Here is a 114,148-nt window from a genome sequence, read left to right on the forward strand (position 1 = left end):
AAAAAATCCAGGCCCTTCATGACCAATGCAGGGCCGCCGAGCGGGTGGTGGAGTCTGAGGAGAGCATGGTGCTGCGCAACGAAGTGCGCAACCTGCACTTTACCCTGGTTCCGGTCGCCGACTCGGGCAGCGTAGGCCCGCGGGTCTTGGTGATCGGTCGTGATGTGACCCATTTGACCCGGGCCCGGCAGAAAGAACTGGAACGCCAGCACGACATCAACGCCCTGGTGGAAAACAGCCCGGACGCCGTCGCGCGCTTGAGTGTTCTCGGGGAGGTGCTCTACGTCAATGCGCAGTTGCGAAAATGGGTGGGCGGGGCCTGGCCGGAACTGATGGGCATGCCCATGGATGAAGTGGTGCCGCTGAACGCCCAGTCCCAGCTTTTTCGAGAATTGGTGGCCCAGGTGATTCGCCAGAATAAAGCCACGGAACAGGAGTTCCTATTGTCGGGTTTGAAAACCGCGCCCAAGGTGGTGTTGATCCACTTTGTTCCCGAGGTCGACGGCCAGCGCGTCGTCAGCGTACTGGCCGTCGGGCGCGATATTTCCAAGCTGCGCGCGGCGGAGCGGCGCCTGGCCAATTCCAACGCGCAATTACGCGACCTGTCGACCCGCCGGGAAACGGCGCGGGAAGAGGAACGCAAACTGATTGCCCGGGAGATCCATGACGAACTGGGCCAGCACCTGACGGCGCTGCGCATGGGCATCTCGTTGCTGAGGTTTCAGTTCGGCACCGATACGCCTGAACTCACCCCTCAGGTCGAGCGCTTGATGGCGCTGACCGACAAGACCATTCAGGTCGTGCGCAATGTGTCCACGAGCCTGCGCCCCTCCGCGCTGAACCTGGGGCTGGTGTCCGGTCTTGAATGGCTGACAGCCGAATTCGTTACCTTGACCCAGGTTCCCTGTGCGTTGAACCTGCCGCTGATTCCTCTGACCCTTCCGGATACCCACGTGACCGCGGCGTTTCGCATCGTGCAGGAATCGCTGACCAATATCGCGCGTTATGCCGAAGCGACGCAGGTCAGCGTCACCCTGAGCCCGCAGGAGACGCACTGGGTGCTCGAGGTCCAGGACAACGGCAAGGGCTTTGACCCGGATGCCGTCGGTCGCCAGACCCTGGGCTTGGCCGGCATGCGTGAGCGCGGCCTGATGCTGGGCGGCAAAGTGATCATTTTCAGTCACCCTGGACAGGGCACTACGGTCCAGGCGTTCATTCCGATGCACAAGGATAGGTATTGATGATTCGCATGCTGATCGCCGATGACCACACCATCATGCGCGAAGGGCTCAAGCAACTGTTCTCGCTGGTCACCGACGTGCAGGTGGTGGCCGAAGCCGAGAGTGGCACGCAACTGATCGAACTGTTGCGCCAGGTCGAGATCGACCTGTTGCTGCTCGACATGAATATGCCGGGTATCAGCGGCGAGATTTTGATTGCGCGCCTGCATACCCAATACCCGAAACTGCCGATTCTGGTGTTGAGCATGCATAACGAAATCCATATCGCGCAACGGGCATTACGCGCCGGTGCACTCGGCTACCTGACCAAGGACCGCGATCCCGAAACCCTGTTGGTCGCGATGCGTCGAGTGGTCAGTGGCCAACGCTACCTCGACCCCGGGCTGGCGGAACAGATCGCGCTGCAAAGCAGTGGCTTGAAGCAGCAGACCTTTGTCGAGACTTTGTCCGATCGCGAGTTCCAGATCCTGCGCTTGTTGGCGCACGGCATGAGCGTCAACCAGATCGCCGAGCAGTTGGTCATCAGTAACAAGACGGTCAGTACCCATAAGACCCGGCTGATGGAAAAGATGGGGTTCTCCTCCACCGCCGACATTGTGCGTTTCGCCATGACCCTGGGTATTTCGTGAAGCGTGTACGGGGGTAGGGATTTTCCTAGGCGGTTTTCCAGGATCCCTACCCCAGAATAGGGATGCTCCGATGGTGGCAGTGCCATTATCGGGCCAGTATCTCTTTCAAGCAGTCGAATGGCCGGTCAGGCCGTGACGACAGGCCTTGACAGGGAGACAGACCGTGAGCGCACCGACACCACCCCCTTCCGCTGCTTTGACCCTGTTTCCGGTTGCGTTCGCGGGCCTGCTGGGCGGGCTTGCGATTGCCTGGAGCGAGCGCTTCAGCATGGGGTCGCTGGCCGCTGGCGGCGCGTTGTTTACGTTGTGTATCGGCATGGGCCTGTGGGCAAACAGCAGGTGCCAGGCGCAGTGGCGTGGCCTGCAACAGCAGCTCGATCAACCGGCATCCATTGCTCCGACGCTGGCCGTCGATAACGGCCTGGCGCAAGTGTGCTTCAGCGTGCTGCCGATCTGGTCGCGGCAGATAGAAGCGGCGCGTTCGATCAGTGAGACCTCGATTCTCAGCCTCAGCGAGCGTTTTGGCACGCTGTCATCCAACATCAGCCACAGTGTCTCCAGCAATGGCGGCCAGGACGCTTCGCAACAATTGGTCGACTTGCTGGAGGTCGGCCAGCGTGACCTCAATTCCATCGTCGTGGCCCTGCGCGCCGCGCTCACCAACAAGGAGAATGAGCTCAAGGAAGTCATGCAGCTCTCGGGCTTCACCGAGCAGCTTCAGCAGATGGCCAAGTTTGTCGGCGACATCGCCAGTCAAACCAACCTGCTTGCCCTCAACGCGGCTATCGAGGCTGCGCGAGCCGGGGAGGCGGGGCGAGGGTTTGCGGTGGTCGCCGATGAAGTGCGCAAGTTGTCGAGCATGTCCGGCGAGACCGGGCGCAAGATCAGCGAAACCGTGATCACCGTCAACGCCGCCATCGCCCGCACGGTGCAGATGTCCCGCCACCACGCCGAACAAGACACCCTGACCCTCGCCGATTCGGAGCGCGTGGTGTCGGAGGTTATCGAACATTTTCGCGCAACCGCCCAGACCATTGTGCGCAACAGCCATGACCTGCAGCAGCAGAGCGCCAACGTCGCCGACGAGATTGCCCAGGTGCTGGTTGCCCTGCAGTTCCAGGACCGCGTCAGCCAGATGCTGGCCTTGATTACCCGAGACCTGGACAAGTTGCAGCAGCAGTTGGACGAACGTCATGAGTCGAGCCTCAGCGGACAGTCCCTGGCGCCGATGAGCAGTGACCGTTGGCTGCAGGAGCTGTCAACGGCCTACACCATGCCGGAGCAGCACGCCATTCATGGCGGTAAAGCGCCTGCCCAGGCCGCTGCCAACGAAATCACGTTTTTCTAGAGGAGTTTTTCCGATGAGCAAAACCATTCTGATCGTCGACGACTCGGCCTCCATCCGCCAGGTGGTGAGCATCACCCTCAAAGGCGCCGGTTACGACGTGATCGAAGGCTGTGATGGCAAGGACGCCCTGAGCAAACTGGACGGCCGCAAAATCCACCTGATTGTCAGCGACGTGAACATGCCCAACATGGACGGCCTCAGTTTCGTCAAGGCCGCCAAGCTGTTGCCGGCCTACAAGTTCACGCCGGTCATCATGCTGACCACCGAAGCCAGCGATGCGATGAAGCAGCAAGGCCAGGCCTCCGGCGCCAAGGCCTGGATGGTCAAGCCCTTCCAGCCTGCGCAAATGCTGACCGCCGTCTCCAAGTTGATCCTGCCATAGCGATGACCAGCGACCGCTGGCCAGGAGGTTTACATGAAAAGCGCCGTCCCGATGCTACGTCGAATCCAGGTCATGGAGGGCCCCTTGACGATCTACACGGCTGCCGAGCAAAAGGACGTGCTGTTGTCGTTGTTTCCCCTGGCCCATGAAGTGGAGTTGGACCTGTCCAGTGTCGATGAACTCGACAGTGCCGGTTTGCAGCTGTTGATCCTCATCAAGCGCGAGTCTCTCAAGGAAGGCACCCAGTTGTTGCTGAGCAACCCCAGTTCGACGGTGAGCGAAGCCTTTCGCCTCAGCGGCCTTGACGACTACTTCACCAATGCGAGTTTCACCCAGTCGGTCGGAGCGTAAGCGTATGAACATGGATGACGTGCTGCAGACGTTCATTGCCGAAAGTCGCGAGCTTCTGTTGCAAATGGAAGATGCGCTGCTGCAGATCGAGAAGTCGCCCCAGGACCTGGACACCATCAACGGCCTGTTCCGCGTGGCCCACACCATCAAGGGGTCGGCCGGCCTGTTTGGCTTGATGCCGATCGTTGAGTTCACCCACGTCGCAGAAAGCGTGCTGGACCGGGTGCGCAGCCTGGAAGTGCGCGTCGACGAGGCGTTGAGTGCGTTGTTCCTCGACGCCCGTGACCATATCGGCCAATTGATCGACCTGCTGGCCGAGGACGGCAACCTGGATCGCCTGGACGAACCAGTGCGGGCTCAGGGTCAAGCGCTCATTGAGCGGCTGTCGCTGTATCTGGACGCGGCGGTCTCGACCCCGGCGCCGGCCCTTCAAGCGCCGGCGCCGGCGGATGAGCCAGGCGGCAGTCCCGGCCATTGGCATTTGTCGCTGCGCTTTGGCCCGGATGTGTTGCGCAATGGCATGGACCCCTTGGCGTTCCTGCGTTACCTGAGCACGCTGGGGCGCTTGCTGCATACCGTTACCTTGTTCGATGGGTTGCCGCCCATGACCGCCATGGACCCGGAGACCAATTACCTCGGGTTTGAACTCGCACTGGCCAGCGACGCTTCCCTGGAGGTCATCGACGGCGCCTTTGATTTTGTCCGCGAGGACGCGCTGGTTCGCATCCTTGCACCGAATGCCACGGTGCAGGCGTGTCGGACCCATCTCGACGGGTTGCCGGAAGACAACGCCACGCTGGTCGAGCTGCTGGTGCGTTGCGGCACATTGACCGAGGCCCAGGCCTTGCTTGTGACCCAGGACGCCGAGCAGGCGCCGGTCGAAACGCGCAGCGAGCCTGATGTCCAGGAGTCGACAACGCCGCCGGTCAAGGCCGGCAAAAGCGCGGCGAGCAATGAAGGCAACCTGATTCGGGTCGATGCCGCCAAGCTGGACCAACTGATCAACCTGGTCGGCGAGCTGATCATTGCCGGTGCCGGCGCCAACCTGGTGGCGGTACGCAGTGGGATTGGCGAGATGATCGAATCCACCAGCCTGTTATCGCGGCTGGTCGAGGAAGTCCGCGACTCGGCGCTGACCCTGCGCATGGTGCAGATCGGCGCAACGTTCACGCGGTTCCAGCGTGTGGTGCGGGACGTCTCCAAAGAGTTGGGCAAGGACATCGTGCTGCACATCGGCGGCGGTGAGACCGAGCTGGACAAGACCGTCGTCGAACGCATTGGCGACCCGCTGACCCATTTGGTGCGCAATGCCATGGACCACGGCATTGAGCCGGCGTCGACGCGCCTCCAGCGGGGCAAGCCGGCCCAGGGCACGGTCCGCCTGAATGCCTATCACGAATCCGGCAGCATCGTGATCGAGGTGTCCGACGACGGCGGTGGCCTGGCCAAGGACAAGATCCTGGCCAAGGCCCGTGAGCGTGGTCTGGTAGGAGAGGGCCCGCAGCCGTCGGACAAAGACATCCTGAATCTGATTTTCGAGCCGGGATTCTCCACCGCCGACCAGGTCAGCAACCTGTCCGGCCGTGGCGTAGGCATGGACGTCGTGAAGCGCAATATCACGGCGTTACGCGGCAGCGTCAGCCTCGAGAGTGAAGTCGGGCAGGGCACCACGGTGCGCATCCGCCTGCCGCTGACGCTGGCGATCATTGATGGTTTCCTGATCGGCGTGGGCAAGGCTTCTTATGTGATTCCGCTGAACATGGTGGAGGAGTGCATCGAGCTGGCACCTCAGCGGGGCACCGAAACCGGCTACCTGGACCTGCGGGGCGAGGTGCTGCCGATCCTGCGGCTGCGCGACATGTTTGATGTGCAAGAGCCTGGAGGCAGCCGGGAAAACGTGGTCGTCGTGCAATACGCAGGCTTGCGTGCCGGCCTGGTGGTTGACCGCCTGCAGGGGGAGTTCCAAACCGTGATCAAGCCACTGGGCAAAGTGTTTGGTGATGCCCATGGGCTGGGCGGGTTCACCATCCTCGGAAGTGGAGCCGTTGCGCTGATCCTGGATATCCCGAATTTGCTAGGACAGGTTGCCAAGGAAACCCCTCATCGTTCGATCCCAAGCCCTTTATCGACTCATTGAAGCGTCATCAGGAGTGCCTCGCCATGACTGTTATCAGAAATATCATGTTGCTGGTTTTCACAGCCATGCTGGGTGTCTTCGTGTTGGGTGGCACCAGCCTGTACCTGGCCGGTGAAATCAATACGAGCGCCAGCTATGCCAACGTCAATACAGTGCCCAGCCTGTTGGAGATCGACCGCGCCGCCGCGGCCTTCACCGACCTGCACGCCTTGCAATGGCAACGCTTGAACGAGACCGACAAAAACAGCGTGCCGGCTTACGCGGCCAGCGTGGCGCAGGATTTCAGTGCCGTTGGCAAAGCCCTGGATCGCTATCAGACCGAGTTGACCTCCGACGAGCGCGATGCGGCGTTGTTGAAACAACTGCGCGGCCACTTGGCTGAGTTTGCGGCGTTGCAGACCCACTTCGACAAGCTCATCGATGAAGGTGACCAGGCCTCGGCCCGTGCATTGATCGAGACGAGCCAGCCCCTGCAGACCGCCGTGCTCACGGCGATCGGCGAGCTGCGTGAATACAACCTGGAACTGGGGCGCAAGGGCCAGGTGCTCGCCACCACCATCGAGAAGAACGCACGCACCCTCATCCTGCTGGTGAGCGGCCTGACCTTGGTGGCTACCCTGCTGATCGGCGTCTTGCTGGGGCGCAATCTGATGCGCCGGCTCGGGGCGGAACCTACCGTGGTGCAAGCCTATGCGGCACGTCTATCGGCTGGCGAGTTGAATGCCAAGGCAACGCTCAAGGCGGGAGACACCACCAGCCTGATGGCGAGCATGCAGCAGTTGGGCGCGAACCTGCATGAATTGATCGTGGAGATGGACCGTATGTCCAGTGAGCACGACAAGGGCGAGATCGATGCACAGATCGATGCCGGCCGCTTTCATGGCAGTTACCGCTCCATGGCCCAGGGCATCAACGATATGGTCAACGGCCACATCGCGGTGAAGAAAAAAGCCATGGCCTGCATACGTTCCTTCGGTAACGGTGACCTGTCTGCACCCTTGGAGCAGTTTCCGGGCAAAAAAGCCTTTATCAACGACAACATCGAGCTGTTGCGCACCAACATCCTGGCGCTGATCAATCAAATGCAGCACATGTCCAGCGAGCATGAAAAAGGTGACATTGACGTGATGATCGATGTCGAGGGCTTCTCGGGTTCGTACCGGGATATCGGCCAGGGCATCAATGACATGGTCAACGGCCATATCAACGTGAAGAAAAAGGCCATGGCCTGTATTCGCGCGTTCGGCGAAGGGGATTTGTCCGCGCCCCTGGAGCGTTTCCCCGGCAAGAAAGCCTTTATCAATGAAAACGTCGAGCAACTGCGCGCCAATATCCTGGCCCTTGTGGAAGACACCAGCGAGATCAGCGACAGTGCGCTGATCGGCAAGCTGGACACCCGCCCTGACGCCGCCCGGCACCAGGGCGATTTCCGCCGCATCATCCTCGGTATCAACGGTTCTCTGGACGCGATCATCGTACCGATCACCGAGGCCATGGAGGTGCTGTCGGCGATGGCCGCCGGCGACCTGACCCGCAGCATTACCGGCGACTACCAGGGCAAGTTCCTGGAGCTGAAGCACTCGGTCAATGGCACCGTGGAAAAACTCTCGGAAATCATCGGCGAAGTGCGCGGCTCGGCGGACTCGCTGTCGAGTGCTTCGGAAGAGATCTCCGCCACCGCCCAAAGCATGGCCCAGTCGGCTTCCGAGCAGGCGGCATCGGTCGAACAGACCTCGGCGTCGATGGAGCAAATGTCGGCGTCCATTTCCCAGAACACCGAAAATGCCAAGGTCACCGACGGCATGGCGGGCAAAGCCAACAAGGAAGCCTCGGAAGGCGGTCGAGCCGTGAAGGACACCGTGGCGGCGATGAAAACCATTGCCGAAAAAATCGGCATCGTCGATTCCATTGCCTACCAGACCAACTTGCTGGCGCTCAACGCGGCGATCGAAGCGGCACGGGCCGGCGAGCACGGCAAAGGCTTTGCGGTGGTCGCGGCCGAAGTACGCAAACTGGCGGAGCGCAGCCAGATTGCCGCACAGGAAATCAGCGAAGTGGCCAAGAACAGCGTGGCCCTGGCCGAACGGGCGGGCAACCTGCTGGACGAGATTGTGCCGTCGATTGCCAAGACCTCCGACCTGGTGCAGGAAATTGCGGCTGCCTCGGAAGAACAATCCATCGGTTCCGAACAAATCAACAGCGCGATGTCGCAGATGAGCCAACTGACCCAGCAAAACGCGTCGGCCTCCGAGGAGCTGGCGGCGACGGCCGAGGAAATGAGTGGCCAGGCCGAGCAGCTGCAGGAACTCATGGGGTTTTTCACCGTGCAAAGCAAACGTGTCGGGCGCAATGTCTCGATGCCCCAGATCAGCCGAGCCATGTCCACCCAGGACCTGGACAGTCGCTCCTCGGACGGTGGTTTCGTCCGCTTCGGGAGTTGACCCATGGGCACCTCAGCGGGCATGCAGGGCGCTGTCGAAGCTGCGTCGCCAGTGGATGAACCCTTGCAGTACCTGACTTTCCTGGCGGCCGAGGAGATGTACGCGGTCAATACCCTGAGTGTTCGTGAAATCATCGAATACAACCAGGTGACCAGCGTACCGATGATGCCGGAATTCCTGCGGGGGGTTATCAACCTGCGCGGCTCGGTGGTGCCGGTCGTGGACCTCAAGGCGCGTTTCGGCAAGGGCACGACGGTACTGGGCAGTCGCACCTGCATCGTCATCCTTGAGGCGGCGAAGGAGGGCGAATCCCAGGTCCTGGGGGTGGTGGTGGACTCGGTCAGCGAAGTGATCGAGATACTCGAGATCGATATCAAGCCCGCTCCGGCGTTCGGCAATCACATTCGCACCGACTTCATCGGGGGGATGACCAAGGTGCGAGGCGAGTTCGTCACGCTCCTGCAGATCGAGCATGTGCTGTGTGTCGATGAGATAGCCGGCCTGATCGCTGTCTAGGTATCTCCCCGGCGGATAGAGCTGTTGTGGTGAGCGGGCTTGCCCCGCGCCGGGGTGCGAAGCGCCCCTGATGAAGACGAAAACGTATGTGACCCGAGGTGAATCATGGCCCTACCCATCGACAGTCCAGGCAATGCCAGCGTCTCGAGCCCGAGCCAGTACCTCACCTTTGTGCTGGGGGAGGAGATGTTCGCCGTGGGCACGCTCAACGTCCGGGAAATCATCGAATACGGGCCGATCACCAGCGTGCCGTTGCTGCCTCCCAGCATACGCGGGGTGATTAACCTGCGCGGCGCGGCGGTGCCCGTGCTCGACCTGGGGGTGCGCTTTCGCGGCGAACGCACGGTGCAGACTCCAAGGACCTGCGTTGTGATCCTTGAGGTACAGGCCAATGCCCAGCGCAAGCCGGTGGGCATCATTGTCGATGCGGTCAGCGAGGTCCTGGAAATCGCCGACCAGGACATCGAACCCTCGTTGAATTTTGGCACCGATGTCAGGGCCGATTTTTTACTGGGCATCGGCAAACTGGAGAGCGGTTTTGTGCTGTTGCTGGACATCGGCCGCGTGTTGTCCCTGGAACAGGTCGATGCGCTGGTCAACCTTGAGTCTTCGCTACCTTCGATCGCCTGAACAGGCTGGGGGAATGTCCTGATGAACGTGATCCTCTCTGACGCCGAGTTCGTGCAGTTTCGTGACCTCATTTATCAAATCGCCGGCATCAGCCTGTCCGATGCCAAGAAACAGTTGGTGAGCGCTCGCCTGGCCAAGCGGTTGCAGGTGTTCAAGCTCAATACCTACGGTGCGTACTACAAGGTGTTGATGAAGGACAGCGTGGAGTTGCAGGTCGCGGTGGACATGCTGACCACCAACGAAACCTACTTTTTCCGTGAGCCCAAGCATTTTGATTTCCTGCGCGATGTCGCGTTGCCCGAGCTGCGGGGCAGCGGGCCGTTGCGCATATGGAGTGGCGCCTGCTCGACCGGCGAAGAACCCTACACCTTGGCAATGGTGCTGGCGGACAACCTCGCCGGCCGGCCCTGGGAGATTGTCGCGTCGGACATCAGCAGCCGGGTATTGGAAAAAGCCCGCCTTGGGCGTTATCCCCTCGACGGCATACGCGGCATCCCCGAGGCGCTGTTGAACAAGTATTGCCTCAAGGGCGTGGGCGCCAACCACGGTTGTTTCATGGTCGACCCGGCGCTGGCGGCGAAGATCGATTTCCAGTCGATCAATCTGAATAACCCGTTGCCGAAACTGGGGATGTTCGATGTGATCTTCCTGCGCAACGTGATGATCTATTTTGACAACGACACCAAAGTGCAGGTGGTCAAGCGCCTGGTCAGTCACCTCAAGCCGGGCGGGTACTTTCTGGTCAGCCATTCGGAGAGCCTCAATGGCATCACCGATCAGCTGCGGCTGGTCAAGCCTTCCATCTACCGGAGGCCGCATGCCTGACAGTCGACCGCCCAACGAGGTGTTCCTGAATCCCGGCGAGTGGTTTTTCGGCTCGGGTGCGATTCGCCTGCGTACGGTGCTGGGATCCTGTGTTGCATTGGTGTTCTGGCATCCCCGGCGCTTGCTGGGGGGCATGTGTCACTACCTGCTGCCACAGCGCGCCGTGACCAAACAGGGCGTCCTGGATGGTCGCTACGGCAACGAAGCCTTTGAACTGTTGCTCGCTCGAATACAGTCGATCAAGGCCCTGCCGACGGAGTTCAGGATCAGCGTATTCGGCGGTGGCAACATGTTTCCCGGGCTTGTGCGCTCGGACAATGATTACGTCGGCCAACGCAATGTCGAACAGGCCATGCGTCTGCTCGATCTGCATCAGTTGCGGTGTCAACACTTCCATGTGGAAGGCGTGGGTTATCGGACGATTGTGTTCGATCTGGCCAACGGCGAAATCGAACTCAACTACCTGGCCTTGAAGTGAACCCCCAGCAGCCCTCATGGAGAACGTGCGACATGAGCCTTATCAAAGTGCTGATCATTGATGATTCCGCCGTGGTGCGTCAGGTACTCACGGCGACCCTGGGGCAAGACCCCGCTATTGAGGTTATCGGCGCGGCGGCAGACCCGGTGTTCGCCATGGACAAAATGAACAAGCAATGGCCGGATGTGATTGTGTTGGACGTGGAGATGCCACGGATGGATGGCATCACGTTCCTCAAGAAGTTGATGGCCGAACACCCCACGCCCGTGGTCATCTGCTCCACCCTGACCGAAAAGGGCGCGGCCACCACCATGCAGGCACTGGCGGCCGGCGCGGTCAGCATTGTGACCAAGCCACAACTCAACCTGCGCCAGTTTCTCACCGACAGTGCCGATGAATTGGCGGGGGCCGTCAAGGCCGCTGCGCGGGCCAACATGAAGCGCATGGTGCCTTCCAGCGAACGCGCTCCCGCCAGGCTGACGGCCGACGTCATATTGCCGGCGGGCACCCAGGCAATGGCGCGCACCACCGAGAACATTGTCGCCATTGGGACGTCCACGGGCGGCACCCAAGCCCTGGAGTTGGTGTTGACCGCCTTGCCCAGGGTCTGCCCGGGCATCGTCATCGTGCAGCACATGCCCGAACACTTCACCGCCGCGTTTGCCGAGCGCCTCAATCGACTGTGCGAGATCGAGGTCAGGGAGGCGAAGAACGGTGACCGGGTTATCCCCGGTTGTGCACTGATTGCCCCTGGTGGTCGGCACATGGTGCTCAAGCGCAGCGGCGCCCAATACCAGGTGGAAATTGTCGACGGACCTCCGGTCAGCCGGCATCGACCTTCCGTTGATGTACTGTTTCGTTCGGTGGCCCGCAGTGCCGGCGGTAACGCGCTGGGGATCATCATGACGGGGATGGGCGACGACGGCGCCCGGGGCCTGAAGGAAATGCACGACAACGGCGCCCGCACCCTGGGCCAGGACGAGGAGTCCTGCGTGGTGTATGGCATGCCCAAGGAGGCGTTCAAGCTGGGCGCGGTGGAGCGTGAGGTGCCCCTTGAGCAGATCTCGGCGGCGATTCTGCAATCCATGCACCAGCGGCGCTGACGGTTCGGGGTTCTGTGCTGATTGATGAGGCGTTCCAGCAACCCGCCTCGGGCCAGCCTGGCGTTTCAGTATGGGTCATGGTGGGCTCAGGGCAGGGAATCAATGGCCTGTAACACCGCACAGGCGATGGTCTTCGTAATCGTTCGCCGCTGGGCGTTATCGAGCATCGGGCTTAACCAGGTGGGTAGACTGTTCAGCATGGGCAAGATGGCCGTGAGCGCGCCCTCGCGCAACGGCCCGCCCGGTGGATGGCCTGCCTGGCCGATCAGATCCATTATTTCCGACTCATAGGCACGCCTCAGGCGCTGGACGCTTGCCTGCATCGAGTCGCCCAGGCAATTGGCGTCCATGACCGCCAGCTTGAAGTGTCCGGTCATGTGTTCATGCAATTGAAGGTGACAGTCGATCAGTTGGGCCAGGCGTTGATCGGGTGCCAATCGGCGATTCTTGATGCCGTGCACCTGGGACAACAGGGTTTGATACAGCTCCATCAGCAGTTCGTAAAGCAGCGCCTCCTTGCTTTCCACATGGTGATAGATCGCCCCCGGGCTTATGCCGACATGGGCGGCGAGTTCACGCATGCTGACCTGGTTGAAACTGCGCTCCTTGAATAACTCCGAGGCTTTGCGCTGGAAGTCTGATCGGTTCAGCACACGCTTTGCCTCGGATTGCGCGCACGCCTGGCGCTCCGGCACACCGGCCACGGGTTCATGTACCGGGCGCCTGCTGCCGGGCAATTTCCTGATTGCGCAGGATAAAGCGCTGCAACTTGCCACTGGGGGTCTTGGGGAGTTGCTCGACGAACTCCACTTCCCGCGGATAGGCATGGGCGGCCAGGCGCTGCCGTACATGCAGGCGCAGTACTTCGGCCAGCTCGGCGCTGGGCTGGTACTGGCTGTCGAGCACGACAAAGGCTTTGATCAGCTCGGTGCGTTGCGGGTCGGGTTTGCCGATCACCGCCGCTTCGATCACCGCCGGGTGTTCGATCAGCGCGCTCTCGACGTCGAACGGCCCGACGCGGTAGCCGGACGTGGTGATCACATCATCGTTGCGGCCGACGAAGCTGATACTGCCGTCGTCATTCAGCTCCACACTGTCGCCGCTCAGGTAATAGCGCCCCACAAAGGCCCGGGTGGGCATACCCAGGTAGCCATCGAACCAGCACAGGGGCGAGCGTTCGCGATCCACCGCCAGGACGCCCGGCTGACCCGCCGGCAATTCCCGATGCGCGTCGTCCAGTACGACGATGCGGTAGCCGGGCACCGCATAACCCGCCGAGCCCTCACGGACCGGGTGACGCAAACCATGGTGATTGCACAACACCATGCCGATTTCCGTCTGGCCGTAATGATCGTGAATGGTCACGCCGAGTTGCTCGGCAAACCAGCGGATCACGTGTGGGTTGAGCGGCTCGCCGGCACTGCTGACGGCACGCAGGCGGCCGCGCACGGCGTCGGCGAACGCTGCCCCCTCGGCGATCAGCAGGCGGTACGCCGTCGGGGAGCCGGCCAGATTGCTGATGGCGTACTTGGCAATGACTCGGCACGTACTCTCCACCGTAAAAGGGCCGTTGTAGAACAGCGTGGCATGACCACAGGCCAGCGGGCCGGTCACCGCGTAATACAGGCCATAGGCCCAGCCGGGATCGGCCAGGTTCCAGAACCGGTCGTCCTGCTGCAGGCCAATGGAGTCGCGCATATAACCCTTGAAGGCGAGAATGGCGCGCAACGGCACTTCCAGAGGCTTGGCCGGCCCCGTGGTACCCGATGTGCACATCAACAGGAATGGCGCGCTGGCGTCCAGCAGTACCGGTTCGCACTCGACGTCTTGGCCGTCGAGGATGCTCCAGAACGGGTAGTCGCCGGGGTTCTGCGGGCCCTCGCCGGTTATGATCACGCTTGGGCAGTTGCCGATCTCATCCAGCTTGGGACGGTTCTGCGCATCCGTCACGATCCAGCGCGCGTTGGAGCAGCCCAATCGTTGCTCGATCGCCTTGGGACCGAATGCGGTGAAGAGCGGTTGATAGACCGCGCCCACCCGCCAGGTCCCCAAGATGGCAATCAGCAGTTCAACCGTGCGCGGCATCAGGCCGGCGACGCGGTCGCCCGGTTTTACCCCTTGCTCGCGCAAAAAATGGCCGAAGCGGGCAGCGCTGGCCTGCAATTGGCTGAATGTGTATTGGGCGGCACTGCCATCCTGCGCTTCGCAATACAACGCCACGGCGTCGTCGTGGGCGTGCCGGTCGCAGCATTCGACGCAGGCGTTCAGGGCCGTCAGGTCGCCTTGCAAAGCCAGTTCGGCGGTCTGCTGGTAATTGAAGGATGAAGCCACAGCTTGATAATCACGCATAACGATACCTGGTTCTTATTGTTGGGTTTGTACTGCCACTGGTTGCGCTGCTCACGACTCGACCCGTGGCGCTAGCTGTCCATCATGTCGGCCGCTTGCTGGGTCGCCTGGCTGGTGCGGGTCGCCAGCTTGCGCACTTCATCGGCGACCACCGCGAACCCGCGTCCGGCGTCGCCAGCGCGGGCGGCTTCAATGGCGGCGTTCAAGGCCAACAGGTTGGTCTGGCTGGCGATGCCCTGGATGGTGGCGACAATGTGCGTCAGCTTGCGCAGGGTCTCCTGCATTACTCGGTGCTGGTGTTCCTGAGCCTCACGCATGCTGTTTTCTTCATGGTGGGCATGGATATCGGTGATGGCGCCCACCACCCTTTGCGGGGAACCGTCCTCTGCGCGGCGCGTCTGCCCACGGCCGCGAAACCAGCGGTAATTGCCACTGCTGTGCTTGAGCCGATAATCGACATCAAAGGGTGTTTTGCCGCTGCGGTCTTCGACGTGGGCGACAAACGCCGCGATTGCCCGCGCGCTGTCGTCTGGATGCAAGCGTGAGGTCCAGCTTTCCAATGTATTGGGAAATTCCTCAACCGTGGTGTACCCCAGCAGTCGCCGCATTTGCGAAGACCACCAGATGGTGTTGTTCGGGTTCGCCGGATCACCCGCCACCACCTCAATGTCCCAGAGCCCGTCATGGAGCATTTCACGGGAAATCTCGAAGCGTGTGGCCGCCAGTTCGAGTGACTCTTCGTGCAGGCGCTGTTCATGAATGTCACGCAGGCTTCCGCCGATGGCGACCGGTACCCCTTGCGCATCCCGGCGCGCGACGCCGCTGATCCTGCACCAGCGATAGTCACCGTCTGATGCAAGGGCCATGCGTACGTCCAGCGTAAAGGGCGTTCGCCCGCTGCGATCAGCCAGGTGCCGGGCCAGCGCGTCGAGCAGGCGTTGCCGGTCCGTCGCGTGCAGGTGCTCGTTCCAGCGGCCAAGTTGATCAATACCTTGGGTCGGGGTCGACGCGGACCCTGTCCACCTCATGGCCCACTCCGGTGCGGGTGCAGCAATACCTGCCGGTTGCAGTTCCCAAAACAGTTCACCTGCGCCTTGGGCGATAAGTGCCCAGCGCGCTTCCTGCTCCTGCAAAAGCGCGTCGCGGCGGGCCAGGTGTTCGGTCAATTGGGTGGCTTCCAATGCCAGCGCGTGTGTCTGTGCTTTCAGGGCTCGCCGCTCTTGCAGCAATGTCTCGACGCCCGCCAGGATGCGTCGCAATAACGGGTTGCTCGACGACAGCGGTGTACTCGCCTGGTCAGGCTCATCCAGTCTGTCGGCAAGCGGAGCCAATACCCAGCGGCTGGTTCGGCTGAAAAAGAGCATGGGGGCACCTCTATCTCGGATCAAATGGGGGCAATCGCCATGGGCTGTGTGGGGGTGCGGGCAAGGGCCTGTCGGTCAAAGGCGGTCGCCCCTGGCAGTGCCTGCCAGGCCAGTGGGCCGGCGGCGATTTCCTGGGCGCTCAGCAGGCAGTGGTCGAGTTCGCGCTGTAACGCGTCGGTGTCGAGGCCCTGGCCGATAAACACCAACTCCTGCCGGCAGTCGCCGACCACGCTGTCCCATTTGGCCCTGATGCCCTGCAGTCGGTATTCGTCCCGGGGCCATTGCGACGGCTCGATGAAGTTCCACCAGCGCCCGACATAGTCCCACTGGAACCGCTTGCCGCTCTGCACCAGCAGGCCGGTTTCCAGGTGGCGGCTGGCGAGCCAGAAGTAACCTTTGCTGCGCAGCAACCGCCCGTTGCTCCAGGGCTGCTGGAGAAAGTCGAGCAACCGTTGCGGGTGGAAAGGCGCGCGCTCACGGTACACCCAGGACGTCACGCCATAGGTGTCCGACTCGGCGGCCGGCGCGTCTGCCGCCTCCATTTTCCGCATCCAGCCCGGCGACGCCGCGAGGCTGGGTAAATCAAACAGATGGGTGCCGAGCAGGCTGGCTGACGGGATGTTACCGTGGGCCATCGGCATGATCCGCGCCGTCGGGTTAAGCCCCGTGAGGATCGCCTGCACGGCCTGATACTGCGCTGCATCGATCAGATCCAGCTTGTTGACGAGAATGACGTTGGCGTACTCCACCTGTTCGATCAGCAGATCGGCCAGGTGGCGCTTGGGCGTGTCCGGCGTAGCGTCATCCTGGGCCACGGTGTCCGGCGATTCGAGCAGTTCCTGGAAACGACTGCCATCGACCACCGTCACCAAGGTGTCCAGGCGCGCCAGTTCGCTGAGGCTGAAGCCATCAGCGTCAAGGAAGGCGAACGTCTCCGCGACCGGCATCGGCTCGGAGATCCCCGTGGACTCAATCAGCAGGTAATCGAAACGCTGCTGGCGTGCGAGCATGCTGATCTGCTCGAGCAAATCGGCGCGCAGGGTGCAGCAGATGCACCCGTTGCTCATCTCGATCAACTCATCGCGACCACGGTGCAGCGCGACATCGCGCTGCACTTCTTCGGCATCGATATTGACTTCGCTCATGTCATTGACGATGACGGCCACGCGCAGGCCTTCGCGATTGCGCAGGATGTGGTTGAGCAGGGTGGTTTTGCCGGCGCCGAGGAAGCCCGAAAGGACCGTCACCGGCAGTCGGCTTGCCTGGGCGCCGTCTGTCATGGGTTCACCGCGCGCGGGCCGGCGGCCTTGTCCAGGTAGCTTTCGAACAGGTCGACCACCACAAAACCCTCATCGGCGGCATCTCCCCACAGGTCCTTCACGGCGAACTCGACGTGGTAGGTGGGTTGATGGGCTGCGCTTACATCGCCATGCCCGATTGCGTCCGGGAACGGCCATTTCTCTGACGTGCGGTGCAGGACCACGCCTTCCTTGCCGCGCACGTAGGCGGGCATGCGGATGTGCCCAGCCACATATTCGTCTCGCACCACCACCCGATCCCCCACCTCGAAGGGCGGCCGCCCCGTGATCGCGGGGCGGCCCTCGGCATGGGCGGGATTCGCCAGCTTGAAGTGGGAGCCCAAGGCCTGATCAAGCTCCGCCTGGGTGATCACGCCGGTTTCGACCAGCAAGGTGGCGGTCGCGATGACGTAGCGTTCGTAGTACTGGGTGCCGACATGCTGGCGCACATCCAGGCGTTCGACGGCGTGACGCACTTCGTCCACGCTGAACTTTTTCAAGTGGTCGGCACCGATGAACATCAAGCTGTAGGCCAGATGCTCCCAGTCCTGCTTGAACACCTGTTTGTAGCTCAGGCTGTTGATGGTGTGAGGGACTTTTCCAAAGCCTTGGAAACCGCCGAGATCGTGAAAGCCATCCATAATCAAAACTCCGGGAGTGAACGATGATGAGGTGTTGTTTTCAGCCCACGCGGGGCAGGGCGACGCCGATCAGCACGTCTTTGGTCACCAGCGCTTGAAGCTGCTCTTCGCTCATGTGTTCTGAGCCTTCCGGCCTGACCGGCAGCACCAGGTAGCGGCTTTCGGCGCTGGTGTCCCAGACCTTGACCACCATGTCCCGGGGCAACTCCGTCCCCAGCTCGCGCAGTACCGTGCGCCCCTCCCGGACCAGGCGTGCGCGGAACTCGAAACCCTTGTACCACTCCGGTGGCAGGCCGAGGACCGGCCAGTTGGTGCAGGAGCACAGGCTGCAGACAATCACGTTCTTCAGCGTCGGCGTATCCTCCAGGGCAACGATGTATTCGCCCTGGGGGCCGGTGTAGCCGAACTGGGCGCAGGCCGCGGTGCCGTCCTTGAGCAACAGTGCCCGGAACTGCGGATCGACCCATGCCTTGGCCACCACACGGGCGCCGTTCTCGGGGCTCCAGCCGTGCTCCATCAATTGCGTGAGCTGCTCGACATAGCCCTCCGGGATGAGTTCCTTGCTCTTGAGGACTTGAAACAATGCCCAGGCTCTTTCGCCGGGCGTTGAAGTCGCTGTATTCATGGGGTCACTCCTATCAGTCAACACGGTGGTAAAGTCATTGGATTTCTTATTGTTCTACGGGCGCCGGCGGCGCCCGTAGACGGCTCAGAGCGTGCGCCAGTCCACGGAGGCTTCAAACGCCGCCGCAGCCTGGTAAAGGGTGCCTTCGGCATAGTGTCTGGCGACCAGCATCAGCCCGACGGGCAGGCCGTCTACCCGCCCGCATGGAATCGACAGGGCGGGATGCCCGGTGATGTCCTGTGGCGCGGTGTTGCCGATCATCTCCAGCGCGCGCGCCACGTACTCAGTGATCGAGCAATCCGCCGGTGGATGGGGTTGGGCAATGATCGGCGTGGTCGGCATCACCAGCAGGTCGTAGGTCTGCAGCGCCTTGTCATAGCCCTGCCGGGCGAAGCGCGCGAGGTTTTGCGCCTTGGCGTAATAACGTCCGTTGTAGTGGTTCAGCCCGTATTGGCCGACGAACATGCACAGCTTGAGCGACGCGGACAATTGGTCGGCCTGCTCGCGCCAGCCGACCTGTTTGTCCAGCAGGCCGACATCGTAGAGGCCTTTCCAGTTAAAGCCCGCGCCGTTGCCATGCATCATCTGCATGGTCAAGCCTTCGCAGCCGATGGGGTGCCACAACGAGCCCGCCAGGTTGTGCTCGGGAACGGACACCGCCTCGACCTGTGCGCCTAACGCCTCGAGACGGGCGATGGCGTCACGCACTTTCTCGGCGACGCGAGGGTCCTGGTTGGCCAGTGCGAAGCCCTCTTGCAACACACCGATTTTGAGCCCGCGCACGCCCCTCGTCAGGTAGCTGTGATAATCGTCGACTTGCGGCGCAGCCTGGCGCGGGTCAAGCCCATCCGCGCCGGCCATGGCTTGCAGCATCAGTGCGTTGTCGCGCACGTTGGCGGTAATGGGCCCGACATGGTCGATTGTGGCTTCAATCGCCATGACCCCGGAGTAGGGCACCAGGCCGTGGGTCGGCTTCATGCCGTAGGTGCCGCAGAAGGACGACGGGATTCGGATGGACCCGCCTTGATCACCGCCAACGGCCATGTCCACCTCTCCGGCCGCGACCAACGCCGCACTGCCCGAGGAAGATCCACCGGCGGCGTAACCGTGACGATGGGGGTTGTGCACGGGGGCAGGGTCAGAGGTGTGACTGCCGCCGGACAAACAGTAATGCTCACAGGTGGCCTTGCCCAGGATCGTTGCCCCGGCATCCAGCAGACGCGTGACCACGGTGGCGTCGAATGACGGCACGAAACCGGCCAGGGGCGCGGCGCCGTTCATGAGCGGCACGCCTGCCAGGGCGATGTTGTCTTTCAGCGCGACGGTTTTGCCGGCCAGCAGGCCCTCACGCGCCCCGTTCACTTCAGCCCGGTAGTACCAGGCGTTCAACGGGTTTTCCTTGTCCGAGGGCCGATAGCCCGAACTGCGCTCGTAGCGTACGGGCGGAACGAAATCAGGCATCTCGTCGACCAGGTCGTAGGCATCGAAACTCGGTTGCATCAGGTCCAGGTACTGCGCAGCCTGCTCCGGCGTCAGCTGCATGTGCAACTGGGTGGCGAGGTCCTGCAGTTGATCAAGCGTGGGTCGAATAATGGCCATGATTTTCCTTGATTTCATCGATGATCGGCGGGAAGACTTGAGGCTGTTCAAACACTTCCAGCACTTTCGGGGTCGGATCATTCCGGGTAGTAATGGAGAACAAATTAGGCCTCTTTTGCCACTGCGGCTTGGTTGAACAGGACACTCGCTTGGCTGAACAGGACAGCTCAGCCCGGTGCCACTTCATGGTCAGATGCCTGTCAAAAAGTGGCCCCGACCCCATGCGCTAGAGATGAGGGCCAAAAAATAATCGGGACGGATGGGGCGGTGCCGGGTGTCAGCTTTGCGTGACACCTGCATCACGCAACATGCCGGTCTGCGGGTGGCAGTTGATGTACTCGAACAGCTGGCTCTTGGCGTCCGAGACCGACACTTCGTGGTACAGCCGCAACTTCACCAGGCCGGCCGCCACGCGGAAGAAGGTGACGAAGATGCGCAGGTGGGTGGGATGGGATTCCGCCCAGCGTTCCAGTTTCTCGACCGAGCGCCAGTGGCCGATGTTGTAGCTCATGTCGAGGAAGTTGCCGTCGAGGTCGATATTGCGCACGAATCGATTGCTGTAGCAGCCCAGGGGGGCACCGTTATCGCGCAGGAAATCCATGCCGTCCTGCAATGTCGGCAAGATTTCGTCGAGGTACAGCGAGCGCTCGTCAGCCTCGGCGTCAGCCCAATCCTGGCCGGAGCGAATCAGCGCGATGTTGTCATGGCCCATGACGATGACGCGGCCACCTTTGGCCGGGTCTCCCAGCACCACCTTCAATTCGCCCGTGGGGCTCATCCAGTCGGTCTGGGACGCCGGGAAACGATCGCGCATCGAGCCCCAGTAACCGTGCTCTTCGATCTCGCCGCTGGTGGTGTCCATGATCGCGCCCACCCCCGGCAACTGCGTCTGGAACGCATAGAGGGTTTCGAACTGCTCGGCACGCGGCGCGGTGATTTCGCGAAAATAACCCAGGCCGTCGTTCAGGCGATCCGGCGATGCCCACCAATCATTGACGGGCGGTGATCGCAGCCAGCGGCAATAGGCTGCGGCTTCCTTCCAGTAGCCGACGATCATCAGGTTGTCGTAGCCACTGTTGTCCGTGTGATGGGTCAAGTCGTGGGTCTGCGGGCCGTCGGGCAGGCTGAAGCTGCCGACGATGTCGCGCATGGCCTTAATGGCACGCTCACGCTGCGCCTCACCGCGAAACTGCACGCCCAGGTAAGCCATCGCTACCTGCTTCAATTGTTCGCCAGCGCGGCCGACCCACATAGGGAAGGGCGGCTGGTAGTCCTCGGGCACCCGGCGGGATAACGTCCGTGGGCATCTAAGGTGTTTGTCGATCGCAGATTCCATGGGCGGCTCCTTGTTTTTTTCAGGTTCAGGCGTAGCGGGCTGTACAGGCCGTGAGGTCATAGTCAGGCAGGTACGAACCGCCTCGCTTTGTTCGCCAGGACAACCGTTTGGTTGGAAAAGACAGATGCCCGATGCCAGGGCTCAGGCGCGATAAAGGGGGCTGGGCGTGGTCTGAATTTTGCTTTCCAAGATCGACCGGCAGCGTGTCGCTGCTTCAAGTCGTTGCATTAAGGTGAGTGCCATGGCTCAGAACAATCACTATTCCACCCTTGCCGTTTCGCAACCGCGTCGCTTCGATTATTGGAAAGAAGTGGTGTGTCGCCATTGTCTTATGGCCGACAGCAAACCCTCGACCCAGAGCGATTTCAACGGAACGCTCCAGGTCTCCGGCGTAGGGGCGTTGGATGTCTCCAGGCTGTCGTCCCCGCTGCACCATTGGGTCCGTTCCGAGCGGCATTTACGCAGTGGTCCCGCCGACGACCTGTGGCTGGGCTTTACCCTCAATGGGTATGGCGAACTTGAGCAAGAGGGGCGCAAGGCCACACTGGGTGCGGGTAATTTGTTCCTTTATGACGCAACCCGACCGTTCCGATTCAGCTTGGGGGGGAGCGAAAACCACTTGATGCGCATCCCTCGGCAGTTGCTGACCGAGCGGTTGCCGCGTGTGGCGGAATGCACCGCAATGGTGCTGGATGACCGCCGCCCTGGCGTGGTGCCGCTACGCGAGATGCTGCGCCAGATGGCGAACACTCCCGTGCTTCTGGAGGATGGAGGCATTTGCAATCGTTACTCCAACACGATAATCGACCTGCTCGCGATCAGCCTGGAACTCCAGGACCTGAAGACGACTCATCAGGAGTTGGATCTTTACGCGCGGATAATGACCTACATCCAGCACCACTTGAGCGACCGAGAACTGTCGATCGAACTGATCGCCCAAGCCCACCACGTGTCCACCCGCACGGTGACCCGCGCATTCGCCCGTCATCAGAAAAGCCCGGTCGCGGAGATCTGGAAAGAACGGCTGAATGCCAGTCGCGCGGCTATCGAGTGCGGCCAGGTGCGCAGCGTTTCCCAAGCCGCACTGGACTTCGGTTTTTCCGATTTCTCCCACTTCAGTCATGCTTTTCGCAAGGCGTTTGGGGTTGCGCCGCACACGCTCTTGACGCGCAACTGATGGGCCCCCAAAAAAAAAGGCGGGGGTTATTGGCGTCCTGCTCGATAAAGTGGACGAGATGAAAGGGTTAAGTTGCTAGCGATCCCCTGCCCACCTCACGGACTTGCCCCTCGTAGCAGCTGCCGAGCGCAAGCGAGGCTGCGTTGGGCGCACTGCCGATTCAAGCCCGACGCGGCCGACGCCGCCTCGCCGGGGCTCGGCAGCTACGGGTTTGACAGGCGTCAAGGTGCTCCCACCTCAGGAATGCTCGATCACCATCACTGCCGTGGTGTTCGCCTCAAGTGCCTCGAACACATGCGGCACATTCGCCAGGTAGCTGATGTAGTCGCCGGCGTTGAGCAACACCGGGCCACTCGCCGGGCCGATACGTGCACTGCCACTGCACAGCACCACATGCTCTACGGTGCCCTGCGGGTGAGGCTGAGACAGACGAACTTCGCCGGGCTGCACCTTGAGTCGGTAGATGTCGCGCTGTACGCCGGCCGGGCAATCGGCAAGCAGGGTCGCTGCGTAATGGGCCGTCTCGGCATAGGCGGTCATGCCCTCGTTGGCGCGAATCACCCGCAGGGCCTGCCGGGGTTGCTCGAAGAACCGGGTGACTTGCAAGCCCATGGCCATCGCCAGCGACCACAAGGTTTCGATGCTGGGGTTACCGATGCCCGACTCCAATTGAGACAAGGTCGACTTCGCTACCCCGGCGCGCTTCGCCAGCTCGGTCAAGGAAAGCCCGGCGGCCAGGCGCTCGCGCTTGATTGACAGCGCCAGCAGATCGATTCGAGTCAGATTATTTTTCGGCAGGTCGTTCGTTATATCGTTCATTTGTTTTATAAACCATCCCTAAATGGGTTGACGCTCTTGGGTACCATGTTCAGTATATCGGCCATACGTTCATTATAAAGTTGTATTTGCCAGCCTATTTCCCCGCGAACGGTGGCTTGGGCCATGGCGATGTCGATAGCAAGGAAGCCGTGAGTGATGAAGTCGCAAACCCGTGGGACGCTCGAAATGATCTCGGCCATGGTCATCTCCGGCACAGTCGGCTGGTTCGTCGTCATGTCGGGGCAGAGCCCGGAGGCGGTGGTGTTCTGGCGTTGCCTGTTCGGCGCCCTGGCGATGCTGGTCGCGTGCCTGGCGCTTGGAGTGCTGCGTCGCTCCCGGATCACTGCCCGGCAATTCCTTCTGGTGTGCCTGGGCGGGGTGGCGCTGGTCCTCAACTGGGTGCTGCTGTTCGGTGCCTACACCCATTCCTCTATTGCCATTGCCACGGTGGTCTACCACGTTCAGCCGTTCATGCTGGTCGGCCTGGGTGTACTGTTTTTTGCCGAACGCCTCAGCATCGCCAAGGTCGGCTGGCTGCTGTTGGCCTTCGCCGGGCTGATGCTGATCGTGTCCGCCAAGGGCCGTGGGCAGGCCACCGGTGCCGACTACGTGCTGGGCGTCTGCCTGGCCTTGGCTTCAGCCTTCTTCTATGCCGTGGCGGCGGCGATCACCAAGCGTCTCAAGGATTTGCCCGCGCACCTGATCGTGCTGATCCAGATGGTGGTCGGCGTGCTGGTGCTGGCACCGTTCGTGGACTTCACTGGGGGCGAAACGCTCAAGGGCGCCTGGACTTACCTGATCATTATCGGGGTGGTCCATACCGGGCTGATGTCGACCCTGTTGTACAGCGCCATCCAGAAAATCCCCACGGCACTGGTCGGGGCGCTGTCGTTCATCTATCCGATTGTTGCCATCCTGGTCGACTGGGTAGCCTTCGCCCATCCCCTCAGCACCCTGCAGGTGATGGGCGCAGGCGCGATCCTGCTGGCGGCGGCGGGCATGAATTTTGGCTGGTCGCTGGGCCGCGCGGGGCGTCAGGACGTGACCTAAGGTCGGGCGCCCAACCGCCATCGAGTCAAAAGACGTCACGCCAACCACTGGCGACGACGCGTCTGGAAAGAACATCGATGAATGCGCGTGGTTCTGGTGTCACGGCCTGTCATAATCCGGGGCGCGCCTGGATCCGGGAGCGAGTGGCGCAGTGACCCGCCCATAGCCATGGCTCTCGGCCGTCCGGCCTGATTTCATCCCCCCTCAAGGAGTCCGTGCCATTCATGGTGCTGTTCAATCGATTGAGCACTTTTTCGACCCAGGCGCGCAGGGCACTGGGACTGGTGTGGGAAACCTCCCGGCCACTGTTCACGGGGCTGTTGCTGGCGACGATTGTCGCTGGACTGCTGCCCGCACTGGCGGCCTGGATTGGACAGCGCATTGTTGATGGCGTGGTCCACGCCATGCAGGTTCATGCGGCCGGCAGCCAGGCCCCCGTGTGGCCGGTGATGCGCTACGTGCTGGCCGAGGCCGGCGTGCTGGCTTTGTTGGCGGCGGCGCAACGGGCGCTGTCGATGCAGCAGTCGCTGTTGCGGGTGAAGCTGGGCGTGAAGGTCAACCTGATGGTCCTGGAGAAAGCCCAGACCCTTTCGCTGCTGCAATTTGAAGACGCCGAGTTCTACGACAAGCTGGTGCGCGTGCGCCAGGGGGCTTCGACGCGCCCGCTGAGCCTGGTGACCAAAGGACTGGGGTTGGTGCAGAACCTCATTTCGCTGGTCAGCTTTGCTGTCCTGCTGGTGCACTTTTCGCCGTGGGCCCTGTTGATTCTGGTGGTCGGTGCGTTGCCGGTGTTCTTCGCCGAGACGCATTTTTCCGGCAATGCGTTCCGCCTGTTCCACCGGCGTGCACCGGAGACGCGCCGGCAGAACTACCTGGAATCCTTGCTCTCCCACGAGTCCCATGCCAAGGAGGTCAAGCTGTTTGGCCTGGCACCGCTGTTCCTCCAGCGCTATCGCGACAACGCTCAGCGCTTGTATACGGAGGACCGCCAATTGACGCTGCGCCGCGACGCCTGGGGCTTTGCATTGGGCCTGTTGGGCACCGCAGCGTTTTACCTGGCCTACGCCTGGGTGGTACTCGACACCGTGCGTGGCCAGACAAGCCTGGGCCAGATGACCATGTACATCGTGCTGTTCAAGCAGGGGCAGGCCGCAATCACCGCCAGCCTCAGCGCCATTGCCGGGCTGTACGACGACAGCCTGTTCCTCTCGGACCTGTATGAATACCTTGAAACCCCCGTGATCACGCCGCGCGGCCGGCTCACCGAGGGCGCGCGCCCTGGCGATGGCCTGCGCTGCGAGCAGGTGGGGTTCACCTACCCAGGCGCCGGATCCGCCGCGCTGCGCAATATCAGCCTGCACCTGGCACCGGGGAAAAGCCTGGCCCTGGTGGGTGAAAATGGTTCCGGCAAGACCAGCCTGATCAAACTGCTGACCCGTCTGTATACCCCGGATGAAGGCCGCATCCTGCTCGACGGCAGCGACCTGCAGGAGTGGGACGAACACACCCTGCGCCAGCGCATCGGCGTTATTTTCCAGGACTACATCCGCTACCAGATGAGTGTCGGCGAGAACCTCGGCGTGGGGGACGTCGAGGCCCTGGACGACCAGGCCCGCTGGCGCAGCGCTGCCACTCAAGGCGTGGCGGCGGAATTTATCGAGCGCTTGAGCCATACCTATTCAACCCAGCTGGGACGCTGGTTCGGAGGCCAGGAACTGTCCGGGGGGCAGTGGCAGAAAGTGGCCTTGTCGCGGGCGTACATGCGTCAGGAGGCCGATCTGCTGATCCTCGATGAACCCACTGCCGCGCTGGATGCCGGGGCTGAAGCGGCGGTGTTCGAGCACTTCCGTGAGCATGCCAGGGGCCGCATGGCCCTGCTGATTTCCCACCGGTTTTCCAGTGTGCGCAGTGCGGATCACATTATCGTGCTGGAACGCGGGCAGATTCTGGAGGAGGGCAGCCATAACCAGCTGATGGCTGCGGGTGGACGTTATGCCGAGCTGTTCGACGTTCAGGCGCGAGGCTATCGCTAGGAAACCCAGCGCAGCGTATCTGCCGATCCCTTCAAGTGACTTGTACAGATTGCTATTTGGCAGATTTGAATACGCCGCTGAGGACAAACGCATAGCGTTCCGGACGGATAAAGAAGGTGGTGCGGTCGCAGCAACGGCCGTCGGCAAAGTAAGAGCTGCGCTCCATCACCAGCAGCGCGGCACCGCGTTTGACGTGCAGGGTGCTGGCCAGGCTTGCATCGGCTGCTTGCGCACGGATGGCCAGGTCGGCACGGGTGACGGCCTGGCCGGTGATCGATTCCAGGATCGAGTAGATCGGCTGATGCTCGACGTCCGTCCAGACCACGCCGGCCAACTCGGCCGGTAGATGGCTGCGGCCCAGGGCGATAGGTTCGTCATCCACGAAATGCAGGCGCTCCAGCAGCAGGCAATCGTGGGCGCCTTCAAACAACGCCATCAAGGCTTCCGGAACGGGCTGCAGCGTGTGGCCGATCACCTGCATGCTCGGTTTGAGCCCTTGCAATAACAAGGCTTCATGGAAACTGCGCAACGCATCCAGGCCATGCCGAACCTGCTTCGCGGCGACGAACGTGCCCTTGCCTTGCTTGCGCTCCACCACGCCGTCGTCGCTGAGTTTGCCCACTGCCAGGCGCACCGTGACGCGACTCACGCCAAAGCGTTCGCCCAGTTCGGCTTCTGACGGCAGTTTGCCGGTGGGTTCGAAATCGCCGCGCTGAATCTCTTCCAGCAAACGATGGGCGATCTGTTCGTAGAGCGAGGTGGTGCTGTCGCGCAGAATGGACGTGGACACGGTCGGCTTCCAGGGGCCTTGGAGTGGGGCGGTGCGCCTTCACTTCTAAGGTTATAAAAATAGGTTATTGGGATGACTTGTATTAGTACGTATTATGTCAGGCACTCCCATTGTAAACGACCTGACGATACTTGCCATGCCCGACTCCTTGCCTTACGCACCGCCGCAAGCCGACGCCCTGACGGTCGATCACATCAGTTTCAGCTACCCCAACGGCCATCGGGTGTTCAACGCTTTCAGCCTGAACGCCAAGCCGGGTGAATTCGTCGCGATCCTCGGGCCGTCCGGCTGCGGAAAAACCACGTTGCTGAATTTGTTGTCGGGTTTTCAGCAACCCCAGAGCGGCCGGATCAGCATCAACCAGACCGCCGTGCGCCCGGAGCGCTCGGAGTTGGGGTATGTGTTTCAGGCGCCGCAGCTGTTTCCCTGGCTGAGCGCGCTGGAGAACGTGCGTTTCGGCCTGCGGATGACGGCGCAGCTCAGCGAGGCGCAACAGCGTGCCCAGGCGTTGCAGTATTTGCGCCTGGTCGGCCTGGAGAACGCTGCACAGCGCTTGCCCCATCAGCTGTCGGGCGGCATGCAGCAGCGCGTCTCCCTGGCCAGGACCTTGGCATTGGAGCCCAGCGTATTGCTGATGGACGAACCCTTCGCCGCGCTGGATGCCATCAGCCGCAACAGCATGAATGAAGAGACGCTGCGGATCTGGGCCGAGCTGGGTCAGACCGTGCTGTTCATCACCCACGACATCGACGAAGCGGTGTTCCTGGCCGACCGGGTCATCGTGCTCAACATCGCCCCCGGCGGTATCCATAGCGAACTGGATATTCATTTGCCGCGCCCGCGTTCCAACCTGAAAACCCGTCGCCTGCCGGCCTTTCTCGATTACCGCAATGAGCTGATGGAGCGCATTTCCCAGGTCATGGGCGCGGCCGAAGCCATCCCTAACCCCACCCGCCAACCCGAGTTAACCCCATGATCAAACGTTCGCTGCTTGCTCTTTCCTTGTCTGTTGCCGCCTTGGCAAGCAGCACAGGTGCCGTGGCCACTGAAGAGAAACCCCTGCGTGTGGGGTATGTGTTCGCCATGGCCAACGCCCCGGCGCTGATCGCCGACAAGCAGGGTTACTACCGCGAGGAAGGCTTGAATGTCGACCTCAAGGCCTTGGGCGATGGCCCTGTGATCCAGCAGGCGCTGGCCGCCAATGAGCTGGACGTGGCCTATGTGGGCACGCCGCCGGTGTACCAATGGTTCTCCCGAGGCTTGCAAAGCCGGATTCTGGCCAAGGTCAATTACGGTCAGGCGGCGGTGATTGTCGATGCAAAAAGCCCGATCAACAGTCTGGAGCAGCTCAAGGGCAAAAAGCTCGCTGGGGTCAAGAAGGGCAGTGGGATGGACGTGCTATTGCGCGGCTATGTGCTGAAAGAAAAAGCCGGGCTCAACCCGGACAAGGACCTCGACATCATCGACATGCCACCCGGCAACATGAACGCGGCGCTGGAGCGCGGCATCGTCGATGCAGCGTTTTCCTGGGAACCCTTTGTCAGCCAATCGTTGCTGCGCGGGTCGAGCCGGGTTCTGCTCGACGTCAACCAGGCACTGCCGAACTACCCGTGGTACGTGGTGATCGCGCTGCCCAAAACCTTGCAGGAGCGACCGGACGATGTGGTCAAACTGCTGCGTGCGCACCGCAAGGCCATCGCGTTCCTCAACGAGCATCCCGACGAGTCGAATCGCATTATCGCCGAGGCGTTCAAGCTTGAAGCGGTCCAGGGTCCTGACGGCAAGACCATTGCCCCGGAGGCCATCGTCGCCCAGGCGCGCACGCGATTGGGCTGGTCGGCGGACTTGCTGCCTGCGGATATCGAATTCATCCAGCGCCTGATGAATTATTCCCACGACCTGGGCTTTATCGACACCACGCTCAAGACCGAGCAGATCGTGGATACCGCCTACCTGGAAAAAGCCTCGCGCTGAGTCTGAGCCTGTCATGTCCTTGCCAAAACCGAATTGGGGATGGGCTTCGCTGCCCTTCCTGCTGTTGATCTGGATGGCCCTGGCCAGCCGCTTTCCCACCTATATCCTGCCGCAGCCCTGGGATGTGGCGCGCGAAGCGCTGCGTTGGCTCAGCGACAGTTCGCTGTGGCAGCACCTCAGGGCGAGCGTCCTGGAGGAAGTCGGCGGCTTCTGCGCGGCGGTGCTTGTCGCGATTGTGCTGGGCACGGCCGGCGGCTTGTCTTCGCGCTTTCGCGATTTCATCTCGCCGCTCAACAGCCTGTTCATGGCGATCCCGCCGATTGCCTGGGCGCCGCTGATCATGATCATTTTCGGCCTGGGCTATGTCTCCATCGTGCTGGTGATTTTCATTGCCGCGATGTTCCCCATGGCGGTGACCATCCAGGAAGGCGTACAGAGCATTCGCGGTGGTGAAGTCCGCGCGGCGCGCACCTTGGGCGCCAACCCCTGGCAACTGCTGGCCCATGTTTACCTGCCGGCCTCATTGCCCTTCGTGACGGCGGCCTTGCGCATCGGGTTCAGCCAGGGCTGGCGGGCACTGGTCGCCGCAGAAATGATCGGCGCCTCCCAGGGCATCGGCTGGATGGTCTCCACCGGCGGGCAGATCGGCAACAGCAGCCAGGTGCTGCTGGGCATTGTGCTGATCGGCCTGATTGCCTGGCTGATGGAGAGTTTTGTGTTCCGGCGCATCGAGCGTCACTACCAGAAATGGCGCGTGCAGTAAGCATCGTCCTTTGCCTTCGAACCCTTTCAAACCTTCAGTGGACCACTGCACGAGGTGTCATGTGAGTAACGTATTCGATCCCCGCGAAGCCGGGCATTACATCGCCCCCCAAGGCCTCTACGAACGCAACAAGAAACGCCCGTTCCTCGGCAGCATCGACTGTGACCGAGATACGCTGATTGCCGGGCAGTGGGATGAAATCACCCTGGTCTACGAGGTCGGCGGCAGCGGCCTGGCGGATGGCGCCTGGTTGAAACTGGCGTTCAAGTTCTACTCCGATTGGGCACTGTTCCAGACCTCGAACCCGGCCGGCCCCAACTACGTCAGCGCCGAGTACCAGGCGGGCGAGTTGGTCCCCGGGCAGAGCCAGGCCACCGTGCAGCACCTGAAAGTGCGCTTCGACCAGAAGGGTCACGAACGGCCGTTCCAGAAAGCGATCATCATTGACATCATCGACGGCTACCTGAATCCCGGCGACAAGATCACTATTCGCCTGGGCGACCGTCGCCAGGGCGGGGCGGGCACGCGGGTGCAGAGTTTCGTCGAGAAAGACTTCCGTTTCCGGCTGTTTATCGACCCCTTGGGCAGCTCGAAATTTGCCGAGGTGCCAGGCGATCCGTTGCTGAACATCGTGCCGGGACCGGCGCAGAGTGTGCAGCTGATTGTGCCGCGCCTGATCAGCGCCGGTGAGGGGTTCGACGTGCTGCTGCGGGTCGACGATGCCTGGGGCAACACGTGCCGCAACCTGCCGCTCAACGGGGTACTGACCCTGGTTGATCCGGAAGGCGGCGAGCGCCAGCAAGGGTTTACCCTGGCCAATGAAGGGTGGGCGACGGTGCGGCTCGAGGGGTTTGACCTCGGCGCGGTGGGCGAGTGGCGTTTGTCCGCCCAGGTGCAGGCGCCCGGCGTGCGTGGCGCCCAGGCCTTCGTGACGGTTGATCCGGCCGGCAGCGCATTGCGCCCGCTGTACGCCGACTTGCATGTGCACTCCGATGACACCGTGGGCACCAACGACACGCTCTACAACCTCAGCTACGGCCGCGATGTCGCCGGCCTCGATGTGCTCGGCTACACCGCCAACGACTTCAATATCACCGAGCAACGCTGGGATCAGGCGGTGAAGCTGATTCACGAACTCAACGAGCCCGGCCGCTTCGTCTGCTACCCCGGCACCGAGTGGTGCGGCAACTCCTGCGCGGGCGGTGACCGTAATGTTGTCTTCCTGCACGATCGCAAGCCCGAGTTTCCGTTCGACAACCAAGGGCGCCTGGTGCGCTCTTTCGAGTGGAACGAGTTCACCGCCGGCACCATCAAACCGGGGGCCTGGCCGGTGGACGAGTTGTACGCGGCCTATGCGAAAGACCCGGAAGGTCACTTGATGATGCCCCATGTCGGCGGGCGCCGCTGCAACCTCGACTGGCACCATCCGGAGCTGGAACGCTTGATCGAAGTCGGCTCGGCCTGGGGCCAGTTCCATTGGGTCTACGCCGAAGCCCTTCAGCGTGGCTATCGGGTCGGCGCCGCGGCGAACAGTGATGAGCATCAGGGCCGTTGTGGCGGCGGGGTTCCGGCCACGGCCGTGTTTGGCTCTCGCGGCGGGCTGACCGGCGTGATTGCCGAGTCTTTCGACCGCTCGAGTGTCGGCAAGGCCCTTCGCGCCCGTCGCACCTTTGCCACGACGGGCGAGCGTGCATTTGCCAGCCTGCGCCAGGGCCAGCATTTCATGGGCGAGGTGTTCACGGCGGATTCGAATGCCACCCTGGACTATCGATTGCTGGGCGAGGCGGGCTGGGAGCAGGTGGACCTGTTCGACGGCGATAAACTGATCTGGTCGCGCAACCTGCATCAGGAGCTGGGGTTTTCCGCCCAACGCATCCGGTTGCGCCTGGGCGGCGCACGCATCAAGGACCGTTATCGCGGCGCTTACTGGACCGGCGAAATCCGGGTGACGGGCGCGGTGATCAATGGCTTTCGTGCCTTGGGCCTCGATCACCCGGAGCAAACCGTATGGCGCAAGGACGCCACGACCCTGGCCTTTCGCACCGACACCAACGGCGACACCGACAGCATCGAAATCGACCTGTCGCAATTGGCCGGCGCGACGTTGCAGGTCCGCAGCCGCATCGACAACTACATCAAGGTCGGCGATCCGTCCGAACCGCAGCCCTACGTGCATGCACCGACGGTGCTGATGGAGCTGTCCGGCGAAGAACTGCTGGCGCAATCCCAGGTGATCGAAGAGCTGCCAGGGGCGGAGCTGAAAGTCTCCCTGGAAAGGACCACCGCCGAAGCGCTGCCCCGTGAGCTGCAGGGGCAGATCGAGCTGGCGCCACTCAATTTGCACGCGGGGCGCGAGCATCCGCTGTTCATCTGCGCGCGCCAACGCGACCAGTCCCGGGTCTGGACCTCGGCGTTGTTCCTCACGCTTGCTTAAGGCCGCCGTGTTCGAACCCGTTCGAGAGCGCGCAAAGAACCCTGTGGCGAGCGGGCTTGTTGTGGCGAGCGGACTTGCCCCGCGTTGGGCTGCGCAGCAGCCCCAAAACCAGGCGCAGAGGCGTGCCTGATACACCGCATTCGTCTTCATCAGGGGCTGCTTCGCACCCCAGCGCGGGGCAAGCCCGCTCACCACAGGGGGCCGATTCAATCCAGGCATTGCGCCCCGGCTAGTTTGCTGTGGGCTTCGGTGCGTGCAGCCGCAAGGATTCTGCAGTACCTGGTGAGGGCAACGCGGCCTCGACCAGTTCGATCCAGTGCCTGACCGGGGTGCGTCCTGCGCCGTCGAGGTGGGACTGGCAGCCGATATTGGCGGTGACGATGACGTCGGGGTGGCCGCTTTCCAACGCATTCAGCTTGTTATCGCGCAGTTGCCGCGACAATTCGGGCTGGGTCAGCGAATAGGTGCCCGCCGAGCCGCAGCACAGATGGCCGTCGGGAACCGCGGTCAGGTTGAAGCCCAGGCTTGTCAGCAGGGTTTCAACGGCTCCGCCGAGTTTTTGCGCGTGCTGCAAGGTGCAGGGGCAGTGGAACGCCAGGCGCTGGTCGCTGTGTACGCCGAGCTTATCCAGTGGCTCGCCGCGCAGCACTTCAACCAGGTCCCTGGCCAGGGCACTGACCCTGTGCGCCTTGGCGGCATACGCCGGGTCGGTGCTGAGCAGGTGGCCGTAATTCTTGATAAAGGCCCCGCAGCCGCTGGCGGTTTGCACAATGGCCTCGGCCCCGTTTTCAATGCTCGGCCACCATGCATCAATGTTGCGGCGGGCGCGCTCAAGGCCCGCAGCCTGAGCGTCGAGGTGGTAATCCACCGCACCGCAGCAGCCTGCCTCGTGGGTGGATATGACGCTGATCCCCAGGCGATCCAGCACCCGTGCCGTGGCGGCGTTGGTATTGGGTGACAGGTGCGGTTGCACACAGCCCTCAAGCATCAATACCTGGCGGGCGTGGCGCGTGGTCGGGCGCGGTTTGGGCGGGTAGACGCGGCGAGGCAACTTGGCCTGCAAGGTGTTGGGCAACAAAGCTCGAAATAGCTGGCCACTGCCGATCAGCAGGTTGAACAGCGCGGGATTCGGAACGACGTTGCGCAACCCTTCGCGCAGCAAACGCTGACTGAGTGGGCGTTGCACTGCCGCGTCGACCACCGCCCGGCCGATGTCGAGCAAGTTGTGGTAATCGACGCCGGAGGGGCAGGTGCTTTCGCAGTTACGGCAAGACAGGCAACGGTCCAGATGCTCCTGGGTCTTGCGCGTGACTTCATTGCCTTCTAGCACCTGCTTGATCAGGTAGATGCGTCCCCTCGGGCCATCCAGTTCATCGCCCAGCAGTTGATAGGTCGGGCAGGTGGCATTGCAAAAACCGCAGTGCACGCAACTGCGCAGGATGCGTTCGGCTTCTTCGGCGCGCGGCAGTCGGCGGGCGTCTTCGCTCAAGGTGGTCTGCATGGTTCAAAGCTCCGCGTACAGGCGACCGGGGTTGAAGATGCCCCGTGGATCGAGTTGCTGCTTCAGGGTCCGGTGGTAGCGCATCAACGTGTCGGGCAGCGGTTGGAAGGGGCTGTCGATCAGGCCCGGGTGGTAGCAGGTCCCATGCCCGCCGGCTTTTTCGACCACCGCGCGAATGACCCTCGCGTCGGCGTCGGATTTGAGCCAGCGCTGGGCGCCGCCCCAGTCGATCAATTGGATGCCTGGCAGCGCCAGTCGGGGCGTGTTGTGCGGCAAGGACAGGCGCCAAAGGGGCAGTTCCTCATCGAAAAAACTCAACCGGTGTTCGTTCAGGTCTTGCCAGTAGGCAGCGTCCAGCCACTCGCCGCCCAAGCGCTCATGGGCCGCCGCCACCGAGCCTTCGCCCCCTTCGAGCCGCAGGTGCAGGCGCTGGCCATCGTGACACGCGGCGCTGATCGGCAGCGGTTGCTGCCCCCATTCCGCCAGGCGCAGCAAGGCACGGTCGGTGTCCATTTCCAGGCTGATACTCAAGGTTTGCCGTGGTTTGGGCAGGACCTTGAGGGACACTTCGGTCACCACCCCAAGCGCGCCGTAACTGCCGGCCATCAAGCGCGACAGATCGTAGCCGGCGACGTTCTTCATGACCTCGCCGCCGAAGCGCAAATGCTTGCCCTGTCCGGTGATGACCCGCGTCCCGAGGACAAAGTCGCGGACCGATCCTGACCAGGGGCGCCGTGGCCCCGAGAGCCCGCAGGCAATCATGCCGCCGACGGTGGCGTGCTCACCGAAGGAGGGCGGTTCGCAGGGCAGCATCTGGTGCGCGGCGTCCAGCACTTCTGCCAACTCCGCCAAGGGCGTGCCGCAACGGGCGGTGATTACCAGTTCCGTCGGGTCGTAGCTGACGATGCCCCGGTGGGCGCGGGTGTCGAGGATTTCCCCGGTGCCTGCGCGGCCGAGGAACGCCTTGCTGTTGGAGCCCTGGATACGCAGCGGCGTGGCGTCGTTCAGCGCCTGGTTGACCTGCTCCAGCAGCGCTGCGCTGGCGTCGATAGGGTGTCCGCTGCGCATCAGAAACGCTCCAGGTCGGGGAAGGGCATCTGACCCAGATGAACGTGCATGGCGCCAAACTCGGCGCATCGATGCAACGTCGGGATGTTCTTGCCGGGGTTGAGCAATCCGCCCGGGTCGAAGGCGGCTTTGACGGCGTGGAATACGGTCAGCTCATCGCTATTGAACTGGGCGCACATCTGGTTGATCTTCTCGCGGCCCACACCGTGTTCACCGGTAATGCTGCCGCCGACCTTCACGCACAATTCTAGGATCTTGCCGCCCAGGGCTTCGGCGCGGTCGAGTTCGCCCGGTTGATTGGCATCGAACAGGATCAGCGGGTGCATGTTGCCGTCGCCGGCGTGGAAAACATTCGCCACCCGCAGGCCGTACTCGGTCGATAACGCCGCGATAGCGTGCAGCACCCCAGGCAGTTCGCGGCGCGGGATCGTCCCGTCCATGCAGTAATAATCCGGTGAGAGGCGGCCCACCGCCGGAAACGCATTCTTGCGCCCGGCCCAGAAACCCACGCGTTCGGCCTCATCCCGAGCCTGGCGCACTTCGGTGGCGCCGGCCTGTTCCAGCACCTGGCGCACGCGGTGGCAGTCGTCGTGGACGTCGGCTTCCACGCCATCGAGTTCACACAACAGAATCGCTTCGGCGTCCACCGGGTAGCCGGCGTGAATGAAGTCTTCGGCGGCGCGAATGGCCAGGTTGTCCATCATTTCCAGGCCGCCCGGGATGATGCCGGCGGCAATGATGTCAGCCACCGCACGGCCAGCCTTTTCGACGCAATCGAAGGCGGCCAGCAGCACTTTGGCGGTTTGTGGTTTGGGCAGCAGCTTGACCGTGACCTCGGTGATCACCCCGAGCATGCCTTCGGAGCCGGTGAACAATGCCAGCAGATCGAAACCCGGAGCATCGAGGGCCTGGGAGCCCAGGCTCACGTGTTCGCCGTCGACGGTCAGGATGTCGACCTTGAGCAGGTTGTGCACGGTCAGCCCGTACTTCAGGCAATGCACGCCCCCGGCGTTTTCCGCCACATTACCGCCGATGGAACAGGCGATCTGCGAGGAAGGGTCCGGCGCGTAATACAAGCCAAAGGGCGTAGCCGCCTGGGAAATCGCCAGGTTGCGTACCCCCGGCTGAACCCGGGCGGTGCGGGCGGCGGGGTCGATGTGCAGAATGTTGTTGAAGCGCGCCATCACCAGCAGCACGCCTTTTTCCAGCGGCAGCGCACCGCCGGACAACCCAGTGCCCGCGCCGCGAGCCACCACCGGTACACGCCGCTCATGGCAGACTCGAAGCACGCCCTGGACCTGATCGATGTGGCGCGGCAGCACCACCAGCATGGGCGTGGTGCGATAAGCCGAGAGTCCGTCGCATTCGTACGGCTTGAGCGCTTCGTGCTGGTGCAGGATTTCCAGGTCAGGCAAGCGAGTCTGCAGGGCGTGCAGCAGCGCCTGTTTGTCGACGTCAGGCAGGACGCCGTCGACGCGTTCATCGTAGAGAATGTTCATAGTCGGTAGGCGACCCTCCGTTGTTTTTATTCGAGGTCTGTTCCGATGCAGCTGGCTTGCATCATTCGCCTGGGGCGATTTACTGTCCAGTCGATTAGTCGGATGTTTGGGCAGTCGTGAGTCGAACGCTGAAGCTGCTCATACCCGCTTGAGATTGCATGGGCAGCACAGGAACGGACAGTAACCGGGACTCGTCGAGCCGATTTTGCAAGCCCATTCCTCCCCCCTGTCGATTGTTATCCTCAGCGAGATATGCTCAGACGACCGGCGGTAGCAAACCGGGCCGGAAAAAATTAGACAGGGTGATGGCTCGTTGCTATACCCATTCAGCGGATACACCCGCCACACCGGTAATGGGGAGCGCCGCCCCCCAGCCGGGCATAAAAAGTTCTGATCTAGCATTCCAGTGTTAAGCAGTCGAGATTTTCAATCGCAATGGTTCTCTACCACTCCGGCCGAGAGCTCGGATCGCTGACCTAGGCCAAGGAGGCCGATGATGCGTTTGCCAATGATTCGCTCGAACTCATTTCCCTTCCTGCAACACCTGTCGAACGCCGACCGGCGCACGCTCGCCGTTCGTGTCGAACGCTACCCAATACCTCGATACCCGTAGACCGTTGCAAGTCACCTGATGTGATGTTGCATGGAGAAGGTTTAACCGGCGCATCCATCTAAGTTGTCATCATTCCGACTATCACTCTTTTAAAATGTGAGGCCTCATCATGGCTGTCAAAAATGATTTTCTGATTCGAAATAATCTGAGTGACACTGGTAAATTACCGCGCTCGGGGAGCTGGACCGGGAGCCCCGATATACTGGTCGCTGGCCAAAGTGCGCTGACGACCCAGGAAATGGTTTCGAAGTATGACCAAGCTTACGATCAGGACGTAAAAGAGTTCTTCAGCAATAACTTTTATGTCCGCGCGAAAAACGTCAGTGCGGCAAATGTCTCCCAAAACATCTATTTGTTTCAGGTGCCGCAGAATCTCTTCCTGGCCCCGAATGTCTGGTACAACCAAGACAGTCTGATGAACTACACCTCCGTCGTCGAGGACCCTAACGATCCGAGAAAAACCATTGAAGTGCGGCAGAACTATCAAACCCTGACTGCCGGTCCAGGAGAAGTAGTTGCCACTAATGCGTTCACCTGGAAGCCGCAAACCACCGAGCACCATTGCCTGATAGCGGTCGTCGCAGACAGTTTCGATGCGGTGAATGCGCAGTTCCCGTCGGGCGTCAATTCCAGCGTCGATCAATACGCGGCGTGGATCTACGCCAACCGCAACCTGGGCTGGCACAACGTGAATATCCAGGCGGTCTCGGCCTCGGATGTCTATGAGCAGCAGATCAGCATGAACCAGACTTGGGATGATGCGCTGTTCACCTGCTCTATCCAGATAACCAACGTGCCGGTCGGGGCGGTCGTCGGTTTCTCGTCAAACAACAACACCAAATGGGGCGACTCCATTGCCGTCGGGGACACCCCCGTACCGCAAAAACCCGGTGCTCCAGACCCCAACGTCAACCCCAACTTTATCGTCGGCACCAATGTGAAAATCCAGGGTGGTTATGCCGGCAAAGTCACCTTCTATGTCAACTTCAAAGGCAAGCCAAAGCCCGCAAACTTCACCATGCAGTTTGTTGTGACCAATGCACCTGAACTGTCGGCTGCAGTGCGTGCCAGCATCAGTGATTTGCTGGATGGGGATCAGAACCTGGAGAACCATTACAAGCGTTGCAACTTCGATGAACACAGTGTGTTTGTGGACTCGAAAAACGGCGAGCGGTACCTGGGCTACGAAGGCTACAGGACACTCCTGGATGTAGAGCCGACGCTGGTGACAATTGTCGGTTCCAATGGCGTTGTTCCCAACGGCGGCTTCCGTTAGGCCGAAACCTTTTAAGGAGGAATGCAACATGTCTAATGACTACAACTGGCTATTCGTGCGCAACAACCTGGCCCAGACATCGCCAGGCAAGACGCCGCCGAACGACGCCTCGCCGGACCTCATCACCCGCAGTGCGCCCGCCGGCCCCGCGGACCTCAGCAGTTTCGTGGAGTGCTACGACCAGGGCTTTTCGCAGGCTGTCGATTATCACGGCACCAACTACGTGTATGTCCGGGCCAAGAACCTGAGCACGGATGTCACTAAGACGGCCGTCGGCAGCGTTCAGCTGTGGTATTGCAGCGCGGATAACATCAACAAGAAGCTGCAGTGGGTCCGATTGAACACCCAGGACCAGAGCAACGTTGTCAGCATCAGCGCGCCAGGGCAGGGGGTGGCCGTCACCGACACGCCGTTCCTGTTCAGCAACGTGTCGCCACCCGTACAGGGTGCGCCGTACAACCTGATCGCCTTCATTACCGATGCCAACCATCCGGCACCTGCCGGCAGCGCGATTATCCCGCTGCAAGAGGCGATCGTGGAAGCGGGTAATGCGGCCTACGTTGCGCTGGCGATCCCGCCCAAGCCGCCGACTCCCGCCACAGGCTTCGGCTGGTCGAGCACAGTTGCACTGAATAACGCCAATCCGGTGGATGTGACGGTGGCGTTGTCGTCTTCCAGGTTTGATCCGGATGCCGAAATGTATTTCATCTTCGATACCCCGGATGCCAACGGCGAGATCATCTCGATCGGTAAGTCCCCGCTGGTCACCGGGCGAGTCTTTGCTACCAGTGCGACGTTGCCGGCCAACTACGTCAGCAAAGTCACCGCCTATTACAACGCCAAGGTCCCCGTCAGCGGCCAGCTCAGCGCAGATTTCGCGCTGCAGGTGATTCAGGCTCCCCCGCAGGGTGGGGGGGTACAGCCGTCGAAATTGCTCGAGCAGTTCAAGGTGTCGCTGACGCAACTCCTTGCGGTTGCCAAGTAAGGCCCTAGCCCAGCGCAGGGGACCGCGCAGGCGGTCTCCTGCAACAGCCACTCACTTGGATAACCGGGTCAGGAGTATTTATGGCGATTACCCTGCGCGTGAAAAGCAACTATGGCGGCAACCTGGTCAGTCAAAAGTATCAGCCGATTGAAACCCCGGTACTCGAAGATACCGACCAGAGCGATTGCCTGGAGTTGGTCAACGACAGGATCGATGTATTGCGCGACGCGGGAAAGCTGCCCCGGGCGCTGGACTTCTACACCAACGGCACCTCGGCCGCGATTCTGCTCGCCGAAAACAATGCTGCGTCCCTGCCGCCGCTGGTCGTCATTTCAAGCAATCGCAGCGACTGGATCGCCTCCGGTTTCGCACGCGGTGCGGATCTTCTGCAAGACCTGGGACAAACCCACTTCGCCAATGTGTCGGACCTGCAAGCTTTCAATGCACGCACCCAGCAAAACCCTAGCGGCCAAATCGTGCCAGACACGCGCCCGGTACCGGCCTGGTATTACCCGGGGCGGGTCAATGATGCCAATCGGCGCATCTATCTCATTGTTCACGCTCTCGAATACCCCAAGTACTGGAAAGTCTTGCACACCGTTCCCAACCTGCATGTCATCGGTTGGTCGTTCCATAACGATGCCGGCTGGCTGCTGGGTGGGAACTATCCCTATGTCGGTTTCGGCGCCAGCCGTTACGCGGCCATCGAGTTTTGCAAATGGCTGCGGCGCAGCTCCAACAATCGCTGGAACTACGCCTGGCTGGTGGATGACAACGTCTATCACCTTAATGCCTTCCGGGGGCTGGCCGCCGCCGAAGGCGCGATGCTCGCACGCGGCTTCATCGGGATGGGATTTGGCAGCGAAACGGCCACCGACACCACCGACAGCATCATTGCTGATCGCCAGGCGCATCGAAGGTTGCTGGGCAGCCCGGGTGGGGACTACCTGAACTCGGTGTTCAGGACAGACCGGGTACTCCAGCAGGCGGTGCTGTGGAACATCGACTGGCTTGACCAGAACAATCTGAACTTCAGCCCGTATTTCATCGCCTCGGCCGAGGACACCAGCCTCACCAACTATCTCGACATCAAGAGGCACGCCTTTGGCATCACCACTGAGTCGACCATCCTCAAGCAGACGAACAGCTATTTCGACAGCGACGAGAAGGGCAAGGTCCTCAACAGCATCCGGTACAACTACGAACGCTGGTATGCGATCACTGAAGGCACCAAGAGCGTCATCAATCAGGGCGCAGCCGCCACACCTGTCTCGCTGAAGGACTTCATCGTCAACAGCGTGTTCCCCGTTTCGCAGATCGCTTCCCAGGCCGGGAATGCCGAAGCTCGCAACCGTGCCATCTGCCAGGCCGTGGAATCGATCATCGCTGCCGGGGTGAAGAAGGCCGGCTTTATCCCCGACAAGTTGTTCCAGCCCAACGGTAATAACCAACAAGTGACCAATATCACTTGAGCAGGAGTCCACAGTGGATATCAATCAACTGGCAAGCGACCTACGCAAGCAGGCAGCGGACAACGGTAAGGTGGTGCTCGATAACCGCCTGCTGAGCGATGAGCAGGTAGCGGACATCGCCACCGCGTTCTTGTTGGAAAAAGGCACCAAGCTGACGGTCGAGGGCCTGCAGAGCAGCGATGTCAGCGGGCCCGACCAAGGCGTCGTGCGAGTCAACACCGGCACCGCTGCGCTGCTCAAGGTCAGCGAAGTCGGCGTCCAGCTGAGTTTTACCGCCAGTGATGGCAAGGTGGCTGTACTTATCGGTGCAACCTTGCCGCCGGGCTGGGAGCTTGCTTCCAGCTTCCCGGGGATGACGTTCTTCCCCTTCGAGCTGTTGAAACCAGCCAACCCGCGTTTCGTCTATACCTCGCTGGCACAGACGACCTATCGCTGGTCAAAGGACGATGCGACCTCCATTTGCCTGGCCCAAGGACAGAACTTCCTGTCCACGATCGGGCTGGAGAACATCAGCGGTGTCGGCGCGATTCTCGGCGATCTGGTGGGCAGTACGCCGTACAAGTTCTATGGGCCGTTCGCCCCGGCCGCAGATGCGCCGTACCCGACCGGGCGGCTTAGCGCCCCGGTTTCCGAAGGTGTGTTTTCCATTGGGGTAGGGGACTGGCGGTTGAGCCTGGCTGCGCCAGCGGTCGGGGTGAGCATCAGCGAGAAGGGCGATGAGCCCCAGCAGATCGGCTTCGCAATCTCCTCGCTGTTCGACGGCAAACTCGACTGCGGCGTGGAGATCACCCGGAGCCTCGATTCGCTGGTGATTTTCGCGCAACCGGCACCGGGTGCGACGTTCAGCGCGTCGGACCTGATCAAGAGCCTGCCGGGCGGGCAACACTACGACGAGTACATTCCAAGTGTGCTCAGCAAGGTGTTCGAGAACATCAGCCTGACGTTCTATCGCATGGTGCTGGCGAACAAATCGGCACCGGTCAGTTCGGTCACGCTCGCCATCCATACCGAGGCCCCCTGGACACTGATACCCAGCGTGCTGTCGCTGGAGTCGCTGACGCTGATGGTCAGGCTGACCGAGCCCGCCGGACCGAAGCCCACGACTAATGTCGAGATCCGGGCCTCGGCGCAGTTCCTGCCAACGATCTTCAACACCACGTTCGACTTTTCGATCGTGGTGGTCAAACAGGCGGCCGCTTGGAATATCGACCTGATCAGCGGGCAGATGACCGATAGCGTGTCGCTGGGCAGTATCGTCAAGGGTGTGGTCAGTGCGTCGGTGCCGGTGCCCGATGTGCTGAGCACCATCGTGTTCGACAGTTTCGGCGTGACAGTGGCAGGGGGCGAAAGCAATTATGCCTACACGGTGTTCGGGGCTGCCCGCACGGCGTTCACGCTCCTGGACACCAGCGTCGATGCACAGATGTCGGTGCTGTTCAAAAAGACCGGCGCGGACGCATCTGTAGCGCTGACAGGCAGCTTCGTGATCGGGCAGCAGAACTTCAGTTTCGCCCTGACGTTCGATTCCGGCACCCAGCCCGGCCTGAAGATCCAGGCGAACTGGAAAGCCCAGGACAACGACTACCTGCAGTTCGCAGATATCGCCGGGGCGCTGGGTTTCTCGATTCCCGCCATCCCCGCGGAACTTGACCTGGCCCTGTCGCAGGCGAGCTTCGTCTATGACATGAGCAACAACACCGTGCTGCTGTCGGCGACTTCGGCCCATTACGGCACAGGCACTTTCGTGGCGCTCAAATCCCTGGACCCGAAGACCGGGGCCAGTACCTCGAACTACGTGTTCCAGATGCTGCTCGGCTTTGAAGCGTCGCTGGCCGATCTGCCGCTCGTGGGCAAGATCTTCACCGACGATAACCTGGGCAGCATCAAGAACGTGCAGGCGCTGTTCGCCGCATCGCCCCTCAGCGCCGATGAGGTGCAAAAGCTCAACGCCTTGCTGACGCAGGCACAGGTGCCGTGCCGCTTGCCGTTACCTAAGGATGCCAAGGGCTCGACCACGGTTATTGCCGCAGGCTTTAACTTTGCCGCCGACATCGAACTGGGCGGCGTAGCGTTGCCGCTCTCGGCCGGTGGCGATACCGCACCCGTGAGCACGCAGACGGTGGCGGCCGTAGCGGCGAAACCACCGGCGGGCAATGCCGCCTGGTTGACGGTGGGAAAATCCATCGGCCCGGTGTCGCTCGCCCGCGTCGGTGTACGTTACGAAGACGGCCGTGTTTGGCTGCTGATCGATGCCGGGTTCAGCCTGGCGATGTTGTCCTTCGATCTGCAGGGCCTGGGGCTCGGCTTCAAGATCCCTGATAGCAAGGGCTCGGATCTGGACATCTCGGCCCAACTGGATGGCATGAGCCTGGCGTTGCAGACCGGTCCGCTGAGCATCGCCGGTGGCTTCCTGCGCTTTGACAAAGACTACCTGGGGGAAGCGCGGGTCAATGTGGCGACGTTCTCGCTCACCGCCATCGGTGGCTATGCGCCCGATGAAAGCTCCTTCTTTATCTTTGTTCGGCTTCAGCAACCGCTGGGTGGGCCGCCGTTTTTCTTCGTGACGGGGCTGGCTGGCGGTTTTGGCATCAACCGTAGCCTGGGGCTGCCGAGCATCGACCAACTGACCAGCTACCCGTTGCTGCCGCAGAACAACAAGCGCCCGGAAAACAGCTTTCCCACCACCCTGGGTACGAGCAATCCTGGGCAAGTGTTGCAACAAACGCTGGTCAAGACTGCAGCGTACATTCATCCACAGGCGGGCGAGTACTGGGTGGCGGCCGGCATCGATTTCACCTCGTTCGAAATGGTCGACGCCACCGCTTTGCTCACGGTGTCCTTCGGCGTCTCGCTGGAAGTGGCGCTGCTCGGAATCTGTCGAGTGACGGTGCCCAAGGGCGCGCCAAAGCCCATCGTCTACCTCGAAGTAGCGCTGGAGGCGCGTTTCGAGTCCAGCAGCGGACTGATCGCCGTCGATGGCCGTCTGACCCCGGCGTCGTTCATCTACGCCGGGCTCTGCCACGTCAGTGGCGGGTTTGCGTTCTACACCTGGTTCGCCGGTGAACACTCCGGGGAGTTTCTGGTCTCGATGGGCGGCTACAGCCCGCGGTTCAAGAAACCTGACTATTTCCCGACCGTGCCGCGCTTGCAGATGATCTATGAAACCGGGCCGCTGGTGCTCAAGGGCGAATGCTACTTCGCGCTGCTCTCGCACACGCTGATGGCGGGTTTCACGGTCCAGGCCACTTGGGAATCGGGGCCGATCAGCGCCTGGTTCAGCGTGGGAATCGATTTTCTGCTGGGCTGGCGGCCGTTCCATTACGAAGCCGCCGCGTATATTCACCTGGGCGCCTCGTTCAAGGCCAACCTGCTGTTTGTCACCGTCAAAATCACCATTCACGTGGGTGTCGACCTGAACATCTGGGGCCCCGAGTTCGGCGGTGTAGCCACGATTGACCTGGACATCATCAGTTTCAGCGTGCGCTTCGGCAGCGGCAGGGCCGAACCCGATCCCGTGACTTGGGAAGACTTCAAAACGTCGTTTCTGCCGGCGGCAAATGGCGACACAAAACGCCTGGAGATGTTCAGCCGCACCGACGCCGACAAGGCCGGTGACGTACAGCCAACCCAACTGGTCAGGGGCACGGTCCAGCAGGGTTTGATCAGCGACCTCAAGGCCAAGGACAGCACGGCCTTCTTCGACTGGGTACTCGACCCCAATCATTTCGCTATCGCCTCGAGCATGGTCATTCCCAGCAAGACGGCGCGGTTCAACGACTTCAAGGTCAATACGCCGTTCACCCCGGCGGGCGCGTTCACCTATGTCGGTAGCGGCACGCCCGCCGCGATGCCCACGGCCCATGGCGCGAATGACGATGGTGCGGGCTGGGCCGATGATTTCGGTGTCCTGCCCATGGCGCTGAAGGCTAGCCAGTTCAGCGTCGACCATCAGATGCAATTGACTCGCCTGCCAGCCGGCGAGGATTACACCAAACCTGAAAACTACAACGTGCCGGTCAACGAAGTGGCGGTCGGCATCGCCTTGCAGAACGCCCAGTCGGCCCTCTGGGCCGGGCAGGACCCTGGCATCAACGGGGCGCGGATGATCGCCAACACCCTGAGTGGCCTGGAACTCTCGCCAATGATCCGTCACCCGGCAATCACCGCGGACGCGGACCTTTGGGCGCTGCTTTTCGACACCACGAAGAAGATGCTCTGGCTGCTCGATACACCCACCGTCGCCACCCGCGACAGCTTCGCCGCCGTCATCAGCGAGGAGGGCACCGTGCTGACCTACACCCGTGCGACCGCCAGCATCCGCAACGTCAACTTCGAACTGGCCGACCTGGCGGCGGCAGCGGTCGCCGCCGAACGCAAGAAGATGGTCGATAGCCTCGACTCGCTCGGTTTCAACTTTGACAGCGCCGCACTCGATGTCAGCCGTCTGGCCCGTTACCCGCTCTGGGACTGGCCGCTGATTCGTGTGCTCGGCGAGGAAACGAGTGCAATTTGATCACTACGTGTTGGAGATAAGCAGTGACTGATAATCGAGAACACCCCATTCAAGGGACGGTCAAATTCATCCAGCACAACTTGCCCGGGCTGGAGGCGGGCGAGTACCAGTTCACGGTCTCCCAGCGCGTCTCGCAGGAGCAGCAGCACTATGCCAATCAGTATCACTTTGCGGTGCAGGCGCCGCGTTTCACCCTCGACAGCAACGATATCCAGACCGTGTTCCCGCCTGACCAGACCCAGGGCGAATACACCGATACGTTGGCGCATGTAGTGTTTACCAAACAGACGTTGCCCTGGATGCGCCGCCCGAGTCTTGCTGAGCCGGTGGTCAGTTTTCCCGACCAGGAGCACGATCACGACGTGCCCACCTGGATGGCTGTGCTGATTTTCGACGAAGATGACGAGCTGGCTTTCAAGCAACAGGGGTTCAGTGCCAGCCCGAGCGCCGGCAAGCTGCGCGACCTGTTCTTCAAGCGTCCGCAGACGCAGATCGCGCAGGGCTATTCGTACTTCTACGCCGCCGCAGACCTGGACAGTTCAAGCGATGCGGCACGGCTGGAGAAGTATCTGGATTACGGCCAGCACGCGGACGACGCCTGCAACTACATTGATGTCCCATTGGGGTTGTTCTGGAGCGTTGCGCCGTCACTGGACGACTTGAAAATGATGGCCCACGTGCGCAATGTCGAGATCATCCGCAAGGCGACACAGAACGGCGTCCCGGCCTCGCGCAACGACCTTTCGAAAGTGCCGGGCACTTCCAACTTCGCCATCGTCACCGGCAACCGCCTGCCGCAAACCGGCAAGCGTTGTATCGCACACCTTGTGTCGTTGGAGGCCATGGAGCCGTTCCTGCCGATCGACCCGGCCACTTCGGACAACGGTGGCGAAGTCAGCCGGCCACGCTCCGTGCAGGCGCCGAACGAACCGGCGTTTGCCATCGATGACAAAGGGTTCATGCGCCTGGTCTCGCTGACGAGTTGGTCCTTCACCTCCACCGGTACGGGCAAGCGGTTCGAGCAGTTGCTGCTCGAACTCAAGCCGAAGAACCCGCTGGCAGGTCAGGCGACGCCGTCTACCGTCGCCGCCAACTTTGCTCTGGGCTTGCCGGTCGCGGCGGTGGAGGAGGGCGACACGGACGAAACCCGGCGGGCCAAGAATGCGCTGCAAATGGGCTATACGGCGCTCAAGCACCACACCCGCGATGCGGGCAATACCGTGTCGTGGTACCGCGGACCGCTGACGCCGTATCAGATCAAGACCGACACCGTGCCGCCGACCTGGACCTCCGCCGATGCCGCGACCCAGTACGACCCCGACACCGGGCTGTTCGATATTTCCTATGCGGCGGCATGGCAAATGGGTCAGTTGCTGGCCTTGCAGAACAAGCATTTCTCGGTGTTGCTCTACAATTGGCGCCGGGACAACCTGCGCGATGTCGTGGCGCAGATGGAAGCTATCGTGCTGCAGCAGTCGCTTGATGAAATCCAGCAGCAATTGCAAAGCGACTCGCTGATCTATCCCTTGCTCAAGCCCTTCCTGCCAACCCCCGACGCACTCCTGGCCACCGGCAACCTGGCTGTTGCTCGCGCCGGACGCGTCAGGTACCAACGGGAGGTGCTTTCGGACGCGACGCAGTTGCTCGCCATCGGCGACGCTCGGTTCAGCGTGCCGCTGGAGATCTACACCTGGCTGGCCAAGCTCAAGCTGCTCGATGGCGTCCCGTTCAACTATCTGGTGCCGGACGAGCGCATGTTGCCGCCGGAGTCGATACGCTTCTTCTATCTGGACGAGAACTGGATTCAGAGCTTGCTGGACGGTGCGCTGAGTATCGGCCGGGCCGTGACCGGTAATGCCGCCGACCCGACCATCGCCCACGATGTTGCGATCAAGGCCAGGGTCAATTTGCACACCACCCGGCATGCCTCGATCAGCCGCAGCATCGCGCTGGGGTTGAAAGACCAGGCCGAGGAAAAAATCGACATGGACGTGGTGAGCGGTTTCATTCTGCGCTCGGACGTGGTGCAGGGCTGGCCGGGGCTTGAAGTGAACGCTTATACCCCGGACGGCAAGGCGATGGACATTGTGCGCTTCGAGCGCCTGGCCCCCGGCGTGCTGTTGTGCCTGTTTGACCTCGACGGTCAGACGCTGGGCTCGGTGGATATCCATGAGCCCGCCGAAGGCTTGCACTTTGGCGTCGCGGCTACTGAGCCCAAAGCCATCAACCTGCGCTACAACTTCACCAACGCCACCCAAACGAATACGGCGGGCGAGCAGGTGCCTGGCGTGTTCCAGAGCGTATCGTTCCGGGATGCGAGCGAACGGCGGCTGCTGCGTCTTTACCGGCTGTCAAAGAACCTGCACGACCCCAAGTACGGCGACTACATCCAGGGTATCTACAGCGGCTTCGACCATCTGCCGTCCTCCGAATTTGCCTTGCAAATGGTGAAGGGTGTCGGCCTCGTTTCGTTCGACCTCAGCGCAGGATCTGAATAATGACCTTGATCATCCCCGTCAACGTACAGGCATTGCGGGTCAGCCCGAACGACGCGAGCCTGGTGACCAAAAGCACTGAGCTGTTTTCCGGCGGCACGACCGCCTATGAGGGGCTGCCCTGGCGCGAACCGGGCCGTAACGGCGCCATCGTGCATAGCGGCACCTGGACCAAGGCCAACGTCAGCAGCAACACCTACAATCCCTTGAGCCAGAACGTGATCGAGCAGCTCAAGGCGGGCATCCACCTGCACTGGGCGCTGCCCGACACCATAGCCCAAGGGCGCCAGGCACCGGACGGCACGGTGGACTACCCGCCGGCACCCAACCGCTGGCTGGTGACGCGCATCCTCCAGGGGCAGCAGGGCACGCAAGTGAAACAGTGGGTGGTCGAGAGCGACTACCTGATGACGCCCGAGGAGTACGTCTCGGACTATTACCCCTCCAGCCAGCGCACCAGCATTTCCCTGCCGGTGGGCTGGGATGTACCACCTGGCTACGACATCGCCGGCAATGGCGGCGCCGCTTATTACCCGCCGTCGCGGCGCATGGGCCGGGTGTTCGAGCTGCAAACCTGGCAACCGGAGCCGGACTTGCCCGGTACAGCGCTGACGGATGTGCGCCACCTGCCAGCGTTCGTCCTGTCGGGTAGCAACTTCATGGCGCCTGGGCAAAGCCTGGGTGCGATCAGCGCGTTGGGCAACAGCGGCCCGACGTTCAGTGCCTATTACCCGGACTGCGCCAGTGCATTCGGCTTCCACGACACATTCCAGGATATAGGGCAGGGGTTTGACCTGGGCAATGCGCGTTTCGAGGTGTCGTACCAGGTCAGCGGCTGGCACAGCAGCGCGGCGGACGACCCCTTGCAGAGTACAGCTTTCGAACAGGCGCTCGCGCAGGCTCGTGTCGACAACGGCAAGGCGCCGCTCGACGAGCAACTGACCCCGGAGCAACTGCTCGCCCAGGTGGTGGAAGGGTTTTACCTGTGGCAGTACACGCCCACGCCCGCACAGCTTCCCTCGCGCTGTGTCTACACGGCGCAGGTGGCGAACGTCCCTTGGAATACCACCGGTCAGAACCCGGTGTTCCCCAATGCGAAGCCGGGATTTCCCAAGTGCTACCTGGTACCCGTGACCGACCGCGACGAATCAGTGCGCGCCGCCATGGGCAGTTCGAGTTCGTCGGCACTGGCCGCGCTGATCAAGGAGCAATGGCGCAACAGAAAACCCCAGGACCCCAAGGGCCAGCTTGACGGCGCCGGCCAGGAGATCGAAGACAACCTGGAATTTCTCCTGGACGCGCTGCAGATGGGTTTGCTGGAGCGGCTTGGCAGCTCGCTGACGCTGGTTCAGCTTGAGCAGGAAGTACATCAGAACGGCTTCGGCGCCCTGCAAGCCGGGCGCATCTGGATGATTCGGCAGAAGCAGACCGGTAGCGGCTCGCAGTACGCCGCGCCACAGGTGGTGCTGCCTGAGGATCACAATCAGTTGGGCGATAAGCTCAATGCGCTTAACCTGTACCAGCAGCGCCTGGATGCGTTGCTCAACATCATCGTGTCCTGCCGTCAGCAGATCTTCATGGATTGGTACAAGTACATCACCGGTCTCTACGACGATACCGGCTCAGTGCCTTTCGACGTCACGCAACTGAACACTTACCTGGCCGAGCAGATCCTCGATTTGTGGGCCAAGTTCGAAGCTGCCTTCGGCAAGGCCGCTGCCGCGTCCCCGGCCACCCAAAACATTCCGGTGTTTTACTGCGGGCCACAGGATTTTCTCAGTCAGGCCGCCGACGGCAGTTACGTCAGCAAGGCGTCCGCGCAGAGTCTGGTTGGGCAACTGGTGACGCAGGCCAATACGTTGGTGAGCCTGCTTGCCTCCTCCTACAGCCAGTTCGAATTGCAGACCACCAACGCCGCGCGCTTCTGGCAGCCCAACGAGCCGGTACTGGTGGTGACCGGCGACACGCTGCAACCGGCCCGGCGCAACGGTAACGTCAAACGTCTGCCGTGCCGGCTTGGTGCTCAATTGCTGAGCCAGGTCAGCGCCAACACCAGCGGCGCCAGCCTGACGGCCGCCGCCCTGCAAAGCGCGTTGACGCTCGGTGTGCCCAAGGTCAATCCGGCCGGCAGCCCTGAAGCACGCGACCTGCAGCCGATTCTCGACGATCTGAGCCGTCTGCTGGGGGAAAAGTGCCTGCTCGACCCGTTGCTGGTGCCGCAGATCGCCGGGGCGCTCAAAGGGACCCCACAGACGGACGTCGCGGCCGCACAGCAAGCGCTCGTCGCGCAGATCCAGCAAGCCTGGACGGAAAACGCGGCGGCCCCGTGGAAAAACCTACCGATCATCGAAAACCCCAGCGAAACCAGCAACGGCCTCACGCTCACCTGGAGTGGGCAAGCGCCGCAGGGGCTGGCCCTGAACCATGCGCTCGATTGGCAGGACCCGTTCCTGCCGCTGTTCCTGGTCTGGGAAGCCACCTACGTGCCTTTCGAGCACAGCACCAACGGATCGCAGGACTATGAGGCCAGCTATATCACCGAGCAGTTCCAGCTGGATGAACGAGAGATCGAACTGGTCTTCGGCAAGACCCCGCCGCAACCGGCCAAGGGGCGGGTGAAGCTGACCGACAGCATCCTGTTGTCGTCCAAGGTGGCCGAGCCGCTGATCGAACAGTTGCGCCGCTACCTGCAACACAACGACAACCCCGACCTGCAAGCGATCGTGCAGTACCTGGTGGACAAACCGCTGCTGGCGCAAGGGTTGGGCGGGGTCAACGCCGGGTTCATCACCCGAGCGGCGGGCTTGCAGCTCAATCCGTTCAACCCGTTCTACGACGAGGAGTCGACGCCGACGGCGCTGGTCGACAGCTTTGACAACACGCAGTACGTCAACAGCCTGACCCATTTCGTGGCTTGGGCGGCGGGCGAGCAGACCGGACAGGTGCCGATCAGCCAGGAGAGTCTGTACAACCTGATGCGGGCCGGTTATTTCACCTTATCGAAACTGCAACTTGTCGATGTGTTCGGGCGCAAACGCCTGCTGGTCGACACCGAGCAGTTCGAGGACAGCAAGAAGGTCTCGGTGTCCTGGCAGATGCAGGCGCCCGACGGTGTCACAGGTAAAGGCTACTTGGCGCCTCGCATTGCCCAGCCCAGTCGTTTGCTGTTCCGCTGGCTGAGTGCCGGGAACGACGAAGTGCAGATGAACCCGGTGCCCTCGACCTCCCCACTGTGTGGTTGGATTGTGCCGAACTACCTGGAAAACGCGCTGATGCTGTTCACCGGCACCGGCGAGGTATTGGGTTCGCTTGGGGTATTTGGTGCGCAGCAGGCCGTTGCCTGGCATTCGGCGCCTGGCAACGCCGCCCGTTCGATGCAGGAAGACCTCGCCGACGCCAACCCCCACCTTGTGAAGTTGGCCACATTCATCCTGGGTAAACCCAGGGCTTTTTTTGCCACCTTGCTAGGTACCATCGAAAATGCCCACACCTACATCCTGCCGGACGACAAACAGGCCGCTCAGGCCCAAGCAGTGCTGATGGGCCAGCCGCTGGCCCTGGTGCGCGCCGGCTTGCGTTGCGAGGTGCAGGGGCTGCCGGCGTTCGTGACCAGCAGCGACGAACTGGCGCGCTTGTTACCCGGCCAGAACGACAAGACTTATGACTGGACGCAACGCGACAGTGCCGACATACGCGGCATCGATATTCCGGTGCGCCTGGGTGATCGCGACCACCTCGAGGATGGATTGGTGGCGTACCTGCTCGACAGCGACACACCGTACACCACCCTCTATGCACCAGCGGCCCCCAGCCCGGGAGTCGCGGGGATCGAGCGGCCGACCGCGCAGACCATCACCCTGAATCTACACGCCAATATTGATCCGCCGACACACCCTTACGCCGATGCCAAGGCGCAGATTGACGATCTGCGAGATGTACGCATCCCGGCGCAGAAAACCCTGAGCCTGCTGGTCGACCCTCGGGCGATGGTGCATGCCACAACGGGCCTGTTGCCGGTGAAGGCCATCGGTATCCCACCGGACATCACGGCGGCGGCGCTGCGCAACATCGAAATGACCTTCTTTACCCATCCGATCCTGCGCAGCCAGCAGCGATTGAGCCTGCCGATACCGCCGGAATCGGGATTCGTCTGGGAATGGACCACTAGCGTGTTGCAGGACGGCCAGCAGGTTCCGCAGGACGAACCGTTACCGGCCAGCCAGGTGGGCGATCGGGCCGCGTTTTCCTATACACCGCAAACGGCCGAGGACGGCTGGCTCAAGCTGACGCCTGCGCCGCAAACCAAGTAGATACCGGGTAAACCAAAGGAGCCACGACATGGCTGTCAGCGCGACATTTTTGAACGACTCGACTCAAAAGCCCGAAATCTACATCGGGCGCTCGGACCTCGGCAGCTACACGCTAACCCTGCGCAGCCCCTCGGCGCTCACGGCCGTAGATATTCGCCTGCAATTCCCCGGCACCTTGTTCAATGCCGCGGATGTGGCGCAGATCAAGGTGCTCACTACCGGCTGGGCAGCGACAGTGCAGGGCAACATGCTGGTGCTCAAGGGGAGCCAGCTAATCGATGCGGGCGGCACTCTCATCATCAAGCTTGGCAGCGTTGTTTCAAGCCTCACCAGCCAGACCAACGCCGATCTCGGTGTGCGCGTTAACGGGCAGAACATCTCGCCGCCGTACAAGATCTTCCTGTTGCGTTACCCCGAGTTTGCCGGCGATCTGCGCCAGAACATGGCGGTGCAACTGTTGCCTGACAGCAGCGTTTATGTCACCCCGCTGGACAACGTCACCATCGAAAACCTGTTGGTGCTGCAGCTGACCAACCTCAAGCCCAGCGAGGACCTGGTCACCAAACCCTGGGTGGACACGCCGACTGTGCTGTTGTCCTTCGTCTATGGTGACAGCATCGGGGCGTTGACCCCGTCGGACCCCAAAGACCCGTTCTCGGCCTGGAACATCAAGACGTCGGTCGAGGCCACGTACCATGACGGCCATCAGACTTACGAATGGGATGCGACCAACCCCGACTCGGGTGCCGGTGCCAACGACCCGGTCTGGACGCTCAAGCCGGTCAACACTAACCGGGCCGTGCTGGGGCCCGCCAGCGGCGCGACGGCCGCTTTTGTCGTAGAGAAGATCACCACCCAGGCGCCCCGCGGGGCCACGGTGGCCTACCTGCAATACAGCGACTTCCCGGGTTATGACGATGGCTACTTCACCCTGGTGCTGCAAAAGCGCGAGCCGACGCCGAACATCATCTTTTTCAATGCCGTCCCTTCCAATTTGGCCAAGCTGGGGGACGAGGTCACTTTGCGTTGGCAGTGCTTCGACGTGCAGCAGGTCAAGCTGCAGTTCGGCGACACGACCCTCGACAGCGCCAAGGGGCAGATCGGCACTGGGGTGAGCGGCATTGACCAGTACAAGATCAAGCTCGACACCACCACCCAGTTCACGCTCAATGCCTACAAGACCCTCAATGCAGCCACCCCGGATTTCACCACGCAGTTCACTGTGAATGTGCCGCCGGTGGCGCTGGATGCCTTTGTCGCCACTGCCTACAGCGGCACGCTGCCGGCCAGGGTGAGCCTGACCTGGCAGACCCGCGCCGCCTTGTCGGCGGTTATCAGCGCACCGGGGCAAAGCGATTACGTGATTCCCCGGGGCGACCTTGTTTCGGGCAGTTATCCAGTGTTTCCGCAGAAGCCGATCACCTACACCCTGACTGTGCAAGGGCAGGGTGGACCGTTGAGCAAGTCCTTAGACCTGTTCTTCCTGAACCGGGGTTGGAACACCTTTAATAGCGGTACTGACTTCAAAGCGCTCAGTGGGGCCGTCCTGCTGGGTAACGCCAATACCTTGTGGCTGTTTTCGCCAGACACGGCCAAAGCGATCTTCAACACGCGTGACGGGCAGACCTGGACCCAGGTCGCGGGTTTCGACGACAGTTTTCCGGCGCGTTCGAATGCCGGCGGCGTGTACTGGAAAGGCAAGTTTTGGCTGATGGGTGGGGACACCGGAGCGCAGCGTCTGAATGACGTCTGGAGCAGCAATGACGGCATGCAATGGACCCAGGTGACCGCGAATGCGGCCTGGTCCGGGCGCAGTGATTTCGGCTGCGTGGTGTTCAAGGATAAACTGTGGGTGCTGGGGGGCTCTGGCCAGAGCTATCAGCCTCTCAATGATCTGTGGTGCTCAAGCGACGGCAGCAACTGGCAAAAGGTCGGTACGGCCGGCTGGGCGCCGCGTTCGCGGTTTGGGATCGCTGCATCGGACACCACCCTGTATGTCGTTGGCGGACAGACCGATATCAACACAGTCAGCAATGATGTGTGGACCAGCAGCCAGGGGAGCACGTGGGAAGAGCAGCCGCCGCTGCCGGCGTCGGCTCGCTCGTCTCCGACGGTGTTCACCCGCGGCGGTGGCGTGTTTGTCCTGGGCGGTGTCGCGCCGGATGGCTCGGCGCTGGGGGATCTCAATTGTTATTCGGACAATGGCTGGAGTGTGCTGCCGGGCTTGGCCTGGAGTATATCGCGCCCGGGCTCCACATCATTTCGCGGTGGCGTGTGGATTGCAGGTGGGACCACCGGGACCCATACCCCGAGTGCCGGGCCAAACAAGACGGTGTATGCGTTGATGCTCTAGGCTGGCTTTGTCGCCAGCCAACTGAACGAGTTGACAACCGCTGCCTGAGGCGCGGCGGGCAGAGGATGGGTTTTCGGGGTGAGCTGGCCCAGCGGTGAGGAGGTAGAGTGCACCGCCCGGATATCCTGTAGTGGTCCAGCCCCCCCTCGTTCACCTGACCAGTGGAAGTGAATGGCGCTACAGGGTTTGTGGAAAGGCAGAAATGATCAGATGAACAGTCTACCCGACGACGCCTAAAGACTCTCAGGGTCGCCAAAGAACATTTTGACAGGGCTCTAGGACAATATTTTCAGCTCAAAAAATCTAAAATATGCCCCCAGATTTGCCCCCACTCGCACCGGGTGTGCGAGCGATCGCGAATGGCGATTTCTGACACGGACCTCGGTGGCCGTGGCTGGTATTCAGTGCACCTCCGTATACTGGATGAGCAACCCGTCTCTGGCAAACCCTTGCTTGTTCGAAAGAGAACATGGGAAATGAGTCGATACCTTTAAGCGGTGTTGTCGGGTGTGTTTTTCAGCACCTATCCTTCGCTGTTCATGGCCAGTTAACCCTTTGGGCTAGCTCGGTGATCAGTCATTAGGCAAGTGCAACTGCACTTCCATGGCGTCATGAAGGAGTCTGACAACCTCGATCACGTCGTCGTTTGCCACACGATAGAACACGATATGGCGTGGGCTTTTGACCGTTCCATGGGTTTGTTTGGCCTGCTGGCGTGAATAGATGAGGTGATAGCTGCGAAGGCCCGGTGCAAGCTCATCGCGGTCGTGGCTGCCAATGCGATAAGGCGTGTCGGCAAGCGCTTGCAGCGCCGCGAGGATCAGTGCCTGGTAGCGCTGGCGTGCTTGATCGCCGAACTGTGTCTGGGAGAGCCTGAGGATGTCAACAATGTCGGCGCGCGCCGCGTTGGTAATCCGATACTGCGGCATACTCAATGCTTTTCTCTAGTGGGGATGGTGGCCTCCAGGCTCAAGCCCTCAAGAAAGTGCCCCAGATCCCCTTCGTTCAACTGAGTAAAGCGCCCGTGCTCGAGATCCATGATGCCGATTGAGGTCGCTTGACGCAGTGCCTCAATTTTGGCGGTGTCTTCGGCGACGCGCTGCTCCAATAAACGTAAACCTTCTCGCATCACTTCGCTGGCATTCTGATAACGGCCGGACTGCACCAGGTCATGGATAACTTGTTCCTGGTGAGGGGTGAGCACAACGTTTCGCGTCGCCATAACTAGCTCCAGTTCCATGCAAACAGGTACTTTAGATTGTTGGCATATTATGCCATTTTCGTTCAGGGGAATAGTTTGGGGCCGACATTCGGCGATCAGGTGATGGCTGACTCGGCGCTAATCAGCAAGATTCAAAGTGATCCACCCATTAATAAAACAACCTGTAGATTGATTTGAAGATTGATATGCCTGACTGTGCGTGGGAGGAGGCGCGCGATGTGTGCTTCTCGATCCGCCCTGAAATCGATCGGCATGTTCGATGCCCATCAATATTTGCGTTTAGAGGCATCAAGAGAGGTTCCAATGCCCTACGAGTTAGAAAATCGCCTGGTGATCGGCGTCGCTTCCAGCGCTGTGTTTGATTTGCTGGCATCGGACGCAGTATTTCAGAGCCAGGGGGAGGAGGAATACCGCAAGTTTCAGCAAGAAAATCTTCACGTACCGCTTCCTAAGGGGATAGCGTTCCCCTTCATCAAGCGCTTACTGTCAGTGAATGACCTTAGCGTCGATCCTACGAATCCGCTCGTCGAGGTAATACTTCTTTCGCGCAATGATCCCGACACTGGGCTGCGCGTACTGAAGACTATCGAGCACTACGGCCTTGGGATGACAAGGGCGATTTTCATGCAGGGAAAATCCCCTTATGAATACATACCAGCACTGAATATCGCTTTATTTTTGTCGGGTGACAAAAAAGACGTGGAAGCGGCAATCAAGGCCGGGTACCCGGCTGGCCAGGTGCTCGATTCAAAATTTGAAGACGACGAAGCTGATAAAACCCTACGTATCGCATTCGACTTTGACGGCGTACTCGCCGGCGATGAGTCCGAAACAATCATGCAGGCCTCTGGATTGTCTGAGTTCCATGCGCACGAAGTGAAAAACGTTATGCAGCCCCATAACCCGGGGCCGCTGAAGGAGTTCATGGTGCGGATATCCAAAATCCAGTCGGTCGAGGAGAAGCACAAAAAGCTCAATCCTAAATACGAAAACCGCATACGCGTCTCGATCGTCACAGCCCGCAATGCTCCGTCTCATGAGCGTGCGATGAATACACTCAAGAGTTGGGGGGTCATGGCCAATGACGCATTCTTCCTGGGTGGCATAGAGAAAGGCAAAATTTTAGGCGTATTGAAACCACACATCTTCTTTGATGACCAATCAGGGCACCTTAAATCGACTAGCGCCGTTGCTCCATCCGTGCACATTCCTTTCGGCATCACCAACCATGTCGCTACTGTGGGTGCGCTAGAGCCTGAAGCGGATCAGGTCCAGCAGGTGGTGTAACACGGTGGCTTGAGCGCGTAGTACTACAGGAACTCCTATCGGTTCTGTACTGCGTACCCGTTCCAGCACTCGATCATGCGGAATTCCGCAGCAAAGGCGAATTTACGCTTTTTCAGGAACTAGCGGCACTTGACGATGGGGTTGTCGTCATCCACTCGCTACCTTGGCTACGCGGCCGGACAAAGAGGGTGTACTCGCAGGATCAGCAGGACTACCTACGAGTTTCCTTAGATAGGAGGCACCTTGAGCTCCAAACGTTTGGCTCGTGCATCTGTCAGGCTGACAACAGGATAATTGCCGAAAGCCGTGAGTCCTTGCTTGCCATTGGATTTGGTATATCGAAAGCGCCATCCCTTTCGGCCGTTAGGCTGGATTAGCAGAAAAAGACCAGACCGTATGGGCGATCTTTAGGCTTGGCCGTACGGCAAGCAGCGTCACTGAGGGGAGCAGTGGTACGTGGCATAATTACACAACCCATTATCGAACTGGCTTGTATCTCTAAAGCTATACCTAAAAAGCCTGGAACTCGACAGAAACCGCCGGAACGCCATAAACGAAAAAACCCGCCAAGTGGCGGGTTTTAAAGGGTTCCATGGACTTTACTGGCTGTCAGTGGAACTAGAGATGGTGCCCGAACCCGGAATCGAACCGGGACGCCCTTACGAGCGGGGGATTTTAAGTCCCATGCGTCTACCAGTTTCGCCATTCGGGCGGTAGCGCGTTGTAACAGGGTTGGGAATATATAGATCCAGGCGCTTCGACGCAAGGTCGGTCTGCCGCTTTCTTGCATGGACTGCGCCTGAAAAAGCTTGGCAGATCAGTGGTCTACATCGGCTTTAACAGGCGAACCAGAGGATTCCTACGACACGGGAACAAGCGGCATAAATGACAGTCATAGCGATATGCCATCCCGGCAGTCTGGAAAGGAATCAGTTGATGCTCAGTGTTCGCAGGCGCTATTGGATGGTTATTGCAGGTGTCGTGGGACTGTTGGCCGGTACGGCACAGGCTGGGAGTGCGGTGAAGTGGGGGGATTTCAGCGCGTCAGGCGGTGATCGGTTGACGGGGGCTTCGCTGGAAGCGGGCAATCAGTATGTGTTGAAGGCGTCGAGCATTTCGGTGGGGGATATTGAACAGCTGCAGGCTGCGCAGAAACGTACCGAGAGTGAGGTACAAGGCCTGAAAGGCAAGCTGGAGGGGCAGGACCGCGCGTTCGATGAGTTCAAGCGCAGGGACGGTTCGAGCGCCAGTTCCAGTGACAGCCAGTTGGCGAGCCTCAAGCGCACGGTCGAGGATCAGAACAGCACGATCGAACGGCAGAAAAGCGATATCGACGGTTTGAAGCGCAGCCTGGATGATCTCAAGCGCAGCCTGGATACCTTGAGCAGTAAGGTCAAGTAGCCTGGCCGCCGCGACATGCGGTCGGTCATGAGCCTGGATGCGGGTGTAAGGTAGGGCGTGCAACGCTGGGAAATCTCAGGAAAGCGAGGTGACTATGAGCGCTCCACTGCTGAAGAAGCTGCATCTGAATGGGTACGACATCGTGCAGGTCAATTTCGGGCCATGGCGGGTGTGTACGCCCCAGGATCGGCTGGCGTCCTTCAATTCCCGTGAACAGGCACTGGCGTATGCCGCCACGTTGCCGGGTTACCAGGCACGCAACAGGCCGGTGTCCAATGATGATTGATTGAAAACGAAGCCCCGGTTTGTCCGGGGCTTCTGCGTTTGTGGCTTATACGAAAGGCTGTGCGCCGAAGCCGCGGGGCAGGCGTTGCCGCCCTGGCAGGTCGGTCAGGCGCTGCGCCCAGGCACTGCGCCAGTCGGTGCTGGTGTGGGTCTTGGCCTGGCGTGAAGCGCGGCGTGCGGCATTGCGCTGATTGCGGCGCGCTTGCTTGTAGGCATCGGTGTTGCGGCAGGTGCGGCACTTGACCCGATTCAGCTCGGTGCTGGAGGGCAGGTTATTGCCGTGACGGCCGCAGGCCAGATGCCCGGCAACCTTGAAGTGAATGACCATGTAAGCGTCTCCTTCTTATTGGGTACGCACATCGGTAAACCCACAATGCACGCGGGGAGGGCGGGGCTGAAAAATCCCGTCACCTGAGGTTACGACCCCATGGGCGCAGCAGCGTTCGGTTTTGCCCCTGGACCTGTTCAACACCCCTGCCTCGGCGCTACCCTGCCACGCCACTGATCATGAAAAGGAGTGTGTGATGAGCGTCGAAACCCTGCCCCTGGAAGGCAGTTGCCGTTGTAACCGGGTGCGCTTCAGCGTGAGCCAGGCGCCGGTGATTACCATGGCGTGCCACTGCACCGGCTGCCAGAAGATGACCGCCAGTGCGTTCTCCCTCAGTGCGCTGATTCCCGCCAGCGCGTTCACGGTGACCCAGGGTTGCCCGGTGGTGGGCGGCCTGCACGGGGTCGATCGTCACTATTACTGCCCGCACTGCATGAGCTGGCTGTTTACCCGCCCCCATGGCATCGATGAGTTCGTCAACGTGCGTGCGACGTTGTTGGATAATGCCGCGGAGTACGTGCCCTTTATGGAAACCTGGACCCGCGAAAAACTGGCCTGGGCTACCACGCCGGCAGTCGAAAGCTTCGAGCAGTTGCCGCAACCCGAGGACTTTGCACGGTTGCTGCAGGCCTATGCCGAGTTCAGCGCTCGCTGAGTTCAGTCAATCAAGGCGAGCAGGTCCGTATCGCCCACATCCTGCCCGGCCTGGGTCAGCAGCGTAGTGGCCTGGCCTCGATGGTGGGTCTGGTGATTGAAAAAATGCACCAGCAGGGCACCGAACGGCTTGCTGGCCGCCGCGCCGCGCATGTTGTGATAGTGCAGGCGATGGTCGAGGTCGGGTTCGCGCAGGGTGTGCACCCAATCGATGATCAATTGATCTAGCCAACGCCGCCGGGCGGCGAGTTCAGCCAGGTCGGCGAACGCCAGTTGCTTGAGGTCCGACGGCGCGGCGATGCTGTTCAGCGGCGCCAGCGCCGCGTAGCCGGCGGGGTGCAGGGCAAAGCGTTTGAGCCAGACAGTGTCGCCCAACGTGAGATGGTTGAGCGTGCCGAAGACCGAGCCGAAAAACGCTTGGCGGTCCACGCGCAACTCATCGTCCGTAAGCCTGGCAGCCGCGTCATAGACCTTGCGGTTCATCCACTGGTTGTAGGTCGCCAGCAGCGTCATTTGTTCGATACGGTCCACGTGCTTTAACCCTCGTTGGCAATGGTGCCGCCATCATAAGGCAATTACCTGGACGACCCGCCACGGCAACTGCACCTGGAGCAGCAGGCCAGGCCTAAAACCTGAGCGTTGCGCCGGTGGTCAGCCATTGATTGCGTTCACCGCCCAGGTCGCGCCCGAGCACCAGGTCGACGTCGACAGACTCCCCGAAGTGCAGGCGCGGCCCTGCTTGCCAGGCCTGGTCACCGCCTTCCTGGCCGTAACGTTCAGCGATCAGCGTGAGGGCATCCATCAGTTGATAATCGACGCCGGTGCCCCAGGTCAGGCGCGGGGTTGGCTCGCCGTCGTTGTAGGCATGGGCCCAGCCGGCATTCAGGTTCAAGCGCAGGGGCGCCAGCGGTTGCCAGGTCAAGGGGAGGGTGAAGTCGGCGCCGTCAAACCCGTGTCGTCGATCAAGGGCAAGATGCGCCCCGGCGGAGATCGCCATTTCCAGCCCCAGGTCTTGCCGTGACAGCACCTGTGCCTTGAGTTGCGGATTCACCTGGGTCTCGCCCCGGCCTGCGCTGTCGGCCCGTGACAGCGCCGCGCCCCACTGCACCGACGGCAGTGCGCTGAACGTGCACGCGGGAGACAGCGTTGCCGTGTGCGTGTTGCCGGCGTGCCGGTCGGCGCTGTACCAGGCGTCGAGATTGCAGACATCCGGTGCGTTGATTGCGCCGTCATCGACCACATAGGCGCCACCGGCGGCATGGGCCTTGGACACCAGGGCGATTAACAGGATCGACCCCAGGGTGATACCGATAAACAGCAGGTTGCGCCGCAGCGCTCGCTGTTTTGCCGGCGGCAACAGCAGCAGGGTCTGGCGCGCGCCGCGATAGTGCCGCGCACGGTATTTGGCAAACCCGTCCGGGCGCTTCGGGGTGTGTTTGTTGTGCATGATGCACCTCGCTTGAATGTCAGTTCTCTACGGTCAGCACCGAAATGCCGCTGGCCCTGGCCTGGCAGACCAGCTCCGACGTGTCGTCACCACCCGGCAGCGCGATGACCACATCCGTGCGGCTGTCGGTCAGCATGAAATGGTTGCGCTGGCGCTCCGCCTGCTTGCCGTGGCGTTGCCAGTTGGGCGGGTAGCGCACCACGTCGATGCCGAGTTCCCGCGCCCAGTCCTCGATGGCGCTGCCGAGGAACTGGTTGCCGCCGTGAATCAGCACCTGCACCGGGCGCAGGCGGTGGTAAGCGTCCAGCACTTGGCGGGACTTTTTGCAGTCGGCGTAATGACGACCGGCACAGATCAAGACGCGCATGATCCTATTCCTTGTAATGCACGGTGGCGGCCGGGCGACCGCCACCGTTTAAACGGCGGGGGAACTCAGTACCACTGCTTGAAGCGGCGGATGTAGAGGGTTTTCATCAGTTGGGCCACGCAGCAATAGCTGAGCAGCGTGCCGACCAGCCACGGGAAGTACGCCAGCGGCAGCGGTTGCAGCCCCACCAGGGTGCCCAGGGGCGAGAACGGTACGTAGATGCCCAGCGCAATCACCACGCCGGTCATCATCAGCACCGGCCATGCCGCCGTGCTCTGGAAGAACGGAATCTTGCGGGTGCGCAGCATATGCACCACGAGGGTTTGCGAGAGCAGGCCCTCGATAAACCAGCCGGACTGGAACAGGGTCTGCATTTCCACGCTGTTGGCGGCGAACACGTACCACATCAGAGCAAAGGTGGTGATGTCGAAGATCGACGAGGTCGGCCCGATCCAGATCATGAAGCGGCCGATGTTCTTTGCATCCCACTTGCGCGGTTTGGCCAGGTACTCCTTGTCCATCTTGTCCCACGGCAGGGCCAGCTGGGAGATGTCGTACATCAGGTTCTGCAGCAGCAGATGGATCGAGAGCATCGGCAGGAACGGGATGAATGCACTGGCCACCAGCACCGAAAACACGTTGCCGAAGTTGGAGCTGGCGGTCATGTTCAGGTACTTCATGATATTACCGAAGGTTTCGCGGCCTTTGAGCACGCCTTCTTCCAGCACCATCAGGCTTTTCTCGAGCAGGATGATGTCGGCCGATTCCTTGGCGATGTCCGTGCCGCTGTCCACCGAGATACCCACGTCGGCATCCCGCAATGCCGGTGCGTCGTTGATGCCGTCGCCGAGGAAGCCGACGGTGTGGCCGTTGGCTTGCAGGGCCTTGAGCACCCGGGATTTCTGCAGCGGCGTGAGCTTGGCAAATACCGTGCGCTCCTCCACATGGCGCGCCAGGGTGGCGTCGTCCATAAGCTCGATCTCCACCCCCAACAGCGGCCGGCCTGGCTCGAGGCCGACCTGGCGGCAGATCTTGCTGGTGACCACGGCGTTGTCGCCGGTAAGGACTTTGACCGCCACGCCGATCTGCTGCAGGGCTGCAATCGCCGGGCCGGCGGTTTCCTTGGGCGGATCGAGGAAGGTCAGGAAGCCCTGGATCACCAGGTTGCGCTCATCGGCGGTGGTGTACTGCTGGCGGGCCAGGGCCTTGGGAATGTTGCGCGTGGCCACCACCAACACGCGGAAGCCGTCTTCGTTGTAGTCATTGGCGATCGCCAGCAACTCCTCCCGGCGGCGCTCATCCAGAGGCACGGCACTGCCGGCCTCCATCACGTGGGTGGCAATGTCCAGCATCTCCTCGACGGCGCCTTTGCACACCAGCAGATGGTCGTGGGCAGCGTCCTTGACCACGATGGACAGGCGACGGCGTACAAAGTCGAAGGGCAATTCATCGACCTTGCTGTAGGCAAACGGCACCTGGAACCTGGGGTTCTGCTCCGAGAACTGCACCACGGCCTGGTCCATCAGGTTTTTCATGCCGCTCTGGTGGTAGCTGTTGAGCCAGGCCAGGGACAGCACCGCATCATCGCGCTGGCCGAAGGCGTTGACGTGATGCTCGAGGATGATCTTGTCCTGAGTCAGGGTGCCGGTCTTGTCGGTGCACAGCACGTCCATCGAGCCGAAGTTCTGGATCGCGTTGAGGCGCTTGACCACTACTTTGCGCTTGGCCATTGCCGTGGCGCCCTTGGCCAGGTTGGCGCTGACGATCATCGGCAGCATTTCCGGGGTCAGGCCCACGGCGACCGCCAGGGCGAACAAAAATGCATCGCCCCAGTCGCCCTTGGAGAAGCCGTTGAGGAAGAACACGATCGGCACCATCACCAGCATGAAGCGGATCAGCAGCCAGCTGACGCTGTTCACCCCGCGATCGAATGCGGTCTGTACCCGGGAGCCGACAATCGCGTTGGCCAGGGAGCCAAAGTAGGTGCGCGGCCCGGTCGCCACCACCACGGCTTTGGCGCGGCCGCTGACCACATTGGTGCCCATGAAGCAGATGTTCGGCAGGTCCAGCAGGTTGCCCTGGTCGGCGGCGACCGGCCCGGCGGATTTTTGCGTGACGTCGCCGAGGGTGTCGTACTTCTCCACCGGCAAGGCTTCGCCGGTGAGCACCGCCTGGCTGATAAACAGGTCCCGGGACTCGATCAGGCGGATGTCGGCAGGGATCATGTCACCGGCCGACAACTGCACGATATCGCCGGCCACCAGCTCGCGCATCGGCACTTCGCGCAGGGTGGGCTGGCTGCCCACTTGCTCACGGCGCAGCACCGTGGCAGTGGTGCGGACCATGGCTTTCAAGGCTTCGGCGGACTTGGCCGAACGGTGCTCCTGCCAGAAGCGCAGCAGGCTGCTGAGCAGGACCATGGTCATGATGATGACGACCTTGGTGGGGTCGGCTTCTTCACCGTCCTGCATCGGCAGCCAGCAGTCGGTGAAAAAGCTGATGCCGCCCAGGGTCAGCAACACGTAGATGAACGGGTTGTTCAGGGCCTGCAGGAATTGCACGATGGCGTGAGGCGGTTTGTCATGGGCCACTTCGTTGTGGCCTTCCCGTTGCAGGCGGGCAGTGGCGTCCAGTTCGGTCAGGCCATCCTGGGTGGCGCGTACGTTGGCCAGGGTGGCCGACAGGCCGTTGTGGGCTTCGCGGGCGGCACGCATCGACAGTTTGGTGTCGCTGGCGGTGCCGGTTTTCTTCTGCAGTGGCGTGTTTTTTACGGCGCTCATTGTCTGTGCTCCTGTCGCCAATTCTCGACAAAACATACCCGGTACTTACCTGAATACAGGCGAGCGAAAGCATGCCGAGTCGCTGACTTCGCGATCGGTTTAAATAAGGTGCTTGGATAACTTCTACTGGCGCGTTAGTTATAAGGCGCGCAGCGAACTACAACTGGAAAGTTTCATAAAAAACTCCAGGGACTTAATCAGGAAGTTATTGTTTCAGCGGGATTGAACGGCGTGGGCGCTCAGCACTATCCCAGGCTGAAAAGCGGCGGTCTCTGCGGGTCTTTGGGGGAGGGGGCATGGCAACGCTTGGCTCGCAAGGCTGCGGCCAGTGTGGGTACATCGGGCAAAGCAAGGGTTGGGAAGGTCATAACACACCTCGGGACCGGACGGGCGACCGGCGAGGCAGTTACGGCGGAGCATCAAGCTCCAGCGCAGCTTACCGGACCGGGGAGGCGAGTCCTGTCATGTTCTGGATTGGGCGCCCGATGCCCGCCAGGGCGGTGCTCGGACAGCGACTGGATACTGTGTCCATTGGCTTCTTTTGTGAGGGTTAAAAAAGGCCCCAGTTGCGGGCAGGGGCAATCTACTCAGGCAGTTACAAAATGTCAACGCATGATTAATTAAATAGCCCGGTGTTCAGAGTTCATTCAGACAAGAGGCGCTCGAAAGTTGCCCGATATATAACTTCATACACCCTGTGCGGCGAGAGCGGCCAAATAGATCAATACCAAACCGCAGGCGCCATAACTGATGCGTTGCCACATGGGCGATGCGTTCTTGCGCAGCAGGTTCACCAGTGCGGCGATCAGAAAGCATGACAGCACCGAAGCCAGCATGAAGCCGGCGAAAAACATCAGCGTCTGCCCATGGCTGGGCGTGGCGCCGACGATGCCTGACAGCGCGCTGCCCAGTGCCCCCCAGTAGACGATGTTTTTCGGGTTGGCCAGGGAAATCGCCGCACCCACGGCCAGCGCGTTTTGCCGAGTACTGGCCGGCGCATCATCGGCTTCGGGCAAGTGCCAGGCGTCGATCAGGCTGCGTACGCCCAGCCACGCCAGGTACAGCGCGCAAATGATCGTCAGCGGCACGCGCACGGCGTCATGCTGGATCAACAGTGCGATGCCGGTGAGGCCGATCACAGCCCACACGGCATCGCCTACCAGCGAGCCAAACTGCACCAGCAAGGCGGGTGTGAAGCCGTGGAGCAAGCCTCGGCGCAGGGTCTCCGCCAGCACCGCGCCGGGGGAGAGGCAAAACACAAAGCCGAATACCAGTGCGTAAAAAAAGATCGTCAGCATGCCCGCGTCCTTTCAGGAAAGTGCGAGAGCATACGCTGGCAGAGGGATGGGAATCCATATCGCCGCAGCGGATCCATCCAGCCGTTAGGAGGTGGTCATTTCCAGCAGCGCTATGCGCTCGAGTTCGACCTTCAGCTCGCCAGGGCTGAGGCGGGCAAAGGGCAGGGCGAAAAACGCCCGGCAACGGCTGGCGATAGTCTCCAGCGTGGCATCGAATGCCGCCTGGATGCTGGCCTGGTCACCTTGAACCTCCGAGGGATCTGCCAAGCCCCAATGCGCCTTCACCGCCGGCCCGAAATACACCGGGCAGGCTTCGCCCGCCGCCTTGTCGCAGACGGTGATGACCACATCCGGCGGGCTGCCTTTAAACGCGTCATTGCCCTTGCTGTACAAGCCTTCGGTGCGGATGCCCGCTGCCTGCAACGTGCTCAGGCTGCGCGGCAGGACCTGGCCCTTGGGGAAGCTGCCGGAGCTGACCGCGGTAAAACCCTGCGGGGCCAGGTGGTTGAACATCGCCTCGGACAAGATGCTGCGACAGCTGTTGGCGGTGCACATGAACAGGACTTTCATTGCGGTTTCTCCGTTAGATGCTCAGGCGCAACGCGAGGGCGGCGAGGGTGATCAGCAGCACCGGCAAGGTCAGCACAATCCCGACCTTGAAGTAGTAGCCCCAGGTGATGGTGATGCCCTTGCGCGCCAGGATATGCAGCCACAACAGGGTGGCCAGGCTGCCGATGGGGGTGATTTTCGGGCCCAGGTCGCTGCCGATCACGTTGGCGTAGATCATTGCGTCCTTGACCACGCCCACGGCATGGCTGGACTCGATGGACAGCGCGCCGATCAATACTGTCGGCAGGTTATTCATCGCCGAGGACAACAAGGCCGTCAGCACGCCGGTGCCCATGGCCGCACCCCACACGCCGTAAGTGGCAAAGGTATCGAGCCAGGTCGCCAGGTAGGTGGTGAGGCCGGCGTTACGCAAGCCGTAGACCACCAGGTACATCCCCAGGGAAAAGATCACGATCTGCCACGGGGCTTCCTTCAGCACCTTGCGCGTGGAGATCTTGTGGCCCTTGGCGGCGATCACCAACAGGAGCACGGCGCACACCGCGGAAATCGCGCTGATGGGAATGCCCAGGGGTTCCAGGGCAAAGCAGCCGATCAGCAGGATGCCGAGCACCCACCAACCGGCGCGGAAGGTGGCGCGGTCGTGGATCGCGCTGGCGGGGTCTGCCAGGTCGGCGGGGTCGTAGGTCTGCGGAATATCGCGGCGAAAGAACCACAGCAGCACCGCCAGGGTGGCGGCGACACTGACGACGTTGACCGGCACCATGACCGCGGCATATTCGTTGAAGCCGATCTTGAAATAGTCCGCCGAGACGATGTTCACCAGGTTCGACACCACCAGCGGCAGGCTCGCCGTGTCAGCGATAAACCCCGCGCCCATCACAAACGCCAGGGTCGCCGCCGGCGAAAAGCGCAGCGCCAGCAGCATCGACATCACGATGGGGGTGAGGATCAGCGCCGCGCCGTCGTTGGCAAACAGCGCCGACACCAGGGCGCCGAGCAGCACCATATAGGCAAACAAGCGCCGGCCACGCCCGCGCCCCCAGCGCGCCACATGCAGTGCCGTCCAGGCAAAGAACCCGGCTTCGTCCAACAGCAGGCTGATGATGATCAGTGCGACAAACGTCCCGGTGGCATTCCAGATGATGTGCCAGACCGCCGGGATATCCGCCAGGCTGATCACGCCACAGGCCAGGGCCAGGATCGCGCCCATCGTGGCGCTCCAGCCCACTCCGAGACCCTTGGGCTGCCAGATGACCAGGACGATGGTAAAGATAAAAATGGCGACTGCGACAAGCATGAATTAACGCTCCGGTGGCTCAGCAGCAGGTGCTGTCTCGTTGTGGTCTGTCGCCCATGGTATCCAGACGCTGTGTGTCGTTGTGCAGCCATGGCTGGTTGGCTTGCAGGGTGACGTCCAGCACCTGGGTCACCCAATCGGGCAGTGCCGGGTTGACGCGGTAGTAGATCCATTGGCCCTGGCGACGATCCAGCAGCACACCGCAACTGCGCAGTTGCGCCAGGTGACGGGAGATTTTGGGCTGGCTGTCGTCCAAGGCATGGATCAGTTCGCACACGCAAAGTTCGCCTTCACGCTGAATCAATAGCGTCAGGCGTGCGCGAGTGGCGTCGGCCAGGCATTTGAACAGGGTGGGCGGTGTAAGGGGATCCGACATGACCATTGCCTACATACATATGGAAATTCGAATATACGTATGTCCATATGTTTCGGTCAAATCCTGTTTCAATTGATATGGATCAAACCTCGGGAAAACCGCCACAAGTGATTGAAATTAAAATGAAACACGAATGTCCTAAAGTGCATCCCCATTGCTGATGAAGGAAGACACGCGTGACCCGTGCCACTCGCAACCTGCGCAAAACCCTGGATTCCGTAGCGGAAAATAACGAAACCGCGGCATTCGACCTGATGCGTGCCGTTGAAAAACTCGGTGATGAAGTGCTGCGCCAGCGCTTGCTCAACACCATTCACCGGCTCAACCAGGACGCTCACGAACTGCGTGAAGCGCGGGATTCGGTGGAGCAGGTGTCGGTCAGGCTCGCCTGAGCAAGATCGTTCAAGACAAGCTCCATCTTGCGCTGGCATGCTTGTGGACTGTCTGTCGATGAGCCGTTTCCATGCCTGCTGCCTTACCTCATTACGCCTTCGCTCGCGGTGCAATCGCCGTCATTCCCCTGTCCCTGGCCTGTGCACCCTGGGGACTGCTGGCCGGCTCCATGGCCATCGATGCGCAATTCACGCCACTGCAAGCCCAGGGCTTGTCCGCCATTGTGTTTGCCGGCGCTGCGCAGTTGGTCGCCATTGGCATGGTCAAGAGCGGTGCGAGCCTGATTTCCATCGTGTTGACCACCTTGCTGCTGACCTCCCAGCACCTGCTGTATGGCATGCACCTGCGCCCGATTCTTTCGCCGCTCAAGACCCGCTGGCGCATGAGCCTGGGCTTTCTGCTGACCGATGAGTTCTTTGCGCTGGTCAACCACTATGACCGTGAAACCTTCAATCGCTGGTACGCCCTGGGCGTTGGCCTGACGTTTTACATCGCCTGGAACCTGTTCACCCTGGCCGGTATCGTGCTTGGCAAAAGCATCCCAGGCCTTGATCAGTTAGGCCTGGAGTTCTCCATCGCCGCCACCTTTATCGCGCTGATCACCCCGGTGGTGCGCGATGTGCCGACGGTGGTCTGCGTGGCGGTGTCGTTGTTGTTTTCCGTATGGCTGAGCTTCCTGCACTGGGAGTCGGCGGTGGTGGTGTCGGGTGTGCTCGGCATGAGCGCAGGGTTTTTCTGCAAACGCCTGGGGGTTGGGCAGCGATGATTTACCTGATGATTGTGGCCATGGGCCTGGTGGTTTTTTTCAACCGCTATCTGTTTATCGAGCCGCGCCTGCCGCTGCGCCTCAACCGTGGGGCACGGGAGTTTCTCGGGTTTGCGGTGCCGGGCATGCTCACGGCGATTTGCGGGCCGATTATTTTTCTGGCTGATCACCAGCTCAACCTGAGCCCGGCCAATCCTTACCTGCTGGCCGGCATCTGCGCGGTGGCGCTGATGTTCTGGACGCGTAACGTATTGATGACCGTGCTGCTGAGCATGGCGTTGTTCTACCTGTTTCGCTGGTGGCTCTGAAGCGCAGGCGAAAAAAAGCCCGCGGGAGGGCGGGCAGAAGGACACTTCTAAAAATGAGCCTGCCCACTATAGGCGGCATATTCTCCCTCCACAGTGAAACAAAATTCATGGGGGCGTCAGTCAGCCTTGCGGCAATGGTACAGTCGCGTTTTTTCCAACGAGGCAATGGCATGCACAAGGTGGTAATGGGCGCATTGGTATTGACGGCACTGGCCGGTTGCGCGGGCTCGAAGATGAACGAGGCACGCCTGGGGGCTCCCTACAAGGCCATGGCATCGGACAAGGCCACGCTGGTGGTTGCCGAGTGCATCCAGTTCGGCTGGCAGGATGAAAGCGTGTTTGGTGTCGACGCCGGTGGCTTCAAGGAGCCGAACGGGGCCGGTGGTTTCACCGTCTATACCACGGGTGGCGATTACTTCGTCGACGTGCAAAGCGCCGGTGCCGGTTCGTCCGTCAAGTACTACGCCGTTGAAGATACGATGCCGGCCAAGCGTCGCTTGGCCGCACTTGCGACCTGTCTGTAATCCGTTGCCTTAGTCATTTCAGGAAACGCCCGGCGGGACAGCCGCCGGACATTCGCTTATGATTCAATCCGCCCGCCCGACATAATGGCTCTTTACCAGTACACGGACGTCGAGGCCTTACCGTCGGGCGGGCACCTTTAGTCCTTATCGCGGCATGAAACCCAAATGCCAGCGCCGGGGAATCTTCAGCGATACCAGCCCCAACACGCCCGCCAATACACCGCTGACCACCAGCGCCCTCAGCCCCATGTGCTGCTCCAGCAACGCGCCAATCACCGCGCCGACAAACATCCCCGCCCACGGAATCAGTTGCACCCGCCAGCCGTTACGGCGCTCCCCCAGCATCCAGCGCCCCAGTCCGCGCCCAAAGCGTGACAGTGCGCCGGTCACGTAGGTCAGCCCCACCGGCAAGCCGTTGACCTCTTCCACGGCTGCGTTGAGCATGCCCATCGCAATGATCGCCGCCAGCAGCGCCGGCAAGGTGTCGGCGAAGGGCAGTAAGGCTGCGCCGCAGAGCAAGGTGGCGATACACAGCAACAGGGGCAGGGCATGGCGCCGGCTGAGGCGACCGACCACTACGCCCAAGGCGTTACCGGCAACGAATGTGGCGACCAGCAATAGCAGGCGTGCGGTCAAGCCGAGATCCCCCACACTGATGGCCACTGCCAGGCGCGTGGTGTTGCCGCTCATGAATGAAACAAAGTCGCCGCTGGCCATGAAGCCGATGGCGTCAGTCATGCCCGCCAATACCGAAAGGCTGGCCACCAGCATCAGGCCGACGCGGCCGCGCCAGCGCTTTTGATGGGCCAGTGCGGCATTGGCATAAGGCTTGTTGGGCGAAGGCAGCATAGGGCCGGGTTCCTCGGTGAGATTATCCGGCCACTACCCTAGGACGCTTTGATTGCGCGCGCAATGACCTCAGACACACTCAAGGCGCCAACCCTCAGGTTGCCAGAGCAAACGGTGGGTTGGCCCGAACGCCTGGATGAACGCCTCATCATGGGATACAACCATCATTGCCCCGCTGAAGCCCTGCAGCGCCTGTTCAAAGGCGATCACCGATTCCAGGTCCAGGTGGTTGGTGGGCTCATCAAGCAACAGCAGTTGCGCGGGTGTTTCACCCCACAGGGCAATCGCCATCGCGGCTTTCAACCGCTCGCCGCCGCTGAGCTGCACGGTTGGTTGGGTGACCCGCCGGGCATCCAGTTGCAGCAAGGCCAGGCGCGTACGCAGTTCGGCTTCGGGCAGCGGTGTGTCGAGCAGGTTGAGCTGTTCGACGAGGGAGCGTCGGTCATCCAGCAGCGCCTGGTGCTGGTCGATATACGCGCAGGGCACCGGCACCGTGCACTCACCGCTGGCGGGCTGCAATTGGCCGGCCAGTACCTTGAGCAGGGTGGATTTGCCGCAGCCGTTCGGTCCCTGCACGGCCACGCGCACCGGCCCTGTGAAGTTGAGTGTGAGGGCGGGATGCTCCAGCCAGGGCAACCGGACCTCCGTCAAGGCCACCACCTGACGGCCATTGGGCACGATCGACCCCGGCAAGGCCAACAGAGTCGGCGTTTCATCCACCACGCGCTCGTAGGCTTGGCGCACCTGCTCATCCAGCGCGTGTTTGTACGCGTGATGGGCACTGCGCACGGTGCCGACGACTTCGGTGGCGGCGCTTTTCCAGCGCGCCTTGGTAAACCGATCCACATTGGCCGTCTCGGCGTGCTTGCGAGCGCGCGCCGCCTGGCGTTGCAGGCTGTCATGGTCTTTCTGCACGCGCCGGCGTTCGCGGTTGCGCTCAAGGCGTGCGTGCTCCAGCGCCGCGACGGCGGCGTGCTGTTCGGTGTCGCGCTGCAGGCGATAGGCATCATAGTTGCCGCCGTAGACGTGAGGGCCGAGAGGGGACAGTTCAATGATGCGCCCGAGGGTGTTGAGTATTTGCCGGTCGTGGCTCACGACCACCAGGCCGCCACGCCATTCCTGCAACAGGTGCAGCAGCCACCTGCGGCCGGCGCTGTCGAGGTGGTTGGTGGGTTCATCGAGCACCAGCAGTTGCGGTGCGGCCAGCACGGCGCCGATCAGCCTGAGCCGCGCCAGTTGCCCTCCACTGAGTTGATCGGCCGGCGCATCCACACCCAGCTGCGCAAGGCCTGCCGTATCCAGTGCGGCGCGCAAGCGTTCGGCAAGGTCCCAGCGATTGTCGATCAACTCAAGGTCATCGACCTGCGCCGTCCCTGCCGCCATGCGTGCCAGTGCCGCCAGCACGGGCGTGGTGCCCGTCAGGTCAGCGAGGGTGTCTCCCGCGGCAACTGCCATGTCCTGGGGGACATAGGCCACGCTGGCCGAGCGCTTGAGCGAGCCGGAGGAGGGGGACAACACGCCGGCGATCAATTGGGCGAGGATACTTTTGCCCCGTCCATTGCGTCCCACAATCCCGGTGGGCGTGTGGTCGATGGACAGGTTCAGATCGTCCAGCAAGGTCTCGCCATTGGCGAACTGGAAGCACAGGTGTTGCAGGGAAACCAATACGGGTAGCCGGTTGACGTCAGTCATCAGCACCTCCAAAAAAATGTCGGACAGGCCAACAAGCGCGCCAGGCGGCTTGTTGCAGGTACATTCTGGAAGGCTTAGTGATTCACGTCGGCGGTCGTCCCGGAAGTCAGAAGGGGGCCAGAGCCTAACCCGCCTTGGCATCGCCGGGCAAGTCGGCGGCCAGTTGTTCAAGGAACATCGCCAAGGCGACTTCCTCGGCCTTCAGGCCTTTGCGCACCCGCGGCTTGGGCAACCTGGACAATTCACCCAGGCTGAAATGCTCCAGTACGGCCGGGTGGATATAACACTTGCGGCACACCGCAGGCGTGTTGCCCAGTTGCCTGGCGACATCCTTGACCATCGCCACCACATGCCGCTTGGCGTCGGATTCCGGCTGCCATTCCAACTCCCGCAGCACCGCCAGCGCCATGGCGGTGCCGGCCCAGGTGCGGTAATCCTTGGCAGTGAAGTCGGCACCGGTAAGGTCGTGCAGGTAGGCGTTGACGTCATGGGAGCTGACGGTGTGCCGCTCGCCGTCTTCATCCAGGTACTGGAACAGGTTCTGCCCCGGTAACTCCAGGCAGCGCTTGACCACCGTGGCCAGGCGCCGGTCCTTGACGCTGACCTGGTGCTCCACGCCACTCTTGCCGCGAAACTGGAACTGGATCTCGCTGCCTTTGACATCCACATGGCGGTTGCGCAGGGTGGTCAGCCCGTAGGATTTGTTGTCTCGCGCATATTGGGTATTGCCGACGCGGATCAGCGTGGCGTCCAGCAGCATCACCACCGTGGCCAGGACTTTTTCGCGCGTGAAGCCGGGTTCGGCAATTTGCGCTTCGAGCTGTTTGCGCAGTTTCGGCAGGGCGTTGCCAAACTCTTGCAGCCGCGCGTACTTGTCGCTGTCACGCACCTCACGCCAGCGCGGGTGATAGCGGTATTGCTTGCGTCCACGGGCATCGCGGCCGGTGGCTTGCAGGTGCCCGCGCGGGTCGGCGCAGATCCATACATCGGTATACGCCGGAGGGATGGCGAGGGCGTTCAGGCGCTTGATCTCATCGGCATCCCGGATACGTTCGCCCTTGGCGTCGAAGTACTGGAACTTGCCGCGCACTCGCTTGCGGCGGATGCCGGGCTGGGTATCGTCAACGTAATGCAGGTCGCGGGGCAGGTCGGCGGGCAGCGCGGAGTCGGGCATGGTGCGGGTTCCTTGGCAACGGATCAGGCCGGTATTCCTGATTGACCGCAGCCGTGTGCGGTCGTGCCAAAAGGTTTCTTATGCCAGCACGGCCACCGCCTTGATCTGCGCCCACAGCGCCTGGCCGGGGTGCAATTGCAACTGGTCGCGGGAGAACCGCGTGATCCGCGCCAGCAACGGCGTGCCATCCGCGTCCAGGCGCACCAGCACATGGGCGCTGTTATCCGCCGCGATCTCCTGGGTAACCGTCACCGGCAGGCGGTTGAGGATGCTGCTGCGCTCTCCGGCTTGCAGGCTGAGGCTGACGTCGCGTGCCTGTACCTTGACCCGCAACGCCTTGCCCAACGCCAGCGGTGCATGGGCCACGCGCAGGTGCTGGGCACTGTCGGGCAGTTGCAGCGTGAGCAGATGGTAGTGATCGTCATAGGCGTTGACGCTGCCGTTGATCACCACGCCCGCGTCGTCCCCCAGCGCCAGGGGCAGGTCGAGACGCGCCAGGGTGTCGCCGATGGGACCACTGGCCAGGGCCTTGCCGTCGCTGAGCAACACGATGTGATCGGCCAGGCGCGCCACCTCATCCTGGGCATGGCTGACGTACAGCACGGGGATGTCCAGTTCGTCGTGCAGGCGTTCCAGGTAGGGCAGGATTTCGCCTTTGCGCTTGCTGTCGAGGGCGGCCAGGGGTTCATCCATCAACAGGAGTCTTGGGCTGGTGAGCAGGGCACGGGCGATACCGATGCGCTGGCGTTCACCGCCGGACAAGTGTTGGGGGTTGCGCTCCAGCAGATGGCCGATCCCCAGTAACTCTGTGGCCAGAGCCATGTCGACGCGGCGTTGCGGGCGCGGGATGCGCTTTAGGCCGAACTCCAGGTTGGCCCGCACCGATAGATGGGGGAACAGGCTGGGCTCCTGGAACACGTAGCCAAGCGCACGCTTGTGCGGCGGCACGAACAGGCCGTTGCGGCTGTCTTGCCAGACTTCATCGTTGATCTGGATAAACCCATCCTCGGCCCGCTCCAGCCCGGCAATGCAGCGCAGGCAGGTGGTCTTGCCGGAGCCCGAGTGACCGTACAGTGCGGTCACGCCACGACCGGGCATATGCAGGTCCACATCCAGGGCAAAGCCGGTGTAGTTCACGTTCAGGCGTACATTGATCATCGGCATCAGCTCCAGCCCATCTTGGTCTTGCGGCTGGAGTAAAGCGCCAGCAACACGAGGAACGCGAACACCACCATGGAGCCGGCCAGCCAATGGGCCTGGGCGTATTCCATGGCTTCGACATGGTCGTAGATCTGTACCGAGACGACGCGAGTCTTGTCGGGAATATTGCCGCCAATCATCAACACCACGCCGAACTCACCGACCGTATGGGCAAACCCCAGGATGGAGGCGGTGATAAACCCCGGGCGCGCCAGGGGCAGGATCACCGTGAAGAAGGTATCCCAAGGATTGGCGCGCAGGGTCGCGGCCACTTCCAATGGGCGCGTGCCGATGGCGGAGAAGGCGTTTTGCAACGGCTGCACCACAAAGGGCATGGAGTAGATCACCGAGCCGATCACCAGCCCGGCGAAGCTGAAGGTGAGGGTGCCCAGGCCCAGCCATTGGGTGAACTGGCCGAAGTAGCCGTGGGGGCCCATGGTCAACAGCAGGTAGAAACCGATGACGGTGGGTGGCAGCACCAATGGCAAGGCTACCACCGCGCCAATGGGGCCGCGCCACCATGAACGGGTGCGTGACAGCCACAGGGCAATCGGAGTGCCGATGACCAGCAGGATCACGGTGGTCAGTGACGCCAGTTTGAGGGTCAACCAGATTGCGGAAAAATCGGCACTCGACAGGGGCATTTACTTGCTCAGTTCATAACCGTAGGACTTGATGACGGCAGCGGCTTTCGGCCCTTTGAGGTAGTCGACCAGTGCCTTGGCTGCAGCGCTGTCCTTGCCCTTGTTGAGGATCACCGCGTCCTGTTTGATCGGGTCGTGCAGGGCGGCCGGGACGATCCAGGCCGAGCCGCTGGTGACTTTGCCGTCTTTATAGATCTGCGACAAGGCCACAAAACCCAACTCGGCGTTGCCGGTGGAAACGAACTGAAAGGCCTGGGTAATGTTCTGGCCTTCGACGAGTTTGTCCTTGACCTGCTCGGTCAACCCTTCCTTGGCCAATACCTGGGTGGCGGCTAGGCCGTAAGGCGCGGCTTTCGGGTTGGCGATGGACAGGTGCTTGAAGTCATTCTTCTTCAACACCTCGCCCTTGGCGTCTACATAACCTTCCTTGGCCGACCACAGCGCCAGGGTGCCCACGGCGTAGGTGAAGCGCGAGCCCTTGACCGTGTCGCCTTCGCTTTCGAGCTTTTGCGGGGTGGTGTCGTCGGCACTCAGGAACACTTCGAACGGCGCGCCGTTCTTGATCTGGGTGTAGAACTGCCCGGTGGCGCCGTAGGCTGCGACCAGTTTGTGGCCGGTGTCTTTTTCGAAGTCGGCGGCAATCGCCTGGATCGGTGCGGTGAAGTTGGCCGCTACGGCCACCTGGACTTCATCGGCGTGGGCCGCTGCGGTCGCGAGCAACGCAACCAATGCCGCCAGGCACGTGGGTACAAAGCGAGGGGTATTGAAAGTCATGAACGGCTCCGTTTGAGAAGGTGCAGAACCTGGTGCCGATTATAGGGACGGGCGCTGCCAGGCGCTGTATGTATAGGTATATAGCGTAAAAATGGCAAGCAGAAATCCATCTGCGGAATCAATGTCTGCGCGCGGTCGAGATTTCCTCCCGCCGATACCCCCATGGCTGACAGCCAGGCGCTGGTCGCAACGCGATAGTGAGCGGCGTATTGATCTGAAACGGAAGCACATCATGGGCAAGGAATACGCTTACATCGACGTTGGCGCGACAAACACCGAGAGCAGCGAGGCTTACACGCAGGCTTGGATAGAGCGTGTATTGGCTCAATCCACGCTGGAGCCCCAGGCCAAGGCACTGATCCGGGCGGACGCCCTGATCCCCGTCGAATTCTCGATATTCGATACCGATGACAGCCAGCGACAGCCGATCATCGTCGAACACGAGTCGTTGCCGCTGTGGCACATCCTCAACGATCGGTTTCCCTGGCAGGCATATGCAGGCAAACAGCAAAACACCGACAGCGTACAAACCAAAGTCCTGATGCCGTATTTCTATGGCGAGGTGGCACGGGAGCTGAATTTCACGCGATTTTTTCTCGGTCGCATCCAGGTCGGGGGGCAGATCCACGCGGGCTTTTGGGTGCAGCATGAGTTGATGATGCCTAACCAGGCGGTACTCAAGACCGAGGTGGTGGTGCTATCGGTGTGGAACACCCACGCCGAAATGATGGCGGAAATCTGGTTCGACCTGCCTCACACATCCCTGGGAGCCAACCAATGGCCCAAGGCGATCAGCCTGGAGTGGCCGGGCATGCGCATTGGTGCGCAATCAGGCAGCCGCTTCGATTATTCAGCCGATACGAGCCAGAACCGGCTGTGGCTCAAACCCTTCGAAGAGCCGGTGGGGGTTGCGATCTTGAGTATCCTTCCGCGGTGGACACTCAAGGACGTGCAGCTGCCAGACACTCACATAGAGCCCAATCAATTGCTCAAGGTGACCCTTGGCAATCTTCCAGGCGGTGCGCCAGCGCTGGAATACTCGATCACCGTCGCCCAGGAATATCGAGCGTCAGGACGCTGGCAATATTACCTTGCGGTCTATTTGAATCACCGTTGTCCTTGGGTGAACTGCGGGGTGATGGATGAAGAGGGGGTGATCCGCGCTCAAAGTGACCAGCAGAATTTCTGGTTCGTGCGCAGCGACGCCTCCCAGGCGTCTTTTTCGATACAGATACTGCCTGGGGACCTGGCACAGTGGCTGGAGGGCGTGCCGACGTCGATACAGCCGGTTACGCCCCCCAAGGCCTGGCAAAAATGGGACAACCTGCTGAGCAGTGTGTGGAACGCCGAACTCTCCAAGGACTATATCCAGAACCTTATCGAGCGCTGCCTGAACAAGTCCGGGCTGCCGCAACGTACCCAGGATCGGTTCAGGGACGAAAAACGATTTCGCTATAAATACCAGGTGGGCTACCCGGTCTATTCGGCGGGTATGACCGCCTATGCGCCACCGCGCTACAAGCACTTTTCGTTCCTGCAAGTGCTGACGGGCGAGCCGCAGCGCACGGCGTATTTCCAGGAAACCATCGCCAACATCCATGTCAGCGGGGAACCGCTGTCGAGCGTGGAAGTGCGCACCCTGGGCCGCTTGCGCGACATCCTGTATGAAACCTTTGTCGCCGATATCGACGAACTGGCGCGCAACACCGACTACAAACAACTGTTTGGCGAAACCTGCGAGGCCTTGGCCAAGGTCCGCGCAGCACAATTCCTGGTCGATGATGCTGAGCAGGATGTGTCCCTGCGTGAACTCGCCCATCGTTTTCTCAAAGGTGAAGTCAAGCCGCGCCTGCTGCTGTTCCGGGAAAAAGTGGTGCCCAATGCGTTGGTGCTCAAGCTCAGTTCACAGAAGGCGCTGCTCATCTCACTGAACATGGCAGAGCTCACTTGGGCGGTGTGGCAGCCCAGCGGCGTGGCGGGGCAACCCAGTGACGACTTGATGCGGTTTATCACGCACCACCTGCCATTTCCGGAAAAACTCAGCGTGGAGCGCTCGGATTTCTATCCGCAGAAAAAGCGCTACGGCTATCACTACCGCCGCGTGCCACCGCAGCCGGTGTCTTTCCGGGAGGTGACGAACATCAACGATGCTCTGTATGAGATCGGTATCAGCGAACTCAAGCACATGATGAATTACGCGGTATTTTCCTCCGATGAAGAGCGGCGCCTGGCGAAATGGGGCATGTTCAAGGTCGCTACCCGCGCGGTGTCCAGCCTGGTGATAGCGGCGGTCGGTCCCGCATCGGGCGTCGGGGCGTTGCTGTTGTCCGGCGGTGTCGGCCTGATCGCCAATGTCGCGGACGCAAGTTTCTCCTACCAACTGGCCCGCAGCATGGACCGACCCGAGGATTACGCCGCCTATGTGTATGAGTGCAAGTTGGGCGTATTGCTGGGCGTGGTGGAGCTGGTCGCCGACGTTACCCTGGCCAGGGGGCAACTGCGCACGCTGTTGAAACGGTCGGCACAGACCGGGAAGTTGCTGTTGCCGGCCTTGAGATCCCGTGAGCGCACGGACACCCCTGTTTCTTTGGAGCAGGCGAGCGCCTCCACGTTATTCCTGCCCACATCGGCGGACCTGCTGGGCATGCGCGGTCGTCTGGAAAAGCTGTATCGCGACGCCAATAAGCTGGCCGAATTGGCGGGCGACTCCGAGGCTTCGACTACGGGCGGCTTCGTTGAGTCCAAGCGCTGTGCGGACTACCTGTCAAGCCAGTCCTGGGACGTCCAGGCTATCGGCGTCTTGCTGTTCGCCGAACCGGACGACCCGCGTCCCCAGTGCCATTTTGCCCTGTCGGTTCGCAATGAAAGTGATGCGGCGGTGCTGGACACGGGGTTGGGGCGCCTGGACCCTTCGGCGCAGCAACTGGCCTATTTTGATTCCATCGCCGGCTGGGAGCAGCGCGTGCAGCAAGCACCGGCGTCAAGCGGCAAATTGGTGGTCTACAAGCTCTACGCCAATGTCATCGAGGCCAGTCATGAGCTCAACACGGTGTTCCGGCTGGGGGTGAGTTGGGGGCGTTTCTTCAATACCGGCAGCTATTCGGTCCTCGCGTGTCCGCAGCGCTTTATCACCGCCATCCAACGCCAACTGCCGAGGTTATGGGATGTGCTTTCCCGGGAGCTGCCAGGGGGCGCGTCGCAACTGACGACGGCGCTGCAAAACACGCCGCAGCCGTTCGATCACGCCGGCCTGTTGCTGCAGGTCAGTAACCTGCGAGGCTTGATCGATGAGTCCGAGGATATGTTGCGCCGTACCGTTGGAGTGCCGGTCGTTGGCAACCTCAGGGCGCAGCTGCTGGGGGCTTTCCGGAGCTGGCGCCACGAGTCGCTGGAAGAGTATGTAGAGCTGATGGACAGCGTTATCGCAGAAGAGGCGGAGTTGGTACGCGGAGCGTTGGCTCACCTGGACCAGTTGCAATCGGGCCTCGCCAGCCCGATTGCCACGGCGGAGAACGCCCTGGTCGATTGCGTCGACTGGATCGCACTGCGGGCCGGCCAGGAAGACGACGACTGGCGCAGTTTGCTGCGCAGCGAAATCGAACGCTATGTCACGGGGGATCGCGCCCGTGCGGACCTGTGTACAAGGGCGCAACTCGACTACCTGCACCAGATGTTGGCCGCCCATCGCGAAGTGCAGATACACCACGTCCTGGGGGCCAGCTACGAACGACTCTCCATGAGTACCGGCCAGGCGCTGTTTGCTATCGGGTTGAAGTTGATCAACGCCATGGCTACCCATCGGCAGTCCGATTGCTTTTTCGCCCTGATCATGACCTGCCAGCCCTACGAGAACAGTAACGAGCACTTCGCCCGGATCATCTACGGTATCCACGCCCTGCGGCAAAAGCGCTTCATGGTACTGACCCAGGCCCACGAAAACCGCTTGAGCGGGCTGCGACCTGCGGAACCTGTACCGCTCTAGTCCGGCGTGCGGGTAAGCGTCTTGAGGGCTTGCGCGGCCAGCAACGTGGTCAGTTCGCGCGTCGACAGTGCGTGCTTGAGCCCGACGGCCTGCCCGGCCCACTGAGAGCCAAAACCGGCTTCCTCCCTGGCCTTCAACGGCATCAGCGCGCCGCCTGCCAGAGGAAAGGCCGGCGCCGCCGGGTTCACCGGGCCCAGCTCACGCATCAGGCGATTCAAGAGGCCACGGGCAGGGCGCCCGGTGAACAGGTTGGTCAGCGCTGTGCCACTGGCCTGGGCCGTCAGCAAGGCCAGATGGTGGGCCCGGCTGAGCGTCGCCTCCGGGGTGAACAGGTACGCGGTGCCGATCTGCACCGCCGAGGCCCCGAGGACGAAGGCCGCGGCAATACCGCGCGCATCGCCGATTCCGCCGGCGGCGATTACCGGGACGCGCACTGCGTCCACCACTTGCGGGACCAGGGCCAGCGTGCCGACCTGGCTGCTCAGATCCGACGTCAGGAACATTCCCCGATGCCCGCCGGCCTCATACCCCATGGCGATAATCGCGTCGCAACCGTGCCGCTCCAACCAGATCGCTTCCTCGACTGTGGTGGCTGAGGACAGCACCTTGGCCCCGGTCGCCTTGACACGTTCCAGCAGGCTTTTTTCCGGCAGACCGAAATGAAAGCTCACGACCTCGGGGCGGTGTTGCTCCACCACTTCGCAACTGGCGACGTTGAACGGGGCGCGATTGGAGACCGGAGTCGGCGCATCAAAATCGGCGCCCAGTTCGCGGTAGTAGGGTTCCAGCAAGGCCATCCAGTGGCGATTGCGTTCCTCATCCGGCTCCGGCGGCTGGTGGCAGAAGAAATTGACGTTGATAGGCCCGCTGCTGGCATGGCGCACGGTGGCCAGGGTTTCGTGCAGTTGCTCGATGCTCAGCATCGCAGCAGGGATCGAACCCAGCGCGCCGGCCTGGTTGGCGGCAATCACCATGGCGGCGCTGGTCGCACCGGCCATCGGTGCCTGGATGATGGGCACGTCGATGCCCAGCAGGTCGAGAATACGGGTGTCTGGCCAGGTGCTCATGGGACGTGTCTCCAGTATCAGTGAGGCTTGTCGCTGTTTTAACAGGGCCCTTGGCACCCGGCCAGTCTGTTTTATTCACTGGACGAGGGACGTTTTTCATGCGCGTCAATGGTCTCTTTCCCGCTCCAGCAGCTGCCGCTTGCGTTCAACCCCCCAGCGATAGCCGGATAGATCGCCATTGCTGCGCACCACCCGATGACAGGGAATCGCCACGGCCAGGCTGTTCGCCCCGCACGCCTGGGCCACTGCGCGAAAGGCCTTGGGCGCGCCGATGCGTTGGGCGATCTGCCCATAGCTGGCCGTACTGCCCACCGGAATCTCGCGCAAGGCCTGCCACACCCGTTCCTGGAACGCGGTGCCACGCAAGTCCAGTGGCAAGTCCAGGCCCAGGGCCGGCGCCTCGATAAAGCCCACCACGTGCGCGATCAATTGTTCGAAACGGCGGTCGGCCCCCACCAGGTTGGCGTTGGGGAATTGGTCCTGCAGGTCGCGCACCAGTTTGTCCGGGTCATCCCCCAGCAGAATCGCACACACGCCACGGGCACTCTGCGCCACCAGGATTGCACCCAGCGAGCATTGCCCGACGGCAAACAGGATCTGGTTGTTGGTGCCGCCGGCCTTGTAGTCGCTGGGCGTCATGCCGAGCCGTTGGTTGGCCGATTCATAAAAGCGGCTGTTGGAGTTGAAGCCGGCTTCATACAACGCATCGGTTACCGAATGCGGGCCCTTGAGCCCCTCGCGGACCTTGCGTGAACGATGGGCGCTGGCGTAACCCTTGGGCGTCAGGCCGGTCACGCCTTTGAACACGCGGTGGAAATGGAACGGGCTCAGGCCGGCCCGGCTCGCCAGCGTGCTGAGGCTGGGCGCGGTGTCGGCGTGTTCGATCTGCCGGCACGCATCAGCCACCAATTGCGCATGCTGCGCAGCCAGTTGTGTCTGGTCACCGGCTGCGCGTTTGCTGGCGCGATAACCGGCGGCCTCGGCCTGTGCCGGGGTGTCGAAAAACTCGATATTTTCCGGGCGGGGCAATCGCGAGGCGCTGCTCGGGCGGCAATACACACCGGTGGTTTTCACGCCGTAGACGAACAGCCCATCGGCTTTCGGATCGCGGGCAAGAATCGCAGCCCAGCGCGGATCTTGTTCGGTAGTCATGGTTGGCACTCTTGACGGGTCCTGGCCAGATTAGCCGTGCTGCAGTGGCCTGGCACTCCGAAGCTTGCGGTCAAATCAGCCGGCGGTGCGAAAAGTGAGGTTGATACGTTGCGGGCCCATGATCGGGTGCATGCCTTCCTTGATCGGCATCACCCCATGAAAACGCAGCCGATCGACCCCGCCCCAGACCACCACGTCACCATGGAACAGCGAGACCTTGCGGGTCTTGTCGCTGCGGGCGTGGCCACCGAACAGGAAAACTGCCGGCAACCCAAGGGATATCGACACGACGGGCTCGCTGTAGCGACGTTCATTCTTGTCCTGGTGCAAGGACATTTTCGCGCCCGGAACATAACGATTGATCAGGCAGGCGTCGGGGGCAAAGTCGACAAACCCGGCGTCTGCCGCGGCTTCTATGGCCAGTCGGCGCAAGGTGTCCGGCAGCGCTGGCCAGGGTTGCCGGGTGCGAGGGTCCAGAGGCGTGTAGCGGTAGCCGCTGGTGTCGCTGGTCCAGCCCAGCGCGCCGCAACTGCTCAAGGCCGCCGACATGGTAAAGCCACCGGGCGTAACCATTTGCCGAAATGGCGATTGCGCCAGCACACGACGCAGTTCTGGCAGAAGGCGCTCAATCCAGGGCAGGGCATAGCCCCTTAGCACGTAGGACTGTTCGCCGATCTGCTCACGTGCTGCGGGTTGTTGCAGGGCGTCATCGGCGAACAGGTCATCAGTGGGGCCGGGCATTGCCTTACAGCGCCTTGCTCACGTTGATGTCGGTGATGACATCGCTGGCATCGTGGATTTTCGCCAAGGCCTGCAAGGCCTCTTCCACGCTATTGTTCGTCAGTTGGGCGAACTCGAAGCGGCGTTCGCCGTTGAGCTTGTACTTGATTACGTATTTGGTGGTAGCGGTCACGGTGATTTCCTGTGGCGTCTTCGAGTCAGCTCAGCTTGGTGCTGGTGCGACGTACGATGCGAATCTTGTGGGACAGCGCGGGCTTGCGGGTGACGCTGATTGCGCGGCGTGTCACCACGTCCAGGGTGATATTCCAGAACCCGGTGCTGGGGGCAGTGATCTTGGCGGGGAATTTGTCGAACGCGCCGCCGTGGTACGTGTGGCGGCCGCCATTCTTGAAACTGCGAAAATTTGCGTCGCTCATCAGGCGAATATTACAAGTCTGCGAGCACTCGATGACGACAATGTCCCCCTCGTTGAGGTGCTCGCGCTGGTGAATAAATTTCATGAGGGTGTCTCCAGAAGGGCTTTTTCTGAAAAATCAGAATGATACGTAGGTTAAGATGGAGTTTATCAGCCCCAGCGCGTTTATTATCGGCCCGTCTTCAACGGCGTCGACAATTTAAAACAGTTATTTACCGAGTTATCAGGGATAAATCCTACGTGGGCGGGAGAAAATTACCATCTCCGCTGTCGTAGGGTCTTTATTGGAGGTTTTGTATGAAGTGGAGTGTGTTGGTTCTGGCCTTGGCGATAGGTGGGTGTGCTTCGGTTGCAGATATCAAGCAGACCCCGCCGACGTTGGTCGTCATTTCCGGGAAAAAACCCCAGGAGTACGCGGCGTGTGTGGTAAGGAAGCTGTCGACCACCCGTCGGCCGCCGCAGATTGAACCGCATAAAGACGGTGTGCAGGTCATCGTACCGCAGAAGTTTTCCGCCGACCCTTCGGCTATTTTCGAAATTGAAGAGCGCTCCAGCGGTAGCAGCATCAAGCTCTACGAGAGCATGTCCAACGTGCCGATCCGCCCGGGAGATGTGAAAAAGGCCGGGGAAGAGTGCATTTCCGGTTGATGCCGCTGGGGAAAGCCGATATGAAGCGTGATCATGTGAAGGCCCGTCATGCCGAGGGTGAGATCTCGGCCACCCATGTCATCCAGAACCCCGCCGACCTGGGCGAGTGGATCGTCTTCTTCAAGAAAAGTGGCGGTCGCAGCTTTTTTCTGGTGGATGATCAGGATGAAGTCGAATCCTTTGCCAGTCTTGACGAGCTGAGCGAAATCCTTCGGGAGCTGGGGATCAAATTCGCCGAAATCCACCTGTAACGCGCGGGGTTACTTGCAGACGACCACCACGCTGCGACTTTTGTAGTTGCCCACGTCCTGGCCCAGGGTCTTGTCGCTTTCCTTCAGCGATGGCGTGCCTTCGGTGCCGACAATGCGATAGCCGGTGCCTGCGCAGGAGGCATCGGCTTTTTCGTAACAACTGGCCCAGGAGTTGGCTTCGCCTGAACAGTCGATAGTCAGGCCTTGTTCGCCGTTCTTGAGGTAGACATCGGAAGTGGTGGTGCAGCCGGCGAGTGCCAGTACCGCAGTCAGTGCCAGAAATTTGTTCATGTGTGTTCGTCGTCGAGGGTGTGGGAGGGGCGCTGACACTGTCGTGGGGCGTTTGTGGAAGATTATAGCGAACTGCCATCTAGGTACAGGCAAAACCAAAAAAGCCCCGTGAGTCGGGGCTTTTGGCGCAGGGCTGCCGGCTTACTTACCCTTCGGTCTCTTGCTCGACGCGTGGCCCGCTTCGTCAACAAACACTTCGGCGACCGCGATCGCCATGCTTTCGGTCTCGAAAACGCCCGCGACGCTGTCTCCGTGGAAGTTGATCAGGTGCCAGCCGTCTGCTCGCTTGGTGATCAGGTAGCCGTTCACGCCTTTTGGTTCTGACATCTATTAACAATCTCGTGGTCTGATTCAAGGGAGCAATGATAGCCCCAATTGTCCCGGTGCCGCGCAAGTTATTCCAGGTCAGTGTTCTGGCCTGAAAAGCGTGCTAAAAGGGTTGCAACCCCTTTTAAGCATGAGGAGATGACTTTTCTTAGCGTGGCGGTGAAGTCGCTCTTTGTAAGATCAGCGGAACTTACGCCGACATTTTTTCTCTATGATGACATCGCAACGCCAGCAGGACCCATTGTAAGGTGACTGCGGCCTGATTAGACTGCGCCGAATTCCGTACGCACAGCCCTTTGTAAGGACTTATATGATCAAGAAATGCTTGTTCCCAGCAGCCGGTTACGGCACTCGCTTCTTGCCAGCGACCAAGGCCATGCCCAAAGAGATGCTGCCGGTGGTAAACAAGCCACTGATTCAGTACGGCGTCGAAGAGGCATTGGATGCCGGTCTGAACGAAATCTCTATCGTCACCGGTCGCGGTAAGCGCGCACTGGAAGACCATTTCGACATCAGCTACGAGCTGGAAAACCAAATCAAGGGCACCGACAAGGAAAAATACCTGGTCGGCATCCGCAAGCTGTTGGACGAGTGCTCGTTCTCCTACACCCGCCAGACCCAGATGAAAGGTCTTGGTCACGCCATCCTGACCGGTCGCCCGTTGATCGGTGACGAGCCGTTCGCCGTAGTACTTGCGGACGACCTGTGTGTGAACCTGGAAGGCGACGGCGTACTGACCCAGATGGTCAAGCTGTACCAGAAATACCGCTGCACCATCGTTGCGGTTCAAGAGGTCGATCCTCAAGAGACCAACAAGTACGGCGTGATTGCCGGTGACGACATTGGCGATGGCCTGATCCGCGTACGCGACATGGTCGAGAAGCCGGCGCCTGAAGATGCACCGTCGAACCTGGCGATCATCGGTCGTTACATTCTGACCCCGGACATCTTCAAGTTGATCGAAGAAACCGAGCCAGGCAAGGGTGGCGAGATCCAGATCACCGACGCCCTGTTGAAGCAGGCCAAAGACGGTTGCGTGATCGCCTACAAGTTCAAGGGCCGTCGTTTTGACTGCGGTGGCGCTGAAGGCTACATCGAAGCCACCAATTTCTGCTACGAGCACTTCTACAAGACTGGCAAGGCTTACTGATTCACGCAGGCCTGCCTTTGAAAAAGCCACCTTCGGGTGGCTTTTTCGTTTTTCAGCCCCATGTAAGTCGGTATGCTGATGTCCTGCCGAGGAGAATGAAATGGCCTACGATTTTGACCTGTATGTAATTGGCGCCGGTTCCGGCGGTGTTCGCGCGGCGCGCTTTGCTGCGGGCTTTGGGGCCAAGGTGGCCGTGGCGGAAAGTCGCTACCTGGGTGGCACCTGCGTGAACGTTGGCTGCGTGCCGAAGAAACTCCTGGTGTACGGTGCGCATTTTGCCGAGGACTTCGAGCAAGCCAGTGGCTTTGGCTGGTCCCTGGGTGAAGCGAATTTTGATTGGGCGACCCTGATCGCCAACAAGGATCGCGAGATCAATCGTCTCAATGGCATCTACCGCAACCTGCTGGTCAACAGCGGCGTGACCCTGCATGAGGGACATGCGCGCCTGGTTGATCCGCACCAGGTGGAAATCAATGGCGAGCGCTTTACGGCCAGGCACATCCTGATCGCTACCGGGGGCTGGCCGCAGATTCCGGATATTCCGGGGCGTGAGCACGCCATAGGCTCCAATGAGGCGTTCTTCCTCAAAGAGTTGCCCAAGCGTGTGCTGGTGGTAGGTGGCGGCTATATCGCGGTTGAGTTCGCCGGGATTTTCCATGGCCTGGGCGCGCAGACGTCATTGCTGTATCGCGGCGACCTGTTCCTACGTGGCTTTGATGGTTCAGTGCGCACACACCTTAAGGAAGAGTTGACCAAGCGCGGCCTCGACCTGCAATTCAATGCGGACATCGAGCGCATTGAAAAGCAAGCCGATGGCAGCCTCAAGGCCACCTTGAAAGACGGGCGCGTGCTGGAGGCCGATTGCGTGTTCTATGCCACCGGCCGGCGTCCGATGCTGGATAACCTGGGCTTGGAAAATACCGGCGTGAAACTGGATGAGCGCGGTTTCGTCCAGGTGAACGACCAGTATGAGACCACCGAAGCGTCGATCCTGGCGATCGGTGATGTGATCGGCCGTGTGCAGCTGACGCCGGTGGCTCTCGCCGAAGGCATGGCCGTAGCACGTCGCTTGTTCAAGCCCGAGCAATACCGTCCGGTGGATTACGCGATGATTCCGACAGCGGTATTTAGCCTGCCGAATATCGGTACGGTCGGCCTGACGGAGGAGGAGGCAAAGAAGAGCGGGCACAGGGTGCAGATCTTCGAAAGCCGTTTCCGCCCGATGAAGCTGACCTTGACCGAGTGCCAGGAAAAAACCTTGATGAAGCTGGTGGTCGACGCGGACACCGACAAGGTATTGGGCTGCCACATGGTCGGTCCGGATGCGGGCGAGATCGTCCAGGGCCTGGCGATCGCGCTCAAGGCCGGCGCGACCAAGCAGCACTTCGATGAAACCATCGGCGTGCATCCCACGGCGGCGGAAGAGTTCGTCACCATGCGCACGCCTGTGGCCGACTGATCAGGCTGGCGGTGTTGCCTCTGGCGCCGTCGCAACGGCGGCTGCCAGCCGCAACGCTTCGATAGTGGCGTGGGCCTTCATAAGCTCCAGTTCCAGGCGCTTGTTGGTGTGCCCGTGCTCAGCCAGCGCTTGTTGGCGTGACTCGTTTTCAAGCAAGGCGACCCGCAGGCGCTCCTGAAGGAGAGTGCGCTCGCTGTCGATCCGGCTCACGTGTTCGCTCAGCTTCAGTTGCTGGGCCTGGCCTTTGCGGGTTTCCTCCTGCAGCGCAGCCAATTCCTTTGCCGTCACTCGGTGCTCGATCAGCAGGCGCTCGTTGTCGCGGTGCAACTGGGTGATTTCGTCCTGGCGAACCATTGCACTTTGCTGGGCTTGGCGCAGCTCTGCCTGTACTTGCTGCAGCTGGCCTTCGTGGCGCCGCTGTTCCTGCTCGCGCTGCTCCTTGATCGCATTACGGTAGTGCTCCAGCGCCTCGCGGGCGTGCAGGTGCTTTTCTTCCAGCGAGCGAATCTGCTCGTCCTTGTCGTTGATCCGCAGTTCGTAATCACTGCAGGCCTGGCTGAGCCCGGCGTTGCGCGTTTGCTCGGTTTGCAGACTGGTACTGGTGGTTTGCAGGGCAGCGCTTTCTTCTGCCAGTGCAGCCGCCTGAATATCGAATTGTTGCTTGAGTTCGCCGTGAGCTTCTTCAAGCGCCTCGATCTGGGTGAGCAGGGCGGATTTTTGCTGTTCGAACTGCGCCAGGGCCAGGTCAATCGGCTCTTGAGCCTTGTCTTTCAAGCGCTGCGCCAGGCGTGCAACCAGTTCACCCAGTTCGTCGTCAATCGGCGCTTCGGTGATGGTCAGGCGGGCTTCGCTGTCGTCCAGCTCCTTCAAGTAGCGGTGGATCGTGGTTTTCGAGCCGGTATTGCCCATCTCGATGCGTACCGCGTCGATGCTGGGGTTCTCGCCACGGGCAAGGATCGCCAAGCGTGCCGTTTGAACTACTGCTTTATTAATGCCGCCGCGAGCCATGGGGTCTCCGTCGATTTAGTACTGTGGTATGTATTATGTAGATACATACTGTATCATGAATAAAAACCTGTTCAAATTCATGATTTAACAGATGGGATATTGGCGTATTATCCCGTGTCATAGGCGTCTGGAGCGCTTATACCTCTGCCAGCAGTACGAATAGGCCTCCCATGAGCGATCTGGATCGTTACCTCAACGCCGCCACCCGCGATAACACGCGCCGCAGCTATCGTGCGGCCATCGAACACTTCGAAGTCAGTTGGGGCGGCTTTCTGCCGGCCACCAGCGATAGCGTGGCGCGTTACCTGGTGGCGCATGCTGGCGTGCTGGCGGTCAACACCCTGAAGCTGCGGCTATCGGCATTGGCGCAATGGCATACCAGCCAGGGCTTTCCCGATCCGACGAAAGCGCCGGTGGTGCGCAAGGTGCTCAAGGGGATTCGAGCGGTACACCCGGCGCAGGAGAAGCAGGCCGAGCCGTTGCAACTCAGGCATCTGGAGCAGGTCGTGGCCTCCCTCGAGGCTGAAGCGCGAGAGGCCGGTGATGCACATGACCAACCGCGATTGCTGCGCGCCAAACGTGACACTGCACTCATCCTGCTGGGCTTCTGGCGTGGTTTTCGCAGCGATGAGTTGTGTCGCTTGAGCATCGAACACGTACAGGCCACGCCCGGTGCCGGCATCCGCCTGTACCTGCCACGCAGCAAAAGTGACCGCGACAACCTCGGCAAGACCTATCACACGCCGGCGCTGCTGCGCCTGTGTCCGGTGCAGGCCTACAGCGAATGGCTCAGCGCCTCGGCCCTGGTGCGCGGTCCGGTATTCCGCGGTATCGATCGCTGGGGAAACCTTGGGGAGGAGGGTTTGCACCCCAACAGTGTGATCCCACTGCTGCGCCAGGCGCTTGAGCGCGCCGGCATCGCCGCCGAGCACTACACCAGTCACTCGCTGCGTCGGGGTTTTGCCACCTGGGCCCATTCCAGCGGCTGGGACCTGAAGTCGTTGATGAGTTACGTCGGCTGGAGCGACATGAAATCCGCCATGCGCTATGTTGAAGCGACGCCCTTTCTCGGCATGACATTGGCCACTCAACCGCTGCTTTGAGATTTCTTCTATTAATACCGTCACCTGATAGGGAAAACCAATCGTCAGCATCAGGTTTGCCAATGAGCCATCTGCCGAGAGAGTGGGTAGGATTCACCTCATCAACTTCTTAACCCCTGACGGAGAGTCAACGATGCCTATCATCAACAGCCAAGTAAAACCGTTCAAAGCAACTGCATACAAAAACGGCAACTTCGTAGATGTGACCGACGCTGACCTGAAAGGCAAATGGTCGGTAGTGTTCTTCTACCCAGCCGACTTCACCTTCGTTTGCCCAACCGAGCTGGAAGACCTGGCCGACAACTACGCCGAATTCCAGAAACTGGGCGTGGAAATCTACAGCGTGTCCACCGACACGCACTTTGCCCACGCTGCCTGGCACAACACCTCGCCAGCCATCGGCAAAATCCAGTACACCATGATCGGCGACCCGACCCTGACCATCTCCCGCAACTTCGACGTCCTGATCGAAGAAGCTGGCCTGGCTGACCGCGGTACCTTCGTGATCAACCCGGAAGGCCAGATCAAGATCGTTGAGCTGAACGACGGCGGTGTTGGCCGTGACGCTTCCGAGCTGCTGCGCAAGATCAAGGCTGCTCAATATGTAGCCGCTCACCCAGGCGAAGTGTGCCCGGCCAAGTGGAAAGAAGGCGAGGCCACTCTGGCGCCGTCCCTGGACCTGGTCGGCAAGATCTAAGTCTGTGAAGACGTATCAAGGGCGGAACTCCGCACTTAAGTAAGCTGCATCCGCCCTCAAAACGCCCGGGCGATAGTCGCTCGGGCGTTTTTTTGTCTGCAATAAACCGAATTAATAGGAAATCGCCCGTATGTTGGACGCCAATCTTAAAGCTCAGTTGAAGTCATACCTGGAACGGGTCACCCAGCCGATCGAGATCGTCGCCTCCCTCGACGACGGCGCGAAATCCCAGGAAATGCTCGCCCTTTTGCAGGACGTAACCAGCCTCACCACGCTGATTACCCTGAAGACCGATGGCGATGATGCGCGTAAGCCATCGTTCTCCATTAACCGCCCGGGTGCCGATATCAGCCTGCGTTTCGCCGGCATCCCCATGGGCCATGAATTCACTTCGTTGGTGCTGGCCCTGCTGCAAGTCGGTGGCCACCCGTCGAAGGCCAGTGTCGAAGTGATTGAACAGATCCGCGCCCTTAAGGGTGAGTTCAGCTTCGAGACTTACTTCTCGCTGTCCTGCCAGAACTGCCCGGACGTGGTCCAGGCGCTGAACCTGATGGCCGTGCTCAACCCGAATATCCGCCACGTCGCCATCGACGGCGCGCTGTTCCAGGCTGAAGTCGACGAGCGTCAGATCATGGCGGTGCCGAGCATCTACTTGAATGGTGTGAGCTTCGGCCAGGGCCGCATGGGCCTGGAAGAAATCCTCGCCAAGCTCGACACCAGCGGCATTGAAAAAGCCGCCGAGAAAATCAGCGCCAAGGAGGCCTTTGATGTGCTGGTCGTCGGCGGTGGCCCAGCCGGTTCCGCAGCCGCCATCTACGCCGCACGTAAGGGCATTCGCACCGGTGTTGCTGCCGAACGCTTTGGTGGCCAGGTGCTGGACACCATGTCCATCGAGAACTTTATCTCGGTCCAGGAAACCGAAGGGCCGAAACTGGCCAGCGCCCTGGAAGCGCACGTGCGTCAGTACGACGTGGACATCATGAACCTGCAGCGCGCCAGCAGCCTGATCCCAGCGAAAACCGCCGGTGACTTGCATGAAATTCGCTTTGAAAGCGGCGCGACCCTCAAGTCCAAGACCGTGATCCTGGCCACCGGCGCCCGCTGGCGCGAAATGGGTGTACCGGGCGAGCAGGAATACAAGGCCAAGGGCGTGTGCTTCTGCCCGCACTGCGATGGTCCGCTATTCAAGGGCAAGCGTGTGGCGGTGATCGGCGGCGGTAACTCCGGCGTTGAAGCGGCCATCGACCTGGCCGGTATCGTCAGCCATGTGACCTTGCTGGAGTTCGACAGCAAGCTGCGCGCCGATGCGGTATTGCAGCGCAAGCTGTACAGCCTGCCTAACGTTGACGTGATCACCAGCGCGCTGACCAGTGAAGTCAAAGGTGATGGCCAGAAAGTGACAGGCCTGGCCTACAAGGACCGCGATACCGGTGAGTTCAAGACCCTCGACCTGGAAGGCATCTTTGTACAGATCGGCTTGCTGCCCAACACCGACTGGCTTAAAGGCACTGTGGAACTGACCCCCCGTGGCGAGATCATTGTCGATGCCCGTGGCGAAACTTCACTGCCAGGGGTATTCGCCGCCGGTGACGTGACGACCGTGCCGTACAAGCAGATCGTGATTGCAGTAGGCGAGGGCGCCAAGGCTTCCCTGAGTGCTTTCGATCACTTGATCCGTACCTCAGCGCCCGCGTAAATACGAAGGCGCATAAAAAACCCCATGAGCGATCATGGGGTTTTTTCGTTACAGCGGCGCTGGCTGAATAATCTCAACCCAGTACCCATCCGGGTCCTTGATAAACGCCAGGCTTTTCATGCGGCCATCGGTCAGGCGTTTCTGGAAATCGCAGCCCAGTGCTTCGAAGCGTTCGCATGCGGCGACAATATCGGGCACCGAGATGCAGATATGGCCAAAACCACGCGGGTCGGTGTTGCCGTTGTGGTAGGCGAAGTCGGCATCGTTTTCGGTGCCGTGGTTGTGGGTCAGTTCCAGGATGCCTGGGATCGACTTCATCCATTGGGTGCGCGCGGCGGCGTCGGCCGGGATCTGGGATTTGTCCACCAGGGCCAGGAAGTACAGGCTGAATTCGGCTTCCGGGAAGTCGCGCTTTTCAACCAGGGAAAAACCCAGGACCCGGGTGTAGAAGTCCAGGGACTTGGTGATGTCCTTGACCCGCAGCATGGTGTGGTTGAACACGAAGTTCGAGGTGGCGGTATCGGGTTGGGCGGTGACGCCCGGGAAGGTGTTCAGTTCGTGCAGGCTCATGGGCCCTCCAGAAAAAAATGGGGCAAACGCGGCTCCAGGTGCGAGGAGCGTTCCCTTGGCTTGCGGCTGGCGTCCGTGCAGCCGGAGCATGATACGCAAGGCTCGCCTGCTGCGCCAAATGAAAAAGCGCGCGTAGGTCTTGCGACCGGCCGGTGGCGGGGCTCACACTTTGTCGCTTGAACCTTGGGTGTCTTTTGCAATGATCGAATGTCGTTTACCGCTGTTGAGCGCTCTGTGTTTGCTGTTGGCCAGCCCTTGGGCGTGGGCAGGCGACCCGGAAATTCATTGGCCCAGCGGCTGGCAGGTCGAGGAGGTGGTGCCCGACGGCGACGCGCCGGCCACGCCGCAGCCGGTCTCGCGGCAGCGTGCGATCAAGAACGACGAAAATGGCAACACGTTGATGGTGATGGAGTTGACGGGGGCGCCGATCGAAGCCGGGCATAACGTTAATCTTCAGGGCGTATTGTTGGAGATGCGCAAGTCCATCCAGAAGGATTTTGCCCAAGGCGGTTACCAGAGTGTGTGCAGCAAGATGCACTCGACAACACTGAGTCGTCTTGAAGCCGTGGAAACTACGTGTGTGATTACCGAGAATGGACGGCACGTGCTTTCACAAACATTGGTCGGGGCTGTTGATACCGAAAAAGCGTATGTTTTTTCATACGCGGGTCAAGCCGACGCTTACGAAGCAAGCAAGGACGAAGTCAGTTCGGTGCGCGCCAGCCTCAAACTTTAAGTGCGTTTCGCCCGTCGATTCCGAACAAAGTGAAATGTTATTTAAGTTCGGTTTCAAACCCTTGAATAAAAAAGCCCCGCATGTGCGGGGCTCTTTGTTAGTGCGTTGTGATCAGCCGCGAAGCCAGGAGTCTACAGTGGCGGCGCCATACTGTTCTTTCCAGGCCTTGAGGCCACGGTGGTTACCGCCCTTGGTTTCGATCAGTTCGCCAGTGTGCGGGTTGTGGTAAACCTTGACCACGCGCGCACGGCGCTGTTTGGGTGCGCTGGCGGCGGCAGCGCTGGTCTTGCCCGGGTTTGGATCAAGGATCAGGATGATGTCGCGCAGGCCTTTGCCGTAGGTTTTCATCAGTCCTTGAAGCTTTTCTTCGAATTCGATTTCTTTCTTCAGGCCGGCGTCGTTCTTCAGGGACTCCAGCTGGGCAAGCTGCTCTTGAAGGGCTTTTTCTGCTGCGCGAAATTCGGCGAGTCTGGACAAAATCTGTACTCCAATAGTGTATTTGGCTGATGTCAACTACAGACAAAGCTATAAGCCAATAGCGTTAAGGCGACTCACAGAAGAAGTCGTCCTGCGAGTTCTGCACAGGCAAGAAAAATTGTAGTAGTTAATCCGCCACGAGTAAATCACGTCTTTTGTCTTATTAACATTATTTCAACGCCGCTAGTGCATGGCTATTCAATGGCTGGCCAGATTTTTAATGAATTCATCGCTGGGTAATGGCTTTCCAAACAGGTAGCCCTGGAGGAAATCCACGCCGTGAGCGGCCAGGTACTCGCATTGCTCGGCGGTCTCTACACCTTCTGCAACGATGCCCAGGTCCAGCTTGCCGGATAATTCGATGATGCTGTCCAGAATATGCCGCGATAGTGCATCGGCCCCGATCATGGCGACAAAACTCTGGTCGATCTTCAAGTAATCCACATTGAAGTTGCGCAAATAGCCCAGGCTGGAATGGCCGGTACCAAAGTCATCGATGGCAATCATCACACCCAGTTGATGCAGGGCGTCGAACAGTCGGCGGGTAATATCCGTGGGCTCGATCAGTTCGCGCTCGGTCAGCTCCAGCACCAAGGTCACCTGGCCCGGTGCAAAGGCGGCGAGAAACTCACGGCAATCCTCCACCAGGGCAAGGTCGTGGCAATGGCGCGCGGTGATATTCACGCCGATATGGAAGCCCGGGCTGAACTGCGTCGCATGGGGCGCCAGTTGGGCGGCGGTCTGGCGCAGCAGGGCGCGGGTCATCGGCACGATCAGGCCGGAGTGTTCAGCCAGCGGGATAAACAGGTCGGGCCGGACCAGGCCTTCCTTGGGGTGTTGCCAGCGCATCAGCACCTCGCAGCCGGCCCACTCGCGGGTGTCACCGCGTACCACCGGCTGGAAGTACGGGATGAACTCATTGGCCCCCAAGGCCCGCTGCAGCTCATGGGTGGGCGCCGAGGAGCGCTTTTGCAGCCAGTGCGCAAGCAGGCCCGCGAGCACGCCAAAGAACACCACCAGGCTGAACAGCGCCGGGTAACGCGCCTGCATATAGCGCCACACCTCACCGGCCGGCATGCCGGCGTCGACGCTGTAGCGATAGCGCTCGGACGCCAGATGATGATGGGCCACGGCAAATACCGGGACGGCGGTGTCGTGCACGTTGCCGTCCGCGCCGAGCCAGTGAGGCCCGACTTGCAGCACAAGCTGGGCATAGCGGCTGATCAGGCGCAGGGCGTTGGTCAGGTGATAGCCGTCGATGGAGGCAAACGCCGCTTTGTCCCCGTCGACCAGGCGGTAGACCAGCAACGCGGTATCCGGCGTAACCGGGTTGCCGTTCATCAACCACAGGCGGCCATCGACGTAGTCATCCGGGTTTACCGGTGACTCGTAGTTGCTGCCGAACAGGGAGCTGCAATAGATGTTTTTCTGCCAGGACAAGGTCGTCGCCCGCACAAACGGCCGGCGCGTGACCTGTTCACGCAGCGCCAGTTGCGCTCCGCTGTCACACGGCTGTCCGGCCAGGGGCAGCAAGGCCTTGGCGGCGAGGGCGGTATTGTCGAGCATCAGGTCGAATTGACGGATGGCTTCCTGGGCGGTTTGCGCTGTGCTTTGTTCAAGGGTGCGCTCGGCCTGCCAATACAGGATGGCCGCACCCAGCAGGATCGGCAGCACACCCGCCAACAGGCTGATCGCATAGCGGCTGAGAAGTCTTCGCGGGCCTTTGACAGTGAGGGGCATGGGTTCAGGCCTGTTGCGCAGGGGGCGGGCTTTACCGGCAGGCCGGCGGGGAATGTTCCGATGATAGATGGCCCGTTTGGAATTTGCTCGCCCTGACAAGGTTTTGCGCAATCTCGATAAAGGCCAGGGTCGCCGGTGACGACTGCCGCCGATCCAGCACCGCCAGGCCGATCTGGCGCGGCACACGGGGCGAAAGCGGTCGCTTCACATAGCGCGGATCATATGCCTGTGGCAGAGACGCTTCGGCGACGATGCTCAGGCCATCGCCACGGCTGACCGCTTCCAGGGTGCTCAGCAATTGTGCACAGCGGTAACGAATCTTTGGCCGCAGTTGGCCGACGTCGAACAGGCGGGTGACCAACTCCGAGGAGCCGGCTTCCGTCAGGATAAAGGCATCGTCACACAGGTCCGGCAGGGCCAGCGTGTCCCGCGCAGCCAATGGATGATCAGCCGGCAGCAGCGCCACCATCTGGTCCTCGAACACGGCAAAGGTGTCGAAGCGCTCCTGTTCCAGCACCACAAAGCCTACATCGATCCGTCGCTCATCCAGCCACTGCAGCACCTGGCGGTCGGGGCCTTCGTCCACATGCACCTCAATTCCCGGATGGGCGCTGCGAAACTCGCTGAGGATCGTGGGCAGCAGGCGAATCGACGCGGTCGGCCCGAACGAGCCGATGCGCAAAGTACCGCGCCGCATGCCCCGGGCATCGGCCGCTTCTTGTTGCAGGGTGTTGGCCAGGCCGAGCATGGCACGGGCACGTCCGAGTAATTGCTGGCCGATGTCGCTGGGTTCTACCAGTGACTGGTGGCGCCGAAACAGCTCTACACCCAGCTCCTGCTCCAGGGCCTTGATGGCATGGGACACCGCCGATTGGCTGATGCCCAGGCGGTGGGCGGCACTGGTGAAGCCCTGCAGCTCGGCGACCAGCGAGAAGATTTCCAATTGGGTCAGGGTCATGAGTGAAAGCTCATTTTACGATGATCGGTTATTAGCTGAAGAATACGCGAATTCTCCCCCCCTTGAGCCCATCCCCATGCGCCTCGCCTCCGATCACCTGACTTATTGCAAACTCGCCGCCGTCACCATGATCTGGGGCGGTACCTTTGTCGCCGGGCGCTTCCTGGCCGACCACCTCAATCCGCTGCTGGCCGCCAGCCTGCGTTTTATCCTCGCCAGCCTGGCGTTGTTGCTGTTCATGGCCTGCGTGCGTATTCGACTGTTACGCCCGAACCTTCGGCAGTTCGCGCAACTGGCGGTGCTGGGGTTCTGCGGGATTTTTTTCTACAACCTTTGCTTCTTCTATGGCCTGCAGTACATCAATGCGTCGCGGGCTTCGTTGATCGTGGCGTTGAACCCGGCGGTGATCGGCCTGGCGAGCTGGCTGTTATTCAAGGAGCGGCTGAGTCGGATCAAGCTGCTGGGGATCCTGCTTTGCCTGGTCGGTGCCGGGACGGTCATTGTCAGTCGTAACCCGCAGTTGTTGCAGGACACCGCCGATGCCTGGATCGGCGACCTGCTGATCCTCGGCTGTGTGGCAGGGTGGGGCGTTTATTCGCTGTGTGCCCGTGGGCTCAACCAAAGCCTGGGGCCCTTGCAGACGGTCACCTGGTCGGTGCTGCTGGGTACGTTGATGTTGACCACCAGCGCGTTTGCCACCTCAAGCGTCAGCGTAGAAGCACTCGGCCGCTTGCAACTCACCCAGTGGCTCAGCCTGGTCTACCTCGGCGTGTTGGGCTCGGCGCTGGCGTATATCGGTTACTACGACGGCATCCGGCGCATTGGCGCGACGCGCTCCGGGGTGTTTATCGCACTCAACCCACTGACGGCGGTGATCTGCGGTGCCTTGCTGCTGGGGGAACAACTGACGGCGCCCATGCTGGCGGGCGGGGCCGTCATCCTGCTGGGCATCTACCTGTGCAACAAACCCCTTGCACAGGCCAGGGCAATGGGGATTTGATAAGAGTACGGACAAATACGGTTACGCTGTGTAGAATCGATTTACGCATACAAGAATATGGACTTGCGCTCACGCAAGCCTCGGCCGTCAGAGACTGATGTAACCATGAAGCTACTCGGCTCCCCCCTCATCTTTGGTGACTTCCTCGCCCGCAGTGTGCGAGGCCTATCCTGCGCGCCGCCCTCCGACCTCATCCTTGCTCGCACATAACCAATTGCTACCCACAAGAATGATGAGGCGCCGGCCATGACCGACCACTACGAAAACCCAATGGGCCTGATGGGCTTTGAATTTATCGAATTCGCATCGCCGACCCCGGGCACCCTGGAGCCGATCTTCGAGATCATGGGCTTCACCAAAGTCGCGAATCACCGCTCCAAGAACGTCCAGCTGTTCCGCCAGGGCGAGATCAATCTGATCCTCAATAACGAGCCCAACAGCATCGCCTCCTACTTCGCCGCCGAGCACGGCCCGTCGGTGTGCGGCATGGCGTTCCGCGTCAAGGACTCGCAAAAAGCCTACAACCGCGCCCTGGAACTGGGTGCCCAGCCCATCCATATCGAAACCGGCCCGATGGAGCTGAACCTGCCGGCCATCAAGGGCATCGGCGGCGCGCCGCTGTACCTGATCGACCGTTTCGGTGAGGGCAGCTCGATCTATGACATCGACTTCGTCTACCTCGACGGCGTCGAGCGCAACCCGCAAGGTGCCGGCCTGAAGGTCATCGACCACCTGACCCACAACGTCTACCGCGGGCGCATGGCCTACTGGGCCGGCTTTTACGAGAAACTGTTCAACTTCCGTGAAGCGCGCTACTTCGATATCAAGGGCGAATACACCGGCCTGACGTCCAAGGCCATGAGCGCCCCGGACGGCATGATCCGCATCCCGCTGAACGAAGAGTCGTCCAAGGGCGCCGGGCAGATCGAAGAGTTCCTGATGCAGTTCAATGGCGAGGGCATCCAGCACGTCGCGTTCCTCACCGACGACCTGGTCAAGACCTGGGACGCACTCAAGAAGATCGGCATGCGCTTCATGACCGCGCCGCCGGACACCTACTACGAAATGCTCGAAGGTCGCCTGCCGAACCACGGCGAACCGGTGGATCAATTGCAGGCGCGGGGCATCCTGCTGGACGGCTCGTCCATCGAAGGCGACAAGCGCCTGTTGCTGCAGATCTTCTCGGAAACCCTGATGGGCCCGGTGTTCTTCGAGTTCATCCAGCGCAAGGGCGATGATGGGTTTGGCGAGGGCAACTTCAAGGCGCTGTTCGAGTCCATCGAGCGGGACCAGGTACGTCGTGGTGTGTTGACCGCCGACTGAGCATGAAAAAAGCCCGACCGAGGGACGCCTCGGTCGGGCTTTTTGTCGCTTGGCATTCAGGCCCGGCGCTGGCGCACCAAATGCTTGAACCCTTCGAACACCAGGACCATGACCGCCATCCAGATCGGGATGTAAGTCAACCATTCGCCAGCCTTGATGCCTTCACCCAGCAGCAGCGCCACTACCAGCAACAGCACCGGCTCGACATAACTGAGCAGTCCGAACAGGCTGAACGCCAGCAGGCGGCTGGCGATGATATAGCTCACCAGCGCCGAGGCGCTGATCAGGCCCAGCATCGGGATCAACCCGTACAGCTTGGGGTGGGCATCCATCACCGCGAAGCCCTGTTCGCCGCTTTGCACAAACCACCAGGCCACCGGCAGCATCAGCGCCATGTCCAGCCACAGTCCGCCAAGATGGTCGGTCTTGAGGTATTTGCGCGCAATGAAATACAGCGGGTAGCCGATGATCACCACCAGCGTCGCCCAGGAAAAACCGCCGGCCTGGAACAGCTCGTTGATTACCCCAAGGCCGGCAAAAAACACTGCAAGCTTTTGCAGGTAGGACAGCTGTTCGCCCCATACCAGGCGCCCGGTCAGCACCATGGTCAGCGGCAGCAGGAAGTAACCCACCGATACATCCAGGCTGCGCCCGTTCAGCGGCGCCCACATGAACAACCACAACTGCACGCCCAGCAACGCCGACGACAGCACCACACCGCCGATCAGTCGCGGCTTGGCTGCGAGTACTTGCAGCAATTCCCACACCCGCCGCCATTCGCCGCTGACGATCATGAACACCGTCATGCACGGCACGGTCAGCAACATGCGCCAGCCGAAAATTTCCAGGCCGCTCAACGGCGTCAGCAATGACGTGAAGTAATACATCACGGCAAACAACACCGAGGCCGACACCGATAACACGACACCTTTAGACACGTTGTCCTCGCGAAAACCGATTTCAAACAAGTAGAGGGAGTTTCAACAGGGGATTATGGTGCTTTTGAAGCGGGAAGGGTGCGCTGTTTTGGGGCGCTTTTCAGGAAAATGTCTCGCTGCCGCTGTCTGGGTCTGCTTGGTTGGGGCAGTCGGGGTGTTGTTGTGGTGGTGGTTGTTGTGGTTGTTGTGGTTGTTGTTGTGGTTGTTGTGGTGAGCGGGCTTGCCCCGCGCTGGGCTGCGAAGCAGCCCCAATAACTGGCGACAAGGGTTTCCTGGAAAAACGCGACGGCTTTAAAGGGCTGCTGCGCAGCCCAGCGCGGGGCAAGCCCGCTCACCACAGCAAGGCCGCTGCGCAACCCTTACTTGGTCAATCAGGCTATGCGCGCGCCACTCGGCCCGAGACAAAATGGCCCACATCATTGAACCCCGGCGTAGAGGAATGCCCCGGCGTTACCAACGAATCAATGAACGCTTCATCCTCAGCCGTGATCTTCACGTCCAGCGCGCCGGTGTAGGCGTCCCACTGCGCCTCAGTGCGCGGCCCCACGATCGCCGAGCTCACCGCCGCGTTATTCAGCACCCAGGCGATGGCAAACTCGACAATCCCCACGCCACGGCCCTGGGTGTATTGCTGGATCTGCTGGGCGATGCGCAACGACTCCACGCGCCATTCGGTTTCCAGGATGCGCTTGTCCTGGCGTGCCGCACGGCTGCCGGCTTCGGGTGTCACGTCCGGTGCGTACTTGCCGCTGAGCACGCCGCGCGCCAGTGGGCTGTAAGGCACCACGCCCAGGCCGTACGCGGCAGCGGCGGTGATCTGTTCGACTTCAGCCTGGCGGTTGACGATGTTGTACAACGGCTGGCTGATCACCGGCCTGTCCACGCCCAGGCGCTCGGCGACGCGGATCACCTCGGCAATCCGCCAGCCGCGATAGTTGGACAGGCCCCAGTAGCGGATCTTGCCCTGGCGAATCAGGTCGCCGATGGCCGATACCGTCACCTCCAGCGGGGTGTCGTGATCTTCGCGGTGCAGGTAGTAGATGTCGAGGTAGTCGGTATCGAGGCGGGTGAGGCTGGCTTCCAGCGCGTTGAAGATGCGCTTGCGGCTCAGGCCACTGCGGTTGGGCAGGCCCTCGGTGGGGCCAATGGCGACTTTCGACGCCACCACCCAATCCTGACGATGGCGAGCGATGGCCTCGCCGACGATTTCCTCGGAGCGCCCGCCGGTGTAGACATCCGCCGTATCGATGAAATTGATGCCCTGGTCCCAGGCCTTGTCGATGATGCGCAGCGAGTCCTCGGTGTGGGTCTGTTCGCCAAACATCATGGTGCCCAGGGTCAAGGCGCTGACCTTCAAACCGGACTGGCCCAATGTGCGGTAAATCATGCAAAGCTCCTTGCGGCAGTGAGACGTGCCCTATGCAATACCAGACTCGCAGGCTCTGGAACAAGCCCTGCGCGCGTTTCTTCATGCACTCAGCAAGGCCTGGCAACGCACTTGCAGAAACCGGTGCAGCACTTTCACCCGCTCCGACACTTGCAGGCGGTGCGGGCACATCAGGTTGAACGGCGTGGGTTCGCCCTGCCAGTCCGGCAGCAGGTGCACCAGCCGTCCGGCCTTGAGGTCCCGGGCGATGTCGAGGTTGGCTTTGTAGGCAATGCCGTGGCCGGCCAGTGCCCAGCGCCGCACAATCTCGCCGTCATCGCTCAGGTAGTCGCCCGTCACTTCCACTTCCTGCAACGTGGTGCCCTGGCGAAAGTACCAGGTGCTGTTGGCCCGGCCCTGGCGCATGTACCGCAGCGTATTGTGTTGCGCCAACTCCGCCGGGGTGTGCGGCGTGCCGTGGCGCGCCAGGTAGTCGGGGCTGGCGCAGGGCAGGCGTTGGTGATCGGGCACCACCGGCAGCGCCACCAGGCTGGAATCCCGTGGGACGCCGAAGCGCAGGGCGATGTCGACGGTGTCGCGGAACAGGTCGGCATTGCTGTCGTTGAGCAGTAGTTGCAGGCGGATGTGCGGGTGTTCCAGCTTGAACTCATCCAGCCAGCCCAGTACCACATTGCGGCCGAAATCCGAGGGTGCGGCCAACTGCAACAAGCCGGTCAGGCCCTGGCTCTGCTGCTTGAGCGCTTGCTCGCCTTCGGCCAAGGCGGCCAGGGCCTCGCGCACGCTGTCGAGGTAACGCCGGCCTTCTTCGGTCAGGCGCATGCTGCGGGTGGAGCGTGCCAGCAGGCGGGTACCCAAGCGGGTTTCCAGGCGCTTGAGGGCAATGCTGGCCGCTGCGGGGGTCAGGCCGAGCCCGCGTGCGGCGGCAGACAGGCTGCCGGTGTCGGCGGTGCGCGCGAACACTTCAAGGTCGAGGATTGAGCTCATTTGTAAAAATCCTTTAAAGATCTTGTCGTTTTACCGGGATTTTTCGCCGATTGCCAAGCTGGGAAGATGAACGCTCACTTTCTGACCCAGGACACTACCCCATGAATTCCTCACTCAACGGCAAAACGGTCATCGTCATCGGCGGCAGCAGCGGCATCGGTGCAGCCGTGGCCAAGGCCGCTGCTGCACGCGGTGCCCAGGTGGTGCTGGCGGGGCGGCGGTTATCGTCAGGCCGCGACAACGGCCTGCGCAGCGAACCGGTGGACGTCACCGATGCCGCGTCCCTGCAACGGTTGTTCGAAACCGTCGGGCGGTTTGACCATCTGGTGTACACCTCCGGCCCCTCGGTACGCGCCAAGGCCCTGACCGAAACCGACCTGGGCGATGCTCAGGACAACTTCAACGTGAAACTCTGGGGCGCCTTGCGGGCGATCCAGCACGCGCTGCCTTTCCTCGATGAGCACGGCAGCATCAGCCTGACCTCCGGGCAACTGGGGCGTAAATGGGTGCCGGGGCAGTTCATCAAAGTCGGTATCAACGCCGCCACTGAAGCCCTGGGCAAGCAGTTGGCAAAAGAATTGGCACCGCGTCGGGTCAACGTGGTTAGCCCTGGTGTGATTGATACCCCGGCGTATGCGGGGTTGGCCGAGGACCAGCGCCTGGCGATGTTGGCCAAGGCGGGGGACGCGCTGCCGGTGGGGCGTGTGGGGCAGGCCGAGGACGTGGCGGCGGGGTATGTGCTGGCCATGGAAAATGGGTTTATGACCGGTGCTGTCATTGATATCAACGGCGGCGGCCTGCTGTAAACGCAGACCCATTGTGGGAGGGGGCAAGTCGAATCGACGCACCGCCCTCCCACATGGACCGCGTTATACCTTCAAGGTCCGCGTCATCCGCAACGCCAGCACACTGCCCGCCACAATCACCGCCGCCAGCAGGTACAGCGCCACATCCGTGGACCCGGTGGTATCCTTCACAAAACCGACGATATACGGGCTGAGGAAGCCGGCCATCTGGCCCATGGAGTTGATCAGCGCCAGGCCGCCGGCGGCTGCGCCTGCGCTGAGCATGGCGGTCGGCACCGGCCAGAACATCGGCAGGCCGGTGAGGGCGCCCATGGTGGCGATGGTCAGGCCGAGGATGGCGATGGCCGGCGTGGTGGCGAAGTTCACCGCGATCACCAGGCCGATGGCGCCCATCAGCATCGGCACCACCAAGTGCCAGCGACGCTCCTTGCGCAAGTCCGCCGAGCGGCCCACCAGCAACATGAACACCGCTGCCAGCAGGTACGGAATCGCACTGAGCCAGCCGATCACCAGGTTATCGCTGAAGCCCAGGTTCTTGATGATCGACGGCAGCCAGAAGTTGATGGCGTATACGCCACTCTGGATGCAGAAGTAGATCAGGCCGAACGCCCAGATCGCCGGGTTCTTGAACACTTCGGCGAGTGAATCGGTGGTGGTTTTCGGCTTGTTGGCCAGGTCGGTGGCCTGGTCGGCTTCCAGCACGGCGCGTTCGTGGGGCTTGAGCCACTTGGCATGGGCAAAGCTGTCGCTGAGCAGGAAGTAGGCGAGGGCGCCGAGGATCACGGTCGGGATGCCTTGCAGCAGGAACATCCATTGCCAGCCTGCCAGGCCGCCCTGGCCGGCGGCGAAGTGGTTGAGGATCCAGCCGGAAAACGGGCTGCCGAGCAAACCGGACACCGGGATCGCCGACATGAACAGCGCCATGATCCGCCCACGGCGAAACGTCGGGAACCACTGCGAGAGGTACAGCACCACACCCGGAAAGAAGCCGGCTTCAGCCGCACCGGTAAACAGGCGCAAGGTGTAAAAGTGCGTCGGCGTGGTGACGAACAACAGGCAGGTGGACAGCGTGCCCCAGACGATCATCATCAAGGCAATCCAGCGCCGTGGACCGAATCTGGTCAGCGCCAGGTTGCTCGGCACGCCACACAGCACGTAGCCGATAAAGAAGATCCCGGCACCCAGGCCGTACACGGTTTCGCTGAATTTCAGCGCATCGAGCATCTGCAACTTGGCAAAGCCAACGTTGACCCGGTCGAGGTAGTTGAACAGATAGCAGATGAAAATGAAGGGGATCAGGCGCAGGGTAATGCGCTTGTAGATGGCGTTTTTATCGTCATCGGTGGCCAGTGTGACAGCGGCGCTCTGTGACATGGGAGTCTCTCTTTATTATGATTTTTCGCGATGCGAAGGTAACGTTGATCGCCCAATGAGTCTCGGCCACGTGGCGGGGTGCTGTCTTTGTGCTTGCGCACAGTGATGCATGCTTTGCGCTGTGCCGATGAACAACCACGCTTTCAAGGACTTTCTTTCAAGGAGATGGCCGCATGTTCGAGCTGGATCATGACCTGGCGCAGGATATCGTCAATCGCACCATGGCGATCCTGCCCTATAACGTCAACGTCATGGACAGCCAGGGCCTGATCCTCGGCAGCGGCGAGCCCGAGCGCATCAACACCCGCCACGAAGGCGCACAATTGGTGCTGGCCAACGGTCGCGTGGTCGAGATCGACGGGCAGACCGCCAAGCACCTCAAGGGCGTGCAGCCGGGCATCAACCTGCCGCTGATGCACGATCAGCGCTTGATTGGCGTGCTGGGTATCACTGGCGAGCCGGAGGGCTTGCGCACGTACGCCGAGCTGGTGCGCATGACCGCCGAGATGCTGGTCAGTCACCGGCATCAGCAGGTCGAGCAACAGTGGCGGCGCCAGCGCTGCGACGATCTGTTGGCCTTGTTGCTGGCCGACGGTGGCGACTCACCGCGTCTGATTGATGAAGCCCGGCAATTGGGCCTCAAGCCGCAGCTGGCGCGCACGCCGTACCTGTTCGAACTGGGCGCGGGGCAATCAGCGGAGGCCTTGAGTACCTGGTTGACGTCGCGTTACCCGGACAGCTGGTGTGTCAGCTCGGCGCAGTTTTCCCTGTTGTGGTGCCGGCCTGCCGCCGTGCCCGTCGACAATCCGCGCCTGTTGGAAAAACTCGAAGGCCTGGGCTGGAATATCCTGCGTGTGGCGGTGGGCGGGCAGGCCGATGGGCTGGCGGGGCTGCGCCGTTGTTATCGTCGCGTCGGCGATTTGCTGGCCTACGGTCGCGATGTACTGCCGCACTCGCGGCTGTTGACCCTCAACCGCTACCGCCTGCCCGTGATGCTCTGGCGTCATCGCAACGACGATGCCCTCGACGAACTGCTCAACCCCTTGCGCAAGGTGCTGGCCAAGGACAGCAACGGCCAACTCCTGGCCACGCTGCGCAGTTGGTGCGAACACGACGGGCAAAGCCAGGCCTGTGCCGACGCCCTCGGCATTCACCGCAACAGCCTGCGTTATCGTATGGAGCGCATCGCCGAACTCAGCGGCGTCGACCCGCTGACCCTGGATGGCATGTTGGCGCTGTACCTCGGCGTGCAGCTATTGCCCCAGGCTTTGTCGGAATGAACAACAAACCTTACTCGTACTTGTGCATCGGACCGGCGTCAGCGGCGGTGCCAACTGGCAGCATGGGCGTGATAAAAACCGGAGAAAGCCCATGAAAGTCATCATCGCCCCCGACTCGTTCAAGGACAGCCTGAGTGCCGAGGGCGTCGCCCAGGCCATTGCCGCAGGGTTGGCGCAAGTCTGGCCGGACGCACAGCTGATCCAGTGCCCGATGGCGGACGGTGGTGAAGGCACGGTGGACGCGGTGCTCGCCGCCTGTAACGGCCAATTGCGCCGCCAGGCGGTGCGCGGGCCTTTGGGCACCGCGGTGGAAGCACGTTGGGGCTGGCTGGCCGACAGCCACACCGCGATCATCGAAATGGCCGAAGCCAGCGGCCTGCAATTGGTAGCGCCAGGCCAGCGCGATGCGTGCACCAGCAGCACCTACGGCACCGGCGAGCTGATTCGCGCGGCCCTGGACCTGGGTGCCCGGCGCATCATCCTGGCGATTGGCGGCAGCGCCACCAACGACGGCGGCGCGGGGGCGATGCAGGCCCTGGGCGTGCAACTGTTCGACGCTGCGGATCAGGCCTTGCCGCCGGGAGGCCTGGCCTTGTCACGACTGGCACGTATCAACCTGGAAAAACTCGACCCGCGCCTGGCCCAGGTACGCTTTGAAATCGCCGCCGATGTGAACAACCCGCTGTGCGGCCCCCACGGCGCCTCGGCGATATTCGGCCCGCAAAAAGGCGCCAACCCCGAGCAGGTACAACAACTGGACGCCGCCCTCGGCCACTTCGCCGATCACTGCGCCAACGTCCTGCCCAAGGACGTGCGCGACGAGCCCGGCAGCGGCGCCGCCGGCGGCCTGGGTTTCGCCGCCAAGGCGTTCCTCGGCGCGCAGTTCCGCGCGGGCGTGGAAGTCGTCGCCGAATTGGTGGGACTTGACGAAGCCGTACGCGGCGCCGACCTGGTCATCACCGGCGAAGGCCGCTTCGACGCCCAGACCCTGCGCGGCAAAACCCCCTTCGGCGTGGCCCGCATCGCCCGGCAACATGGCGTCCCGGTGGTCGTCATCGCCGGCACCCTGGGCGACGGCTACGAGCAGATGTATGCCCATGGCGTGGTAGCGGCGTTTGCCTTGCCGAGCGGCCCGATGGGCCTGGAGCAGGCCTGCAGCGAGGCACCGCGTTTGCTGCGCGAGCGCGCGGCGGATATTGCGCGGGTGTGGCGTGTGGCGGCCAAGCGCTGACGCATCACGTCGAACATGGGACAATCCGCGTCATTTTTCGACACGGAGAGTCCCCATGCTGCGCCCCGTACTCCTCGCCCTGCTGCTGACCGGCAGCGCCACCCAGGCCTTCGCTCAACCGCCCGCTGAAACCGTACCGCTGCTGCGGGAAATCAAGAACTGGGTCACCGGGTGCGATAACCTGCGCAATTGCCATGCCCTCAGCGCGCCCAGTGGCGTCGATGAAGAAGACTACAGCTCCCTGACCTTGCATATCTGGCATCAGGCCGGTCCCGAAGGGTATCTGCGCCTGCGCTTCGACCACCGCGGCGAAGCGCTGGATCTTTCGACCTTGCTGTTGGACGGCCAGCCGCTGGGCCTGGAGCTGACCCGGGATCTGCATGTGGAACTGGACGATCAGGGCGGCGATCCCGAAGTGCAGTCTTATGGCGTGATCGAGGACGCTGCGGCGCGGCGCTGGTTGCAGCGTTTGCGCAATGGCCAGCGCCTGCAATTGCCGGGCGATGAGCAGGCCCATGTGTCGCTGAGCGGCCTGAGCGCTTCGCTGCTGTTGATGGATGCGGTGCAGGGGCGGGTGGATAACGTGACGGCCCTGGCACGCCCCGGAAAAGCGCCGGCCCGTGAGGTGCCGCCACGTTTGCCGACACCGGTGCTGCGCAAGTTCCCTGCGCCGCCGGCGTTGACCGCGCAGGAACAGGCCGGCCTGGTGGCCGCCGCATTGCAGGCCGTGACGCCGGAGGAGGGTGAGCCCGAGGCAAAGGCCGGGGCGCTGACGGCGCAACAGGCGATGACGGTGGTGCGTTACGACTGCGCGGCCTACAACTGTGAGTTCGACGTGGTCAGCCGCCAGCGTCAGGCGCCCTATGCGCAAACGCCGCTGGCGCTTGAGCCCTTGCCGTTGGACGGCGCTGCGCTGCAAGGCTCGGTGGGCTATGACGAAGCCACCGGCACCTTGAGTTATTTCTACAAGCAGCGCGGCATCGGTGACTGTGGCGGTGGTGGTGTCTGGGTGTTTGACGGCAAGGCGTTCCAGCTCAGTGAGTTTCATAGGATGCCGCGCTGCACCGGTGTCGGTTACGGCGACTGGCCGTCGTTATGGACGACCGTGCCGGCGTCCTAGCCAGGGAGCAGGCATGGCCTCTACACTGGCCGGCCACGTGTCTTTCAAAGGATGAAACCCCATGCACGCACCTGAACCCCATATCGTGATCCAGCGCTTTACCGAGGCCCACCTTGAAGGTGTCGCGGCGCTCTATAACGAACCGGCCGTGTGCCGGCAGGTGCTGCAGATGCCGTTCCAGTCGGTCGAGGCGTGGCGCAAGCGCCTGGTGATGGACAACGAGCGGCGCCTTCAACTGGTGGCGGTGCACGGCGGCGAGGTGATCGGCCAACTGGGCCTGGAACAGTACCTGCGCGTACGCCAGGCCCATGTCGGTTCGTTCGGCATGGGTGTGGCGACGGCCTGGCAGGGCAAGGGCGTAGGCTCTCGGCTGTTGACGGCCGCGCTGGACGTGGCCGACAACTGGATGAACCTGCACCGGGTGGAACTCACGGTGTACGCCGACAACGAAGCCGCGCATCACCTGTACCGCAAGTTCGGCTTCGAGGTCGAAGGGCGCTTGCGTGACTACGCCCTGCGCGATGGGGTGTTTGTCGACACCCTGAGCATGGCGCGCCTGCGCCAGTCAGCTTAATCCGCGAGCGCAAACGCCACCGCAGCCTGCGCATGCAGCTCGGTGGTGTCCAGCAGCGGCAGGTCGCTGTGTTCGGGCTTGACCAGCAGGCTGATTTCCGTGCAGCCGAGGATGACCGCCTGGGCACCCCGTGCGGCCAGGGACTCGATGACCCGCAGGTAAACCTGGCGTGATGCATCGCTGATCACGCCGACGCACAACTCCTCATAGATGATCCGGTGCACGGCGCGGCGTTCCTCCGCGTCCGGCACCAGCACGGTGAGGCCCTGGGCGGCCAGGCGTGACGTGAGAAAATCCTGCTCCATGGTGAACGCGGTGCCGAGCAAGCCGACGGTCAGGGTGCCGGCTGCCACCGCCGCCGCAGCGGCCGCATCGGCGATATGCAGGAAGGGAATCGACACCGCCGCCTCGATACGCGGCGCCACCAAATGCATGGTGTTGGTACACAGCACTACACACTCGGCACCGCCGGCCTGCAAACGGCGCGCGGCGTCTTCCAGGATCAGCGCGGTGTCATCCCAGCGCCCGGCGTGCTGGGCCTGTTCCACCGGGCCGAAGTCCACGCTGTACATCAACAGCTGTGCCGAGCGCAGCGGGCCGAGCTGGTCGCGCACGCGTTGGTTGATGATGCGGTAGTACTCGGCGCTGGACTCCCAGCTCATGCCGCCGATAAGGCCGATGGTGCGCATGCGATGCTCCTGACAGGGAAGGTCGCTTCACCTTACCCATCGGCCGCTGAATAGTCATACGCAGTTGCCCGCCAAATGACCGGAGCAGTTTCACATGTCCAGGTTAACCCATCCCGGCCGGGGTTGCTCCGCGGCAATGGCGTGGATGGGTTTGCCCGTGGCCTGCTCCACGCGCCGCGCCACCTCCGGGTCGTCGGCGAACGGCAACATGCTGGCTTCGTCCAGGCTCGTCTCGGACTGCCCGCGCAGGCAATACTCCACCGCAGCGTACAGGCACACCACGATCAGCACGCTCCACATATCAGGCGATCCGCGCATCGAGCCGGGCCACGTTCAAGTCTGCGACCCGCACCGTGCGCCAAGTGTTGTAGGCCATCAGCAACATGCCCGTGAGGAAAAACACGCCCCCCGCAAACCGCACCACAAACCCCGGATGGCTGGCCTGCAAGGCTTCGACAAACGAGTAGGTGAGGGTGCCGTCGTCGTTCACCGCTCGCCACATCAGGCCTTGGGTAATGCCGTTGACCCACATCGACGCGATGTACAGCACCGTGCCGATGGTTGCCAGCCAGAAGTGCAGGTTGATCAGCGCCACGCTGTGCATCTGCTCGCGGCCGAACAGCTGGGGGATCATGTGGTACAGCGAGCCAAAGGTGATCATCGCCACCCAGCCCAGGGCGCCGGCGTGTACGTGGCCGATGGTCCAGTCGGTGTAGTGGGAGAGGGCGTTGACGGTCTTGATCGCCATCATCGGGCCTTCGAAGGTCGACATGCCATAGAACGCAAGGGACAGCACCAGGAAACGCAGGATCGGGTCGGTGCGCAGCTTATGCCAGGCACCGGACAAGGTCATCATGCCGTTGATCATGCCGCCCCAGCTCGGGGCCAGCAGGATCAGCGACATCGCCATGCCCAGTGACTGCGCCCAATCGGGCAAGGCGGTGTAGTGCAAATGGTGCGGGCCGGCCCAGATGTACAGGGTGATCAGCGCCCAGAAGTGCACGATGGACAGGCGATAGGAGTACACCGGCCGGCCCACCTGCTTGGGTACGAAGTAATACATCATCCCCAGGAAACCGGTGGTCAGGAAAAAGCCCACGGCGTTATGCCCGTACCACCACTGCACCATGGCATCGGTCGCGCCGGAATACACCGGGTAGGACTTGAACCAATCCACCGGGATCGCCAGGTGATTGACCACGTGCAACATGGCGATCACCAGGATAAACGCGCCGAAAAACCAGTTGCCCACATAGATATGTTGGGTCTTGCGCCTTACCACCGTGGTGAAGAACACAATGGCGTAGGCCACCCACACCACGGTCATCCACACCGCGCCGGAAAACTCGATCTCGGCGTATTCCTTGGTGGTGGTGTAGCCCAGGGGCAGGCTGACCAGCATGATCACGATCACCGACTGCCAGCCCCAGAAGGTAAACGCGGCGAGACGGTCGGAAAACAGGCGCACCTGGCAGGTCCGTTGCACCGCATAGTAGCTGGCGGCAAATTGCGCACTGCCGGCGAAGCCAAAGATCACCAGGCTGGTGTGCAACGGCCGCAACCGGCCGAACGTGGTCCAGGGCAGGTCCAGGTTCATCTGCGGCCAGACCAGTTGCGAAGCGATCCACACGCCCATGGCCATGCCCACCACGCCCCACACCAGGGTGGCGATCACGAATTGGCGGACGACTTTATAGTTGTAGGCCTGCCCGGTTGTTGCTGTGTTCATGCTCAGTCCTCCCACGGCTCCAAGTGGCGGGCACTGTAGGAAACGCGGGAAAAACAAAACAGGCTCAGAAAAAGCTCATTACAGCGGATCAGTCGACAAGCAGGCCCACTGGCCTGTCAGCGTTAATCGTACGGTGAGTGGCCGCATCTGCCATGATCGGGCATCGCAACCTGGCACACCCAAGGAAATCTGCAATGGACGATGTACAGCAACTGGGCGAGATGCTTCGTCATTACGCCGATAGCGAAGCGCACAAGAAGCAACAGTTCGATGTGCAGTCGGCGCGCTGGACGCACAAGCTCGACGAGCTGTTCGGGCAGATCGAGCAATGGCTGGAGCCGGTCAAGAGCGTCGGCCTGCTTGAGGTGCACCGTGAAGCCTATGTCGCCAGCGGGCCGGGCGTGCCGGTGGAAACCTCGACTTTCAAGACTGAAAAGCTGCTGGTGCAGATCACTGGCAAGACCGTGGAGTTCGTGCCTGAAGTCATGGGCGTGGGCGGCTTGATCTCCGTGTCGGTGATGGGCTTGACCGCTGCCCGCCACGGCAGCGTGTCGCTGGTGCTGCCGGCCGACAAAAACGACTGGCTGTGGAAGAAAACCAATGGCCTCAAAGACCCGGACACCTTTGGCTTCGACGCCAATTTCCTGGCCTCGCAGTTGCAGAGCCTGATTCCGCGCGAACGCGGCTGAGGGACTCCCGCTTCGCGCAACGTCGATGGGGACGCCGGTGTGTCAAACACTGGGTGGAAATACGCATTTTTTGCCCAGGATTGGCTATACCTACAGCTCCATGTTTCGATGATGATCGCCAGGGAGTTCAATGATGAAACTAAGGCTAATGATCAGTACGCTGTGCGTGGCTTCCATCGCAATGGCCGGCTGCGCCAGCAAGGTCACCCAACCGGACGAGTACTCAGGCTTTCTGTCCGACTACAGCCAACTCAAGGAAGCCAAGTCGCCTTCGGGGGTCGAAGTGATGCGCTGGGTAGACCCCCAACTTGACCTGAGCCGCTATACCGCGGTGTATATCGAACCGACGCAGTTCTACCCCAAGCCCCAGGCCACCACGAAAATCCCCGACAGCACCCTCAATGGCATCAACACCTACTTCAACCAGGCGCTCAAGCGTGAGCTGGGCAAATCACTGCCCCTGGCCAACGGGCCCGGCCCCGGTGTGATGGTGGTACGTGCGGCGATCACCGCCGTCAGCAGCAAGGCCGAAGGCCTCAAACCCTATGAATTCGTGCCCGTGGCCCTGGTGGCGGCAGCGGTGAGTACCGGTACCGGCATCCGCGACCAGGAAACCACCCTCGGCACCGAGGCGCAGTTCCTCGACGGTGCCAGTGGCAAGGTGCTCGCCCAAGTGGTGCGCAAGGGCACGGGCAAGCCGCTGTCCAACGACTCGCAGGTGATGAAGGCCGATGACGTGAAAGGCGTGATCGATGGCTGGGCGTCGGACTTGCATCAGTCGTATGTGAAGCTGAAAAAACACTAGGGACTAGAACGCATTCCTGGCGGGTTTGTTGTAGTAGCTGAGCAGGGCGTCGTAGCGACGGGTGATGACGTAGTAGTCGTCACTGAGTTGCTGCGGCGAGGCATGTTCCCGCCAGTGCTGATGCAGGGTGCGCAACGCCTGGAGGTACCCGTCGGCTGACGCGCGGGTGGCGTACCAGAGGTGAGTGGCTTCCTCCTCACGTTTGCTGCGCGGCATTTTTACCAGGAAGTCCCTGCTGGCATCGCTGGCCTGTTGCAGCGTCTCGATCAAGCTGAGCAGTTGCTGGGGCGTCAGGCTGGCGTCGCGGACACCCTGGTCAATCCGGTTCATCGCCTGGCGGGCCGCGATCATATGGTTGAGCAGGTGCCAATGCAGGTCCCGGCCGAAGCGCGATTCGATTCGCGCCAGTTGTACCGGACGCAGATGGATGTCTTCGTTTTCCAACTGGGTGCGTAACTCGGCGGATGCCCGCAGGTATTCTTCGCCCCGCTGAGCCAGTTTCCCTTCCAGACTCTTGTTCATGGCCTGCGCCACAAACTGGCGCATGTTCGACGGCATACCTTCGGTTTGTATCGGGTCAACCATGTCCGCCAGCGAGGTGAATTTATTCAGCTTGTCGGCATACACCGTGGCGAGAGTACCGAGGTGGCTTCCGGGCTGCTGGCGCTCCAGTTTGAGTGTGTACAGCTGCGAACAGACCGCCGCTTGGATAAGGCGTGGCTCGGGCTCGTCACGGTCGCCAAACTTATCCTGGGTGGGCGCTTCGGGCTGTGTCGAACGCATACGGTAGTACGCCAGGCGCGTATCGCGATCAATGCGGTTCACGCAGTCAATGATCGGGGCCAGTGCGCTGGCCGTTGCGGTGGAAGGGCTGTCCCGTTGGTCGAGCCATAATTGCACGCGTTGCAGGGGTTTGGTGGCGCCGGCCACACCGAGCAATCCCAGGCCCAATACCAGGCTGATGGGTAACAACCATTTCGGATTCATTGCGCGGCCTCCTGGCCATACCACTGTGCCTGGGTGGCGGGCGCCTGACAGTCGGGGGCGGAGCGAGGCATGCGGCTGCACAGGCGTTCGGGCCACTGTTGCAGGCCCTGGTTACGGGTCACGTATTGCTGGTTGTCGAGCACCGTCAAGCCGGCGCACAGCACAATCCCACTGGTGACCAACAGCACCATGCCCAGGGCCGTCCAGCGTGGGTGGCGGGCGGTCCAGGGGGTGTGGCTGTTCATGAAGGGCCGCTTGATCACGCCGATAACCGCCAGGGTCGCGACCAGCGCCAGGCTGGCAAACGGGCCGAACGCGTAACCCAGCGCTGCGGCAAGGGCCAGCCCTGGCAGCAGGTCCCGTATCGGCAACAACGGCAGGTGAGTAGGGCTGAACCAGCGCGGCAGGCGCTCACTGAGTCGTTCATCGAGCACGCGGTACTGATGAGCCAGCGGGCGCCAGACCTGCCAAGCCAATCCGGCACCTATCACGGCGCCCAACGACCACAGCAGGCCGTAGCCCAGGGACGGCAGCACATTGCCGGCCAGGGGCTCGGCATTCACCAGTACGCCCACCAGGCAGCTCAATACCAGTGCGACAATCCAGGGCCAGGTGTCCATGGCCGTGTCCCACCCTTGCCAGAAATACACGGTACCGCCGGGCATCGCTTCGGCTTCGGCCACATGGTCGGCGTAGATATCTGCGCTGAG

Annotated in this window: 102 protein-coding genes, 1 tRNA gene and 3 pseudogenes (2 of these 106 only partly in view); 53 read left to right on the forward strand and 53 right to left on the reverse strand. The window is 61.4% G+C overall.

The genetic code is table 11. The annotated features are described in order from the left end of the window. The 13 genes and pseudogenes from J3D60_RS03935 to J3D60_RS03995 all read left to right on the forward strand — a co-directional run. Positions 1–1,241, forward strand: partial view of a PAS domain S-box protein gene (locus tag J3D60_RS03935; protein WP_253489887.1) — the final stretch only. The gene continues 1,633 nt to the left of window position 1, outside the view; only the last 1,241 of its 2,874 coding nucleotides appear in the window; its start codon lies beyond the left edge, outside the window; the stop codon is at positions 1,239–1,241. Continuing rightward, positions 1,241–1,870 (forward strand): response regulator transcription factor, encoded by a 630-nt coding sequence (locus tag J3D60_RS03940; RefSeq protein ID WP_253489889.1) that lies wholly within the window; start codon positions 1,241–1,243, stop codon positions 1,868–1,870. Before J3D60_RS03935 ends, J3D60_RS03940 begins: the two co-directional genes overlap by 1 nt. 163 nt (positions 1,871–2,033) lie before the next feature. Next, positions 2,034–3,218 (forward strand): methyl-accepting chemotaxis protein, encoded by a 1,185-nt coding sequence (locus J3D60_RS31240; RefSeq protein WP_367399661.1) that lies wholly within the window; start codon positions 2,034–2,036, stop codon positions 3,216–3,218. A 13-nt stretch (positions 3,219–3,231) separates the two neighbouring features. Continuing rightward, positions 3,232–3,600, forward strand: coding sequence for a response regulator (locus J3D60_RS03950; RefSeq protein WP_027605685.1), 369 nt, complete (start codon positions 3,232–3,234; stop codon positions 3,598–3,600). 33 nt (positions 3,601–3,633) lie between these two features. Further along, the gene (locus J3D60_RS03955) at positions 3,634–3,951 is read left to right on the forward strand and encodes a lipid asymmetry maintenance protein MlaB (RefSeq protein ID WP_027605686.1); all 318 of its coding nucleotides are present in this window, start codon (positions 3,634–3,636) and stop codon (positions 3,949–3,951) included. Positions 3,952–3,955: 4 nt separating this feature from the next. Then, positions 3,956–6,088: a chemotaxis protein CheA gene (locus tag J3D60_RS03960; RefSeq protein WP_253489890.1), complete on the forward strand. Its 2,133-nt coding sequence runs from the start codon at positions 3,956–3,958 to the stop codon at positions 6,086–6,088. A 23-nt stretch (positions 6,089–6,111) separates the two neighbouring features. Beyond that, positions 6,112–7,410, forward strand: a pseudogene (locus J3D60_RS03965) (MCP four helix bundle domain-containing protein); the annotation flags it as partial. Between the two features lie 21 nt (positions 7,411–7,431). Continuing rightward, positions 7,432–8,409 (forward strand): annotated as a pseudogene (locus J3D60_RS03970) (methyl-accepting chemotaxis protein); the annotation flags it as partial. A gap of 141 nt (positions 8,410–8,550) precedes the next feature. Continuing rightward, positions 8,551–9,045 (forward strand): chemotaxis protein CheW, encoded by a 495-nt coding sequence (locus J3D60_RS03975; RefSeq protein ID WP_027605689.1) that lies wholly within the window; start codon positions 8,551–8,553, stop codon positions 9,043–9,045. A 105-nt stretch (positions 9,046–9,150) separates the two neighbouring features. Next, positions 9,151–9,675, forward strand: coding sequence for a chemotaxis protein CheW (locus J3D60_RS03980; protein WP_253489893.1), 525 nt, complete (start codon positions 9,151–9,153; stop codon positions 9,673–9,675). A 21-nt stretch (positions 9,676–9,696) separates the two neighbouring features. Beyond that, positions 9,697–10,500, forward strand: a complete 804-nt coding sequence (locus J3D60_RS03985) for a protein-glutamate O-methyltransferase CheR (RefSeq protein ID WP_027605691.1) — start codon at positions 9,697–9,699, stop codon at positions 10,498–10,500. Next, complete coding sequence (locus J3D60_RS03990) at positions 10,493–10,978, forward strand: chemotaxis protein CheD (protein WP_065941360.1); 486 nt, start codon at positions 10,493–10,495, stop codon at positions 10,976–10,978. The genes J3D60_RS03985 and J3D60_RS03990 overlap by 8 nt, the downstream gene beginning before the upstream one ends. Before the next feature lie 32 nt (positions 10,979–11,010). Beyond that, the gene (locus J3D60_RS03995) at positions 11,011–12,081 is read left to right on the forward strand and encodes a chemotaxis response regulator protein-glutamate methylesterase (protein ID WP_253489896.1); all 1,071 of its coding nucleotides are present in this window, start codon (positions 11,011–11,013) and stop codon (positions 12,079–12,081) included. An 86-nt stretch (positions 12,082–12,167) separates the two neighbouring features. On the opposite strand, the gene J3D60_RS04000 is transcribed toward J3D60_RS03995, so the two are convergent. From J3D60_RS04000 to J3D60_RS04040, 8 genes are all read right to left on the reverse strand, one after another. Then, entirely contained in the window at positions 12,168–12,731 is a 564-nt protein-coding gene (locus J3D60_RS04000; protein ID WP_043293545.1) for a TetR/AcrR family transcriptional regulator, read from the reverse strand. A 58-nt stretch (positions 12,732–12,789) separates the two neighbouring features. Then, positions 12,790–14,430, reverse strand: coding sequence for an AMP-binding protein (locus J3D60_RS04005; protein ID WP_253489903.1), 1,641 nt, complete (start codon positions 14,428–14,430; stop codon positions 12,790–12,792). Positions 14,431–14,501: 71 nt separating this feature from the next. After that, on the reverse strand, positions 14,502–15,794 hold the full coding sequence (locus J3D60_RS31245; RefSeq protein ID WP_301294450.1) for a PAS domain-containing protein: 1,293 nt from the start codon (positions 15,792–15,794) through the stop codon (positions 14,502–14,504). Positions 15,795–15,814: 20 nt separating this feature from the next. Next, positions 15,815–17,074 carry a GTP-binding protein gene (locus tag J3D60_RS04020; protein ID WP_253489905.1) on the reverse strand — a complete coding sequence of 420 codons (1,260 nt, stop codon included), beginning with the start codon at positions 17,072–17,074 and terminating at the stop codon, positions 15,815–15,817. Continuing rightward, the gene (gene nthB / locus J3D60_RS04025) at positions 17,071–17,733 is read right to left on the reverse strand and encodes a nitrile hydratase subunit beta (RefSeq protein ID WP_027605698.1); all 663 of its coding nucleotides are present in this window, start codon (positions 17,731–17,733) and stop codon (positions 17,071–17,073) included. Before nthB ends, J3D60_RS04020 begins: the two co-directional genes overlap by 4 nt. Before the next feature lie 40 nt (positions 17,734–17,773). After that, positions 17,774–18,358, reverse strand: a complete 585-nt coding sequence (gene nthA, locus J3D60_RS04030) for a nitrile hydratase subunit alpha (protein WP_074846646.1) — start codon at positions 18,356–18,358, stop codon at positions 17,774–17,776. Positions 18,359–18,442: 84 nt separating this feature from the next. Beyond that, positions 18,443–19,957: an amidase gene (locus tag J3D60_RS04035; protein WP_253489907.1), complete on the reverse strand. Its 1,515-nt coding sequence runs from the start codon at positions 19,955–19,957 to the stop codon at positions 18,443–18,445. A gap of 277 nt (positions 19,958–20,234) precedes the next feature. Continuing rightward, positions 20,235–21,293 carry a phenylacetaldoxime dehydratase family protein gene (locus tag J3D60_RS04040; protein ID WP_253489909.1) on the reverse strand — a complete coding sequence of 353 codons (1,059 nt, stop codon included), beginning with the start codon at positions 21,291–21,293 and terminating at the stop codon, positions 20,235–20,237. 241 nt (positions 21,294–21,534) lie between these two features. Between J3D60_RS04040 and J3D60_RS04045 the strand changes: the two genes are divergently transcribed. Beyond that, complete coding sequence (locus J3D60_RS04045) at positions 21,535–22,470, forward strand: helix-turn-helix domain-containing protein (RefSeq protein WP_092483990.1); 936 nt, start codon at positions 21,535–21,537, stop codon at positions 22,468–22,470. Between the two features lie 237 nt (positions 22,471–22,707). On the opposite strand, the gene J3D60_RS04050 is transcribed toward J3D60_RS04045, so the two are convergent. Continuing rightward, the gene (locus J3D60_RS04050; protein ID WP_253489911.1) at positions 22,708–23,289 is read right to left on the reverse strand and encodes a helix-turn-helix domain-containing protein; all 582 of its coding nucleotides are present in this window, start codon (positions 23,287–23,289) and stop codon (positions 22,708–22,710) included. Positions 23,290–23,445: 156 nt separating this feature from the next. Between J3D60_RS04050 and J3D60_RS04055 the strand changes: the two genes are divergently transcribed. Both J3D60_RS04055 and J3D60_RS04060 read left to right on the forward strand, forming a co-directional pair. Next, a complete protein-coding gene (locus J3D60_RS04055) occupies positions 23,446–24,339 on the forward strand; it encodes a DMT family transporter (protein ID WP_065941370.1) in 894 nt (297 codons plus the stop codon). 224 nt (positions 24,340–24,563) lie between these two features. Beyond that, a complete protein-coding gene (locus J3D60_RS04060; RefSeq protein WP_253489913.1) occupies positions 24,564–26,372 on the forward strand; it encodes an ABC transporter ATP-binding protein in 1,809 nt (602 codons plus the stop codon). Positions 26,373–26,424: 52 nt separating this feature from the next. Here the strand turns inward: J3D60_RS04060 and J3D60_RS04065 are convergent, their stop codons facing one another. Then, positions 26,425–27,162, reverse strand: a complete 738-nt coding sequence (locus J3D60_RS04065) for a GntR family transcriptional regulator (RefSeq protein ID WP_253489915.1) — start codon at positions 27,160–27,162, stop codon at positions 26,425–26,427. A gap of 136 nt (positions 27,163–27,298) precedes the next feature. Between J3D60_RS04065 and J3D60_RS04070 the strand changes: the two genes are divergently transcribed. The 4 genes from J3D60_RS04070 (at position 27,299) to J3D60_RS04085 (ending at position 32,333) form a co-directional block, all read left to right on the forward strand. Next, positions 27,299–28,138: an ABC transporter ATP-binding protein gene (locus tag J3D60_RS04070; protein WP_141155037.1), complete on the forward strand. Its 840-nt coding sequence runs from the start codon at positions 27,299–27,301 to the stop codon at positions 28,136–28,138. Further along, the gene (locus J3D60_RS04075; protein WP_253489917.1) at positions 28,135–29,136 is read left to right on the forward strand and encodes an ABC transporter substrate-binding protein; all 1,002 of its coding nucleotides are present in this window, start codon (positions 28,135–28,137) and stop codon (positions 29,134–29,136) included. The genes J3D60_RS04070 and J3D60_RS04075 overlap by 4 nt, the downstream gene beginning before the upstream one ends. Before the next feature lie 13 nt (positions 29,137–29,149). After that, positions 29,150–29,899, forward strand: coding sequence for an ABC transporter permease (locus J3D60_RS04080; RefSeq protein ID WP_065927692.1), 750 nt, complete (start codon positions 29,150–29,152; stop codon positions 29,897–29,899). Positions 29,900–29,960: 61 nt separating this feature from the next. Then, the gene (locus J3D60_RS04085; RefSeq protein WP_253489919.1) at positions 29,961–32,333 is read left to right on the forward strand and encodes a hypothetical protein; all 2,373 of its coding nucleotides are present in this window, start codon (positions 29,961–29,963) and stop codon (positions 32,331–32,333) included. Positions 32,334–32,562: 229 nt separating this feature from the next. Here the strand turns inward: J3D60_RS04085 and glcF are convergent, their stop codons facing one another. From glcF to glcD, 3 genes are read right to left on the reverse strand one after another with little or no spacing between them, the layout of a single operon-like run. Then, on the reverse strand, positions 32,563–33,834 hold the full coding sequence (glcF, locus tag J3D60_RS04090) for a glycolate oxidase subunit GlcF (protein WP_253489923.1): 1,272 nt from the start codon (positions 33,832–33,834) through the stop codon (positions 32,563–32,565). 3 nt (positions 33,835–33,837) lie between these two features. Then, positions 33,838–34,902, reverse strand: a complete 1,065-nt coding sequence (gene glcE / locus J3D60_RS04095) for a glycolate oxidase subunit GlcE (protein WP_253489924.1) — start codon at positions 34,900–34,902, stop codon at positions 33,838–33,840. Then, complete coding sequence (gene glcD, locus J3D60_RS04100) at positions 34,902–36,401, reverse strand: glycolate oxidase subunit GlcD (protein WP_253489927.1); 1,500 nt, start codon at positions 36,399–36,401, stop codon at positions 34,902–34,904. The genes glcE and glcD overlap by 1 nt, the downstream gene beginning before the upstream one ends. A 722-nt stretch (positions 36,402–37,123) precedes the next feature. Here glcD and J3D60_RS04105 point away from each other — a divergent pair. The 7 genes from J3D60_RS04105 to J3D60_RS04135 all read left to right on the forward strand — a co-directional run bounded on the left by J3D60_RS04105 (position 37,124) and on the right by J3D60_RS04135 (position 54,418). Continuing rightward, positions 37,124–38,290 (forward strand): hypothetical protein, encoded by a 1,167-nt coding sequence (locus J3D60_RS04105; RefSeq protein ID WP_141155030.1) that lies wholly within the window; start codon positions 37,124–37,126, stop codon positions 38,288–38,290. Positions 38,291–38,318: 28 nt separating this feature from the next. After that, positions 38,319–39,275, forward strand: coding sequence for a hypothetical protein (locus J3D60_RS04110; RefSeq protein ID WP_065941379.1), 957 nt, complete (start codon positions 38,319–38,321; stop codon positions 39,273–39,275). A gap of 80 nt (positions 39,276–39,355) precedes the next feature. Beyond that, positions 39,356–40,747 carry a hypothetical protein gene (locus J3D60_RS04115; protein WP_065941380.1) on the forward strand — a complete coding sequence of 464 codons (1,392 nt, stop codon included), beginning with the start codon at positions 39,356–39,358 and terminating at the stop codon, positions 40,745–40,747. A gap of 13 nt (positions 40,748–40,760) precedes the next feature. Continuing rightward, positions 40,761–45,260, forward strand: coding sequence for a DUF6603 domain-containing protein (locus J3D60_RS04120; RefSeq protein WP_253489930.1), 4,500 nt, complete (start codon positions 40,761–40,763; stop codon positions 45,258–45,260). A gap of 23 nt (positions 45,261–45,283) precedes the next feature. Then, positions 45,284–47,758, forward strand: coding sequence for a hypothetical protein (locus J3D60_RS04125; RefSeq protein WP_253489933.1), 2,475 nt, complete (start codon positions 45,284–45,286; stop codon positions 47,756–47,758). Continuing rightward, positions 47,758–52,065: a hypothetical protein gene (locus tag J3D60_RS04130; protein ID WP_253489936.1), complete on the forward strand. Its 4,308-nt coding sequence runs from the start codon at positions 47,758–47,760 to the stop codon at positions 52,063–52,065. The genes J3D60_RS04125 and J3D60_RS04130 overlap by 1 nt, the downstream gene beginning before the upstream one ends. 28 nt (positions 52,066–52,093) lie before the next feature. Beyond that, the gene (locus tag J3D60_RS04135) at positions 52,094–54,418 is read left to right on the forward strand and encodes a hypothetical protein (RefSeq protein WP_253489940.1); all 2,325 of its coding nucleotides are present in this window, start codon (positions 52,094–52,096) and stop codon (positions 54,416–54,418) included. Between the two features lie 572 nt (positions 54,419–54,990). On the opposite strand, the gene J3D60_RS04140 is transcribed toward J3D60_RS04135, so the two are convergent. Both J3D60_RS04140 and J3D60_RS04145 read right to left on the reverse strand, forming a co-directional pair. Next, the gene (locus J3D60_RS04140; protein ID WP_253493950.1) at positions 54,991–55,347 is read right to left on the reverse strand and encodes a type II toxin-antitoxin system RelE/ParE family toxin; all 357 of its coding nucleotides are present in this window, start codon (positions 55,345–55,347) and stop codon (positions 54,991–54,993) included. 2 nt (positions 55,348–55,349) lie between these two features. Next, entirely contained in the window at positions 55,350–55,640 is a 291-nt protein-coding gene (locus J3D60_RS04145; RefSeq protein ID WP_253489955.1) for a type II toxin-antitoxin system ParD family antitoxin, read from the reverse strand. Between the two features lie 303 nt (positions 55,641–55,943). On the opposite strand from J3D60_RS04145, the gene J3D60_RS04150 reads away from it, so the two are divergent. After that, positions 55,944–56,927 carry a 5'-nucleotidase gene (locus J3D60_RS04150; RefSeq protein ID WP_253493951.1) on the forward strand — a complete coding sequence of 328 codons (984 nt, stop codon included), beginning with the start codon at positions 55,944–55,946 and terminating at the stop codon, positions 56,925–56,927. A 242-nt stretch (positions 56,928–57,169) separates the two neighbouring features. Here the strand turns inward: J3D60_RS04150 and J3D60_RS04155 are convergent. After that, positions 57,170–57,390: pseudogene (locus J3D60_RS04155) on the reverse strand (Arm DNA-binding domain-containing protein); the annotation flags it as partial. Between the two features lie 162 nt (positions 57,391–57,552). Next, positions 57,553–57,639 (reverse strand) — tRNA-Leu (locus tag J3D60_RS04160). Positions 57,640–57,890: 251 nt separating this feature from the next. On the opposite strand from J3D60_RS04160, the gene J3D60_RS04165 reads away from it, so the two are divergent. Together J3D60_RS04165 and J3D60_RS04170 are read left to right on the forward strand one after the other, a co-directional pair. Next, complete coding sequence (locus J3D60_RS04165; protein ID WP_253489958.1) at positions 57,891–58,328, forward strand: hypothetical protein; 438 nt, start codon at positions 57,891–57,893, stop codon at positions 58,326–58,328. 94 nt (positions 58,329–58,422) lie between these two features. Continuing rightward, entirely contained in the window at positions 58,423–58,614 is a 192-nt protein-coding gene (locus J3D60_RS04170) for a hypothetical protein (RefSeq protein WP_027606617.1), read from the forward strand. 45 nt (positions 58,615–58,659) lie between these two features. On the opposite strand, the gene J3D60_RS04175 is transcribed toward J3D60_RS04170, so the two are convergent. Next, on the reverse strand, positions 58,660–58,941 hold the full coding sequence (locus J3D60_RS04175) for a hypothetical protein (RefSeq protein ID WP_115487262.1): 282 nt from the start codon (positions 58,939–58,941) through the stop codon (positions 58,660–58,662). Between the two features lie 196 nt (positions 58,942–59,137). On the opposite strand from J3D60_RS04175, the gene J3D60_RS04180 reads away from it, so the two are divergent. Then, entirely contained in the window at positions 59,138–59,596 is a 459-nt protein-coding gene (locus J3D60_RS04180; protein ID WP_253489961.1) for a GFA family protein, read from the forward strand. A gap of 2 nt (positions 59,597–59,598) precedes the next feature. Here the strand turns inward: J3D60_RS04180 and J3D60_RS04185 are convergent, their stop codons facing one another. The 8 genes from J3D60_RS04185 to J3D60_RS04220 all read right to left on the reverse strand — a co-directional run bounded on the left by J3D60_RS04185 (position 59,599) and on the right by J3D60_RS04220 (position 67,730). Then, a complete protein-coding gene (locus tag J3D60_RS04185) occupies positions 59,599–60,126 on the reverse strand; it encodes a DinB family protein (RefSeq protein ID WP_253489963.1) in 528 nt (175 codons plus the stop codon). Between the two features lie 94 nt (positions 60,127–60,220). Continuing rightward, entirely contained in the window at positions 60,221–61,042 is an 822-nt protein-coding gene (locus J3D60_RS04190; RefSeq protein WP_253489966.1) for a hypothetical protein, read from the reverse strand. A 19-nt stretch (positions 61,043–61,061) separates the two neighbouring features. Continuing rightward, entirely contained in the window at positions 61,062–61,409 is a 348-nt protein-coding gene (locus J3D60_RS04195) for an SLOG family protein (RefSeq protein ID WP_253489969.1), read from the reverse strand. 65 nt (positions 61,410–61,474) lie between these two features. Next, the gene (gene mgtA, locus J3D60_RS04200; RefSeq protein WP_253489993.1) at positions 61,475–64,189 is read right to left on the reverse strand and encodes a magnesium-translocating P-type ATPase; all 2,715 of its coding nucleotides are present in this window, start codon (positions 64,187–64,189) and stop codon (positions 61,475–61,477) included. A gap of 686 nt (positions 64,190–64,875) precedes the next feature. Further along, positions 64,876–65,487, reverse strand: a complete 612-nt coding sequence (locus J3D60_RS04205) for a LysE family transporter (RefSeq protein WP_065941580.1) — start codon at positions 65,485–65,487, stop codon at positions 64,876–64,878. 84 nt (positions 65,488–65,571) lie between these two features. After that, on the reverse strand, positions 65,572–66,057 hold the full coding sequence (locus tag J3D60_RS04210) for an arsenate reductase ArsC (protein ID WP_253489996.1): 486 nt from the start codon (positions 66,055–66,057) through the stop codon (positions 65,572–65,574). 13 nt (positions 66,058–66,070) lie between these two features. After that, positions 66,071–67,354, reverse strand: a complete 1,284-nt coding sequence (locus J3D60_RS04215; protein ID WP_253489998.1) for an arsenic transporter — start codon at positions 67,352–67,354, stop codon at positions 66,071–66,073. A gap of 19 nt (positions 67,355–67,373) precedes the next feature. Next, positions 67,374–67,730 (reverse strand): metalloregulator ArsR/SmtB family transcription factor, encoded by a 357-nt coding sequence (locus tag J3D60_RS04220; RefSeq protein WP_253490000.1) that lies wholly within the window; start codon positions 67,728–67,730, stop codon positions 67,374–67,376. Between the two features lie 176 nt (positions 67,731–67,906). On the opposite strand from J3D60_RS04220, the gene J3D60_RS04225 reads away from it, so the two are divergent. From J3D60_RS04225 to J3D60_RS04240, 4 genes are all read left to right on the forward strand, one after another. Further along, positions 67,907–68,122 (forward strand): hypothetical protein, encoded by a 216-nt coding sequence (locus J3D60_RS04225; RefSeq protein WP_025856028.1) that lies wholly within the window; start codon positions 67,907–67,909, stop codon positions 68,120–68,122. 71 nt (positions 68,123–68,193) lie between these two features. Beyond that, positions 68,194–68,889 carry an AzlC family ABC transporter permease gene (locus tag J3D60_RS04230; RefSeq protein WP_027606606.1) on the forward strand — a complete coding sequence of 232 codons (696 nt, stop codon included), beginning with the start codon at positions 68,194–68,196 and terminating at the stop codon, positions 68,887–68,889. Then, positions 68,886–69,197 (forward strand): AzlD domain-containing protein, encoded by a 312-nt coding sequence (locus tag J3D60_RS04235; protein ID WP_065941576.1) that lies wholly within the window; start codon positions 68,886–68,888, stop codon positions 69,195–69,197. The genes J3D60_RS04230 and J3D60_RS04235 overlap by 4 nt, the downstream gene beginning before the upstream one ends. 170 nt (positions 69,198–69,367) lie before the next feature. Further along, positions 69,368–69,721, forward strand: a complete 354-nt coding sequence (locus tag J3D60_RS04240; protein ID WP_027606604.1) for a hypothetical protein — start codon at positions 69,368–69,370, stop codon at positions 69,719–69,721. A gap of 144 nt (positions 69,722–69,865) precedes the next feature. Here J3D60_RS04240 and J3D60_RS04245 read toward each other — a convergent pair whose 3' ends face one another. The 6 genes from J3D60_RS04245 to modA form a co-directional block, all read right to left on the reverse strand. After that, positions 69,866–70,570, reverse strand: a complete 705-nt coding sequence (locus J3D60_RS04245) for a YoaK family protein (protein ID WP_027606603.1) — start codon at positions 70,568–70,570, stop codon at positions 69,866–69,868. Positions 70,571–70,639: 69 nt separating this feature from the next. Continuing rightward, the gene (locus J3D60_RS04250) at positions 70,640–72,262 is read right to left on the reverse strand and encodes an ABC-F family ATP-binding cassette domain-containing protein (protein ID WP_253490013.1); all 1,623 of its coding nucleotides are present in this window, start codon (positions 72,260–72,262) and stop codon (positions 70,640–70,642) included. Between the two features lie 124 nt (positions 72,263–72,386). Continuing rightward, a complete protein-coding gene (locus tag J3D60_RS04255) occupies positions 72,387–73,436 on the reverse strand; it encodes a DNA topoisomerase IB (RefSeq protein ID WP_253490018.1) in 1,050 nt (349 codons plus the stop codon). A gap of 78 nt (positions 73,437–73,514) precedes the next feature. Continuing rightward, a complete protein-coding gene (modC, locus tag J3D60_RS04260; protein ID WP_253490020.1) occupies positions 73,515–74,594 on the reverse strand; it encodes a molybdenum ABC transporter ATP-binding protein in 1,080 nt (359 codons plus the stop codon). 5 nt (positions 74,595–74,599) lie between these two features. Further along, complete coding sequence (gene modB, locus J3D60_RS04265; protein WP_253490023.1) at positions 74,600–75,280, reverse strand: molybdate ABC transporter permease subunit; 681 nt, start codon at positions 75,278–75,280, stop codon at positions 74,600–74,602. Then, positions 75,281–76,054: a molybdate ABC transporter substrate-binding protein gene (modA, locus tag J3D60_RS04270; RefSeq protein WP_065941572.1), complete on the reverse strand. Its 774-nt coding sequence runs from the start codon at positions 76,052–76,054 to the stop codon at positions 75,281–75,283. A gap of 232 nt (positions 76,055–76,286) precedes the next feature. On the opposite strand from modA, the gene J3D60_RS04275 reads away from it, so the two are divergent. Further along, entirely contained in the window at positions 76,287–80,036 is a 3,750-nt protein-coding gene (locus J3D60_RS04275) for a hypothetical protein (protein ID WP_253490032.1), read from the forward strand. Here the strand turns inward: J3D60_RS04275 and J3D60_RS04280 are convergent. The 5 genes from J3D60_RS04280 to J3D60_RS04300 form a co-directional block, all read right to left on the reverse strand. After that, the gene (locus J3D60_RS04280; RefSeq protein WP_253490034.1) at positions 80,033–81,103 is read right to left on the reverse strand and encodes a nitronate monooxygenase family protein; all 1,071 of its coding nucleotides are present in this window, start codon (positions 81,101–81,103) and stop codon (positions 80,033–80,035) included. The two genes, J3D60_RS04275 and J3D60_RS04280, sit on opposite strands and share 4 nt — an antisense overlap. 105 nt (positions 81,104–81,208) lie before the next feature. After that, complete coding sequence (gene ada, locus J3D60_RS04285) at positions 81,209–82,255, reverse strand: bifunctional DNA-binding transcriptional regulator/O6-methylguanine-DNA methyltransferase Ada (protein ID WP_065941569.1); 1,047 nt, start codon at positions 82,253–82,255, stop codon at positions 81,209–81,211. 75 nt (positions 82,256–82,330) lie between these two features. Further along, positions 82,331–82,996 carry a DNA oxidative demethylase AlkB gene (gene alkB, locus J3D60_RS04290; protein ID WP_253490035.1) on the reverse strand — a complete coding sequence of 222 codons (666 nt, stop codon included), beginning with the start codon at positions 82,994–82,996 and terminating at the stop codon, positions 82,331–82,333. A 4-nt stretch (positions 82,997–83,000) separates the two neighbouring features. After that, positions 83,001–83,168: a hypothetical protein gene (locus J3D60_RS04295; protein ID WP_092357951.1), complete on the reverse strand. Its 168-nt coding sequence runs from the start codon at positions 83,166–83,168 to the stop codon at positions 83,001–83,003. Positions 83,169–83,193: 25 nt separating this feature from the next. Next, the gene (locus J3D60_RS04300) at positions 83,194–83,496 is read right to left on the reverse strand and encodes a DUF1883 domain-containing protein (protein ID WP_003173824.1); all 303 of its coding nucleotides are present in this window, start codon (positions 83,494–83,496) and stop codon (positions 83,194–83,196) included. 212 nt (positions 83,497–83,708) lie between these two features. Between J3D60_RS04300 and J3D60_RS04305 the strand changes: the two genes are divergently transcribed. Further along, entirely contained in the window at positions 83,709–84,059 is a 351-nt protein-coding gene (locus J3D60_RS04305) for a hypothetical protein (protein WP_065941567.1), read from the forward strand. Between the two features lie 20 nt (positions 84,060–84,079). Next, positions 84,080–84,310 (forward strand): hypothetical protein, encoded by a 231-nt coding sequence (locus tag J3D60_RS04310; protein WP_253490036.1) that lies wholly within the window; start codon positions 84,080–84,082, stop codon positions 84,308–84,310. 9 nt (positions 84,311–84,319) lie between these two features. Here the strand turns inward: J3D60_RS04310 and J3D60_RS04315 are convergent, their stop codons facing one another. Both J3D60_RS04315 and J3D60_RS04320 read right to left on the reverse strand, forming a co-directional pair. Further along, positions 84,320–84,601 (reverse strand): hypothetical protein, encoded by a 282-nt coding sequence (locus J3D60_RS04315; protein WP_027606590.1) that lies wholly within the window; start codon positions 84,599–84,601, stop codon positions 84,320–84,322. 141 nt (positions 84,602–84,742) lie between these two features. Further along, entirely contained in the window at positions 84,743–84,928 is a 186-nt protein-coding gene (locus tag J3D60_RS04320) for a hypothetical protein (RefSeq protein ID WP_017528082.1), read from the reverse strand. Positions 84,929–85,238: 310 nt separating this feature from the next. On the opposite strand from J3D60_RS04320, the gene galU reads away from it, so the two are divergent. Further along, positions 85,239–86,078 (forward strand): UTP--glucose-1-phosphate uridylyltransferase GalU, encoded by an 840-nt coding sequence (gene galU, locus J3D60_RS04325; RefSeq protein ID WP_003212579.1) that lies wholly within the window; start codon positions 85,239–85,241, stop codon positions 86,076–86,078. Between the two features lie 100 nt (positions 86,079–86,178). Continuing rightward, a complete protein-coding gene (gene gorA, locus J3D60_RS04330) occupies positions 86,179–87,537 on the forward strand; it encodes a glutathione-disulfide reductase (RefSeq protein ID WP_253490038.1) in 1,359 nt (452 codons plus the stop codon). On the opposite strand, the gene J3D60_RS04335 is transcribed toward gorA, so the two are convergent. Next, positions 87,538–88,545, reverse strand: coding sequence for a DNA-binding protein (locus J3D60_RS04335; RefSeq protein ID WP_253490040.1), 1,008 nt, complete (start codon positions 88,543–88,545; stop codon positions 87,538–87,540). Between the two features lie 170 nt (positions 88,546–88,715). Between J3D60_RS04335 and J3D60_RS04340 the strand changes: the two genes are divergently transcribed. From J3D60_RS04340 to ahpF, 3 genes are all read left to right on the forward strand, one after another. After that, positions 88,716–89,648 (forward strand): site-specific integrase, encoded by a 933-nt coding sequence (locus J3D60_RS04340; protein ID WP_115487280.1) that lies wholly within the window; start codon positions 88,716–88,718, stop codon positions 89,646–89,648. A 133-nt stretch (positions 89,649–89,781) separates the two neighbouring features. Further along, the gene (gene ahpC, locus J3D60_RS04345) at positions 89,782–90,345 is read left to right on the forward strand and encodes an alkyl hydroperoxide reductase subunit C (RefSeq protein ID WP_003173835.1); all 564 of its coding nucleotides are present in this window, start codon (positions 89,782–89,784) and stop codon (positions 90,343–90,345) included. 130 nt (positions 90,346–90,475) lie between these two features. Beyond that, positions 90,476–92,041, forward strand: coding sequence for an alkyl hydroperoxide reductase subunit F (gene ahpF, locus J3D60_RS04350; protein WP_065941563.1), 1,566 nt, complete (start codon positions 90,476–90,478; stop codon positions 92,039–92,041). Between the two features lie 48 nt (positions 92,042–92,089). Here ahpF and gloA read toward each other — a convergent pair whose 3' ends face one another. Beyond that, a complete protein-coding gene (gloA, locus tag J3D60_RS04355; protein ID WP_115487281.1) occupies positions 92,090–92,611 on the reverse strand; it encodes a lactoylglutathione lyase in 522 nt (173 codons plus the stop codon). Between the two features lie 199 nt (positions 92,612–92,810). Here gloA and J3D60_RS04360 point away from each other — a divergent pair, with 199 nt between their 5' ends. Continuing rightward, complete coding sequence (locus J3D60_RS04360; protein WP_367399662.1) at positions 92,811–93,347, forward strand: DUF4946 domain-containing protein; 537 nt, start codon at positions 92,811–92,813, stop codon at positions 93,345–93,347. Positions 93,348–93,458: 111 nt separating this feature from the next. Here the strand turns inward: J3D60_RS04360 and J3D60_RS04365 are convergent, their stop codons facing one another. From J3D60_RS04365 to J3D60_RS04375, 3 genes are all read right to left on the reverse strand, one after another. Continuing rightward, on the reverse strand, positions 93,459–93,824 hold the full coding sequence (locus J3D60_RS04365) for a histone-like nucleoid-structuring protein, MvaT/MvaU family (RefSeq protein ID WP_027606583.1): 366 nt from the start codon (positions 93,822–93,824) through the stop codon (positions 93,459–93,461). 198 nt (positions 93,825–94,022) lie between these two features. Next, entirely contained in the window at positions 94,023–95,564 is a 1,542-nt protein-coding gene (locus J3D60_RS04370) for an EAL domain-containing protein (RefSeq protein WP_253490044.1), read from the reverse strand. A gap of 31 nt (positions 95,565–95,595) precedes the next feature. Beyond that, complete coding sequence (locus J3D60_RS04375; protein WP_253490047.1) at positions 95,596–96,522, reverse strand: LysR family transcriptional regulator; 927 nt, start codon at positions 96,520–96,522, stop codon at positions 95,596–95,598. A 76-nt stretch (positions 96,523–96,598) separates the two neighbouring features. Here J3D60_RS04375 and J3D60_RS04380 point away from each other — a divergent pair, with 76 nt between their 5' ends. Beyond that, on the forward strand, positions 96,599–97,522 hold the full coding sequence (locus J3D60_RS04380; protein WP_253490049.1) for a DMT family transporter: 924 nt from the start codon (positions 96,599–96,601) through the stop codon (positions 97,520–97,522). Positions 97,523–97,768: 246 nt separating this feature from the next. Then, on the forward strand, positions 97,769–98,845 hold the full coding sequence (gene hppD, locus J3D60_RS04385; RefSeq protein ID WP_027606579.1) for a 4-hydroxyphenylpyruvate dioxygenase: 1,077 nt from the start codon (positions 97,769–97,771) through the stop codon (positions 98,843–98,845). Positions 98,846–98,901: 56 nt separating this feature from the next. Here hppD and rarD read toward each other — a convergent pair whose 3' ends face one another. From rarD to J3D60_RS04400, 3 genes are all read right to left on the reverse strand, one after another. Then, positions 98,902–99,783, reverse strand: coding sequence for an EamA family transporter RarD (gene rarD, locus J3D60_RS04390; RefSeq protein ID WP_065941765.1), 882 nt, complete (start codon positions 99,781–99,783; stop codon positions 98,902–98,904). A gap of 376 nt (positions 99,784–100,159) precedes the next feature. Continuing rightward, positions 100,160–101,170, reverse strand: a complete 1,011-nt coding sequence (locus J3D60_RS04395) for an aldo/keto reductase (protein ID WP_065941557.1) — start codon at positions 101,168–101,170, stop codon at positions 100,160–100,162. Positions 101,171–101,251: 81 nt separating this feature from the next. Beyond that, positions 101,252–102,154 carry a LysR family transcriptional regulator gene (locus J3D60_RS04400; RefSeq protein ID WP_065941556.1) on the reverse strand — a complete coding sequence of 301 codons (903 nt, stop codon included), beginning with the start codon at positions 102,152–102,154 and terminating at the stop codon, positions 101,252–101,254. A gap of 101 nt (positions 102,155–102,255) precedes the next feature. Between J3D60_RS04400 and J3D60_RS04405 the strand changes: the two genes are divergently transcribed. Next, positions 102,256–102,960, forward strand: a complete 705-nt coding sequence (locus tag J3D60_RS04405) for an SDR family oxidoreductase (protein WP_253490050.1) — start codon at positions 102,256–102,258, stop codon at positions 102,958–102,960. A gap of 63 nt (positions 102,961–103,023) precedes the next feature. Here the strand turns inward: J3D60_RS04405 and J3D60_RS04410 are convergent, their stop codons facing one another. Next, a complete protein-coding gene (locus J3D60_RS04410; protein WP_065941554.1) occupies positions 103,024–104,334 on the reverse strand; it encodes an MFS transporter in 1,311 nt (436 codons plus the stop codon). Positions 104,335–104,507: 173 nt separating this feature from the next. On the opposite strand from J3D60_RS04410, the gene J3D60_RS04415 reads away from it, so the two are divergent. The 4 genes from J3D60_RS04415 to J3D60_RS04430 all read left to right on the forward strand — a co-directional run bounded on the left by J3D60_RS04415 (position 104,508) and on the right by J3D60_RS04430 (position 108,539). Further along, positions 104,508–105,614 (forward strand): sugar diacid recognition domain-containing protein, encoded by a 1,107-nt coding sequence (locus J3D60_RS04415; RefSeq protein ID WP_065941553.1) that lies wholly within the window; start codon positions 104,508–104,510, stop codon positions 105,612–105,614. Positions 105,615–105,705: 91 nt separating this feature from the next. Continuing rightward, positions 105,706–106,845, forward strand: a complete 1,140-nt coding sequence (locus tag J3D60_RS04420) for a glycerate kinase (RefSeq protein ID WP_253490051.1) — start codon at positions 105,706–105,708, stop codon at positions 106,843–106,845. Between the two features lie 55 nt (positions 106,846–106,900). Beyond that, the gene (locus tag J3D60_RS04425; protein ID WP_253490052.1) at positions 106,901–107,965 is read left to right on the forward strand and encodes a DUF1176 domain-containing protein; all 1,065 of its coding nucleotides are present in this window, start codon (positions 106,901–106,903) and stop codon (positions 107,963–107,965) included. A 61-nt stretch (positions 107,966–108,026) separates the two neighbouring features. Next, complete coding sequence (locus J3D60_RS04430; protein ID WP_253490053.1) at positions 108,027–108,539, forward strand: GNAT family N-acetyltransferase; 513 nt, start codon at positions 108,027–108,029, stop codon at positions 108,537–108,539. Here the strand turns inward: J3D60_RS04430 and J3D60_RS04435 are convergent. The 3 genes from J3D60_RS04435 to ccoN all read right to left on the reverse strand — a co-directional run bounded on the left by J3D60_RS04435 (position 108,536) and on the right by ccoN (position 110,957). Continuing rightward, positions 108,536–109,228: an aspartate/glutamate racemase family protein gene (locus tag J3D60_RS04435; protein WP_115487298.1), complete on the reverse strand. Its 693-nt coding sequence runs from the start codon at positions 109,226–109,228 to the stop codon at positions 108,536–108,538. The genes J3D60_RS04430 and J3D60_RS04435 overlap by 4 nt on opposite strands. 90 nt (positions 109,229–109,318) lie before the next feature. Further along, positions 109,319–109,528, reverse strand: a complete 210-nt coding sequence (locus J3D60_RS04440; RefSeq protein ID WP_065941548.1) for a hypothetical protein — start codon at positions 109,526–109,528, stop codon at positions 109,319–109,321. A gap of 1 nt (position 109,529) precedes the next feature. Continuing rightward, the gene (ccoN, locus tag J3D60_RS04445; protein WP_253490054.1) at positions 109,530–110,957 is read right to left on the reverse strand and encodes a cytochrome-c oxidase, cbb3-type subunit I; all 1,428 of its coding nucleotides are present in this window, start codon (positions 110,955–110,957) and stop codon (positions 109,530–109,532) included. Between the two features lie 194 nt (positions 110,958–111,151). Here ccoN and J3D60_RS04450 point away from each other — a divergent pair, with 194 nt between their 5' ends. Both J3D60_RS04450 and J3D60_RS04455 read left to right on the forward strand, forming a co-directional pair. After that, positions 111,152–111,646 carry a hypothetical protein gene (locus tag J3D60_RS04450; protein WP_253490055.1) on the forward strand — a complete coding sequence of 165 codons (495 nt, stop codon included), beginning with the start codon at positions 111,152–111,154 and terminating at the stop codon, positions 111,644–111,646. Positions 111,647–111,779: 133 nt separating this feature from the next. Next, positions 111,780–112,451 carry a DUF3313 domain-containing protein gene (locus tag J3D60_RS04455; RefSeq protein ID WP_253490056.1) on the forward strand — a complete coding sequence of 224 codons (672 nt, stop codon included), beginning with the start codon at positions 111,780–111,782 and terminating at the stop codon, positions 112,449–112,451. 3 nt (positions 112,452–112,454) lie between these two features. On the opposite strand, the gene J3D60_RS04460 is transcribed toward J3D60_RS04455, so the two are convergent. Continuing rightward, the gene (locus J3D60_RS04460) at positions 112,455–113,438 is read right to left on the reverse strand and encodes a DUF3829 domain-containing protein (protein WP_253490059.1); all 984 of its coding nucleotides are present in this window, start codon (positions 113,436–113,438) and stop codon (positions 112,455–112,457) included. Then, positions 113,435–114,148 carry the end of a J domain-containing protein gene (locus J3D60_RS04465; protein ID WP_253490061.1) on the reverse strand. Its footprint extends 834 nt past the window's final position, so the window shows 714 of its 1,548 coding nt (coding positions 835–1,548); its start codon lies off the right edge, out of view — the gene reads right to left on this strand; its stop codon occupies positions 113,435–113,437. The genes J3D60_RS04460 and J3D60_RS04465 overlap by 4 nt, the downstream gene beginning before the upstream one ends.

Source organism: Pseudomonas sp. S3E17 (assembly GCF_024168685.1).
GTDB classification, from domain to species: Bacteria; Pseudomonadota; Gammaproteobacteria; order Pseudomonadales; family Pseudomonadaceae; genus Aquipseudomonas; species Aquipseudomonas marginalis.

Coding starts and splice junctions, on each gene's coding strand:
- J3D60_RS03940 (WP_253489889.1), top strand. CDS start 1,241: ATGATTCGCATGCTGATCGCCGATGACCACACCATCATGCGCGAAGGG.
- J3D60_RS03950 (WP_027605685.1), top strand. CDS start 3,232: ATGAGCAAAACCATTCTGATCGTCGACGACTCGGCCTCCATCCGCCAG.
- J3D60_RS03955 (WP_027605686.1), top strand. CDS start 3,634: ATGAAAAGCGCCGTCCCGATGCTACGTCGAATCCAGGTCATGGAGGGC.
- J3D60_RS03960 (WP_253489890.1), top strand. CDS start 3,956: ATGAACATGGATGACGTGCTGCAGACGTTCATTGCCGAAAGTCGCGAG.
- J3D60_RS03975 (WP_027605689.1), top strand. CDS start 8,551: ATGCAGGGCGCTGTCGAAGCTGCGTCGCCAGTGGATGAACCCTTGCAG.
- J3D60_RS03980 (WP_253489893.1), top strand. CDS start 9,151: ATGGCCCTACCCATCGACAGTCCAGGCAATGCCAGCGTCTCGAGCCCG.
- J3D60_RS03985 (WP_027605691.1), top strand. CDS start 9,697: ATGAACGTGATCCTCTCTGACGCCGAGTTCGTGCAGTTTCGTGACCTC.
- J3D60_RS03990 (WP_065941360.1), top strand. CDS start 10,493: ATGCCTGACAGTCGACCGCCCAACGAGGTGTTCCTGAATCCCGGCGAG.
- J3D60_RS03995 (WP_253489896.1), top strand. CDS start 11,011: ATGAGCCTTATCAAAGTGCTGATCATTGATGATTCCGCCGTGGTGCGT.
- J3D60_RS04005 (WP_253489903.1), bottom strand. CDS start 14,430: ATGCGTGATTATCAAGCTGTGGCTTCATCCTTCAATTACCAGCAGACC.
- J3D60_RS31245 (WP_301294450.1), bottom strand. CDS start 15,794: ATGCTCTTTTTCAGCCGAACCAGCCGCTGGGTATTGGCTCCGCTTGCC.
- J3D60_RS04020 (WP_253489905.1), bottom strand. CDS start 17,074: ATGACAGACGGCGCCCAGGCAAGCCGACTGCCGGTGACGGTCCTTTCG.
- nthB (WP_027605698.1), bottom strand. CDS start 17,733: ATGGATGGCTTTCACGATCTCGGCGGTTTCCAAGGCTTTGGAAAAGTC.
- nthA (WP_074846646.1), bottom strand. CDS start 18,358: ATGAATACAGCGACTTCAACGCCCGGCGAAAGAGCCTGGGCATTGTTT.
- J3D60_RS04035 (WP_253489907.1), bottom strand. CDS start 19,957: ATGGCCATTATTCGACCCACGCTTGATCAACTGCAGGACCTCGCCACC.
- J3D60_RS04040 (WP_253489909.1), bottom strand. CDS start 21,293: ATGGAATCTGCGATCGACAAACACCTTAGATGCCCACGGACGTTATCC.
- J3D60_RS04045 (WP_092483990.1), top strand. CDS start 21,535: ATGGCTCAGAACAATCACTATTCCACCCTTGCCGTTTCGCAACCGCGT.
- J3D60_RS04050 (WP_253489911.1), bottom strand. CDS start 23,289: ATGAACGATATAACGAACGACCTGCCGAAAAATAATCTGACTCGAATC.
- J3D60_RS04055 (WP_065941370.1), top strand. CDS start 23,446: ATGAAGTCGCAAACCCGTGGGACGCTCGAAATGATCTCGGCCATGGTC.
- J3D60_RS04060 (WP_253489913.1), top strand. CDS start 24,564: ATGGTGCTGTTCAATCGATTGAGCACTTTTTCGACCCAGGCGCGCAGG.
- J3D60_RS04070 (WP_141155037.1), top strand. CDS start 27,299: ATGCCCGACTCCTTGCCTTACGCACCGCCGCAAGCCGACGCCCTGACG.
- J3D60_RS04075 (WP_253489917.1), top strand. CDS start 28,135: ATGATCAAACGTTCGCTGCTTGCTCTTTCCTTGTCTGTTGCCGCCTTG.
- J3D60_RS04080 (WP_065927692.1), top strand. CDS start 29,150: ATGTCCTTGCCAAAACCGAATTGGGGATGGGCTTCGCTGCCCTTCCTG.
- glcF (WP_253489923.1), bottom strand. CDS start 33,834: ATGCAGACCACCTTGAGCGAAGACGCCCGCCGACTGCCGCGCGCCGAA.
- glcE (WP_253489924.1), bottom strand. CDS start 34,902: ATGCGCAGCGGACACCCTATCGACGCCAGCGCAGCGCTGCTGGAGCAG.
- glcD (WP_253489927.1), bottom strand. CDS start 36,401: ATGAACATTCTCTACGATGAACGCGTCGACGGCGTCCTGCCTGACGTC.
- J3D60_RS04105 (WP_141155030.1), top strand. CDS start 37,124: ATGGCTGTCAAAAATGATTTTCTGATTCGAAATAATCTGAGTGACACT.
- J3D60_RS04110 (WP_065941379.1), top strand. CDS start 38,319: ATGTCTAATGACTACAACTGGCTATTCGTGCGCAACAACCTGGCCCAG.
- J3D60_RS04115 (WP_065941380.1), top strand. CDS start 39,356: ATGGCGATTACCCTGCGCGTGAAAAGCAACTATGGCGGCAACCTGGTC.
- J3D60_RS04130 (WP_253489936.1), top strand. CDS start 47,758: ATGACCTTGATCATCCCCGTCAACGTACAGGCATTGCGGGTCAGCCCG.
- J3D60_RS04135 (WP_253489940.1), top strand. CDS start 52,094: ATGGCTGTCAGCGCGACATTTTTGAACGACTCGACTCAAAAGCCCGAA.
- J3D60_RS04140 (WP_253493950.1), bottom strand. CDS start 55,347: ATGCCGCAGTATCGGATTACCAACGCGGCGCGCGCCGACATTGTTGAC.
- J3D60_RS04145 (WP_253489955.1), bottom strand. CDS start 55,640: ATGGCGACGCGAAACGTTGTGCTCACCCCTCACCAGGAACAAGTTATC.
- J3D60_RS04150 (WP_253493951.1), top strand. CDS start 55,944: ATGCCCTACGAGTTAGAAAATCGCCTGGTGATCGGCGTCGCTTCCAGC.
- J3D60_RS04165 (WP_253489958.1), top strand. CDS start 57,891: ATGGTTATTGCAGGTGTCGTGGGACTGTTGGCCGGTACGGCACAGGCT.
- J3D60_RS04170 (WP_027606617.1), top strand. CDS start 58,423: ATGAGCGCTCCACTGCTGAAGAAGCTGCATCTGAATGGGTACGACATC.
- J3D60_RS04175 (WP_115487262.1), bottom strand. CDS start 58,941: ATGGTCATTCACTTCAAGGTTGCCGGGCATCTGGCCTGCGGCCGTCAC.
- J3D60_RS04180 (WP_253489961.1), top strand. CDS start 59,138: ATGAGCGTCGAAACCCTGCCCCTGGAAGGCAGTTGCCGTTGTAACCGG.
- J3D60_RS04190 (WP_253489966.1), bottom strand. CDS start 61,042: ATGCACAACAAACACACCCCGAAGCGCCCGGACGGGTTTGCCAAATAC.
- J3D60_RS04195 (WP_253489969.1), bottom strand. CDS start 61,409: ATGCGCGTCTTGATCTGTGCCGGTCGTCATTACGCCGACTGCAAAAAG.
- mgtA (WP_253489993.1), bottom strand. CDS start 64,189: ATGAGCGCCGTAAAAAACACGCCACTGCAGAAGAAAACCGGCACCGCC.
- J3D60_RS04205 (WP_065941580.1), bottom strand. CDS start 65,487: ATGCTGACGATCTTTTTTTACGCACTGGTATTCGGCTTTGTGTTTTGC.
- J3D60_RS04210 (WP_253489996.1), bottom strand. CDS start 66,057: ATGAAAGTCCTGTTCATGTGCACCGCCAACAGCTGTCGCAGCATCTTG.
- J3D60_RS04215 (WP_253489998.1), bottom strand. CDS start 67,354: ATGCTTGTCGCAGTCGCCATTTTTATCTTTACCATCGTCCTGGTCATC.
- J3D60_RS04220 (WP_253490000.1), bottom strand. CDS start 67,730: ATGTCGGATCCCCTTACACCGCCCACCCTGTTCAAATGCCTGGCCGAC.
- J3D60_RS04230 (WP_027606606.1), top strand. CDS start 68,194: ATGCCTGCTGCCTTACCTCATTACGCCTTCGCTCGCGGTGCAATCGCC.
- J3D60_RS04235 (WP_065941576.1), top strand. CDS start 68,886: ATGATTTACCTGATGATTGTGGCCATGGGCCTGGTGGTTTTTTTCAAC.
- J3D60_RS04240 (WP_027606604.1), top strand. CDS start 69,368: ATGCACAAGGTGGTAATGGGCGCATTGGTATTGACGGCACTGGCCGGT.
- J3D60_RS04245 (WP_027606603.1), bottom strand. CDS start 70,570: ATGCTGCCTTCGCCCAACAAGCCTTATGCCAATGCCGCACTGGCCCAT.
- J3D60_RS04250 (WP_253490013.1), bottom strand. CDS start 72,262: ATGACTGACGTCAACCGGCTACCCGTATTGGTTTCCCTGCAACACCTG.
- J3D60_RS04255 (WP_253490018.1), bottom strand. CDS start 73,436: ATGCCCGACTCCGCGCTGCCCGCCGACCTGCCCCGCGACCTGCATTAC.
- modC (WP_253490020.1), bottom strand. CDS start 74,594: ATGATCAATGTACGCCTGAACGTGAACTACACCGGCTTTGCCCTGGAT.
- modB (WP_253490023.1), bottom strand. CDS start 75,280: ATGCCCCTGTCGAGTGCCGATTTTTCCGCAATCTGGTTGACCCTCAAA.
- modA (WP_065941572.1), bottom strand. CDS start 76,054: ATGACTTTCAATACCCCTCGCTTTGTACCCACGTGCCTGGCGGCATTG.
- J3D60_RS04275 (WP_253490032.1), top strand. CDS start 76,287: ATGGGCAAGGAATACGCTTACATCGACGTTGGCGCGACAAACACCGAG.
- J3D60_RS04280 (WP_253490034.1), bottom strand. CDS start 81,103: ATGAGCACCTGGCCAGACACCCGTATTCTCGACCTGCTGGGCATCGAC.
- ada (WP_065941569.1), bottom strand. CDS start 82,255: ATGACTACCGAACAAGATCCGCGCTGGGCTGCGATTCTTGCCCGCGAT.
- alkB (WP_253490035.1), bottom strand. CDS start 82,996: ATGCCCGGCCCCACTGATGACCTGTTCGCCGATGACGCCCTGCAACAA.
- J3D60_RS04300 (WP_003173824.1), bottom strand. CDS start 83,496: ATGAAATTTATTCACCAGCGCGAGCACCTCAACGAGGGGGACATTGTC.
- J3D60_RS04305 (WP_065941567.1), top strand. CDS start 83,709: ATGAAGTGGAGTGTGTTGGTTCTGGCCTTGGCGATAGGTGGGTGTGCT.
- J3D60_RS04310 (WP_253490036.1), top strand. CDS start 84,080: ATGAAGCGTGATCATGTGAAGGCCCGTCATGCCGAGGGTGAGATCTCG.
- J3D60_RS04315 (WP_027606590.1), bottom strand. CDS start 84,601: ATGAACAAATTTCTGGCACTGACTGCGGTACTGGCACTCGCCGGCTGC.
- J3D60_RS04320 (WP_017528082.1), bottom strand. CDS start 84,928: ATGTCAGAACCAAAAGGCGTGAACGGCTACCTGATCACCAAGCGAGCA.
- galU (WP_003212579.1), top strand. CDS start 85,239: ATGATCAAGAAATGCTTGTTCCCAGCAGCCGGTTACGGCACTCGCTTC.
- gorA (WP_253490038.1), top strand. CDS start 86,179: ATGGCCTACGATTTTGACCTGTATGTAATTGGCGCCGGTTCCGGCGGT.
- J3D60_RS04335 (WP_253490040.1), bottom strand. CDS start 88,545: ATGGCTCGCGGCGGCATTAATAAAGCAGTAGTTCAAACGGCACGCTTG.
- J3D60_RS04340 (WP_115487280.1), top strand. CDS start 88,716: ATGAGCGATCTGGATCGTTACCTCAACGCCGCCACCCGCGATAACACG.
- ahpC (WP_003173835.1), top strand. CDS start 89,782: ATGCCTATCATCAACAGCCAAGTAAAACCGTTCAAAGCAACTGCATAC.
- ahpF (WP_065941563.1), top strand. CDS start 90,476: ATGTTGGACGCCAATCTTAAAGCTCAGTTGAAGTCATACCTGGAACGG.
- gloA (WP_115487281.1), bottom strand. CDS start 92,611: ATGAGCCTGCACGAACTGAACACCTTCCCGGGCGTCACCGCCCAACCC.
- J3D60_RS04360 (WP_367399662.1), top strand. CDS start 92,811: ATGATCGAATGTCGTTTACCGCTGTTGAGCGCTCTGTGTTTGCTGTTG.
- J3D60_RS04370 (WP_253490044.1), bottom strand. CDS start 95,564: ATGCCCCTCACTGTCAAAGGCCCGCGAAGACTTCTCAGCCGCTATGCG.
- J3D60_RS04375 (WP_253490047.1), bottom strand. CDS start 96,522: ATGACCCTGACCCAATTGGAAATCTTCTCGCTGGTCGCCGAGCTGCAG.
- J3D60_RS04380 (WP_253490049.1), top strand. CDS start 96,599: ATGCGCCTCGCCTCCGATCACCTGACTTATTGCAAACTCGCCGCCGTC.
- hppD (WP_027606579.1), top strand. CDS start 97,769: ATGACCGACCACTACGAAAACCCAATGGGCCTGATGGGCTTTGAATTT.
- J3D60_RS04395 (WP_065941557.1), bottom strand. CDS start 101,170: ATGATTTACCGCACATTGGGCCAGTCCGGTTTGAAGGTCAGCGCCTTG.
- J3D60_RS04400 (WP_065941556.1), bottom strand. CDS start 102,154: ATGAGCTCAATCCTCGACCTTGAAGTGTTCGCGCGCACCGCCGACACC.
- J3D60_RS04405 (WP_253490050.1), top strand. CDS start 102,256: ATGAATTCCTCACTCAACGGCAAAACGGTCATCGTCATCGGCGGCAGC.
- J3D60_RS04410 (WP_065941554.1), bottom strand. CDS start 104,334: ATGTCACAGAGCGCCGCTGTCACACTGGCCACCGATGACGATAAAAAC.
- J3D60_RS04415 (WP_065941553.1), top strand. CDS start 104,508: ATGTTCGAGCTGGATCATGACCTGGCGCAGGATATCGTCAATCGCACC.
- J3D60_RS04420 (WP_253490051.1), top strand. CDS start 105,706: ATGAAAGTCATCATCGCCCCCGACTCGTTCAAGGACAGCCTGAGTGCC.
- J3D60_RS04425 (WP_253490052.1), top strand. CDS start 106,901: ATGCTGCGCCCCGTACTCCTCGCCCTGCTGCTGACCGGCAGCGCCACC.
- J3D60_RS04430 (WP_253490053.1), top strand. CDS start 108,027: ATGCACGCACCTGAACCCCATATCGTGATCCAGCGCTTTACCGAGGCC.
- J3D60_RS04435 (WP_115487298.1), bottom strand. CDS start 109,228: ATGCGCACCATCGGCCTTATCGGCGGCATGAGCTGGGAGTCCAGCGCC.
- J3D60_RS04440 (WP_065941548.1), bottom strand. CDS start 109,528: ATGTGGAGCGTGCTGATCGTGGTGTGCCTGTACGCTGCGGTGGAGTAT.
- ccoN (WP_253490054.1), bottom strand. CDS start 110,957: ATGAACACAGCAACAACCGGGCAGGCCTACAACTATAAAGTCGTCCGC.
- J3D60_RS04450 (WP_253490055.1), top strand. CDS start 111,152: ATGGACGATGTACAGCAACTGGGCGAGATGCTTCGTCATTACGCCGAT.
- J3D60_RS04455 (WP_253490056.1), top strand. CDS start 111,780: ATGAAACTAAGGCTAATGATCAGTACGCTGTGCGTGGCTTCCATCGCA.
- J3D60_RS04460 (WP_253490059.1), bottom strand. CDS start 113,438: ATGAATCCGAAATGGTTGTTACCCATCAGCCTGGTATTGGGCCTGGGA.